126 protein-coding genes and 8 pseudogenes (2 of these 134 running past the window's edge) are annotated in these 113,022 nt (G+C 39.6%); 41 read left to right on the top strand and 93 right to left on the bottom strand.

The genetic code is table 11. The annotated features are described in order from the left end of the window. A protein-coding gene (gene alaS, locus P6280_RS01230) for an alanine--tRNA ligase (RefSeq protein WP_283236767.1) crosses the window boundary here: on the bottom strand, positions 1–1,529 show its 5' portion. Its footprint begins 1,015 nt before the window's first position; 1,529 of the gene's 2,544 nt are visible here — the first part of the coding sequence; it begins with the start codon at positions 1,527–1,529; its stop codon lies beyond the left edge, outside the window. Positions 1,530–1,648: 119 nt separating this feature from the next. On the opposite strand from alaS, the gene P6280_RS01225 reads away from it, so the two are divergent. Then, positions 1,649–1,879 (top strand): HP1242/YdcH family protein, encoded by a 231-nt coding sequence (locus P6280_RS01225; protein ID WP_000468330.1) that lies wholly within the window; start codon positions 1,649–1,651, stop codon positions 1,877–1,879. Positions 1,880–2,652: 773 nt separating this feature from the next. Here the strand turns inward: P6280_RS01225 and babB are convergent. From babB to P6280_RS01165, 12 genes and pseudogenes are all read right to left on the bottom strand, one after another. Next, positions 2,653–4,786 (bottom strand): annotated as a pseudogene (gene babB, locus P6280_RS01220) (Hop family adhesin BabB). A 245-nt stretch (positions 4,787–5,031) separates the two neighbouring features. Then, on the bottom strand, positions 5,032–5,289 hold the full coding sequence (rpsR, locus tag P6280_RS01215; RefSeq protein WP_000440196.1) for a 30S ribosomal protein S18: 258 nt from the start codon (positions 5,287–5,289) through the stop codon (positions 5,032–5,034). Between the two features lie 23 nt (positions 5,290–5,312). After that, positions 5,313–5,858, bottom strand: coding sequence for a single-stranded DNA-binding protein (locus P6280_RS01210; RefSeq protein ID WP_245059656.1), 546 nt, complete (start codon positions 5,856–5,858; stop codon positions 5,313–5,315). A 9-nt stretch (positions 5,859–5,867) separates the two neighbouring features. Next, positions 5,868–6,296 carry a 30S ribosomal protein S6 gene (rpsF, locus tag P6280_RS01205; protein WP_220916538.1) on the bottom strand — a complete coding sequence of 143 codons (429 nt, stop codon included), beginning with the start codon at positions 6,294–6,296 and terminating at the stop codon, positions 5,868–5,870. A 142-nt stretch (positions 6,297–6,438) separates the two neighbouring features. Further along, positions 6,439–7,461: a DNA polymerase III subunit delta gene (holA, locus tag P6280_RS01200; protein WP_283236766.1), complete on the bottom strand. Its 1,023-nt coding sequence runs from the start codon at positions 7,459–7,461 to the stop codon at positions 6,439–6,441. Next, positions 7,451–9,385 carry an RNB domain-containing ribonuclease gene (locus P6280_RS01195; protein WP_283236765.1) on the bottom strand — a complete coding sequence of 645 codons (1,935 nt, stop codon included), beginning with the start codon at positions 9,383–9,385 and terminating at the stop codon, positions 7,451–7,453. Before P6280_RS01195 ends, holA begins: the two co-directional genes overlap by 11 nt. Beyond that, positions 9,385–10,176 carry a shikimate dehydrogenase gene (locus P6280_RS01190; RefSeq protein WP_283236764.1) on the bottom strand — a complete coding sequence of 264 codons (792 nt, stop codon included), beginning with the start codon at positions 10,174–10,176 and terminating at the stop codon, positions 9,385–9,387. Before P6280_RS01190 ends, P6280_RS01195 begins: the two co-directional genes overlap by 1 nt. Before the next feature lie 7 nt (positions 10,177–10,183). Then, on the bottom strand, positions 10,184–10,774 hold the full coding sequence (locus P6280_RS01185) for an SH3 domain-containing protein (protein ID WP_283237439.1): 591 nt from the start codon (positions 10,772–10,774) through the stop codon (positions 10,184–10,186). 8 nt (positions 10,775–10,782) lie between these two features. Then, positions 10,783–11,829 carry a microcin C ABC transporter permease YejB gene (locus tag P6280_RS01180; RefSeq protein ID WP_154450146.1) on the bottom strand — a complete coding sequence of 349 codons (1,047 nt, stop codon included), beginning with the start codon at positions 11,827–11,829 and terminating at the stop codon, positions 10,783–10,785. After that, entirely contained in the window at positions 11,826–13,607 is a 1,782-nt protein-coding gene (locus tag P6280_RS01175) for an extracellular solute-binding protein (protein WP_283236763.1), read from the bottom strand. The genes P6280_RS01180 and P6280_RS01175 overlap by 4 nt, the downstream gene beginning before the upstream one ends. Beyond that, a complete protein-coding gene (gene trpS, locus P6280_RS01170) occupies positions 13,608–14,588 on the bottom strand; it encodes a tryptophan--tRNA ligase (protein ID WP_283236762.1) in 981 nt (326 codons plus the stop codon). It lies immediately after the preceding gene. Positions 14,589–14,659: 71 nt separating this feature from the next. Next, positions 14,660–15,397 (bottom strand): methyltransferase domain-containing protein, encoded by a 738-nt coding sequence (locus tag P6280_RS01165; RefSeq protein ID WP_283236761.1) that lies wholly within the window; start codon positions 15,395–15,397, stop codon positions 14,660–14,662. Positions 15,398–15,520: 123 nt separating this feature from the next. Between P6280_RS01165 and secG the strand changes: the two genes are divergently transcribed. From secG to P6280_RS01055, 22 genes are all read left to right on the top strand, one after another. After that, complete coding sequence (gene secG, locus P6280_RS01160; protein WP_283236760.1) at positions 15,521–16,120, top strand: preprotein translocase subunit SecG; 600 nt, start codon at positions 15,521–15,523, stop codon at positions 16,118–16,120. Continuing rightward, entirely contained in the window at positions 16,120–16,677 is a 558-nt protein-coding gene (frr, locus tag P6280_RS01155; protein WP_000938344.1) for a ribosome recycling factor, read from the top strand. Before secG ends, frr begins: the two co-directional genes overlap by 1 nt. Before the next feature lie 3 nt (positions 16,678–16,680). Then, positions 16,681–17,286 (top strand): orotate phosphoribosyltransferase, encoded by a 606-nt coding sequence (pyrE, locus tag P6280_RS01150; protein ID WP_120814243.1) that lies wholly within the window; start codon positions 16,681–16,683, stop codon positions 17,284–17,286. Then, positions 17,276–17,740, top strand: a complete 465-nt coding sequence (locus P6280_RS01145; protein ID WP_220902508.1) for an RDD family protein — start codon at positions 17,276–17,278, stop codon at positions 17,738–17,740. The genes pyrE and P6280_RS01145 overlap by 11 nt, the downstream gene beginning before the upstream one ends. Then, positions 17,737–18,426 (top strand): SIR2 family NAD-dependent protein deacylase, encoded by a 690-nt coding sequence (locus P6280_RS01140; protein ID WP_283236759.1) that lies wholly within the window; start codon positions 17,737–17,739, stop codon positions 18,424–18,426. The genes P6280_RS01145 and P6280_RS01140 overlap by 4 nt, the downstream gene beginning before the upstream one ends. 112 nt (positions 18,427–18,538) lie before the next feature. Beyond that, positions 18,539–18,940 (top strand): NAD(P)H-quinone oxidoreductase subunit 3, encoded by a 402-nt coding sequence (locus tag P6280_RS01135; protein ID WP_001183543.1) that lies wholly within the window; start codon positions 18,539–18,541, stop codon positions 18,938–18,940. After that, on the top strand, positions 18,940–19,419 hold the full coding sequence (locus tag P6280_RS01130) for a NuoB/complex I 20 kDa subunit family protein (RefSeq protein ID WP_001183511.1): 480 nt from the start codon (positions 18,940–18,942) through the stop codon (positions 19,417–19,419). The genes P6280_RS01135 and P6280_RS01130 overlap by 1 nt, the downstream gene beginning before the upstream one ends. Beyond that, positions 19,419–20,216 (top strand): NADH-quinone oxidoreductase subunit C, encoded by a 798-nt coding sequence (locus P6280_RS01125; protein WP_283236758.1) that lies wholly within the window; start codon positions 19,419–19,421, stop codon positions 20,214–20,216. Before P6280_RS01130 ends, P6280_RS01125 begins: the two co-directional genes overlap by 1 nt. Position 20,217: 1 nt before the next feature. Then, on the top strand, positions 20,218–21,447 hold the full coding sequence (nuoD, locus tag P6280_RS01120) for an NADH dehydrogenase (quinone) subunit D (protein WP_000068200.1): 1,230 nt from the start codon (positions 20,218–20,220) through the stop codon (positions 21,445–21,447). Continuing rightward, positions 21,444–21,674, top strand: a complete 231-nt coding sequence (locus P6280_RS01115) for an NADH-ubiquinone oxidoreductase subunit E family protein (RefSeq protein WP_015642380.1) — start codon at positions 21,444–21,446, stop codon at positions 21,672–21,674. The genes nuoD and P6280_RS01115 overlap by 4 nt, the downstream gene beginning before the upstream one ends. A gap of 2 nt (positions 21,675–21,676) precedes the next feature. Then, positions 21,677–22,663, top strand: a complete 987-nt coding sequence (locus tag P6280_RS01110; RefSeq protein ID WP_283237438.1) for a hypothetical protein — start codon at positions 21,677–21,679, stop codon at positions 22,661–22,663. Beyond that, the gene (locus P6280_RS01105) at positions 22,660–25,194 is read left to right on the top strand and encodes an NADH-quinone oxidoreductase subunit G (RefSeq protein ID WP_283236757.1); all 2,535 of its coding nucleotides are present in this window, start codon (positions 22,660–22,662) and stop codon (positions 25,192–25,194) included. Before P6280_RS01110 ends, P6280_RS01105 begins: the two co-directional genes overlap by 4 nt. Then, a complete protein-coding gene (gene nuoH / locus P6280_RS01100; RefSeq protein WP_219032959.1) occupies positions 25,191–26,180 on the top strand; it encodes an NADH-quinone oxidoreductase subunit NuoH in 990 nt (329 codons plus the stop codon). The genes P6280_RS01105 and nuoH overlap by 4 nt, the downstream gene beginning before the upstream one ends. 10 nt (positions 26,181–26,190) lie before the next feature. Further along, the gene (nuoI, locus tag P6280_RS01095; protein ID WP_096397198.1) at positions 26,191–26,853 is read left to right on the top strand and encodes an NADH-quinone oxidoreductase subunit NuoI; all 663 of its coding nucleotides are present in this window, start codon (positions 26,191–26,193) and stop codon (positions 26,851–26,853) included. Next, positions 26,846–27,394 carry an NADH-quinone oxidoreductase subunit J gene (locus P6280_RS01090; protein WP_000464171.1) on the top strand — a complete coding sequence of 183 codons (549 nt, stop codon included), beginning with the start codon at positions 26,846–26,848 and terminating at the stop codon, positions 27,392–27,394. Before nuoI ends, P6280_RS01090 begins: the two co-directional genes overlap by 8 nt. Further along, positions 27,391–27,693 carry an NADH-quinone oxidoreductase subunit NuoK gene (gene nuoK / locus P6280_RS01085; RefSeq protein ID WP_000579761.1) on the top strand — a complete coding sequence of 101 codons (303 nt, stop codon included), beginning with the start codon at positions 27,391–27,393 and terminating at the stop codon, positions 27,691–27,693. The genes P6280_RS01090 and nuoK overlap by 4 nt, the downstream gene beginning before the upstream one ends. A 2-nt stretch (positions 27,694–27,695) precedes the next feature. After that, a complete protein-coding gene (gene nuoL, locus P6280_RS01080) occupies positions 27,696–29,534 on the top strand; it encodes an NADH-quinone oxidoreductase subunit L (protein ID WP_283236756.1) in 1,839 nt (612 codons plus the stop codon). A gap of 3 nt (positions 29,535–29,537) precedes the next feature. After that, positions 29,538–31,076, top strand: a complete 1,539-nt coding sequence (locus tag P6280_RS01075) for an NADH-quinone oxidoreductase subunit M (RefSeq protein WP_283236755.1) — start codon at positions 29,538–29,540, stop codon at positions 31,074–31,076. Further along, entirely contained in the window at positions 31,063–32,535 is a 1,473-nt protein-coding gene (gene nuoN / locus P6280_RS01070; protein ID WP_120992451.1) for an NADH-quinone oxidoreductase subunit NuoN, read from the top strand. Before P6280_RS01075 ends, nuoN begins: the two co-directional genes overlap by 14 nt. Next, positions 32,525–34,936, top strand: coding sequence for a DUF7494 domain-containing protein (locus P6280_RS01065; protein WP_283236754.1), 2,412 nt, complete (start codon positions 32,525–32,527; stop codon positions 34,934–34,936). The genes nuoN and P6280_RS01065 overlap by 11 nt, the downstream gene beginning before the upstream one ends. A 1-nt stretch (position 34,937) precedes the next feature. Beyond that, entirely contained in the window at positions 34,938–36,314 is a 1,377-nt protein-coding gene (locus P6280_RS01060) for a phosphomannomutase/phosphoglucomutase (protein ID WP_283236753.1), read from the top strand. A gap of 111 nt (positions 36,315–36,425) precedes the next feature. Next, entirely contained in the window at positions 36,426–36,794 is a 369-nt protein-coding gene (locus tag P6280_RS01055) for a hypothetical protein (protein WP_283236752.1), read from the top strand. Between the two features lie 233 nt (positions 36,795–37,027). Here P6280_RS01055 and trpA read toward each other — a convergent pair whose 3' ends face one another. The 8 genes from trpA to P6280_RS01015 form a co-directional block, all read right to left on the bottom strand. Then, the gene (gene trpA, locus P6280_RS01050) at positions 37,028–37,816 is read right to left on the bottom strand and encodes a tryptophan synthase subunit alpha (protein ID WP_283236751.1); all 789 of its coding nucleotides are present in this window, start codon (positions 37,814–37,816) and stop codon (positions 37,028–37,030) included. After that, positions 37,813–38,994 carry a tryptophan synthase subunit beta gene (trpB, locus tag P6280_RS01045; RefSeq protein ID WP_283236750.1) on the bottom strand — a complete coding sequence of 394 codons (1,182 nt, stop codon included), beginning with the start codon at positions 38,992–38,994 and terminating at the stop codon, positions 37,813–37,815. Before trpB ends, trpA begins: the two co-directional genes overlap by 4 nt. A gap of 1 nt (position 38,995) precedes the next feature. Further along, positions 38,996–40,354 carry a bifunctional indole-3-glycerol-phosphate synthase TrpC/phosphoribosylanthranilate isomerase TrpF gene (gene trpCF / locus P6280_RS01040; RefSeq protein ID WP_283236749.1) on the bottom strand — a complete coding sequence of 453 codons (1,359 nt, stop codon included), beginning with the start codon at positions 40,352–40,354 and terminating at the stop codon, positions 38,996–38,998. Further along, on the bottom strand, positions 40,347–41,354 hold the full coding sequence (gene trpD, locus P6280_RS01035) for an anthranilate phosphoribosyltransferase (RefSeq protein WP_283236748.1): 1,008 nt from the start codon (positions 41,352–41,354) through the stop codon (positions 40,347–40,349). Before trpD ends, trpCF begins: the two co-directional genes overlap by 8 nt. After that, positions 41,351–41,935, bottom strand: a complete 585-nt coding sequence (locus P6280_RS01030; protein ID WP_154416346.1) for an aminodeoxychorismate/anthranilate synthase component II — start codon at positions 41,933–41,935, stop codon at positions 41,351–41,353. The genes trpD and P6280_RS01030 overlap by 4 nt, the downstream gene beginning before the upstream one ends. Then, the gene (gene trpE / locus P6280_RS01025) at positions 41,932–43,434 is read right to left on the bottom strand and encodes an anthranilate synthase component I (protein ID WP_283237437.1); all 1,503 of its coding nucleotides are present in this window, start codon (positions 43,432–43,434) and stop codon (positions 41,932–41,934) included. Before trpE ends, P6280_RS01030 begins: the two co-directional genes overlap by 4 nt. Before the next feature lie 227 nt (positions 43,435–43,661). Continuing rightward, positions 43,662–44,720, bottom strand: a complete 1,059-nt coding sequence (locus P6280_RS01020; protein WP_283236747.1) for a glycosyltransferase family 9 protein — start codon at positions 44,718–44,720, stop codon at positions 43,662–43,664. 66 nt (positions 44,721–44,786) lie between these two features. Continuing rightward, positions 44,787–45,524 carry a 5'-nucleotidase, lipoprotein e(P4) family gene (locus P6280_RS01015; protein ID WP_283236746.1) on the bottom strand — a complete coding sequence of 246 codons (738 nt, stop codon included), beginning with the start codon at positions 45,522–45,524 and terminating at the stop codon, positions 44,787–44,789. 124 nt (positions 45,525–45,648) lie between these two features. Between P6280_RS01015 and P6280_RS01010 the strand changes: the two are divergent. The 4 genes and pseudogenes from P6280_RS01010 to P6280_RS00995 all read left to right on the top strand — a co-directional run bounded on the left by P6280_RS01010 (position 45,649) and on the right by P6280_RS00995 (position 48,824). Continuing rightward, positions 45,649–46,196 (top strand): annotated as a pseudogene (locus P6280_RS01010) (YceI family protein). 585 nt (positions 46,197–46,781) lie between these two features. Then, a complete protein-coding gene (gene tenA / locus P6280_RS01005; protein WP_283236745.1) occupies positions 46,782–47,438 on the top strand; it encodes a thiaminase II in 657 nt (218 codons plus the stop codon). Between the two features lie 121 nt (positions 47,439–47,559). Beyond that, positions 47,560–48,222, top strand: a complete 663-nt coding sequence (gene pnuC / locus P6280_RS01000; RefSeq protein ID WP_283236744.1) for a nicotinamide riboside transporter PnuC — start codon at positions 47,560–47,562, stop codon at positions 48,220–48,222. After that, complete coding sequence (locus P6280_RS00995; protein ID WP_140486776.1) at positions 48,210–48,824, top strand: thiamine diphosphokinase; 615 nt, start codon at positions 48,210–48,212, stop codon at positions 48,822–48,824. The genes pnuC and P6280_RS00995 overlap by 13 nt, the downstream gene beginning before the upstream one ends. 494 nt (positions 48,825–49,318) lie before the next feature. Here P6280_RS00995 and rplQ read toward each other — a convergent pair whose 3' ends face one another. The 29 genes from rplQ to rpsJ are packed head-to-tail and all read right to left on the bottom strand — an operon-like array spanning position 49,319 to position 63,165. Next, positions 49,319–49,669, bottom strand: coding sequence for a 50S ribosomal protein L17 (gene rplQ, locus P6280_RS00990; RefSeq protein ID WP_001216119.1), 351 nt, complete (start codon positions 49,667–49,669; stop codon positions 49,319–49,321). Then, complete coding sequence (locus tag P6280_RS00985; RefSeq protein WP_283236743.1) at positions 49,669–50,703, bottom strand: DNA-directed RNA polymerase subunit alpha; 1,035 nt, start codon at positions 50,701–50,703, stop codon at positions 49,669–49,671. Before P6280_RS00985 ends, rplQ begins: the two co-directional genes overlap by 1 nt. Before the next feature lie 11 nt (positions 50,704–50,714). Continuing rightward, the gene (gene rpsD / locus P6280_RS00980; protein WP_000135247.1) at positions 50,715–51,341 is read right to left on the bottom strand and encodes a 30S ribosomal protein S4; all 627 of its coding nucleotides are present in this window, start codon (positions 51,339–51,341) and stop codon (positions 50,715–50,717) included. A gap of 9 nt (positions 51,342–51,350) precedes the next feature. After that, the gene (rpsK, locus tag P6280_RS00975; RefSeq protein ID WP_058337620.1) at positions 51,351–51,746 is read right to left on the bottom strand and encodes a 30S ribosomal protein S11; all 396 of its coding nucleotides are present in this window, start codon (positions 51,744–51,746) and stop codon (positions 51,351–51,353) included. A gap of 22 nt (positions 51,747–51,768) precedes the next feature. Next, the gene (rpsM, locus tag P6280_RS00970; protein WP_000090809.1) at positions 51,769–52,131 is read right to left on the bottom strand and encodes a 30S ribosomal protein S13; all 363 of its coding nucleotides are present in this window, start codon (positions 52,129–52,131) and stop codon (positions 51,769–51,771) included. Between the two features lie 3 nt (positions 52,132–52,134). Then, positions 52,135–52,248: a 50S ribosomal protein L36 gene (rpmJ, locus tag P6280_RS00965; protein ID WP_000868339.1), complete on the bottom strand. Its 114-nt coding sequence runs from the start codon at positions 52,246–52,248 to the stop codon at positions 52,135–52,137. A gap of 41 nt (positions 52,249–52,289) precedes the next feature. After that, positions 52,290–52,553 (bottom strand): translation initiation factor IF-1, encoded by a 264-nt coding sequence (gene infA, locus P6280_RS00960; protein ID WP_283236742.1) that lies wholly within the window; start codon positions 52,551–52,553, stop codon positions 52,290–52,292. Continuing rightward, complete coding sequence (map, locus tag P6280_RS00955; protein ID WP_033587082.1) at positions 52,553–53,314, bottom strand: type I methionyl aminopeptidase; 762 nt, start codon at positions 53,312–53,314, stop codon at positions 52,553–52,555. The genes infA and map overlap by 1 nt, the downstream gene beginning before the upstream one ends. After that, complete coding sequence (gene secY / locus P6280_RS00950) at positions 53,314–54,576, bottom strand: preprotein translocase subunit SecY (RefSeq protein WP_001030196.1); 1,263 nt, start codon at positions 54,574–54,576, stop codon at positions 53,314–53,316. The genes map and secY overlap by 1 nt, the downstream gene beginning before the upstream one ends. A 37-nt stretch (positions 54,577–54,613) precedes the next feature. After that, on the bottom strand, positions 54,614–55,015 hold the full coding sequence (gene rplO / locus P6280_RS00945) for a 50S ribosomal protein L15 (RefSeq protein ID WP_283236741.1): 402 nt from the start codon (positions 55,013–55,015) through the stop codon (positions 54,614–54,616). Between the two features lie 17 nt (positions 55,016–55,032). Further along, complete coding sequence (gene rpsE / locus P6280_RS00940) at positions 55,033–55,476, bottom strand: 30S ribosomal protein S5 (protein WP_001860543.1); 444 nt, start codon at positions 55,474–55,476, stop codon at positions 55,033–55,035. Positions 55,477–55,490: 14 nt separating this feature from the next. After that, the gene (rplR, locus tag P6280_RS00935) at positions 55,491–55,847 is read right to left on the bottom strand and encodes a 50S ribosomal protein L18 (RefSeq protein WP_283236740.1); all 357 of its coding nucleotides are present in this window, start codon (positions 55,845–55,847) and stop codon (positions 55,491–55,493) included. Positions 55,848–55,860: 13 nt separating this feature from the next. Further along, entirely contained in the window at positions 55,861–56,397 is a 537-nt protein-coding gene (rplF, locus tag P6280_RS00930) for a 50S ribosomal protein L6 (protein WP_015645843.1), read from the bottom strand. A gap of 10 nt (positions 56,398–56,407) precedes the next feature. Beyond that, the gene (rpsH, locus tag P6280_RS00925) at positions 56,408–56,803 is read right to left on the bottom strand and encodes a 30S ribosomal protein S8 (RefSeq protein WP_000245805.1); all 396 of its coding nucleotides are present in this window, start codon (positions 56,801–56,803) and stop codon (positions 56,408–56,410) included. A gap of 9 nt (positions 56,804–56,812) precedes the next feature. Further along, positions 56,813–56,998 (bottom strand): type Z 30S ribosomal protein S14, encoded by a 186-nt coding sequence (locus P6280_RS00920; protein ID WP_001085694.1) that lies wholly within the window; start codon positions 56,996–56,998, stop codon positions 56,813–56,815. A 9-nt stretch (positions 56,999–57,007) separates the two neighbouring features. Next, positions 57,008–57,553 carry a 50S ribosomal protein L5 gene (gene rplE / locus P6280_RS00915; protein ID WP_000467381.1) on the bottom strand — a complete coding sequence of 182 codons (546 nt, stop codon included), beginning with the start codon at positions 57,551–57,553 and terminating at the stop codon, positions 57,008–57,010. A gap of 12 nt (positions 57,554–57,565) precedes the next feature. Next, positions 57,566–57,787, bottom strand: a complete 222-nt coding sequence (rplX, locus tag P6280_RS00910; RefSeq protein WP_000834238.1) for a 50S ribosomal protein L24 — start codon at positions 57,785–57,787, stop codon at positions 57,566–57,568. After that, positions 57,787–58,155 (bottom strand): 50S ribosomal protein L14, encoded by a 369-nt coding sequence (rplN, locus tag P6280_RS00905; protein ID WP_000616110.1) that lies wholly within the window; start codon positions 58,153–58,155, stop codon positions 57,787–57,789. The genes rplX and rplN overlap by 1 nt, the downstream gene beginning before the upstream one ends. A 2-nt stretch (positions 58,156–58,157) precedes the next feature. Next, positions 58,158–58,418 carry a 30S ribosomal protein S17 gene (rpsQ, locus tag P6280_RS00900; RefSeq protein WP_001093079.1) on the bottom strand — a complete coding sequence of 87 codons (261 nt, stop codon included), beginning with the start codon at positions 58,416–58,418 and terminating at the stop codon, positions 58,158–58,160. 13 nt (positions 58,419–58,431) lie between these two features. After that, positions 58,432–58,632 carry a 50S ribosomal protein L29 gene (rpmC, locus tag P6280_RS00895; RefSeq protein WP_000877895.1) on the bottom strand — a complete coding sequence of 67 codons (201 nt, stop codon included), beginning with the start codon at positions 58,630–58,632 and terminating at the stop codon, positions 58,432–58,434. Continuing rightward, on the bottom strand, positions 58,619–59,044 hold the full coding sequence (gene rplP / locus P6280_RS00890; protein WP_000928965.1) for a 50S ribosomal protein L16: 426 nt from the start codon (positions 59,042–59,044) through the stop codon (positions 58,619–58,621). The genes rpmC and rplP overlap by 14 nt, the downstream gene beginning before the upstream one ends. Positions 59,045–59,046: 2 nt before the next feature. Further along, complete coding sequence (rpsC, locus tag P6280_RS00885; RefSeq protein WP_017280858.1) at positions 59,047–59,751, bottom strand: 30S ribosomal protein S3; 705 nt, start codon at positions 59,749–59,751, stop codon at positions 59,047–59,049. Positions 59,752–59,754: 3 nt separating this feature from the next. Beyond that, positions 59,755–60,123 carry a 50S ribosomal protein L22 gene (gene rplV / locus P6280_RS00880; protein ID WP_000030383.1) on the bottom strand — a complete coding sequence of 123 codons (369 nt, stop codon included), beginning with the start codon at positions 60,121–60,123 and terminating at the stop codon, positions 59,755–59,757. 9 nt (positions 60,124–60,132) lie between these two features. After that, a complete protein-coding gene (rpsS, locus tag P6280_RS00875; RefSeq protein ID WP_033620656.1) occupies positions 60,133–60,414 on the bottom strand; it encodes a 30S ribosomal protein S19 in 282 nt (93 codons plus the stop codon). An 11-nt stretch (positions 60,415–60,425) separates the two neighbouring features. Then, positions 60,426–61,256, bottom strand: coding sequence for a 50S ribosomal protein L2 (gene rplB, locus P6280_RS00870; RefSeq protein WP_000985811.1), 831 nt, complete (start codon positions 61,254–61,256; stop codon positions 60,426–60,428). 15 nt (positions 61,257–61,271) lie between these two features. Beyond that, on the bottom strand, positions 61,272–61,553 hold the full coding sequence (locus P6280_RS00865) for a 50S ribosomal protein L23 (RefSeq protein WP_017280860.1): 282 nt from the start codon (positions 61,551–61,553) through the stop codon (positions 61,272–61,274). A gap of 3 nt (positions 61,554–61,556) precedes the next feature. Further along, positions 61,557–62,204 carry a 50S ribosomal protein L4 gene (gene rplD, locus P6280_RS00860; protein WP_000030157.1) on the bottom strand — a complete coding sequence of 216 codons (648 nt, stop codon included), beginning with the start codon at positions 62,202–62,204 and terminating at the stop codon, positions 61,557–61,559. Between the two features lie 34 nt (positions 62,205–62,238). Next, positions 62,239–62,814, bottom strand: coding sequence for a 50S ribosomal protein L3 (gene rplC / locus P6280_RS00855; RefSeq protein WP_000395323.1), 576 nt, complete (start codon positions 62,812–62,814; stop codon positions 62,239–62,241). Positions 62,815–62,850: 36 nt separating this feature from the next. Further along, positions 62,851–63,165, bottom strand: coding sequence for a 30S ribosomal protein S10 (gene rpsJ / locus P6280_RS00850; protein ID WP_000411561.1), 315 nt, complete (start codon positions 63,163–63,165; stop codon positions 62,851–62,853). A 208-nt stretch (positions 63,166–63,373) separates the two neighbouring features. Between rpsJ and P6280_RS00845 the strand changes: the two genes are divergently transcribed. Both P6280_RS00845 and P6280_RS00840 read left to right on the top strand, forming a co-directional pair. Then, complete coding sequence (locus P6280_RS00845) at positions 63,374–64,456, top strand: ATP-binding protein (protein WP_283236739.1); 1,083 nt, start codon at positions 63,374–63,376, stop codon at positions 64,454–64,456. Between the two features lie 285 nt (positions 64,457–64,741). Next, on the top strand, positions 64,742–65,320 hold the full coding sequence (locus P6280_RS00840) for a hypothetical protein (RefSeq protein ID WP_283236738.1): 579 nt from the start codon (positions 64,742–64,744) through the stop codon (positions 65,318–65,320). Here P6280_RS00840 and P6280_RS00835 read toward each other — a convergent pair. The 3 genes from P6280_RS00835 to fumC are packed head-to-tail and all read right to left on the bottom strand — an operon-like array spanning position 65,294 to position 67,604. Next, positions 65,294–65,908: a ribonuclease HII gene (locus P6280_RS00835; RefSeq protein WP_283236737.1), complete on the bottom strand. Its 615-nt coding sequence runs from the start codon at positions 65,906–65,908 to the stop codon at positions 65,294–65,296. The genes P6280_RS00840 and P6280_RS00835 overlap by 27 nt on opposite strands. A gap of 30 nt (positions 65,909–65,938) precedes the next feature. Continuing rightward, complete coding sequence (locus P6280_RS00830) at positions 65,939–66,190, bottom strand: hypothetical protein (RefSeq protein ID WP_283236736.1); 252 nt, start codon at positions 66,188–66,190, stop codon at positions 65,939–65,941. 22 nt (positions 66,191–66,212) lie between these two features. Next, complete coding sequence (fumC, locus tag P6280_RS00825; RefSeq protein ID WP_001160561.1) at positions 66,213–67,604, bottom strand: class II fumarate hydratase; 1,392 nt, start codon at positions 67,602–67,604, stop codon at positions 66,213–66,215. A gap of 175 nt (positions 67,605–67,779) precedes the next feature. On the opposite strand from fumC, the gene crdA reads away from it, so the two are divergent. From crdA to P6280_RS00805, 4 genes are read left to right on the top strand one after another with little or no spacing between them, the layout of a single operon-like run. Beyond that, positions 67,780–68,157, top strand: a complete 378-nt coding sequence (gene crdA, locus P6280_RS00820) for a FixH family protein (protein ID WP_220914073.1) — start codon at positions 67,780–67,782, stop codon at positions 68,155–68,157. Positions 68,158–68,161: 4 nt separating this feature from the next. Further along, on the top strand, positions 68,162–69,400 hold the full coding sequence (gene crdB, locus P6280_RS00815) for a copper resistance outer membrane protein CrdB (protein ID WP_283236735.1): 1,239 nt from the start codon (positions 68,162–68,164) through the stop codon (positions 69,398–69,400). Then, complete coding sequence (locus P6280_RS00810; RefSeq protein ID WP_283236734.1) at positions 69,397–70,404, top strand: efflux RND transporter periplasmic adaptor subunit; 1,008 nt, start codon at positions 69,397–69,399, stop codon at positions 70,402–70,404. Before crdB ends, P6280_RS00810 begins: the two co-directional genes overlap by 4 nt. Beyond that, positions 70,405–73,512, top strand: coding sequence for an efflux RND transporter permease subunit (locus tag P6280_RS00805; protein ID WP_283236733.1), 3,108 nt, complete (start codon positions 70,405–70,407; stop codon positions 73,510–73,512). Positions 73,513–73,514: 2 nt separating this feature from the next. Here P6280_RS00805 and P6280_RS00800 read toward each other — a convergent pair whose 3' ends face one another. The 3 genes from P6280_RS00800 to dnaJ are packed head-to-tail and all read right to left on the bottom strand — an operon-like array spanning position 73,515 to position 75,662. After that, positions 73,515–73,862: a branched-chain amino acid transporter permease gene (locus P6280_RS00800; protein WP_223888307.1), complete on the bottom strand. Its 348-nt coding sequence runs from the start codon at positions 73,860–73,862 to the stop codon at positions 73,515–73,517. Continuing rightward, a complete protein-coding gene (azlC, locus tag P6280_RS00795) occupies positions 73,856–74,542 on the bottom strand; it encodes an azaleucine resistance protein AzlC (RefSeq protein ID WP_131129529.1) in 687 nt (228 codons plus the stop codon). Before azlC ends, P6280_RS00800 begins: the two co-directional genes overlap by 7 nt. 10 nt (positions 74,543–74,552) lie before the next feature. Beyond that, positions 74,553–75,662: a molecular chaperone DnaJ gene (dnaJ, locus tag P6280_RS00790; RefSeq protein ID WP_283236732.1), complete on the bottom strand. Its 1,110-nt coding sequence runs from the start codon at positions 75,660–75,662 to the stop codon at positions 74,553–74,555. A 124-nt stretch (positions 75,663–75,786) separates the two neighbouring features. Here dnaJ and P6280_RS00785 point away from each other — a divergent pair, with 124 nt between their 5' ends. Both P6280_RS00785 and P6280_RS00780 read left to right on the top strand, forming a co-directional pair. Continuing rightward, positions 75,787–76,917, top strand: a complete 1,131-nt coding sequence (locus P6280_RS00785; RefSeq protein WP_283236731.1) for a hypothetical protein — start codon at positions 75,787–75,789, stop codon at positions 76,915–76,917. Positions 76,918–77,121: 204 nt separating this feature from the next. Then, positions 77,122–77,815 (top strand): annotated as a pseudogene (locus tag P6280_RS00780) (NYN domain-containing protein). Positions 77,816–77,876: 61 nt separating this feature from the next. Here the strand turns inward: P6280_RS00780 and mnmA are convergent. Beyond that, on the bottom strand, positions 77,877–78,905 hold the full coding sequence (gene mnmA, locus P6280_RS00775) for a tRNA 2-thiouridine(34) synthase MnmA (RefSeq protein ID WP_015429402.1): 1,029 nt from the start codon (positions 78,903–78,905) through the stop codon (positions 77,877–77,879). A 138-nt stretch (positions 78,906–79,043) separates the two neighbouring features. Here mnmA and P6280_RS00770 point away from each other — a divergent pair, with 138 nt between their 5' ends. Then, positions 79,044–79,805 carry a J domain-containing protein gene (locus tag P6280_RS00770; protein WP_283236730.1) on the top strand — a complete coding sequence of 254 codons (762 nt, stop codon included), beginning with the start codon at positions 79,044–79,046 and terminating at the stop codon, positions 79,803–79,805. On the opposite strand, the gene nadD is transcribed toward P6280_RS00770, so the two are convergent. Beyond that, positions 79,802–80,317 (bottom strand): nicotinate (nicotinamide) nucleotide adenylyltransferase, encoded by a 516-nt coding sequence (gene nadD / locus P6280_RS00765; protein ID WP_283237436.1) that lies wholly within the window; start codon positions 80,315–80,317, stop codon positions 79,802–79,804. The two genes, P6280_RS00770 and nadD, sit on opposite strands and share 4 nt — an antisense overlap. Continuing rightward, positions 80,310–80,756, bottom strand: coding sequence for a nickel-responsive transcriptional regulator NikR (gene nikR / locus P6280_RS00760; RefSeq protein ID WP_245036444.1), 447 nt, complete (start codon positions 80,754–80,756; stop codon positions 80,310–80,312). Before nikR ends, nadD begins: the two co-directional genes overlap by 8 nt. A 318-nt stretch (positions 80,757–81,074) precedes the next feature. On the opposite strand from nikR, the gene exbB reads away from it, so the two are divergent. The 5 genes and pseudogenes from exbB to P6280_RS07695 all read left to right on the top strand — a co-directional run. Next, positions 81,075–81,512: a TonB-system energizer ExbB gene (exbB, locus tag P6280_RS00755; RefSeq protein WP_126130766.1), complete on the top strand. Its 438-nt coding sequence runs from the start codon at positions 81,075–81,077 to the stop codon at positions 81,510–81,512. Continuing rightward, positions 81,509–81,898: a TonB system transport protein ExbD gene (gene exbD / locus P6280_RS00750; protein ID WP_000836339.1), complete on the top strand. Its 390-nt coding sequence runs from the start codon at positions 81,509–81,511 to the stop codon at positions 81,896–81,898. Before exbB ends, exbD begins: the two co-directional genes overlap by 4 nt. Continuing rightward, positions 81,864–82,727, top strand: coding sequence for an energy transducer TonB family protein (locus P6280_RS00745; RefSeq protein ID WP_283236729.1), 864 nt, complete (start codon positions 81,864–81,866; stop codon positions 82,725–82,727). Before exbD ends, P6280_RS00745 begins: the two co-directional genes overlap by 35 nt. Positions 82,728–82,974: 247 nt before the next feature. Continuing rightward, complete coding sequence (locus tag P6280_RS00740) at positions 82,975–83,193, top strand: DNA-methyltransferase (protein WP_245099460.1); 219 nt, start codon at positions 82,975–82,977, stop codon at positions 83,191–83,193. Positions 83,194–83,244: 51 nt separating this feature from the next. Further along, positions 83,245–83,316: pseudogene (locus tag P6280_RS07695) on the top strand (agmatine deiminase family protein); the annotation flags it as partial. A gap of 195 nt (positions 83,317–83,511) precedes the next feature. Here P6280_RS07695 and P6280_RS00735 read toward each other — a convergent pair. From P6280_RS00735 to fliW, 34 genes and pseudogenes are all read right to left on the bottom strand, one after another. Beyond that, positions 83,512–84,240, bottom strand: a complete 729-nt coding sequence (locus tag P6280_RS00735; RefSeq protein WP_283236728.1) for a TerC family protein — start codon at positions 84,238–84,240, stop codon at positions 83,512–83,514. 6 nt (positions 84,241–84,246) lie between these two features. Further along, positions 84,247–85,209 (bottom strand): magnesium/cobalt transporter CorA, encoded by a 963-nt coding sequence (corA, locus tag P6280_RS00730; RefSeq protein WP_000248529.1) that lies wholly within the window; start codon positions 85,207–85,209, stop codon positions 84,247–84,249. Between the two features lie 15 nt (positions 85,210–85,224). Next, on the bottom strand, positions 85,225–86,433 hold the full coding sequence (locus P6280_RS00725) for a phosphoglycerate kinase (protein WP_283236727.1): 1,209 nt from the start codon (positions 86,431–86,433) through the stop codon (positions 85,225–85,227). Positions 86,434–86,448: 15 nt separating this feature from the next. Further along, positions 86,449–87,441: a type I glyceraldehyde-3-phosphate dehydrogenase gene (gap, locus tag P6280_RS00720; RefSeq protein ID WP_220904159.1), complete on the bottom strand. Its 993-nt coding sequence runs from the start codon at positions 87,439–87,441 to the stop codon at positions 86,449–86,451. Positions 87,442–87,529: 88 nt separating this feature from the next. Continuing rightward, a complete protein-coding gene (gene ung / locus P6280_RS00715; protein ID WP_283236726.1) occupies positions 87,530–88,231 on the bottom strand; it encodes a uracil-DNA glycosylase in 702 nt (233 codons plus the stop codon). After that, positions 88,228–88,935 carry a 1-acyl-sn-glycerol-3-phosphate acyltransferase gene (locus P6280_RS00710; protein WP_060871239.1) on the bottom strand — a complete coding sequence of 236 codons (708 nt, stop codon included), beginning with the start codon at positions 88,933–88,935 and terminating at the stop codon, positions 88,228–88,230. The genes ung and P6280_RS00710 overlap by 4 nt, the downstream gene beginning before the upstream one ends. Continuing rightward, on the bottom strand, positions 88,922–90,070 hold the full coding sequence (locus tag P6280_RS00705; protein ID WP_283236725.1) for an SH3 domain-containing protein: 1,149 nt from the start codon (positions 90,068–90,070) through the stop codon (positions 88,922–88,924). Before P6280_RS00705 ends, P6280_RS00710 begins: the two co-directional genes overlap by 14 nt. A gap of 32 nt (positions 90,071–90,102) precedes the next feature. Continuing rightward, positions 90,103–91,467 carry a S41 family peptidase gene (locus tag P6280_RS00700; RefSeq protein WP_283236724.1) on the bottom strand — a complete coding sequence of 455 codons (1,365 nt, stop codon included), beginning with the start codon at positions 91,465–91,467 and terminating at the stop codon, positions 90,103–90,105. Positions 91,468–91,577: 110 nt separating this feature from the next. Further along, positions 91,578–91,772: pseudogene (locus P6280_RS07610) on the bottom strand (DNA methyltransferase). Positions 91,773–91,823: 51 nt separating this feature from the next. Beyond that, positions 91,824–92,288, bottom strand: a pseudogene (locus tag P6280_RS00695) (HpyAIV family type II restriction enzyme); the annotation flags it as partial. Between the two features lie 8 nt (positions 92,289–92,296). Next, complete coding sequence (locus tag P6280_RS00690) at positions 92,297–93,034, bottom strand: type II restriction enzyme NmeDI-related protein (RefSeq protein WP_000169629.1); 738 nt, start codon at positions 93,032–93,034, stop codon at positions 92,297–92,299. Beyond that, entirely contained in the window at positions 93,035–93,205 is a 171-nt protein-coding gene (locus P6280_RS00685; RefSeq protein ID WP_180526077.1) for a hypothetical protein, read from the bottom strand. A 1-nt stretch (position 93,206) separates the two neighbouring features. Further along, positions 93,207–93,659, bottom strand: a pseudogene (locus P6280_RS00680) (DNA-methyltransferase); the annotation flags it as partial. 119 nt (positions 93,660–93,778) lie between these two features. Further along, complete coding sequence (locus P6280_RS07605; RefSeq protein ID WP_349306337.1) at positions 93,779–93,916, bottom strand: DNA methyltransferase; 138 nt, start codon at positions 93,914–93,916, stop codon at positions 93,779–93,781. Further along, positions 93,874–94,179 carry a type ISP restriction/modification enzyme gene (locus tag P6280_RS07690; protein ID WP_502868309.1) on the bottom strand — a complete coding sequence of 102 codons (306 nt, stop codon included), beginning with the start codon at positions 94,177–94,179 and terminating at the stop codon, positions 93,874–93,876. The genes P6280_RS07605 and P6280_RS07690 overlap by 43 nt, the downstream gene beginning before the upstream one ends. Next, positions 94,149–97,232 (bottom strand): type ISP restriction/modification enzyme, encoded by a 3,084-nt coding sequence (locus tag P6280_RS00675; protein WP_502868305.1) that lies wholly within the window; start codon positions 97,230–97,232, stop codon positions 94,149–94,151. Before P6280_RS00675 ends, P6280_RS07690 begins: the two co-directional genes overlap by 31 nt. 24 nt (positions 97,233–97,256) lie before the next feature. After that, entirely contained in the window at positions 97,257–98,078 is an 822-nt protein-coding gene (nadC, locus tag P6280_RS00670) for a carboxylating nicotinate-nucleotide diphosphorylase (RefSeq protein ID WP_283236722.1), read from the bottom strand. Further along, on the bottom strand, positions 98,078–99,088 hold the full coding sequence (gene nadA / locus P6280_RS00665; protein WP_283236721.1) for a quinolinate synthase NadA: 1,011 nt from the start codon (positions 99,086–99,088) through the stop codon (positions 98,078–98,080). The genes nadC and nadA overlap by 1 nt, the downstream gene beginning before the upstream one ends. After that, entirely contained in the window at positions 99,078–99,881 is an 804-nt protein-coding gene (locus P6280_RS00660) for a phosphatidylserine decarboxylase (protein ID WP_283236720.1), read from the bottom strand. Before P6280_RS00660 ends, nadA begins: the two co-directional genes overlap by 11 nt. Continuing rightward, positions 99,878–100,381, bottom strand: coding sequence for a DUF6115 domain-containing protein (locus P6280_RS00655; RefSeq protein WP_000953106.1), 504 nt, complete (start codon positions 100,379–100,381; stop codon positions 99,878–99,880). Before P6280_RS00655 ends, P6280_RS00660 begins: the two co-directional genes overlap by 4 nt. 12 nt (positions 100,382–100,393) lie before the next feature. Beyond that, positions 100,394–100,888, bottom strand: a complete 495-nt coding sequence (locus P6280_RS00650) for a hypothetical protein (RefSeq protein ID WP_000544981.1) — start codon at positions 100,886–100,888, stop codon at positions 100,394–100,396. After that, positions 100,881–101,765: a menaquinone biosynthesis prenyltransferase MqnP gene (mqnP, locus tag P6280_RS00645; RefSeq protein ID WP_180524726.1), complete on the bottom strand. Its 885-nt coding sequence runs from the start codon at positions 101,763–101,765 to the stop codon at positions 100,881–100,883. The genes P6280_RS00650 and mqnP overlap by 8 nt, the downstream gene beginning before the upstream one ends. 28 nt (positions 101,766–101,793) lie before the next feature. After that, positions 101,794–103,107, bottom strand: a complete 1,314-nt coding sequence (locus tag P6280_RS00640; RefSeq protein WP_283236719.1) for a ComEC/Rec2 family competence protein — start codon at positions 103,105–103,107, stop codon at positions 101,794–101,796. After that, a complete protein-coding gene (locus P6280_RS00635) occupies positions 103,104–104,564 on the bottom strand; it encodes a replicative DNA helicase (protein ID WP_283236718.1) in 1,461 nt (486 codons plus the stop codon). The genes P6280_RS00640 and P6280_RS00635 overlap by 4 nt, the downstream gene beginning before the upstream one ends. A gap of 10 nt (positions 104,565–104,574) precedes the next feature. Beyond that, entirely contained in the window at positions 104,575–105,969 is a 1,395-nt protein-coding gene (locus tag P6280_RS00630) for an NAD(P)H-hydrate dehydratase (protein WP_283236717.1), read from the bottom strand. A gap of 2 nt (positions 105,970–105,971) precedes the next feature. Next, on the bottom strand, positions 105,972–107,174 hold the full coding sequence (crdS, locus tag P6280_RS00625) for a copper-sensing histidine kinase CrdS (protein ID WP_283237435.1): 1,203 nt from the start codon (positions 107,172–107,174) through the stop codon (positions 105,972–105,974). Further along, positions 107,140–107,781 carry a copper response regulator transcription factor CrdR gene (gene crdR / locus P6280_RS00620; protein ID WP_017280897.1) on the bottom strand — a complete coding sequence of 214 codons (642 nt, stop codon included), beginning with the start codon at positions 107,779–107,781 and terminating at the stop codon, positions 107,140–107,142. The genes crdS and crdR overlap by 35 nt, the downstream gene beginning before the upstream one ends. Before the next feature lie 80 nt (positions 107,782–107,861). Beyond that, positions 107,862–108,089, bottom strand: a pseudogene (locus P6280_RS00615) (restriction endonuclease subunit R); the annotation flags it as partial. A 16-nt stretch (positions 108,090–108,105) separates the two neighbouring features. Then, complete coding sequence (gene mreC, locus P6280_RS00610; RefSeq protein WP_283236716.1) at positions 108,106–108,852, bottom strand: rod shape-determining protein MreC; 747 nt, start codon at positions 108,850–108,852, stop codon at positions 108,106–108,108. Between the two features lie 3 nt (positions 108,853–108,855). After that, positions 108,856–109,899, bottom strand: coding sequence for a rod shape-determining protein (locus P6280_RS00605; protein WP_000577744.1), 1,044 nt, complete (start codon positions 109,897–109,899; stop codon positions 108,856–108,858). Positions 109,900–109,941: 42 nt separating this feature from the next. Continuing rightward, positions 109,942–111,288: an ATP-dependent protease ATP-binding subunit ClpX gene (clpX, locus tag P6280_RS00600; protein WP_154481893.1), complete on the bottom strand. Its 1,347-nt coding sequence runs from the start codon at positions 111,286–111,288 to the stop codon at positions 109,942–109,944. A 1-nt stretch (position 111,289) separates the two neighbouring features. Next, positions 111,290–112,102 carry an acyl-ACP--UDP-N-acetylglucosamine O-acyltransferase gene (gene lpxA, locus P6280_RS00595; RefSeq protein WP_000034088.1) on the bottom strand — a complete coding sequence of 271 codons (813 nt, stop codon included), beginning with the start codon at positions 112,100–112,102 and terminating at the stop codon, positions 111,290–111,292. A 2-nt stretch (positions 112,103–112,104) separates the two neighbouring features. Continuing rightward, entirely contained in the window at positions 112,105–112,584 is a 480-nt protein-coding gene (gene fabZ, locus P6280_RS00590; protein WP_000437116.1) for a 3-hydroxyacyl-ACP dehydratase FabZ, read from the bottom strand. A 172-nt stretch (positions 112,585–112,756) separates the two neighbouring features. Beyond that, on the bottom strand, positions 112,757–113,022 hold the 3' portion of the coding sequence (gene fliW, locus P6280_RS00585; RefSeq protein WP_014533371.1) for a flagellar assembly protein FliW. Its footprint extends 124 nt past the window's final position; 266 of the gene's 390 nt are visible here — the last part of the coding sequence; the start codon falls outside the window, past its right edge; the stop codon is at positions 112,757–112,759.

Raw genomic sequence — 113,022 nt, 5'->3', positions numbered from 1 at the left:
GCTTCTTCATTATCCTTTAAAAGCACGCCCCTATCGCCTATAGCCCCTCCACCCTCAGCGTAAAACGGGGTTTTTTCTAGCAAGACCCAAACTTCTTGGTTAGGATTTGCATCGGTTATTTCTTTAAAATCGCTATCAAAAAACCCTAAGGCTTTAGCGCAACATTCTGTCGTTTCATACCCCACAAATTCGTTGGGCGCATAAGCGTTTAAAATAGCGCTAAAATCAGCGTTGTTTTGTTTGCCTTTCCATGAAGCTTTAGAGCGTTTCACTTGCTCTTGCATGCAAGATTCAAAGCCTTGCATATCCACGCACGCCCCATGACTTCTTAGCATGTCGTTCGTTAAATCCAAAGGAAAACCAAAAGTGTCATAAAGCTTGAAAGCGATCTTGCCATCAAAAATTTTATTTCCATTCAAATGCTCTAAAGACAAGTTAAACAATTCCATGCCCGATTCCAAAGTCTCTAAAAAGCGCTCTTCTTCTTCAAAGCATTCTTTCATTACCATTTCTTTAGATTCTTTCAAATACGCATGCGTGTTAGAAAATTGCTCGCACACCACGCCCACGACTTTGTATAAAAACGCTTTCTTCAAGCCCATTAAGTACCCATGCCTTAAGGCTCGCCTTAAAATGCGCCTTAAAACATAGCCACGGCCTTCCTTATTGAAATGCACCCCTTGAGCGAGCAAAAACGCTACCGCTCTTGCGTGATCGGCCACCACCCTAAAGCTTGGTTGGAATTCGCTCGCATAATCCAGGCTTGTAAGCTCGCTGATTTCTTCCATTAAGGGCGCAAATAATGAAGAATCAAAGTTATTGAGCTTATGCTCTAATAGCGCTTGCACCCTTTCTAATCCCATGCCTGTATCAATGCTAGGCTTTGGCAAGGGGGACAAAACGCCATCATTAGAGCGTTCATATTGCATGAACACCAAATTCCAAATTTCTAAAAACCTATCGCCCTCGCCCCCAAAATAATCCTCGCTCCCCTTAAAGTGTTTTTCGCCTTGATCAATATAGATTTCACTGCAAGGCCCGCAAGGCCCGCTATCGCCCATTTGCCAGAAATTATCTTTATCGCCCATTTTTTTAATCCTGTCAAAAGGCACGAACTTTTCCCACAGCTTAACGGCTTCATCGTCTTTTTCATGCACGCTGATATATAAATCTTTAGGCTTAAACCCTAAATTCTTGGTTACAAATTCCCACGCAAACAAAATCGCTTCTTCTTTGAAATAATCCCCAAAAGAGAAATTCCCTAGCATTTCAAAAAGCGTGTGGTGTCTTGCGGTGTAACCGACATTTTCCAAATCGTTATGCTTGCCACCCGCTCGCATGCACAATTGCGAACTTGTCGCTCTAGGAACGCTAGGGCGTGGCACAATCCCGGTAAAAATATCTTTAAATTGCACCATGCCGGCATTGGTGAAAAGCAAGGTAGCGTCATTAGGCACTAAAGGCATGCTAGGATAAATGGCATGCCCCTTATTGTGAAAAAATTGTAAAAATTCGTTGCGAATATCCATGGGTATTCCTTTTTGTTGTTTTATCGCGCATTTTAAGGCTATTTTATAGCTCTTTTAAGTTGTTTTTTTAAAAAGATAGTTTATTATACTTTAAACATCCAAACTTAAAGGAGAAAACCATGTTCCATGAATTTAGAGATGAAATCAGCGTGTTAAAAGCGAATAATCCGCATTTTGATAAGATTTTTGAAAAACACAACCAACTTGATGATGACATCAAAACCGCTGAACAACAAAACGCTAGCGACGCTGAAGTCAGCCACATGAAAAAACAAAAATTAAAATTAAAAGATGAAATCCACAGCATGATTATAGAGTATAGAGAAAAACAAAAATCTGAGCGTGCTTAAGGTTTGGTCATCTTGGTGGAAACACGCTAAAACGCCTTTTAAAAGGGTGTTTTAGCTCTATCGCTTGGTTAGATTTAATGCTTTGATTTTGAATTAAAGCGTTAGGCTGTTTTTAACTTTGATATTCTTTTTTAAAAAATGGGTTTTTAGAGCTTCATTTTATCGTTTTAGCTCTCATTTATCGTAAAACTCATTTTTTTAAAGTTTTATTTTTTTGAGAATACAGAAGGTGCTTTGAAATCATTCTCTCCTTTTAACCCCACTAAATCCCCCTATAAAATAGTGCTTTTTAAAAAACTATCGCTGAAGTTTTCTACTAACCAAAAACGCTAAAAAGGGTTTTGCTTCAAACCCTCCCAAAATAAAAACTTAAAGATTAAAAAGCGCTTTGAAAAGTCAGTAAAAAATCCGTAAAAAATCAGCAAAAAGAAAAAGATCAAACCCCCCCTATAAAATAGCCCTTTTTAAAAATTATCGCTGAAATTTTCCACTCACTAAAAACGCTAAAAAGGATTTTTCATCAAACCCTCCCAAAATAAAAACTTAAAGATTAAAAAGCGAAAGTAGTGGGGATCAGCAAAAAGAAAAAGATCAATCCCCCTATAAAGAAGTGCTTTTTAAAAATTATCGCTGAAGTTTTCCACCAACTAAAAAGGATTTTTCATCAAACCCCCTCCAAAAAAAGAGGGTTCAAAAAAAAAGGCTTCAAAAAAAAAGAGACTTCAAAAAAAAGCTTTAAAGAAATCCCTTAAAAAGGGAGTTTCATAAAAAGCTTAATACGCAAACACATAATTCAAATACACGCTATAGAGCCTGCGGTATTTGAGTTCAGCCCCCATAAAGGAATAGTAGTTCGTGTTGATAGTAGGGATTTTCACGCCTAACTCAATCCCATGCTGAGCCGCATGATCGCTGCCTTTTTTCTTAGCCCTGGCTAAATTCATCCTCAAACCTAAATTGAATAAGAATTGGAAGTTCGCCACATTCATTTTAGCGTTATAGACATTATTCACGGTGGCTAAATTCACATACTCAGAATTGAGCCATGAAGTGCCCGCTAACGCAATCCCGCCAAAAAGCCCCACAGAAAGCTTGTTGTTCTTGCCTAAGAAATTGGTGGCTTTATCGTTGATGAAGTTATAGAGAGCGTCCGCTCCAAAACCATAAGTCCATACATCAGAAGCCGAGTTGAAGAAGCTGGATTTGATGAACGCATGGTTGTAATCAAAAAAGCCGTAATACCTAGCGCCCCACCTTCTTTTTTGGCCAAAGAATTGTTTGTAACCCACTTGAATACCGATCCCATTCATCGCGCCGTTGTTGGTTTGAGAGCTCACGATGCCCACTTTCCTAAAGGGGTTACGCCCTAGTTCTTGGTTGATGGTTTGGATTTGGTTATAAGAATTTTGATTGAGGTAGTAATTGGTTTCTATGCCTTGCGGGCTATAGGGGTTATTCTTTTGGCTCACCACATTTTGCAAGCTTTGCGCGTTAGGGACTTTAGAAAGCGCGGTGGTGATGCTGTTATAAGTGTTGCCCAATTCGCTGTATCGGGATTTGAAATGCACCAGAGTGTCAGCGATATTTTCTGCTTGCTCTATCTGCTGTTCTTGAGTGCCAAAATGAGAGATGCTGTTGTTTAGATTCGTTATGGTTTGTTCCACATACGCGCAACCGGCCCCCCAAGTGTTAGAAGTTACCTGACCTGGATTGGTGCCCCTACGCTCACCCCCTTGCACTTCATAACACACCCCTAAAGAGTCATTTACAAAGGCTGTAGGGATTTTTTCAAAGTTTTTCACCACTTGTTCGGCTTGGTTTAAGATCTCCGCTTGGGCTTGAGCGTTAGCGAGCATGCTTTGCGCAAATTTAGCGTCTGTGTAGGGGTTGAATGATTTCGCAGTGTCTAGGTCGCTCTGATTTTGCGCGTTTTCACTAACGATTTGGCTTTGCGCGACAGCTTCTTGCGCGTTAGCGATCATGCCTTGGATAGCGCTGATTTCATTGGCAAACATCCCGCACATTGTCCCATTACCGCTTATCCCTGCCCAATACCCGCTACCACCATTCTGGAAGTTTGGGCATGCCTCATTTAAGGTAGTGATAATGACGCTCGCTTGTTTTAAAAGCTCTTGAGCGTTATTTTCTGTGTTGATATTTTCTGTTGTTGGTGTTGGTGTTGTGTTATCCCACGAGGTTGAAATAGCTTTCCCATGGCTCCATGGGTATACTAAAGGGTGGTTTGGTTGGCCACCCGTTCTTTTGTCTCCATTGATAGTGAAATCAAGTTTTGTAGTGGTGTTGCTTAAAACGGGGACCCCATCTCCATTAGCTCCATTGGCTGTCAAAGCCTTTTGAATGATTTGATAGGCTCGATTGATTTTTGCGTAATTTTCAGTGGATATAGGTCCACCATGTTCTGGCTGGTAATACGAATTGCAAGTGAGTGATGGTCGTCGTATTTTGTCCTGGCACATTCTCAAAAGTTTGGATACCTCCATTTTCGTTCTGATTATGACCAGGACCACAAGCAGTAAAAGCATAGCTTGTAACTTGCCACAACCCCACTGCCGCATTCAACGCTAAAAGCACGGCTTGATATGCCGGAGAATTGGTTTTGACATCCAGCAAATTCCTAGAGCTTGAGCCTAGATTATCCCTCACTTCGTTAATCGCGCTCGGGCTAGAGGACAATTGGATAAGGTTGTTTAAGGTGCTGTATTTGGTTAAAAGCTTGCTCAAGTTTTCATAGTTGTCTGAAAGCTGTTGGACGCCTTTGGTGTTTTTCACCACTTGAGAGGCTTCACCGATTTGATAGCCCGCGCTCATGTAAAAGCCGTCATCTTCAGCGCTCAAAGTGGAAACTAAAAGCGAGCCTAAAGCTAATGAAAGGATGTGTTTTTTCATGTTTTCTCCTTATTTAAATTAAAATTAAATTGCTAGGTAAGCCCTATAAAAGCATGGGATCTTATCACAAGATTTCGTTAATATAGCATGAATTGGTAAGATTTTTGCACTAATGGGGCATTTTGTTGTTCCAAAAAAAAAAAAAAAAAAGGTTTTTTGGTGTTTTGAAACCATTTTTTAATATTAAAAAGGGGTTAAATAAGATTAAAGGGGGGCCATACCCCCTATTAGCCCTAATCAAACATTTAGTGCTGTTTAAAAGGGCTATCCACGACTTTTTTCCTATCCACAATGTAGGGGATTAAAGCCATGTGGCGGGCTCTTTTGATCGCTACTTCCACCCTCTCTTGCCACTTTTTGCTATTGCCTGTCAATCTCCTTGGCATGATTTTATAGCGCTCTGATAGCGTGTGCTTGAGCATGTCTAAATCTTTATAGTCAATAAAGCTGATTTTAGCTTCAGTGTATTTGCAATAGCGTTTTGAATAGCGTTTTCTTTCCATAATTTCTCCTTAAATTTTAACCCTTAAAAGGGGATTTCTTCTTCATCAATATTGATTTCAGGCACGCTGTTTTGATACTTGGACGGCTGTGCTTGTAAATTCTCTTTAGCGTGAGCGTTTTGCGCATAACTTTGGGCTTGGCTAAAAGGATCTTGGCTAGGAGCGTTATAATTAGCGGGGTAAGCGTTGTTGAAATTCTCATGCATTACGCTATCTTGCATAGCGTTTGCTTGGGGATTGTCTGACTTTTTATCCATAAATTGCAACGAGTCCGCTGTGATAGTGTGGCGGGAATTTTTTTTGCCCGTTTGATCCATCCAGCTTTCATAAGTCAAACGCCCTTCTATCAAAACGCTTGAACCCTTGCTTAAATACTGGTTAGCGATTTCAGCCGTTCGCCCAAACAAACGCGCATCTATGAAGCACACCTCTTCGCCTAGCGTGCCGTCTTGTTTTTTAAAACGCCTGCTTGTGGCTAAACCTATTGTAGCTGCAGCCGAACCGCTAGGCAAATATTTCAACTCCACATTCCTGGTCAAACGCCCTACCATAATCACTTTATTAAACATGATAAGCCCTTATTCGCTATGAGATCCTACGCTTTCTGCTTCCTCTATGTGGTTAGAATGCGTGTGTTCGGTTTTTTCGTGTTTTTCTTTGGCGTGTGATGGCTTTTTATTAGCCCTATCCACTAACGCATGCCACGCTTCTACTTCTTTTTTGCTTTCGTATTTGATCACAATGAAACGCAACACATCTTCATTGATGCGATACAATCGTTCAAGCTCTAAAATCATTGACGGCTCTGCTTTGAAATACGCCACATAATAATAGCCTCTTTTGTGCTTTTTGATTTCATAAGCTAAATTACGCATGCCCATATCCAGGCTCGTTTCAATCACGCCGTGGTGCTTAGTGATCACTTCTTTATAAAACTCAATTTTGGATTTAATCTCTTCTTCTACTAAAGTAGGTTTGAGAATAAACATCGTTTCATAATGCCTCATCCATTCTCCTTGTGGTTGTATAGCCCTTTTTTTACTAAAAAAGAGCAAGGTCTAAAAAACTTTTGATTATACCTTGCTTTCGCTTGTTTTTGGATTAAATTGAGTTTTATTGGAATATTAAAGCTCAAAACTGGATCATTTTTCAAGGGTTGATGATTTTTTGAATGGGAGTCAAATACAAAAAACCCAATTCCTTTTGCCCTTGCATGCTTTGAATGTGCCATAACCTAAAAATTTCAAAAACTCTCTTATAGCCGGCTTCTTTCAAACGCAGGGCGTTTTTAGCGCAATTTTCGGCAATCTCTTTAGGAGGAGCGTAGCCTAAAACCTCTTTAGCATCCATTAAACCGGTCGTTTTAATGTGAGCGAAAAACAAAAAAAGCTGGTAAAAATAGCGCTCTAACCCCCTTAAAATATCCGCATCTTTTTTGCCCTCTTTTAACAAATAATCATAAATATCAAGCACGCTTTTTTTCAAAAAAAGCCCTAAAATGAGCTTTTGTAAATCCATATCCCCCGCATTGGAGCTTAATTCTTGAATGTCTTCTAAAGTGATGGGCGCGTTTAATATCGCTAGCTTGTCTAAATCGTTAAACGAAACGCTTAAATCTTCGTTATTGGTTTCAAAAAGAGCGTTTAAAAGATGGCTGCTGATGTCTAAATGCAAAAAATTCGCCCTTTCTTGTAAGAATTTCAAACTCTCCCACGCTTTAGGGGTAAAAAAGCGCGCATGGATGGCTTCATCTTTCAAAGGGCTTTTTTGGAAAAATTTAACGATAATTTCGCTAGTGTGTTTGTATTTTGTGGTGTCGCTTTTAGAATTATAAAGCCCTATGATAAGCCTGTTATGGCTAGGCCGCTCTAAAGCTTTTAAAAAAAGATTAATATCATTTTCCTTAAATTTCTTATGCAGGGCAAAATCCAGTTTTAAAATGACTAAACTGCTCCCTCCAAATAAAGAATCCTGCTCTAAAAGAGTCGCAATCTGGCTTTTTTCATAATCGCTCGCATAAAAAAGCGAAGTTTCTATGTCGGGGTTATCGCATTTAAAAAGCGAGCTAATCGTTTGAATATAATAATGGATAAAAAAATCAAACTCCCCATACAAAAACACCGCTTTAGGGAGTCGCTGTTTTAAATAATTGTCCAAATCTTTACGATACATGCTCTTTAATCCTTTCTGTGATTTCGCCCCAAACTTGCCCTAAAACCAAATCCGCATGCGTGATTTTAACGCGCACCTTTTCTAAAGACTTAAAAACCTTGTTCGTTTTAACTAAAACTTTAAGCCCTACCCATTCTTTTAGCCCCACCACCACCCCATCTTTAACCTCCAAAACAACGCCCAAAAATTCTTTTTCTAAAAGTTCTAAAGCTAAGCGAGCGAATTTGCGTTTGACAAAATCCCTTTCAATCAAAGCGGCCTTTTTTTGCAAAGCGTTCAATTCAGCGCATAATTCAGGCGTTTCTTCTAGCAAATACGAACAGCCTTTAGCTTGATGGAACAACAATTCTTTTAAAAGCCTGTGTAAGGCTAAATCGCTGTATCGTCTAATGGGCGAAGTGAAATGCGTATAGCTATCAAACCCCAAACCAAAATGGCTTTCTTGCACGGGGCTATAAAGGGCTAAATTTTGAGATTTAATGATCAAGCGCGAAACCTCTCTTTCTAGCTTCTTTTCTTTGGCTATCTTTAAGGCATGCTCTAAAAAAGAAAAAAAGCCCATGTTTTTAGGGCGCATGATCTCATAATCAAAAAGCTTATCATAGAGGCGTTTTTGCTGCTCCAAACTCGGCTCTTTATGGGTGCGGTATATCCCCTTATTTTGAAAATGCTTATCCAATAAATTCGCGCTAGATTGGTTAGCTAATAGCATGGCTTCTTCTATAAGGGTGTGCGCACTGCTTTCTGTTTGCGTTTCAATTTTTTCTATACGCCCTTCTTTATTCAAATACAGCTTGTTTTCAAACGAATTGAAATTAAACCCCTTTTTTAAACGCTCCTTTTTTAACTTTAAAGCCATTTCTAAAAACCCCAAAAGGCTTTGTTGCAAATCTTTATCCAAAGAGCTTTGTTGGGCGCTTAAAAAATGATTGATTTCTTCATAGGTGCAATTAGCCCTAACTTCAATAACGCCTTGAAACAATCGGGCGTTTTCCAAATTGTCTAAAGGGATTTCATACACTAAAGCCAGGCGTTTTTCAAACGCTTTTAGTGAGCATGCCCCTTGAGACAAACTCAAAGGCAGCATGGGATACACGCTATTAGGGAAATACACGCTAAAGCCCCTAATCCTAGCTTCTTTATCCAAACTGGAATGTTTCGGCACAAATTCGCTCACATCAGCAACCGCCACAAACAAAACCCTTTTTTCTTGGTTATAAAAAATCGCATCGTCAAAATCTTTAGCGTCTTTGGGGTCAATGGTGATAAAAGGGATGTGAGAATAATTGATCCTATTTTTAAAATCGCTCGCTTTAAGTTGCGCGTAATGTTTAGCTAAATTCAAACAATCTTTTGAAAAATCCTTAATCCTGTCAAAAAGGCTTAAAGAAAGGTTTTCATCTATTAAAGGGTCTTCTAAAGCCCCTAAAATTTCGCTGATTTCACGCTTTTTAAGATCGATTTTTACCACGCAATGCCTGGGCAATTCTAGTAAGGATTTTTGGCTGTGCTTTAAAAGAATGGGTTTTTTAAAAGGCTCTTTAAAAGGGATAGCCACAATCTGGTGGTTTTTTTTAACCAGGTAAGCTATCATCGCATGCTCTGCATTTAAAAGAGCGGCTTTAAAAAAGGCTATGGGGCGTTTTTTAGAACATTCTATTTTGCATAAAATCAAAGCGTCTGTTTTAAAAGATGGGGGTAAGTTTTTGATTAAAGGGTCTTTGGGGTAATTTTTCGCTAAAGAAATGAAAAACGCCTTATTTTCTGCCCGCTCAATTCTGCCTATATCAAAGCCTTCTTTTAAAAAATAGCGCTCCTTGTTGCATCTGACTGCTTCTTTTAAAACGCCCTTTTCTACTAGGGGAGCGAACGATTTAGGGATCTTTTTAACCCCAAAAAACAGGCTTCTTAAAAACCCTTGCATCAAAAAACACTTCGCATGACTTCAAACGCTTTTGAATAAGGGATTTGAGAAGCGCTGAATTTTTCAAAACTTAAAGAGGCTTGATAGATGAGCATGTCTTTTCCGTCTTGAAAGGGGATTTTTAACTCTTTGGCTAAAGACAAAAAGGGCGTTAAAAACCCATACGCCAAATCATAAGCGAGCTTAGCCTCTTTAAAATACCCTTTCAAAACCTCTTTATTTAAAGGCAATTCGTTATTCAAACTCGCTGAAGTGGCGTTAATGATCAAATCAAAAGCGCTTTTAGGAGGCTCCATAAAACAATCACAGCCCAAGCGTTGGAAAAAATCCAATCCCCTAAGAGAGCGGTTCAACACGCTCACTTTCAAGCCTTGTTTTTTTAATTCGCACGCTAGGGCTTTAGCGCTCCCCCCAGAGCCTAAAATCAAAGCGTTCTGGTAGCCCTCACCTCCCAAAGAGAGCCAAAAACCTAAAGCATCAGTATTGTAACCCACAAGCTCATCATTTTCCAAAACAAGCGTATTGATTGAAGCGCATTTGTGCGCGATACCTTTGATTTTATCGCAAACTTGAAACGCCCTTTCTTTAAAGGGTAAGGTTACATTAGCCCCACTAAGCCCCAAATGCAAAAACTCGTTTTTGATATGGCTTTCTAAAGGGAGTAATATGGGGTGGTAATGCCCCAAAAACCCTAATTTTTTTTGAAAAGTTAAAAAACAAGCGTTATGGATTAAGGGCGATTTGGAATGTTTAATGGGATTTCCAAAAACCCCAAAAGATTTTAATTTCATTATTCTTTCATTCAGCCTTTTTTAAAAGTTTTAAAAACACATAGCCCTTTGTTTCGTTAGAAAATTCAATTTTAGCCCAATCGTTTTGGATTTCTAAAACCTTCACGCTTTTATTTTTTGCAAGCGATCCCAAGATTTTGCCTTTTGTGCTAGGAAAAGCACGCACATTCACGCTATTGACTGCGGCCTTATACTCTAAAGGTTTTTTTCCAATTGTAGGGGTTGAAAGGGTTTTTTGATGGTTTTGAATAGGTGGGGTGCTGTTTTGTTTGGGTTCGTTTTCTTTTTCTTGCTCTTGTTTAATCTCTTGTTTATTCTCTTTTTCTTGTGTGGGTGTTTCTAAAGGCAAAGGAGGATCTTTGGTGGGGTTTTCTTCTGTGGCGGTTGTGGCCGTGTTGGTTTCTTCTTGTTTGGGCGAAAGCGCGCTGTTTTGACGCTCCATCTCGGTTTTTTCTAAATTCTGGCTTATTGAAGCGCTGTCTTTTTCCCCATAAAAACCAAGCGCAACATGCACTAAAGCATACAACAACATAAACCCTAAAACCACCAAAAAAGGCCGCACAAAAAGTTTTAAAGAAGATTTCATTTCAGTTTTCACTCCCACCATCAACGCTTTTCAAAATCAATCCTAGGGTCAATCACCACGCAGAGCAAATCGCTTATCAAGCTCGCTATTAAACCTAAAAGCGTGAAAATATAAAGCGAACCAAACACGACAGGATAATCCCTACTCACAATGCTTTCATACCCTAAAAGCCCTAACCCATCTAAGCTAAAAACAATTTCTATCAATAAGCTTGAGCTAAAAAACATGCCTAAAAAAGCTTGCGGAAAACCCGCCACCACTAATAAAATCGCATTGCGGAACACATGCGCATAAAAAATACGCCCCACTGAACAGCCCTTAGCCTTAGCGCTCACCACATAGAGTTTGCCCATTTCATCTAAAAAAGAGTTTTTCACTAAAAGCGTAAGGCTTGCAAAACCCCCTAGAGAAATGCAAAGAACGGGCAAAGTGATATGCCATAAATAATCCTTGATTTTGCCTAACGCGCTCAAACTTTCAAAATTATCGCTCACTAGCCCTTTTAAAGGGAACCAGTGCCAATAATTCCCTCCAGCAAAAAACACGATCAACACCACCGCAAACAAAAAGGCCGGGATAGCGTTAGCGACAATGATCACCACGCTGCTTAGCACATCTAAAGGCTCGTTATTGCGTTTGGCTTTAAAAATCCCTAAAGGGATAGAAATAAGATAAATCAAAAGCGTGCTAAAAAGCCCTAACGAAATGGATACGGGCAATTTTTCCTTAATCAAATCTATCACTTTAATCTGGCGATAAAAGCTCTCCCCAAAATCAAATTGCGCGTATTTTTTGAGCATGAGAAGGTAGCGCTCCCCTATGGGCTTGTCAAAACCATAGAGTTTTTTTAAATTTTCTATCAAATCGCTCTCCAACCCTTGAGATCCCCTATAAGTGCGATCCTTAACAACGCCTTGAATCTCTTTGGACTGCGTGTTATTGATTTTAGCCATCATCTGCTCTATAGGGCCTCCAGGAGCTGATTGGATCAGAAAGAAATTAATAGTCATGATGGCTAATAAAGTAGGGATAATCAAAAGCAAGCGTTTAAGAATATAAGCAATCATTGAAGACCCCTTTCTTTTTTTACCCACCACAAATACGGCGAAAATCCATAGCTAGGGCTGATTTCAGGCATGCCAATGTAATTATACGCTGCGATCCTGTAATTAGGTAAATAAAAATGCGGTATCACATAAAACCCCCACAATAACACCCTATCCATCGCTTGAATGGCGGCTAGTTGCTCCTTATAATCTTTAGCGTTAATGATTTTTTCAATCAAATCATCTACCGCTTTACTAGAGATCCCCGCATAATTCCTTGAGCCTTTTTCTTTAGCGCTCAAAGAGCCAAAATAAAAGCGTTGCTCATTACCCGGGAAAGACGATTGGCCAATCACTCCTACAATCATGTCAAAATCATAGCTTTTGACCCGATTGACATACTGGCTTAAATCCACTCTTTGGATTTTCATTTCAATCCCTAACACCCTTAAGTTTTTAGCAAAGGCTAGAGCCAGTCTTTCAAAGGCCGGGCTGTTTAAAAGCAAAGTGAAACTAAACGGCTTGTTATTCTTATCCACTAAACGCATGTTTTTGTAAGAAAAGCCCGCGCTTTCTAAAAGCTTTTGGGCGTATTTTAAATTTTCCCTCAAATTATAGCCCAAAACATCAGGCCCATCGGTTCTAGGCACGACATAAGGCTCTTTAAAAACCCTTTCATCTAAACTCTTTTCATAAGGGGCTAACAGATTTTTTTCTTCAGGGCTTGGAAGAGGAGGGGACGCATAAATAGAATTGCTAAAAAAACTGGTGGTGCGTTTGTATTGCGAAAAAAACAAATTTTTATTCGCCCATTCAAAATCAAACGCATAAAATAAGGCTTCACGCACCCTTTTATCCTTAAAAATTTCTCGGCGCGTGTTGAAGAAAAACCCTTGCATGCCGCTTGGCATTTTATGGGCTATCAAATACTTCGTGATTTTTTTATTGTCTATAGCTTTCCCCACATAGCCCCTAGCCCAAACCTTATCCGTGCTTTCAATGCGCCAATCATACGCTCCGCTTAAAAAAGCCTGTAAAGCAATGGTTTCGTCTTTATAATACTCAAATTTGACCTCATCAAAATTGAATTGCCCCTTTCTGCTAGGCAAATTCCTCGCCCAATAATTAGGGTTTCTTTGGTAGGTGATTTTCTTGCCCACATCAAAAGAAGCGATCACATAAGGGCCGCTAGAAACAGGAATGAGTAAAGGGTTTTTGGTGAAATAATCCTTTTGAAACGCTTTTTTGGAAAAGATTTGCAACTGCCCTAAAATGAGAGGCAACTCTTTATTTTCAGTGGTTTTGAAAATGAATTTAACATGGTGCTTGTCTAAAATAACCGCCTTTTTAACATCTTGGTAATACTGCCGATAGAGAGGCGATCCTAATTCCATTATCGTATCAAAACTAAACTTCACATCGCTCGCTAAAATGGGAGCGTTATTGCTGAATCTCGCTCTTTTGTCTAAGGTAAAAATCACATAGCTGTTATCCTTAGCCACTTCTGCGTCTTTAGCGATTAAGGGGTATTCGGCAAAAGGTTCGTCCAAACTTTGCACCATTAAAGTGTCATAAATCAAATCCAAGCCTTCAGCTTTAGTGCCTTTAAGCACAAAAGGGTTAAGGCTATCAAAAGTCCCTATAGCGTCATTCCTTAAGACACCGCCTTTTCTAGCGTTAGGGTTAGCGTATTCAAAATGCGTGAAATTGTCTTTATATTTAGGCTCTTCGCCCAAGTATAAATAAGGCGTAGCCTTAAGGAAACAAAACACCCCTAACCATAAACCCAAAATTTTCATCTAAACCAACCCCATCAATTCTTTAGCCTTTTGGTAAGTCGTTTGCGCTAAAGGCCTGGCTTTTTTGACGCCGCCATTTAAAACGGCTTTCACTTCATCGTCGCTGATTTCTTTGTATCTTTCTTGGATGGGTTTTAAAGCCTGGATCACTACTTCAGCCAATTCCTTTTTGAAATCCCCATAGCCCTTATTTTTGAAACGCTCTTCTATGTTTTCTGGGCTTTCGTTGCTTAAAAGCATGTAGATATTTAAAAGGTTAAAAACGCCCTCTCTTTTTTCATCAAATGCAATAACGCCCGTAGAATCAGTGGCCGCTTTTTTGATTTTTCTTACAATAATATCCGGCTCATCTAAAAGAAAAATCGCATGGTTAGCCCCTTGATGCGATTTACTCATCTTCACTTTTGGATCATCTAGCCCCATAACCCTTGCCCCCACTTTAGCGATCAAAGGCTCTGGCACTTTAAAGCAACTCCCAAAATCCCTGTTAAATTTTTCTGCAATGTTTCGTGTGAGTTCTAAATGCTGTTTTTGATCTTCGCCCACTGGCACTAAATCGCTTTGGTATAATAAAATATCTGACGCCATTAAAATAGGGTAATTGAAAAGCCCCACATTCACGCTTTTAGGGTTTTTTAAAGACTTGTCTTTGAATTGCGTCATTCTTTGCATTTCCCCCATAGACACCTGGCAATTTAATAGCCATGCTAAAGCCGGGTGCTCATCAATTTCACTTTGAATGAATAACCCCGATTGCTTAGGATTAATCCCGCAAGCCAAAAGCAATTTGACCAGCTCATAGCTTTGGGATTTTAAAAATATAGGATCTATGGGCAGGGTGATCGCATGCGAATTGACGACGCAAAAAAGGTTTTCATATTCATCTTGCGCCTCTACCCAATGCTTGATCGCTCCTAAATAGTTGCCCAAATGGATTTGCCCAGTAGGTTGGATGCCTGAAAAGACTCGTTTTTTGTGCATGTTGTTTCTCGCTCATTAGTTTAGCGTTTATTGTAACCACCTAATTTTAATATTTTAATTTATCTTAGTTTTTAAGAACGCTTGATCCCAGAAAAGAGTAACACTTCATAGCTCAATTTTTCAAACGCCATGTTTTGAAAAAAATGTTTTTTTTGCTTGAAGCTCAGCGTTGAACCCCCCAAAAGACCGCATTTTTTAAGATAATTCAAAGCGTCTTGTTTGCGGTTGAAATAAAGAGCGAAGCGCTTGTTTTCCAATTCTATTTGAAAGTTTTTAAAAGCGTTTTTGATTAAAGATTTAAGCGTTTTGAGATCCCTTAAAGGCGAAGGCGTGCCTAAAAACTCATGCACTTCATGCAAACTAAAATCCGTATGGATAGCTAAAGCAACCTCCTTACTAAAAAAAGCGATTTTTTCTAAAACGCTTTTTAAATCCTTTGCCCATTGTAAAGAAGAAGAAGACACAACCAGATCGTAATCGCAAAAAACATGTTTTTCAAAATCCGCATGCTCTAAAGAGATTTTTTGAATGTTAATAGAATGCGTGGGGTGTAATTTGAGCATGTTTATAGAATTATCCAAAGCGATAAAGTCTTCAATCAAAATATTTTGCCGCTCTAAAGCGTTAAAAACAGCCCCACTCCCTGATCCTAGATCCAAAACTTTAGCGTAATGTTTTTGTTTTAACAATTGAACAAGACAGATAGCGATTTGTTGCTGGATATGAGCGAAGAGGTGATAAGTTTTGGCATGCTTATTGAATGCATGCTGATTGAATGCAAGCTGATTGAATGAATGAAAAGAGTCCAACACCACCGCCTTTAATGCGCCACGCTTGAAATTAAAACTAAATTTTAGTGTATTCTTAGCAAATTTTAGATAGGATTAATGGTAATTTTTTCTAAATTTTAGGCATTTAAGGAATCAGTGTTTATGACGAGTGCTCTGTTAGGCTTACAAATTGTTTTAGCGGTATTGATTGTGGTGGTGGTTTTGTTGCAAAAAAGTTCTAGCATCGGCTTAGGGGCTTATAGCGGGAGTAATGAGTCTTTATTTGGCGCTAAAGGGCCTGCGAGCTTTATGGCGAAATTGACCATGTTTTTAGGGCTGTTATTTGTTGCCAACACCATCGCTTTGGGCTATTTTTACAACAAAGAATACGGCAAAAGCATTTTAGATGAAACCAAAACCAACAAAGAGCTTTCGCCCTTAGTCCCTGCCACCGGCACGCTTAACCCCACACTCAATCCCACACTAAACCCTACGCTCAACCCTTTAGAGCAAGCCCCCACTAATCCTTTAATGCCCAAACAAACGCCCAACGAACTTCCTAAAGAGCCAGCCAAAGCGCCTTTTATTGAAAGCCCCAAACAGAATGAAAAAAATGGTGCCAAAAAAGAGAATAAAGAGAATAATATAAAGGGCGTTGGAAAGACCAAAGAGGATACAAAAACGCCCCCAACCACCCACCAAAAGCCTAAAACGCACACACAAACCAACGCCCACACCAACCAAAAAAAGGATGAAAAATAATGTTACAAGCCATTTACAACGAAACCAAAGATCTAATGCAAAAAAGCATTCAAGCTTTAAATAGAGATTTTTCCACTCTAAGGAGCGCGAAAGTTTCAGTCAATATTTTAGATCACATCAAAGTGGATTATTACGGCACGCCCACGGCATTAAATCAAGTCGGCTCCGTGATGAGCTTAGATGCGACCACTCTTCAAATCAGCCCATGGGAAAAAAACCTGCTCAAAGAAATTGAAAGATCCATTCAAGAAGCCAATATCGGCGTGAATCCTAATAACGACGGCGAAACGATCAAGCTTTTTTTCCCGCCCATGACAACCGAGCAAAGAAAACTCATCGCAAAAGACGCCAAAGCGATGGGTGAAAAGGCTAAAGTGGCTGTAAGAAATATCCGCCAAGACGCTAACAACAAGATAAAAAAATTAGAAAAAGACAAAGAAATCAGCGAAGATGAAAGCAAAAAAGCCCAAGAGCAGATCCAAAAAATCACCGATGAAGCCATTAAAACAATTGATGAAAGCGTGAAAAACAAAGAAGATGCGATTTTAAAGGTCTAAACCATGGATATTAAGGCATGTTATCAAAACGCTAAAGCGCTGTTAGAGGGGCATTTCTTACTCAGTAGCGGGTTTCATTCTAATTATTATTTGCAATCCGCTAAAGTTTTAGAAGATCCCAAACTGGCCGAACAATTAGCCAAAGAATTAGCCAAACAGATCCAAGAAGCCCGTTTGAATATTGAATGCGTGTGCTCGCCGGCTATTGGGGGGATCTTGGCTGGGTATGAGCTTGCAAGGGCTTTGGGCGTGCGTTTTATTTTCACTGAAAGGGTGGATAATATTATGGCTTTAAGGCGTGGTTTTGAAGTCAAAAAAAACGAAAAAATTTTAGTGTGTGAGGATATTATCACTACGGGAAAATCCGCTATGGAATGCGCTAAAGTTTTAGAAGAAAAGGGCGCTCAAATCGTGGCTTTTGGCGCTCTAGCTAATCGGGGCATTTGCAAGCGCGTTCATTCTCATTTAAAAGCCCAAGAGGGTGCGTGTTTGCCTAGCCATTTGCCCCTTTTTGCTTTAGAAGATTTTGTTTTTGACATGCACAAGCCCAGCTCTTGCCCTTTATGCGCTACTAGTACTGCTATAAAACCGGGAAGTCGTGGCAACTAAAAAAACCAAAAAAAATAAAACCCCCAAAAAAAAGCAAGCGTTAGAAAGCCCTTTAAAGGGGCTGTATCTCTCTTTGCGCTTAAAGGCCTTTATCACCGATATTTTTATGATTTATACCCCCATGCTTTACATAATGACCTATGCGATTTTAGGGAGCGCGAAGGATTTTAGGGAAAACCAGAGTGCGATTTTTTTATGCTTGCTTTTTTACGCCCTAACGCACAGCTTTTTTATCGCTTTTAAATCCCAAAGCCCTGGCATGCGTTACGCTCAGTTTAAATTAGTCAAAAACAATCGCAAAGAAGTGGGCTTTTTTTTAGCTTTGTGGCGGTTTGTTTTGTGGGTGTTGAGCATGGGGTTACTCATAGGGTTTGTTGCACCTTTTATTTTTAAGTTTTTTTTGCATGACAAACTCAGTGGCACTCATATTGAAATCATCAAGGAGGAAACATGAAAAATTTAGTGATCCTAAGCGGGGCTGGCATTTCAGCAGAAAGCGGGATTAAAACCTTTAGAGATGCTGATGGCTTGTGGGAAGGGCATGACATCATGGAAGTTGCCTCGCCTTATGGCTGGAAAAAGAACCCGCAAAAGGTGTTGGATTTCTACAACCAAAGGCGCCGACAGCTTTTTGAAGTTTATCCAAACAAGGCCCATAAGGCTTTAGCGGAATTGGAAAAACACTATCAGGTTAATATCATCACCCAAAATGTAGATGATTTGCATGAAAGGGCGGGTTCTTCTCGCATTTTGCACTTGCATGGGGAATTATTAAGCGTTCGCAGCGAAAAAGATCCGAATTTGGTTTATAGGTGGGAAAAGGATTTGAATTTAGGCGACTTGGCCAAAGACAAATCGCAATTACGCCCTGATATTGTGTGGTTTGGCGAAGCGGTGCCTTTGCTTGAAGAAGCGATTTCTTTAGTCAAACAAGCGCATCTTTTAATCATCATTGGCACTTCTTTGCAAGTCTATCCCGCTGCTAGTCTCTACACGCATGCGCACAAAGACGCTCTCATTTATTACATTGACCCTAAGGCTAAAAACGCCCATTTGCCTAAGAATGTCCAATGCATTAATGATAGCGCGGTGCATGCCATGCAAGATTTAACGCCCAAACTCATAGAAATAGCCTCTTAAGAGATGCTAAAAAGATGCTAAAATAATTTTTATTTTTTCAGCTAACGATTAGCAAAAACATGGTTTAATTGGCTTTGTCATTTGCTAATAGTTAAAGGAGTTTGAGAGTCTGATGCAACAAGCCACAGAAGCATTGAATCACCCCTATTTTGGCGTTTTTGTTTTGCTGGTATTCACCTTTTGGGTGTTTAACTTGACTTTAAGGATTCAAAGGTTTTTAAGCCGTAAAATGGCTCAAAAAAAGGGCGAAAAGCTCAAGCTTGCTCCCTATGAATGCGGGCCTGTGGCTCTCAAACAGCCTAATAGAGTGTCCCATCATTTCTATATCATGGCCATGCTTTTTATTTTATTTGATGTAGAAATCGTTTTCATGTTCCCTTGGGCGATCGGTTTTAAAAAATTAGGCTTGTTTGGACTCGTTGAAATGCTAGGCTTTGTCTTCTTTTTAACCATTGGTTTTATTTACGCTTTAAAGCGAAACGCTTTGAGTTGGCAAAAATTAGAGGTGAAATAATGCAACAAGCACCAGTTGTTCTAAGCACTTTGGATAAATTATTGAATTGGGGGCGTTCTAATTCGCTTTGGCCTTTAACCTATGGCTTGGCGTGTTGTGCGATTGAGATGATGGCGACAGGGGGTTCAAGGTTTGATTTTGACCGGTTTGGCACGATTTTTAGAGCGAGCCCCAGGCAATCTGATGTGATGATCATCGCTGGCACGCTCACTAAAAAACATGCCGAATTTATGCGCAGGCTTTATGATCAAATGCCTGAGCCTAAATGGGTGATTTCTATGGGGAGTTGCGCTAACACGGGTGGGATGTTTAACACTTATGCGACCGTTCAAGGAGCAGATAGGGTAGTTCCTGTGGATATTTATTTGCCCGGTTGCGCGCCGCGCCCAGAAACTTTACAATACGCTCTTATGGTTTTGCAAGATAAAATCAGACGCTCTAAAGCGATCAAACAAGACGCTCCTAAAAGGTTGGTGTGATGGTAAGAAAACAATCCCCCTATGAAGATGTGCAAAAACAATCGCGCCAGCATGACCCCTATAAAATCATAGAACCCACCCCTAAAAAATATTTAGAGGGTAGCGCTTATGAAGTCATTTACAACCACCTTTCTTACAAGCATGAGGTTTTAGACAAATTTATAGAAACTAACACGGCTGTGTTTTGGATCAAAAAAGACGATATTTTTTCTGTCGCTACGACTTTAAGGCATTTGGGTTATGAGTGTTTGAGCGAAATGAGCGCGATAGATTTGTGCGCTAAAAAAGGGCATTTTGAATTGTTTTATCAATTTGTGGGTTTTAGCGATAGCTGTAAAAACCGCCGTAGGGTGCGCGTAAAATGCATTCTGTTGCCTAATGAAAGCGTGGATTCTTTGAGTTTTTTATACCGATCGGCTAATTGGAGCGAGAGGGAAGCGTATGATTTGCTTGGTATTGTGTTTGACAAACACCCCTATTTGAAACGCCTTATCATGCCGCATGATTGGGTGGGCCACCCTTTATTGCGTTCCTATCCGCTCAAAGGCGATGAATTCGCCCAATGGTATGAAGTGGATAAAATTTTTGGTAAAGAATACCGAGAAGTGGTGGGTAAAGAGCAACGAGACAGCGCGAGAGTGGATGAAAAAGACACTTTCAATTTCGCCAAAATTGGCTATGAGCAAGGCAAGGGCGAAGAATTAAAAGAAACAGAAGAAAAGCATGCGTTTAAGAAAATCCCTTTTGTCAAAGATTTGCACAAAATCGCCCCCACTATCTTAAAAAAGAGGCTATAAAATGGCTCAAAATTTCACGAAACTCAACCCTCAGTTTGAAAACATCATTTTTGAACATGACGACAACCAAATGATTTTAAACTTTGGCCCCCAACACCCTAGCAGTCATGGGCAATTGCGCTTGATTTTGGAATTAGAGGGCGAAAAAATCATTAAGGCTACCCCTGAAATTGGCTACTTGCATAGAGGCTGTGAAAAGTTAGGCGAAAACATGACCTATAACGAATACATGCCCACTACCGACAGATTGGATTACACTTCTTCTACCAGCAACAATTACGCTTACGCGCATGCGGTAGAAACCTTGCTCAATTTAGAAATCCCTCGTCGGGCGCAAGTGATCCGCACGATTTTACTAGAGCTTAACCGCATGATCTCACACATCTTTTTTATCAGCGTGCATGCTTTAGATGTGGGGGCGATGAGCGTGTTTTTGTATGCGTTTAAAACGAGAGAATACGGCTTGGATTTGATGGAGGATTATTGCGGGGCTAGGCTCACGCATAACGCTATAAGGATTGGGGGCGTGCCTTTGGATTTACCCCCTAATTGGTTAGAAGGCTTAAAAAAGTTCTTGGGTGAAATGAGAGAATGCAAAAAACTCATTCAAGGCTTATTGGATAAAAATCGCATTTGGCGGATGCGCTTGGAAAATGTGGGCGTTGTAACGCCCAAAATGGCGCAAAGCTGGGGCATGAGCGGTATCATGTTAAGAGGGAGTGGGATCGCTTATGACATTAGAAAAGAAGAACCTTATGAGCTTTATAAAGAGCTTGATTTTGATGTGCCGGTGGGGAATTATGGCGATAGCTATGACAGGTATTGTTTGTATATGTTAGAAATTGATGAAAGCATTCGCATCATTGAACAGCTCATTCCCATGTATGCTAAAACCGATACGCCTATCATGGCTCAAAACCCGCATTATATTTCTGCCCCTAAAGAAGATATAATGACGCAAAACTACGCCTTGATGCAGCATTTTGTTTTAGTGGCTCAAGGCATGCGCCCTCCCGTTGGGGAAGTGTATGCACCTACAGAAAGCCCTAAAGGGGAATTAGGGTTTTTTATCCATTCAGAGGGCGAGCCTTACCCTCATAGATTAAAAATCAGAGCCCCTAGCTTTTATCACATCGGGGCTTTAAGCGATATTTTAGTGGGGCAATATTTAGCGGATGCAGTAACCGTGATTGGCTCAACCAATGCGGTGTTTGGCGAGGTGGATAGATGAAACGCTTTGATTTACGCCCCTTAAAAGCGGGTATTTTTGAACGCTTAGAAGAATTGATTGAAAAAGAAATGCAACCTAATGAAGTCGCTATTTTCATGTTTGAAGTGGGGGATTTTTCTAATATCCCTAAGAGCGCTGAATTTATCCACTCTAAAGGGCATGAGCTCCTCAATTCTTTGCGTTTCAATCAAGCGGATTGGACGATTGTCGTGAGAAAAAAGGCTTGATTTTGAGCGGCTTTAACCCCTTAAATTCCCCCTTAATCGCAAGCTCTTCTCTTAGCTTGAAAGAAGCCTATTGTTTAGAAAAATTATCCCTTAAAAAAGGGTTTAAAATCCATTACAAGATGACAAAAGATAGCTTAAGCCTTTTAGAAAAAAGCGATTTGTGCGTTTTGTTTGGAGGGTTTTCAAACGCTTGTTTGAATGAAAATGAACGATTGATTTTAGAAAACATTAACCAACTAAAACTCCCCTACGCTCTATTAAGACCCTTACAAGACACAAGAGATTTGCAAGAAAATTGCCTTTTTGCGTCGTATGAAATCAACACGGAAGCGGCGGTTTTGGCTTTGATTTTAAGGGACATTTTAGAAAAAACTTCCCAATTAAAAGGGCATGTTTTAGAAAAGGTTGATGTGGGGTATTTAAGCTCTGAAGCGAACATGAGCGAAGAAGAATTACAAGAACTTATCGCTCTTATCATTAAAGCGAAAAAAAGGGTGCTTGTTTTAAACAGAGAAATCACTAAGCATGCGGATAGCGCCTTTTTATACACCCTTTTAAGCGAGTTGCAAAATTACCTAGAAATTTTGCATATCCCTTGCAATAATTCAAACGCAACCCCCACTTTTTATGATTCTAAAGATCAAGAATGGCTGCTAGAAACAGCCTTAAAAGAGGGCATTTTGCCTTTTGAATCGCAACTTAAATCAAAAGATTTAGAGTTTTTAGAGCGAATAAGTGAGGCTAACGGCTCGTTTGTCTATGTTTCTTACAAGAGCCTTGAAACCCCCAAATTATCTTTTTCCAAGCAATTTAAGATCGCTAATAAGATCGAGCATTCTAAAGCGGGGTTTCAAGTTTCAAATAAAACGCTAGAATGCGAGTTAGAAGAAAGCCCCCATTTGAAGGGTTTGATTGCGATTTTAGAGGGGGCGTTTTTTGACGCTTACCCTTATATCCCTATTTTATCCCACTCTCAAGGAATTTCATGATCACAATGAATATCAATGGCAAAATGATTGAATGCCAAGAGGGACAAAGCGTTTTAGAGGCTGCTAGGAGCGCTGGGATCTACATCCCTACTATTTGCTATTTAAGCGGTTGCTCGCCCACAGTCGCATGCAAAATGTGCATGGTTGAAATGGATGGCAAACGGGTTTATAGCTGCAACACGAAAGCCAAAAACAACGCCGTCATCCTCACTAACACCAAAACGCTCATGGATGAAAGAAAAAGCATCATGCAAACCTATGATGTCAATCACCCCCTAGAGTGTGGCGTGTGCGACAAGAGCGGGGAGTGCGAATTGCAAGACATGACGCATTTAACCGGCGTAGAGCACCAACCTTATGCGGTGGCTGATGATTTTAAAGCGCTAGATTCATGGGCAAAAGCCTTGTATGATCCCAATTTGTGCATCATGTGCGAAAGATGCGTAACCACTTGCAAGGACAATGTGGGCGAAAACAACCTTAAAGCCACTAAAGCCGATTTGCATGCTCCGGATAAATTTAAAGACAGCATGTCCAAAGACGCTTTTAGCGTGTGGAGTCGTAAGCAAAAAGGCATTATTTCTTTTGTGGGTAGCGTGCCTTGCTATGATTGCGGGGAATGCATTGCGGTATGCCCTGTGGGCGCTTTGAGCTATAAAGATTTCGCTTACACGGCTAACGCATGGGAACTAAAAAAGATCCATTCTACTTGTTCGCATTGCTCAGCCGGGTGTTTGATTTCTTATGATGTGCGCCATTTTGATACTCTAGGCGAAGAATCTAAAATTTTTAGAGTGCTTAATGATTTTTACCATAACCCTATTTGTGGGGCAGGTCGTTTCGCTTTTGATGTGAGCTCTAGCCCTAAAGGCAGCACTAATCTTAAAGAAGCGCAAAACGCCCTCAAAGAATGCGAAGCGGTGCGGATAGGAGGAGACATTACGAATGAAGAGGCGTTTTTAATAGAGCGTTTGAGGAAAAAGCTTGATTTTAAAATCTACAATCAAGAAGCGTATCATTTCCAACAATTTTTAAAAGTATTGGGCGAAGTTAAACGCCCCAGCGTTGAAGAGATTAAAACTTCTCATTTAGTCATTACGATAGGATCTTCTATCAAAACAGAAAACCCTTTGGTGCGCTATGCCATCAATAACGCCCTCAAACTCAATAAAGCTTCTTTAATCGCTATGCACCCTATTAAGGATAACGCGTTAGCGAATTTGTGCCGAAGCTCTTTTTGCATCACCCATGAAGTGGGGGCTGAAGAAATCCTTTTAGGTATGCTTTTAAAAATGCTTAACATTGAAAGCGCAGCCCTAAAAAGCTTAGAAGATTCCAAGCAAAGCATTGTAGATGAAGCGGCTCTTAAAGCCTTAGAAGAAGAGCGAAAAAAAGCTTTAGAACAAGCCAAGCAAGGGTGCAGTGTTGGAGAAAATAAAACAGAAAATCAAGAAGAGGATAAAACAGAAGCAGCCACCCCAAAAGAAGAAAATCAAGAAGAAAACAAAACAGAGACTAAAGAAGAAAGCGTTGAAGTCCCTACCAAAACCACTTATTTGTTGCTTGAAGAAGCGGGCATCAATTTAGAAACTTATGAAAAAATTCTGGCTCTTTTGCAAAAATCAAATAACACTCTGCTAGTGGTTGGCGAAGAAATCTATAGCCATAAACAAGCCCACAATATCGCTAAAATGTTGCGTTTGTTAGCCCAAAAAAGCGCTATTAAACTCGTTCTTATCCCCCCAAGCGCGAACGCTTTAGGCATCGCTTCCCTTTGTGAATTGAGCGAAGAAGTTTTTGAACATGAAAAAATTGTAGGCATTCGCGCTCAAGGGGATTTCACCATTAATAGCGATGATAGGGTTTTTGGAAAAGACGCTCTCAGCAAAGTGGATTTTATTTTACCCAGTCTCAACCAGCTAGAAGGCACGATCACTAATATTGAAGGGCGCGTGTTGCCCTTAAAACCGGCTTTGAGGTTTGAAGGCTATGATTTGAGCGATATTATGCAAGGCTTTGGCTTTGTGGAAGAAAACCTCACAGAATGCACCCACAAACTCCCTACAGAAGCGGGCTTTAAAGCCATAGAATTTGACCATCTAACCAACTATTTCACTAACGACAGAGTCAACCACAGAGGCTATCTGCTAGGAACAAGCCCTTTTGAAAAGAGCGCTAAAGAATGCGAAGCCATAGAATGCGAGCCTATCAAGCCTTTAAAAGGAAAAATCGCTTTCAACGCGTATTTAAAATACCCAGAAACGCAATTCAATAACGCTACCAATAAAAGCGAGAATTTGCAATTAAAAGCCGGTGTCTATGTGTCTAAAGCTTTCTTAAAAAAATTGAATAAAGAAGTGGGGCAAAGCATCACTTTATCTAAAGAAGAAGAGGAATTAACAGGCGTTTTGTATCTTGATGAAAGCTTGGATCAAGAGGTGTTTGTTATCTCGCTTTCTCTTTTGAAAAACCATTCTGGCTTTTTTAGAGAGGGCGTGTTTGATAGCGTGGATTTAAAGGAGCAAGCATGAGCGCTTATATCATTGAAACCTTGATTAAAATTTTGATTTTAGTCGCTGTTTTTTCGGCTTTAGGAGGCTTTGCCACTTATATTGAAAGGAAAGTGTTAGCCTACTTCCAACGCCGTTTAGGGCCTTGTTATGTGGGGCCTTTTGGGCTTTTGCAAGTCGCAGCAGACGGCATTAAGCTTTTCACTAAAGAAGACATTATCCCCCAAGGCGCTAACAAGTTCATTTTCACGCTAGCGCCCATTATTGCGATGGTGAGCGCGTTTGTGTCCATGGCGCCTATCCCCTTTTTCCCTAATTTCACTCTGTTTGGCTATGAGATCAAGCCCCTTATTTCTGACATTAACATTGGCTTTTTGTTTTTCTTATCCGTGGGTGCAGCAGGGATTTATGCGCCTATTTTAGCTGGGCTTGCTTCTAATAACAAATACTCTTTAATTGGTTCAGCAAGAGCGACGATCCAACTGCTCAGCTTTGAAGTGGTCAGCACTTTAACCATTCTAGCCCCCTTAATGGTGGTAGGATCGCTCTCTTTAGTGGAAATCAATAATTACCAAAGCGGTGGGTTTTTAGACTGGCTTGTGTTTAAGCAACCTCTAGCGTTTGTTTTGTTTTTGATCGCAAGTTATGCTGAATTGAATCGCACCCCCTTTGACTTGTTAGAGCATGAAGCCGAGATTGTAGCAGGGTATTGCACCGAATACAGCGGCTTGAAATGGGGCATGTTCTTTTTAGCGGAATATGCGCACTTATTCGCTTTTTCTTTTGTGATTTCTATCGTGTTTTTTGGCGGGTTTAACGCATGGGGCTTTATCCCTGGAGGAATAGCGATTTTGATTAAAGCGGGCTTTTTTGTCTTTTTATCCATGTGGGTTAGAGCGACTTATCCGCATGTGCGCCCAGACCAACTGATGAATATGTGTTGGAAGATCATGTTGCCTTTAGCGTTATTGAATATTGTGCTAACAGGCATTATCATTTTAATTTAAAGGAGGTTTTATGGCCAAACAAGAATACAAGCAACTTCCTAAACGAGCCGAAGCCCATAGCGCGACTGAGCAATTTAAAGACACCATTAAAACGAGCTTGGGTTTGGATCTATTCAAAGGGCTAGGGCTTACGATCAAGGAATTTTTTAGCCCAAGCGTAACCATCCATTACCCTATGGAGCAACTCCCTTTAAGCCCTCGTTATCGCGCGGTGCATCATTTGCAACGGCTTTTAGACTCAGGCTCTGAAAGGTGTATTGGCTGCGGGTTGTGCGAAAAGATTTGCACGAGCAATTGCATAAGGATCATCACGCATAAGGGCGAAGACAACCGCAAAAAGATCGATTCTTACACGATCAATTTGGGGCGTTGCATTTATTGCGGATTGTGCGCAGAAGTTTGCCCAGAATTAGCGATTGTTATGGGGAATCGGTTTGAAAACGCCAGCACCCAACGCTCCCAATACGGCTCTAAAAGCGAGTTTCTAACGAGCGAACAAGACGCTAAAAACTGCTCGCATGCCGAGTTTTTAGGCTTTGGTGCGGTAAGCCCTAATTACAATGAACGCATGCAAGCCACCCCTTTAGATTATGTCCAAGAGCCTTCAAAAGAAGAATCAAAAGAAGAAGCTCCAACAAACCCAGAAAGCAATAAGGGAGATGAAAATGTTTGAAACCATTGCCTTTTATTTCTTTGCGATCCTTACTTTAAGCATGGCGTTAGTGGTGATCACCACCACGAATATCCTCTATGCCATTACCGCTCTTGCTAGCAGCATGGTTTTTATTTCCGCTTTTTTCTTTTTACTAGACGCTGAGTTTTTGGGCGTGGTGCAAATCACGGTGTATGTGGGCGCGGTCATTGTGATGTATGCGTTTGGCATGATGTTTTTCAACTCCGCTGCAGAAGTGATTGAACGCAAGCAAAGCCCTAAAATCTTGTGCGCGCTTTCATTTGGCGTGGCGCTATTACTCACCTTGATTTTAAGCGCTCCTAGCATTGGCGAAAACCTTTCTAATCAGGTCAATTCCAACGCTATTGATGCGCAAATCCCCAACATTAAAGCCATTGGTTATGTGCTTTTTACCAATTATCTCATCCCTTTTGAAGCGGCGGCTTTAATGCTTTTAGTCGCTATGGTTGGAGGCATCGCTACAGGGATTCAAAAAATCCATGGGAAAAATCACACGCAATTTATAAAGGAATCTCTATGATAGGGTTAAACCACTATTTGATTGTTTCAGGGTTGCTCTTTTGCATTGGTTTAGCGGGCATGCTGAAACGCAAAAACATTCTGTTGCTCTTTTTTTCTACAGAAATCATGCTCAATGCGATCAATATCGGTTTTGTGGCGATCTCTAAATACACGCATAATTTAGACGGGCAGATGTTCGCGCTCTTTATTATCTCTATTGCCGCTAGTGAGGTGGCTATTGGTTTGGGCTTGGTGATTTTGTGGTTTAAGAAATTCAAGAGCTTAGATATTGATTCTTTAAACGCTATGAAAGGTTGAGCATGCAATATTCTTTTTTGCTGTCAGTGGTGTTATTTTTGCCTTTAATCGGCGCGCTTTATGCGGGGCTGTTTGGGGCTAAAGCTAAAGCGTTGCATGTGGGCGTTTTCAATTCTTTGTGCGTGCTGGTTTCTTTCATTGGCGCTGTGGTTCTTTTCATTCAAGCATGGCACAATCAAAGCTATGAAAAATACTTGTTTGACTGGATCGTGGTAGGGAATTTTAAAGTCGGCTTTTCTCTCATGCTGGATAATATCAATGCGGTCATGATTGTCGTGGTAACTTTAGTTTCTTTCTTAGTGCATGTGTATTCTATAGGCTATATGGAGCATGACGCAGGGTTTAACCGCTATTTTTCCTACCTCAGTGGCTTTGTGTTTTCCATGCTGGTGCTGGTGTTGAGCGATAATTTTTTAGGGCTTTTCATTGGTTGGGAAGGGGTGGGGCTATGCTCTTACTTGCTCATTGGCTTTTGGTATCATAAATCAAGCGCGAATAACGCTTCTATTGAAGCCTTTGTGATGAATCGAATCACGGATTTAGGCATGCTCATGGGGATTATTTTGATCTTTTGGAATTTTGGCACCCTCCAGTATAAAGAAGTCTTTAGCATGCTCAATAACGCCGATTATTCCATGCTCTTTTACATTAGCGTGTTTCTTTTCATTGGCGCTATGGGGAAAAGCGCACAATTCCCTATGCACACATGGTTAGCCAACGCTATGGAGGGGCCTACCCCTGTGTCCGCGCTCATCCATGCAGCGACGATGGTAACCGCTGGGGTGTATCTAGTCATCAGAGCCAATCCTTTGTATAGTGCGGTGTTTGAAGTGGGTTATTTTATCGCATGTTTAGGGGCGTTTGTGGCTCTTTTTGGAGCGAGCATGGCTTTAGTCAATAAGGATTTAAAGCGCATTGTAGCTTATTCCACGCTTTCTCAATTAGGCTATATGTTTGTAGCGGCCGGTCTTGGGGCTTATGCGATCGCGCTTTTCCACCTCTTTACGCATGCGTTTTTCAAATCCCTCCTTTTCTTAGGATCAGGGAATGTCATGCATGCGATGGAAGACAATCTGGATATTACTAAAATGGGTGCTTTATACAAGCCTATGAGGATCACAGCTATCTTTATGATCATAGGTTCAGTGGCTTTGTGCGGGATTTACCCTTTCGCAGGATACTTTTCTAAAGACAAAATTTTAGAAGTGGCTTTTGGGATGCACCACCATATTTTATGGTTTGCGCTTCTAATCGGGGCGATCTTTACCGCTTTTTATAGCTTCAGGCTCATCATGCTTGTGTTTTTTGCGCCCAAACAGCACGCCATCAACCACCCCCATGAGGCTCAAAATTTCATGCTTTTAAGCATGCTGCCGTTAGGGGTTTTAGCGATCATTGCCGGATTTTTTGAAGAGCCGTTTTTTCATTTCATCTCTCAAGTGATCCCTAGCACTGAAGAGTATCCCGTCCCGCTCGTTCTTTTAATCAGCATCACCACCATAGCGGTGTTATTAAGCATCGCCTATGCCATATTTAAATATAAAAATGGTATCACTTCCAAAAAAGAGGGGGGCTTTTTATACAAGCTCTTGCTCAACCAATACTATATCCCCAAGCTCTATCAAGGGATTGCAAAAGTTTTTAGCGCCATCGCTTCATTCTTGCACCAAGTCGTGGAATTAAGGATCATTGATGCGATAGTGGATGCTATAGGAAGAAGCGTTTTTGTTATAGGGCGTGTGTTTAGGATCAGTCAAGACGGGAATTTAACTTCCATGCTACGCTTCATGGTGGCCGGGGTTTTAATCTTATTAGCGTTTGTAGCTTTTTTTGGGAGATAAGAAATGCAGTTTTTACATGCGCATCTTTTAAGCGTGGTGATCTTTTTCCCCATGCTGAGCACGCTATTAGCGTTCTTTATGAGCGATCAAGCGAGTAGGGCGTATGCGATTGTCATCGCTTTGATTGAATTGTTATTGGTCTTGTTGTTGTGGCATGGGTTTGATATTCAAACAGCCGGCATGCAGTTTGAAGAAATGAAGGAATTGATCTATCAAATTGGCGTGAATTACCATGTGGGTGTTGATGGCATCGCGCTCTTTTTGTTGCTCTTAAACGCTATCGTGGTGTTATTATGCGTGATTTATGTCAAAGAGCATCGTAAAGACTTTGCGATCTGTCTTTTGTTGTTAGAGGGGATTTTGATGGGCGTGTTTTCTTCTCTTAATATGATCTTTTTCTACGCTTTTTGGGAAATCTCGCTCTTGCCGGTTTTATACCTCATCGGTCGTTTTGGCCGTAACCATAAAATCTATTCTGGCATGAAGTTTTTTCTCTACACCTTTTTAGCGTCATTATGCATGCTCTTAGGCATTTTATACATCGGGCATGACTATGCGAATAGTTACGGCATGATGAGTTTTGATATTTTAGACTGGTATCAATTGAACTTTTCTAGCGAGGTTAAAACCTGGCTCTTTGTGGCTTTCTTAATAGGGATTGCGGTTAAAATCCCGCTCTTTCCCTTGCACACATGGCTGCCTTATGCGTATTCTAACGCTCCTACTTTAGGCTCTGTCATGCTTTCAGCCTTGCTTTCTAAAATGGGGACTTACGCCTTATTACGCTTCTTGCTCCCGCTTTTTCCTGAGCTTTCAGAAATCTATTTAACCCCCATAGCCATTGCAGCACTTTGCATGATCATTTATGGAGGTTTTCTAGCCTACGCTCAAAAAGATTTAAAAACCCTCATCGCTTATAGCTCGTTCTCACACATGGGAGTCGTGGTGCTTGGGGTTTTTTCTTTCAATATTGAAGGGATTTCAGGGGCGGTATTTATGATGTTTGCGCATGGCGTTATCGTCATGGGATTATTTTTACTCGCTGGTATCTTAGAAGAGCGCACCAGCAGTTTAGAAATCGCTCGCTTTGGATCAGTCGCTAAAAGCGCTCCCATTTTTGCAGCCTTTTTTATGATCGTTTTAATGGCGAATGTGGGCATGCCTTTAAGCATTGGCTTTGTGGGAGAGTTTTTAAGCTTATTAGGGTTTTTTGCCACCTACCCTCTTTTAGCTATCATTGCCGGAACAAGCATTATTCTGTCAGCGATTTACATGCTCACTTCATATAAAGATGTCTTCTTTGGCAATTTGAAAACCGGGAACAATCAAATAAGCGTGTTTGAAGATTTGAACGCTCGTGAGGTAGGGGTTTTAAGCGTGATTTTAGCTTTGATCTTAATTTTAGGGATTTATCCTAAAGCGCTTTTAAAACCGATTGAGCAAGGCTCTAGGCAGCTTTTAGAAGTGATAGAAATCCGCTCGCTCCCTTTTTTAGGTTCATTGGATACTAAGATAAAAGAGGTTTCTTATGTTAATAGATAGTCTCCACATCTCTTTTGACAGCTTTAATTTTGAGAGCATTTTACCCATGCTGGTGTTGGTGTGTGGGGGGATTTTCACGCTCTTAATCAACGCTTTCACTTCCAGGTTTTCACGCAATTTGAATGTGTTTTTATGCATGCTCTTTTTGGTTTTGGATTTTTTGGTGGTTTTAGGATTAGAAGATCAAGAAAACGCCTTTTTTGGGTTTTTGAGCTTGGATACTCTCTCGCTCATCTCTCAAAGCATTGTCTTGATCTCAGCCTTCTTGCTCATTTTCTTAGCCCTTTCCAAAGAGCGCTTCAACGAATTTCAGACCGCTGAATTTTATTCCCTATACTTGTTTATTGTCGCTGGCTTTCAATTCATGGTTTCAAGCAACCATTTATTATTAATCCTTATCGGGTTAGAAACAGCGTCCTTACCCCTTTGTGTGTTGATGGCGTTGAGCGATAAACGCTACGGCTTAGAAGCAGGGATCAAATATTTCACTATGGGGGCGATGGCGAGCGCGTTTTTTGCTATGGGGGCGATGGCTTTCTACCTCCTCACAGGGAGCTTGAATCTTGAAGTCATTACCCTATACTTACACACTGAAGGCATCACAAACCCCATGCTCTTTGCGATGGGCGCTATCTTTTTGATTGGAGCGATTGGCTTTAAGGTTTCTTTAGTGCCTTTCCATACCTGGATGCCTGATGTGTATGAGGGCAATAACCCGGTCTTTGCGAGCTATATTTCCATTGTGCCTAAAATCGCTGGCTTTGTGGTAGCGACTCGCCTTTTTGGAGCGTTTATAGACACTCGCACCGCTTGGGTAGAAGACATTTTTTACGCTCTCATTCTTATGACTATCACCATCCCTAATTTCATTGCTTTATGGCAAGAAGATGTCAAAAGAATGCTCGCTTATAGCTCCATTTCGCATTCTGGGTTCGCTTTAGCGTGCGTGTTTATCCACACTCAAGACAGCCAACAAGCGATGTTTGTTTATTGGTTCATGTTCGCCTTCACTTACATTGGGGCTTTTGGCCTTTTATGGCTCTTAAAAAGCCGGGAAAAAACATGGGATGAACGCTACGATCACCCCTATTCTAAATTCAACGGCCTTATTAAAACCCACCCCTTAGTGGCGATCTTAGGCGCTATTTTTGTTTTTGGGCTTGCAGGGATTCCGCCTTTTAGCGTGTTTTGGGGGAAATTTTTAGCCGTTGAAAGCGCTTTAGAGAGCAATCACATTCTTTTAGCGGTGGTGATGTTAGTTAATAGCGCGGTGGCTGCGTTTTATTATTTCCGTTGGCTCGTGGCGATGTTTTTCAATAAGCCCTTACAAAGCTACGCTCAAAACGATATTTACACCCAAAACGCTACCATGCCCATTTATGCAGTCATTATTGCCATGGCGTTAGCGTGCTTGTTCTCTGTTTTTATGATGCGAGGGCTTTTAGAGTTTGTGGCTTAAGTCAAAAATCTTTCTTTTAATGGGCGTGAGTTTGCTCTCCCATTCTCTCAACGCCTTAAGCCTCACGCTCACGCAAGGCAAGGAAGGGGGGGAAGATTTTTCTGTTTTAACCTTACGACACAACAAGGCGTTTTCTTGTTTTTATGCTAATGAAAAACCGCCAAGCGGGATTGAAGCGTCTTTATCCATTATACGCGCTAAACGCCCCATAGAATGCGTGATAGACTCTATCCCTAAGGAGGGCTTTACCCCTTTAGAAAATGCTTTTTTCCATATCACCTATTCTATGCGCCAGCAACAATTCATTTTACACATCAAACCCAAAGTGATGCGAAGGCTCACCCTTTTTTCTTTTGACAGGGATTATAAAAAAGCGATCCCCCTTTTTGTGGAAAACGATCCTAAAGCCAGAATGTGGCAAATCATAGGCTATGATCAAAATATCCCTTTTTTGAGTGAAAAAAACAACGCTCCAAAAGGCTTGAATTTCCCCATTGTCATTAAAGACGCTCAAACCCCTATCATTCAAGAGCTAGATGTGAATAACAAACCCCTACTCACCACAAAGGGCTATGATTTAAACGCTTATTTAGAAGCTAAAAAACAAATCAATTCGCAAGCCTATTTTGACGCTTTGCGCACGATTAGCCGCGCGTTTAAAAACTACCCTCAAACGATTTTTAAAAAAGATTTGTATTTATTAGAAATTATCGCATTAGGCCAATTAGGCATTAAAAAATCCTTACTCATAGACATTGGCGCCAAGTGGATTAAAAATTACCCGACTGATCCCAGTATCCCTGAAGTGTTATACTATGTCGCCAAAGCTTTAGACGAAAACAACAATTACAAACAGGCCATGCGCTATTACAAACGCATTCTTTTAGAATACAAAGACTCCCGCTACGCTCCTTTAGCCCAAATGCGTTTAGCCATTGAAGCGGCTAATGCCTCTAATTTAAGCAACGCTAGTATGCTTTTTAAAGAAGCTTTTTCTAACGCTAAAGACAAAGAGAGCGCGAGCGAAATCGCTCTTAATTGGGCTGAAGCAGAGATAAACTATCAAAATTTTAATAACGCTAAATACCTCATTGATAAGGTGGTTCAATCCAACCCTGATTATATTTCTATGCATAGCGAATCAGCCCTAGATTTGCTCAAGTTATTGAAAAAAAACCAGATGAATGCAAGTGCGATTGAAATCGCTCACTTGCTTCTCAATCAAGATGATGATTTGAAAGCTAAAGAGCAAGCGCTTTATGATTTAGGGGCGTTGTATGCAAGGATCAAGGACTTTAAGAACGCCCATCTTTACAATCTGCAATATTTGCAAGATCATGCGGAATTGGATAAGGCCTCTGTCGTTAGAGCGCGCGATGAAAAAGCCCTTTTTTCAATGGAGGGGAACACGCAAGAAAAAATCGCCCGCTATGACAAAATCATTCAAAGTTTCCCTAATTCTAGTGAAGCCCTAAAGGCTTTAGAATTGAAAGCCCAACTCTTGTTTGAAGATAAGCGTTATGCTGAAGTGTTAAGCATGCAAAAAAATTTGCCCAAAGATTCCCCTTTGATCCAAAAAACGCTCAATATCCTTGCTAAAACCCCACTAGAGAATCATCGTTGTGAAGAAGCCTTAAAATATTTATCCCAGATCACAGCCTTTGCATTCAGCCCCAAAGAAGAAATCCAAGCCTTTGATTGCTTGTATTTCGCATCGCTCAAAGAAAAAGCGCAAATCATTGCCCTAAACGCTTTAAAAGCGGCTAAAACCCCTAGCGAGAAATTGGTATGGCTTTATCGTTTGGGGCGCAATTACTACCGCTTAGGGGATTTTAAAAATTCCACTCTGGCCTCTAAAGACGCTTTAACTCTCGCTCAAAGCTTGGATAAAAAAGAATTTTATGATATTGCTTTTGTTTTATTTTCAGATTACATGCAAAACAATGAAAAAGAATTGGCCCTCAATTTGTATGCGTTTTTAGAAAAGCATTTCAAAGACGATAGACGCATGGCGTTGGTTTATTTTAAATTGCTAGAAAATGAAAAAGACCCTAAAAGCGTCAAAATTTATGCCACAAGATTACTCAAACTCCAAGACGCTTATAAGGACTATTCTTACACGCCCTTTAGCGAATTTGCCCTTATTGACGCTTACAGAACCACCAAAGACTATTTAAAAGCGCTAGAAACGCTAGACAAGCTTTTAAATCGCAGGCTTTCTTTAGAAGATCACCAAAAAGCCTTATACTTGCAATCTGGCTTACTGGATCTAACCCATCAAAAAGCAAAATCCAGAGCCAGTTTAGAAAAATGCGTTCAGTTAAAACAAAAAGATCAAACAAACGCATGGCAAAATTTATGCGAACAGGGTTTAAATTTATTCAAAAACAAGGAGTCATAACATGGACATTAGCATTTTTAGAGAATATGATATTAGAGGCATTTACCCCACCACTTTAGATGAAAAGAACGCCTTTAGTATCGGCGTGGAGTTAGGGAAAATCATGCGAGAATACGATAAAAGCGTGTTTGTAGGGCATGACGCCAGGGTGCATGGGCGATCGCTTTTTGAAGCTTTGAGTGCGGGGTTACAATCAAGCGGCTTGAAAGTGTATGATTTAGGGCTAATCCCCACACCGGTAGCGTATTTTGCGGCTTTTAATGAAATAGATAACATCCAATGCCCCAATTCTATCATGATCACTGGCTCTCACAACCCCAAAGAATACAACGGCTTTAAAATCACGCTTAATCAAAACCCGTTTTATGGCAAGGACATTCAAGCTTTAAAAAACACGCTTTTAAACGCCAAGCATGAAATAAAACCCCTAAAAGAAACACCAGAGAAAATCAATGCCCTAGAAGCGTATCAGCGCTATTTAATCAAGGATTTTAAGCATTTAAAAAACCTTAAATACAAAATCGCCCTGGATTTTGGTAATGGCGTGGGAGCGTTAGGCTTAGAGCCTATTTTAAAGGCTTTAAACATTGATTTTAGCAGCCTTTATAGCGATCCTAATGGGAATTTCCCTAACCACCACCCAGACCCTAGCGAAGCGAAAAACTTACAAGATTTAGAACAACACATGCAAGAAAACGCTATTTCTATAGGTTTTGCTTTTGATGGCGATGCGGACAGGATTGCGATGTTAAGCTCTCATCATATTTATGCGGGCGATGAATTAGCGATTTTATTCGCTAAACGTTTGCATGCTCAAGGCATCACCCCCTTTGTGATCGGCGAAGTCAAATGCTCTCAAGTGATGTATAACACGATCAATACTTTTGGTAAGACGCTCATGTATAAAACCGGGCATAGCAATTTAAAAATCAAACTCAAAGAAACCCATGCGCATTTTGCGGCTGAAATGAGCGGGCATATCTTTTTTAAAGAACGCTATTTTGGCTATGATGACGCTCTTTATGCATGCTTAAGGGCTTTAGAATTACTGCTTGAACAAACCCCAAGCGATTTGGAAAACACCATTAAAAACCTCCCCTATTCCTACACCACGCCTGAAGAAAAAATCGCCGTGAGCGAAGAAGAAAAATTTGAAATTATTCATAACCTGCAAGAAACGCTTAAAAACCCGCCAAGTCATTTCCCTAAAATCAAAGAAATAATCAGCATTGATGGCGTGAGGGTGGTTTTTGAACATGGTTTTGGACTTATTCGTGCAAGCAACACCACCCCGTATTTAGTCAGCCGCTTTGAAGGCAAGGATGAAACAACAGCGTTAGAATATAAAAGGGCGTTGCTCAATTTGCTAGAGAAATAAGGCTCTAAATTTGTGAGTAAGCCCCCCTAGTTATCCAAAAATTGAACGCTATTTAAGCTAAGCCTAAGCCTATTATAATGGAGAGTTTCTAATTAATTGTAAAGGATTTTAATGAATACCAACAAAAATAAAAACGCTTCTCATCTCACTCATGAAATGAAAAATGAACACGGAGGTCTTGCCGAAGCAGGTAGGAAAGCCCTCATAACACAAAAGGTAGTTGAGCTGAATGATATAAGAAAAAAACAACTTGCAGAAAAGGAAATCCAAGCTGAAATAGAAGAAGAATCAAGGAAGAAAGAACGAGAATCTTTTAAAAGAGAACGAAAATCTCTTGAAGAAGAAAAGAAACTCATGGAAAAAGGATTTCAAGTTGAAAGAGAAATTCTAGAAATTTGTTACAACAATGGTTATTTACCACAAAAAAATAAACCTAGAATTGAACATGATGACACAATAGACATAGAACCCGAAGATTAAAAGGACTAAGCGATCAATAGTTCTTTTTAAAATATTATAAAGAGCTTATGGCTTGGTATATGAAAATTAGCTTTTTTATTATCAAAATACCCGCAATTTTAAGCCGCTATCAACCAACACTACAACCTTTATATTGTTGTTAGGTTTATAGCGGTATTTTCTACGCTAACGCCATAATAAGGTGCATGCAACAAAGCTTGATAATTTTTAGCCTTTTGAAACAATAAAAGCCTTTAAAAGATCATTTCTCCCACAAACCCTTTAATTTTTTCCAGCATGGCGTTTTCATCGTTCAAATTTTCTTCTATGATTTTGACTAACGCTGAGCCGCAAATCACACCATCAGCACCCATGTTTTTAGCGTTTTTTATGTGTTCTTTTTTAGAAATGCCAAAGCCTAATAAGGCGGGAGTAGGGCTAAAAGTTTTTAAGGTTTTAATAATAACGCTCGCGTCATTTTCTAAAATACGGCTCGCTCCTGTAACCCCACTCCTAGCCAGAGTGTAGATATAGCCTTGCGAATGCATAGCGGCTTGTTCTAAATCTTTATCACTCGCATTGGGGCTAGCGATAAAGATTTGTTTAATCTGGTGTTTTTGGGCGGATTTTAGAACTAATTCTTTTTCTATTAAGGGCATATCCGCTATTAAAACGCTATCCACATCGCATTCTTTGATTTGGGCGTAAAAATTATCCACGCCATAAGAAAAAATGAGATTCGCATACACTAAAAGCCCTATGGGAATGTGGGGATTGTAACCTCTGATCGCCCTTAAAAGCTGGAAATTTTTAGCCATAGTAGCGTGTTTTAACGCTCTTAAATGGCTCGCTTGTATGGTAACGCCATCCGCTACCGGATCAGAGAAAGCAAACCCCAACTCTAAAGCGCTCACCCCGCTAGCAATTAAGGTTTTAATGAGTTCAAAACTCCATGCATAATTGGGATCGCCCAAGGTTACAAACGGGATAAACGCCATTTTTTCTTGTTTTTTTAAGGTTTCAAACATGTTTTTATACCTCATTTTAAACCTCCTTTTAAAGCGTTATAAACGGTGCTTAAATCCTTATCCCCACGACCGCTTAAATTCACTACCATGATGCTTTCTTCTTCGCATTTTTGAGCGAGTTTCAAGGCATACGCTAAAGCGTGTGAGCTTTCTAGAGCCGGGATAATGCCTTCTTTTTGGCACAACAAACTAAAGGCTTCTAGCGCTTCAAGATCGCTTGCGCTTTCATAAATCGCACGAGCGCTCTCTTTTAAATAGCTGTGTTCCGGCCCCACTCCTGGGTAATCAAGCCCGGCACTAATGCTATGGCTTTCTGTAATCTGGCCTTCATCATCTTGTAAAAGATAGGTTTTATTCCCATGCAAAATCCCCACACGCCCCTTATTCAAAGTCGCCCCATGCTTATTGGTTTCTAGCCCTAAACCCGCTGGCTCTACGCCTATGAGTTTAACCTCTTTGTCGTTTAAAAACGCACTAAATACCCCTATAGCGTTAGACCCCCCTCCAACGCATGCGATAACATAATTAGGCAAGCGGTTTTCTTTTTCTAAAATTTGGCTTTTAACCTCATCGCCTATCATTTTTTGAAAGGTTTTAACCATCGTAGGGTAAGGGTGTGGCCCGGCGGCTGTGCCTAGCAAATAATGCGTGTCCTTGTAACTGCTCGCCCAATCCCTTAAGGCCTCATTCACGGCGTCTTTAAGCGTCGCACTCCCTGAATTAACCTCTCTGACTTCAGCGCCTAATAAGCGCATTCTAAAAACATTCATTTCCTGGCGCTTGATGTCTTTAGCCCCCATAAAAACCACGCATTTTAAACCCAACAACGCACAAGCGATAGCCGTCGCCACGCCATGCTGACCGGCGCCTGTTTCAGCAATAATCCTTTTTTTACCCATTTTTTTGGCTAAAAGGGCTTGCCCTAAAGCTTGATTAGTTTTGTGTGCCCCGCCATGGATTAAATCTTCTCGTTTTAGATAAAGCTTAACTTTAGGGTTAGAAACGATATTTTGACACAAGGTTAAGGGGCTAGGACGGCCCACAAAATCTTTTAAAAGATGGAAATATTCTTTTTGGAATTTCTCATCTTTCAAACACGCATCAAACGCCTGTTCTAATTCTCTTAATGCAGGCACTAACAATTCTGAAACAAAACTCCCTCCAAACTCCCCAAAATACGCTTTTTTATTCATTTTAATACTCTCTTAAAATTCGGGCTAATCGCTTGATTTTATCCTTATTTTTAATCCCAGGGCTTGTTTCTAAACCTGAATTGAAATCCAAACCCAACGCTTTAACTTTCAAGGCTTTTTGAATATTATCCAAATTAAGCCCGCCAGCTAACATGAAAGGCGTTTTGACATTTTCTAAAATACCCCAATCAAAACTCACGCCATTGCCTCCCATTTTATCCCCCTTAGTGTCGTATAAGATTAGAGAAGCTTCTTTAATTTTAGGCGCTAAATCGTTAGCGCTCATCACACTCACTACTTGCCAAATCGTGCAAGTTTTAGGGAGCGATTTTTTTAATTGAGCGATTTCTTGTTGTGAATAGCCATAAAGCTGCACCGCTTTTAAATCAAGCTTTTTGGCGATTTTTTGAATTTTTTTAATCCTATCTTTCACAAACACGCCCACAAAATCCAATTTTTTAACCGCTTTTGTGATCTTTAGGGCTTCTTTAGGCTTGATGTGTCTTGGCGAAGATTTTTCAAAAATCAAACCTCCATAAATAAAATGGTTTTTATAAACGGCTTTAGCGTCTTTAATTCTTGTAAGTCCGCACACTTTATTTTCGCCTAAAATCAATTTAATACACGCTTTTTTCAAATCCTTTTCTTTCATTAAAGAGCTGCCCACTAAAAAGCCATTCACATAAGGGGCTAGGGCTTTGATTTGCGCATGCGAATAAATACCGGACTCGCTGATAATGAGCGCGTCTTTAGGCAAAAGGGGGCGTAATTTGAGCGTGTGGTCAATATCGGTTTTTAAGGTGTGTAAATCCCTGTTATTGATGCCGATAATGTCGTATTGGAGTTTGAGCAAGCGCTTGATTTCTTGCTGGTTGGAAACTTCAGTCAGCACGCTCATGTTTAAGGATTTAGCGAGGTTGAAAAGCTCTAAATAATTTTTATCATCTAATACGCTTAACATTAAAAGCACTGCATTAGCCCCCATCATTCTAGCGAGTTTGATCTGAAAAGCGTCAATGATAAAATCTTTGCATAAAATAGGCTTAATGGAATGTTGCGAAACCATCTTAATGTTTTCATAAGAGCCTAAAAAGTATTTAGAATCGGCTAAAACCGAAATACAAGAGGCGAATTTTTCATAAGTTTTGGTTATTTTCAACAGATCAAAATCTTTTCTGATTAAACCTTTAGAGGGCGATGCTTTTTTGCATTCTAAAATAAAGCTAGTCTTTTTTTCTAGTAACGCCTTTTTAAAATCCCTATCGCTTGGGTTTATGTTTGTCGGTAAAGTGTGATTTTTTTTAAGCATAGAAACTTCTAGGAGCTTGTCTTTAAGGATGTTTTCTAACACGCTAGGCATGGCTTATTCTTATGATTTTTTGCAAATGCGTATAGGGTGCTTTGGTTTTTAAATGCTCTAAAGTCATGCCAACGCCCTCTTTTAAACCTTTAGCCTTATGGCTTAAATACAACAAACTCGCCACATTCGCCACAACCACCATTGTATGCGAATCCTTGCCTTTGTTTTCTAAAATATCTAAACACGCTTGAACGCTTTCTTGTGCGTTTTCAATCTGTAATTCTTTCAAATCATAGGGGGGTAAATCAAAATCTTTAGCGCTCAAGTCATACTCTAAAATTCCGTTATTTTTCAATTCACACGCATGCGTAGTATCGTGCAACACAATTTCATCTGTCCCCCCTCCATTAACCACCATCGCCCTTTTAACGCCTAAAGCTTGTAACGCTAGCGCCATAGTCTTGCACAAAGATTTGTCATACACGCCTAAAAGCTGGATTTTGGGTCTTAAGGGGTTGATTAAAGGCCCTAAGCAATTAAAAATCGTTTTAGTGAAAAGCTCTTTTCTTAAAGGGGCGGATTTTTTAAAACTTTGATGGTATAAAGGCGCGAATAAAAACCCAAAATGCGTTTGTTTGAAACAATTTTCTAATTGCGTGGGATTCATTTCAATATTCACGCCCAAATTTTCCAACAAATCCGCACTCCCGCTATGACTAGAAACGCTCCTTGATCCGTGTTTGGCCATAGATAATCCCATAGAGCTGGCAATGAGTGCGGCAATCGTGCTGATGTTAATCGTTTTTAACCCATCGCCCCCTGTGCCGCAATTGTCTATCAAATCCAAGCCGCTATCAAAAGGCTTAGGGGCATGCTCTAAAAGCGTGGTTGCAGCAACGCTAATCTCCTTAAAGCTCTCGCCCTTGATTTTTAAAGCGCATAAGATCGCCCCAAGTTGCACCGGGCTTACTTTTTCGTTGATAATAAGGGTGAATAACTTTTTGACTTCTCCATCGTTTAAGTCTTTTTGATGATACAGAGCGTTTAAAATACCTTTCATGATAACCCTTCTAAAAACCCCACGCTTTGCTCTAACAACGCCCTCCCTTGTAAAGTCATGATGCTTTCAGGGTGGAATTGATAAGCTAAAATCTTATCTTCTTCATTGATAATGGCCATAGGGATATTGTCATGCTCAGCAATCACTTCTAAATTTTTAGGCAATCCGCTTGCCATTAAAGAATGGTAACGCCCCACCACCATGCTCTCCCCTAAACCTTTAAAAACGGCATGCTTTTTGAGTGCAATAGTTGTCGCTTTGCCATGCACGATTTCTTTACTCCTTATGATTTTAGCCCCATAGCTTTGTGCTAAAGCTTGTAAGCCTAAACAAACCCCTAAAATGGGGAATTTCTTTTTAGCCATTTCAATGATTTTTAAAAGATTGCCTGAACTGCTAGGATTACCTGGTCCGGGTGAAATGAACAATAAAGGCGTTTTTGATTCTTCATTCATTAAGCCTATAAGATAACTCGGATCAATATCGTTTTGATAAACAGCCACTTCATAACCCAAATATTCTAATTCATACACCAAGTTATAAGAAAAAGAATCAAAATTATCTATAAAAAAGATTTTCATAAGCTTGTTTTCCTGATCGCATCAATAAGGGCTTGCGCTTTGGCTCTTGTTTCATTCGCTTCGTTTTTAGGCACGCTGTCTAACACAATACCGGCTCCTGCTTGGATCACGGCTCTATTGTTTTTGACAAAACATGAACGGATAGTGATGCAAGAATCCATAGAACCCTCGCTATTTAAATACCCCACACTCCCTCCATAAGAGCCTCTCCTTTGGTTTTCCAATTGGTAAATGAGCCTGATCGCAGAGATTTTAGGCGCTCCGCTAAGCGTGCCGGCGTTCATAAAGCTCCTGTAAGCATGCAAACTATCGCACCCTTTTTTCAATTCCCCAACAACCCTTGAGACCAAATGCATGACATTGGAATACTTATCCACTTTTAAAAGCTTATCGCAATAGCGTTTTTTTGAAACTCTGGCCATGTCGTTTCTGGCTAAATCCACTAGCATGATGTGTTCAGCCCTTTCCTTATAATCGTGTTGCAAATCAAATTCCATTTTACTATCTAAATCGTAATCAATATTCCCTTGTTTGTCCTTACCCCTTAAACGAGTGCCAGCAATGGGATAAATTTCAGCCGTATTGGTTAAAGCGTTGTATTTTAAAGCGCTCTCAGGGCTTGCCCCAAAAAGAACAAAATCGCTGTCTTTGATATAGAACATATAGGGGCTAGGATTAGTCAGCTTTAAATGGTAATATGCGCTCAAACCCTCCAAGCACTCCATATAAAAGCTACGCGACAACACCGCTTGAAAAATCTCGCCTTTTTTGATTTCTTCTTGTAAGGATAGCGCCTTTTTTTCAAACTCGCTATCGCTGCAATTAGTGCTAACTTCTCTATTTTGTTTGGATTTTTTAGGGATAAAATCGCTTTTGATGTTTCTAGCCAACTCTTTTAAGTCTTGTAATTCTTGGGCTATCTCTGTTTTAAAGCGCTCATCAAAGCACGCCCCCAAGATTTCAGCGTTTTTTTCTTTATGGTCTATGATGATCAAATTTTGCGCGACAAAAAAAATAAAGTCATGCGCTGTGTTGTCTTGCGCTTTTAAGTGGGGCAAGTCTTCAAAAAAATTGAGCATTTCAAAAGAAAAAACGCCCGCGCTTAAAAGCGTAAAGGGGTGTTTGGGTTTTGTTTTAACGCTTTTAAAAAGCCCCCTTAAAGCGTCAAAAGGGCTAGGCTCAAAGAGTTTTAAAAACTCATCTTGCGTTTTTTTACTTTTGGTGTAGGTTAAAATTAGGGTATTGTCTTGTATAGGCGTTTTAAAAAACGCGCTCAGTTTTTGCAAAAACGCCCCGCCATTAGGCGTTAGGCTAGTGATAGTTACAATATTGTGGTTGCAAATCAGCTTCAAACAGGCTTTAGCCATTAAAAGGGATTTGGTGTGCGCTTTGCTCTCAATCTCAGCACTTTCAAAAAGCAAGGTGTGCTGTTGCTCTAATTTTTCATAAAGAGCTAGGGGATAGGGAATGTAAGGGGCTTTTTCTATCAGACTGATCATCAATTTCTTCACGCTAAAAATAAACTTGCATTTTACAAGAAATAGATAAATGGGTAATAAATTAATAGCCTTATAGAGCTTATAAGGGCTAATCTAACTTAAACTCAAATGGGATTTTTCAAGGATCAATTTATGAGGGAATGAGAAATTTTAATTAGGAATGCGAAAAACCGCTTTAATCAGATTAAACTTTTGAGCGTTGTTAAGGTTATTTGTGTGGCATGCCGTTATCTTTCTTGTGTGTGGCAAGAAAGATTTGGTGCGATAAATTCAAGGATGGTTTCACCCTCTTTTTCAATGTCAATCAAACCCATATCGTTTGAGCCATTAGGCGGGGTGATGCCTAAAAAACGCTCATTGAAAGGCCGCCATCTGGCAATAGAGGCGCTGAGTTCGTTAGGATAAAACCCGATAGATTGGTTGTCAAATAAAGCGTTCACATGCAAAGGGCCTGAAGCGTTCCCGATATAAACGGACAAATTCGCGCACAATTTGGCTAAATCCACTAAACTATGGCTCGTATCATAGAGGTGAGCGAAAGGGACTTTTTCAAGGAGTTCTTCTGTGGCTTTTCTCTCGCCTGGCCCGCAAATAAGAATGATCTCGCAACTTAAACTTTTGTGTAAAAAACCAATCAGTTTGATAAAGTGTGAAGCGGGCAATACGGGCGAACTGCCTCCGCTATGCATATGCACGCCGATCCACAATAAACCAGCATCAGCGTTGAGTCTTGAAGCGATAACCAATCGCTCTTTGGATTTGTCTTTAAGCTCCCATGCGATTTTTTTAAGTGGAGCGTTAGTAAGATCGTGATCTTTACAAAAAACATGGATGAGATCCAAATTGTATTCGTATTCGGTTTTTAGGCATAGCGATCGGCTTTGGCGCACGCTCTTTTGATACAGCCAAGAATAGATTTTAGTCTTTGGGGCTAGGATATAAGGAATGGATTTCCTCAAACTAAAAGCGAGTCTGGCGTTTTTAAAATTAGAAAATAAAAAGATAAGAGCGTCAATGGATTTATTTTTAAGAGTGGCGGCTAAATGGTTATCTTCTATAATGACTTCATCAATGAAGGGGAATTCTAATGCTATTGGGGTGGTATAGCTAGGCACAACCACGCCCAAATACGCTTCTTTGCCTTTTTCTAAAAAAGCTTGCTTTAGAGCGATTAAAGCGGGTATGGCTAAAATAAAATCGCCTAACTTATCGTTACGGATCACAAAAACTTTTTGAGAGTTTTCCTTATCTTTACATTTTAAATCTTCAAACCCTACAAAATCCATAGCTTGCCTAAGAGATCAAATTTTTTGTCATGTTAGCAAAAATCGTTCTTATGCGATGGATAAATTCTATTTTTTATTCTGCCATGCTTTTATGGGCTCATCTTCCCATGTGCCATAAAGAGAGTTGGGTAAAATGATCCACTCTGTGCCAAATTTTTGAGCGTTTTGCAAGACTTTAGCTCGTTGTTCTTGGCTGTTTTTAGCGTCTTTAGCAAAAATAGCGTCAAAATCATGCAAAGTATCGCCCACTTGTAAAACAATCGCATAATCTTTAGCGACTAACTCTCGCCTAACGGCTTTAGGCTTGCCTTTTTCTTTTAATAAAACGGATTCTTCGCTCACTTGGGGGAGTTTAAAACTTTTGAGTGTTTTTAAGGTGAAGGCCTTATTTTTTTGCGTGCGGTTAGAAATGTAAAAAATCTTAACGCCCTTAGAATTAGCGTATTCTAAAAAGTCTAGCGCTCCAGGAACGAGCGTGAGAGAGCCTTCTTTTTCAAATTTATCCCAAGTTTCTGGGGTGTATTTAATGCAATTTTTGATCAAATAGCCCGCATAATCAAAAGTGTTTAAAACGGTTTCATCTAAGTCCAAGATGACGGCTGGCTTTTTGTCTTTAACGAGCTTGAGATTATTGTCTAGCGCCATTTTCGCCATTTTGTAACTTTGCAATTGCAAGGCTCTAATCTCAGCGCTTTGCTGATGATACTTAACGCTTCTTGTTATGGGCGAAACGCATTCTTTGGCATTTAAAACACTCATCAAACTCAATCCTAATAAAACTGATGCAAGGGTCTTTTTTATCATAACAACACCTACCTAATGGGGATTTTTTGTATTATACCTTAAAACAGATGATTAGAAGTATTTTTATCATTAACCGAATTGTTGTATAATTGGCGTTTTTAATTCAAAATGAAGTGAGGAAACAATGAAAAAAGCGTTAATATCCACCCTTTTTGGTGTTATTTAGCGTTTGCAAAACCTTATATGATTGATAAGGCGAACTCTAGCGTGTGGTTTGAGGTCAAACACTTCAAATTCAATGAAACAAGAGGCGTGTTTGATAGTTTTGATGGCAAAATTGATGCCGATCCTAATACCAAAGCTCTCAATGTTTTTGAAGGCAAAATTGATATTAAGAGCATTAACACTAGGAATAAAAAAAGAGACGACCACCTAAAAACAGCAGAGTTTTTTGATGCGCTAAAATACCCAAAAGGGAGCTTTAAAATGACAAAATACGAAGATGGTAAAATCCATGGGGATTTGACCCTTCATGGCGTGACCAAACCTGTCGTATTGGAAGCCAAAATCCAAGCCCCCTTACAAAACCCCATGAATAAAAAAGAATTCATGGTGTTACAAGCTGAAGGCGAAATCAACCGCAAGGATTTTGGTATCGGTAAAACATTTAACGATGCTGTCGTTGGAGATGAGGTAAAGATTGAAATCAAACTAGAAGCTTACGCTCAATAAACTTTTTGCAAGAAACAATTTTTTGTTTCTTGTGGCTTTCTTAATAGTCTTTTTTCTGCCCAATACCTCTAAAACATCAAAGCCTTTAATAGCGTTTTTACCCAATCGCTTAAAAATTGAACGCTCATTTTGAATATATTAGACGCTTTTTTATTTTTATGCTAAACTATTTGAAGTTTCAGCCGATATGACTTAATTAATACAAAGGTTAAACCAATCATAAATAATAAGGTTAATTCCATCTCGCTCTGTAATAGGTTTGAAACCATGCATCTAATATTGACTCCTATCTTGTAAGTGCCATACTGCAAGTTCCCATAATAAAAACTTCTAAAAATAAAAACCTACAGAGCGAGATGAAATTAACCTTTTTATGGTTACAAATGATAGCCAATCTTAAACAACATAAAGGCAATACAAGCCTTGCAATATTATTAATCGCTATTCAAAATCACAGATATTTTAATACAGCGTTCAACTTTTGAAAGCAAGATCCTACCCACCAACCTTTTTAAAAACAAATTTTTATACCATATCGCAAGCTTTCGTGTTAGAATGCACTGAATTGGTTTTAGGAGTGTAAAAATGCAAGTTTCACAATATCTGTATCAAAACGCGCAATCTATTTGGGGGGATTGTATTTCCCATCCGTTTGTTCAAGGCATAGGGCGTGGGACTTTAGAAAGAGATAAATTTCGTTTTTATATCATTCAGGATTATTTGTTTCTTTTAGAATACGCTAAGGTGTTTGCTTTAGGCGTAGTTAAAGCTTATGATGAAATTGTGATGAGAGAGTTTTCTAACGCTATACAAGATATTTTGAATAACGAGATGAGTATCCATAACCATTACATTAGAGAACTTCAAATCACTCAAATGGAATTGCAAAACGCGCACCCCACCCTAGCTAATAAATCCTATACAAGCTACATGCTCGCTGAAGGGATTAAGGGCTCTATTAAAGAAGTTACGGTGGCTGTTCTGGCTTGTGGCTGGAGCTATTTAGTGATCGCGCAAAATTTAAGCCAAATCCCAAACGCTTTAGAACATGCCTTTTATGGGCATTGGATTAAGGGCTATAGTTCCAAAGAATTTCAAGCGTGTGTGTCGTGGAATATTAATTTGCTTGATTCCCTCACTCACGCTTCTTCAAAACAAGAAATTGAGAAGTTAAAGGACATTTTTATCACTACAAGTAAATATGAATACATGTTTTGGGATATGGCGTATCAAAAAAACTAATTCTCATTGATTCATGTTACAATCAAACTAAAGGGGTGCTTTTTAAAAACGCTCAAGTTTTTAAAAGGCTGAGATCAAACCCATAGAACTTGTCAAGGTAATTCTTGCGTAAGGAAATAACATGTTAATAACCACCCAACTATCCAAACGATTTTACGCCACACTCATTCTTTCTTGCGTGTTTTTGATCGCCACTAACATTCTTGTCAAAGGCTCGTTTATCAATCTTTTAGCAGGGCTTAGTGGGGTTTTGTATGCGTTTTTTGCCGGAGAAAGGCAAACGATTTGCTTTGTGTTTGGTCTTGTGTATAATTTGAGTTACGCTTATGTCGCTTATCAGTGGAAATTAAACGCTGATGTGATTTTATGCCTTTTTTTGTATATGCCAGTAACAATTTATGGGCTATTCGCGTGGAAAAAGACACAGCAGCATGAAGGCGCTATTAAGGCTCAAAAACTTTCCAAAAATTGGCGTTTTGCGCTTATTTTAGGCATAGGGGCTTTAACTTATGTGAGCGCTTTGTTTTTTAAAGAGATTAAAACGAATTTTTTATGGGCAGAGAGTTTTAATTTTGTCATCTTTATTGTTGCTTTTATTTTGCAGGTTTTGCGCTATGTGGAAAATTATGCACTAGTAACTTTGGGGAATATCGTGTCTATTGTCGTGTGGTTTTGTATTTTTCAAATTTCTACAGAGAGCTTGGTGCAACTCTTCACAACGATTCTATACCTTTTTATTGGCATGCATTATTTTAAGCGCTGGAACAAGTCATGCAAGCAGTGATTTTAGCGAATGGGGAGTTTCCTAAATCTCAAAAATGCTTAGACATTTTAAAAAACGCTCCCTTTTTAATCGCATGCGATGGGGCTGTTATATCATTGCATGCGCTTCAATTCAAACCCAGCGTTGTTATAGGCGATCTAGACAGCATTGATTCGCATTTGAAAGCCTTATATAACCCTATATGCGTGAGCGAACAAAACAGCAACGATCTATCCAAAGCCTTTTTTTATGCTTTGAATAGGGGCTGTGATGATTTTATTTTTTTGGGGTTGAATGGCAAGCGAGAAGATCACGCTTTGGCGAACACCTTTTTATTGTTGGAGTATTTTAAATTTTGCAAAAAAATCCAAGCCGTAAGCGATTATGGTCTTTTTAGGGTGCTAGAAACCCCTTTTACTTTGCCCAGTTTTAAAGGGGAACAAATCTCGCTTTTTAGCTTGGATTTTAACGCCCAATTCACTTCCAAAAATCTCAAATACCCCTTAAAAAACTTGCGTTTAAAAACGCTTTTTTCTGGCTCGCTCAATGAATCTACAGATAGTTTTTTTAGCCTTAGCTCTACACCTAAATCAGTGGTTTTGGTGTATCAAAAATTCTTATGAGCGGGTTTTATCAGGCGAATTTTTATCTGTATATTGCGCCAAGTTAAGGAGCATTTGAGAGAGTAGGTATAGAAAATTCATCATTTTTTAACAAAACCATCACAAAGCGGCTAAATCAACCCATATCTAGCATGTCTAAAAACACAATCCATCTAACTCAATCTTTAGTAGCTGGATTTCCTAAAACCATCAAACCAATTAGAAATCTCAATAAAAATGCAAGAAATACCGCTCAATTAAAGGGTGGGATAGAAGCGATTTTTGAGTTTATGTTAATTTTTTAAAAAATGGGGTTTTAATTACTTGATTTTTGCAGTTTTGAGATTATCGCTTAACTAAGCTCTTTTACATTTTGATTACAGAAAACGCTTTTAGCATTTTTAAATTTTACAATCAATAAAACAAAACCAAAGCTTTTAAATGCTTCTTTTAAAAAGATGAAATCAAAGCGATACCAACCAAGACTAAAATCTTGGCCAGCAATCCGTCAAATTTCACACAAATTCAATGGTGGCTAGAGTGGAAGCATCCCCTCTTCTAAAAGTGGTGCGTTGGATCCTGGTGTATCCGCCATTCCTTTGCGCGTATTTGGGTGCGATTTCGGTTACAAGCTTGTGGGTGGCTTCTTTGTTTTGCAAATACGCAAAAACATGGCGGTGTGCGTTAAAATCGCCCACACGAGCCGCTGTCGTTAATTTCTCAATGTAACTGCGCAATTCCTTAGCTTTATAAATCCCTGTTTCAATTTTGTTATGCTCAATCAAAGCGATCGCTAAATTCTTTAATAACGCCTTTCTATGCGAGCTGGTTCTCCCAAGCTTGCGGTATCCGTGTTTGTGTCTCATCAGTCGTTACCTCCTTTATCTTCTAATTTTTCTAATCTTTTCTTTAAACTCTCTCTTTGTTCAGGGTTTAATTCTGTGCCTACCGGATAGCCCAAATCATTCAATTTTTCAGCGATTTCATCATAGGATTTTTTACCCATGTTCTTCACGCCTTTAAGCTCTTCTTCGCTCATCAACACGAGTTCGCCCACATACTTGATGCCGATTTTATCCAAGCAATTAAAACACCTAGCGCTCAAATTCATGCTTTCAATCTTAGTGCTCAAATCTTTAGCGTCATCTCTTTGGGCGTAATCGCCTGAATACTCCGTATTAGCAATGGGCCTTTCGCCAAAAACGCCCAGTTGCTTGCTCATCACTTTCACCGCTGATAAAAACGCTTTATAAGGGTCAATCTGCCCGTCTGTTTCAATATCAAAAATGATTTTTTCATAGTTGGGATCGCCCTCAACCAAAACATTTTCAATCTCATAAACGACCTTTTTAATCGGCGTGAAAGAGCCGTCTAGTGGCATGTAGCCTTCAGGCATCAATTCCCTTGTGTTTTCGCTTGGGACATATCCCATTCCTTTATAGATAATGAGCGAAAAATTCAATTGAGCGTCTTCGTTAATTGTAGCTAGGGGCATTTCAGGATTGACGATTTCTATATGATCAGAACTCAAATCCCTAGCCCTAAGTTCCATAGGCCCTTTAAAAGAATAATCCACCACAACCGATTGGTTTTCTAAAGAGCTATCCTGCCCCACTAACGCTTTGGCTATAAAGCGGATATTCTTTAAATTCATGATAAAAAGCGACACATCTTCAGTAACCCCCCTTAATGAGTCAAACTCATGATGGACGCCTTCAATCTTTAAACCTACAGGAGCATACCCCACAGAGCTTAAAAGCAAGAGCCTTCTAATAGGATGAGCGAGCGCAACAGCGTAACCAAACTCAAATGGAGCCAGAGAAATCTTAACCCGATTGCCCTCTTTCTCTAACACCTTAATTTCTGATGGGATCAAAGGTGCTGTTTTGATAACTTTCATGCTCTAACCCCTTACTTAGAATACAATTCTACAATGAGTCTTTCTTCAATAGGGACAACCACTTCTTCTCTTTCAGGGTAGCGGGTGAATATGCCGTATTTTTTATCTTTTTCCACATCAATCCATGGCACAATCCCTGTTTGAGCTGTCAATTCCATCGCGCGCACCACTTGAGGGTTGCTCTTAGTTTTTTCTTTGATCTCAATTTTTTGCCCTGAACGCACGAAATAAGAGGGAATATCCAAACGCTTACCATCCACAAGCACATGCCCATGCGTTACTAATTGCCTAGCAGAGCTTCTAGTGGTCGCAAACCCCATGCGATAGACGACATTATCCAATCTCCTCTCAATCAAGCGGATAAGGTTTTCACCCGTATTGCCGTCCAAGCGATTGGCTTCTACAAAAATACTCCTGAATTGCTTTTCAGAAATACCATACATCATTTTAGCTTTTTGCTTTTCTTTCAATTGCAACCCGTAATCAGAAGTCTTAGCGCGTCTTTGCCCATGCTGGCCTGGCCCATAAGCCCTTTTATCTAGAGCGCTCTTCCCGCTCAATCGCCTTTCACCTTTTAAGGCTAAAGAAACCCCAAAACGCCTTTCTAGTCTTTCTACTGCGCCTCTATATCTTGCCATAAAGCCTCCTTACACTCTTCTTCTTTTAGGGGGTCTGCAACCATTATGAGGGAGCGGGGTGATGTCTTTAATCCAAAGCACTTTAACGCCCTCTGTCGCGCCCACGCTCTTAATGGCGGTCTCACGCCCACTACCTGGCCCTTGAACCTTAATGCCCACTTCTTTAACACCATGCTCTTTAGCCTTGCTTAGAGCGTTTTCTACAGCTTGTTGGGCCGCATAAGGGGTGGATTTTTTAGAGCCTTTAAACCCTAAACCGCCCGCCGTGCTCCAGCAAATCACATTACCCATTTCATCAGTGATAGTGATGTTGGTATTATTAAAGGTCGCTGAAATATAAACAACCCCTCTAGCAATATTCTTTTTGACTACTTTCTTTTTAGCCGTTACATTTCTCTTAGCCATTAAATCATCATCTCCTTATTCGCTACTTGCTACCCACGGTTTTTTTCTTACCCTTACGAGTCCTAGCGTTATTTTTAGTGGTTTGGCCTCTTACAGGAAGACCCTTACGGTGCCTGATTCCACGATAATTCCCTAAGTCCATTAAAGATTTAATATCCATTTGAACTTTTTTACGCAAATCGCCCTCTACTAGGTAGCTTTGCTGGATTTTTTTAGCGATGCTAGACACTTCATCTTCGCTCAATTCATGCACGCGCTTGTCAAAAGAAATACCTACCGCTTCCAAAATCTCTCTGGAACTCTTAAGCCCAATCCCATAAATATAGGTAAGGGCATACTCTACTCTCTTCTTTTTTGGTAAATCTACACCAGCAATCCTTGCCATGCTTTATCCTTGTCTTTGTTTGTGTTTAGGGGTAGCGCAGATCACTCTAATAACGCCCCTTCTTTTAATAATTTTGCACTTATCGCACATCTTTTTCACTGATGGCCTGACTTTCATGATTTTTCTCCTTTGAAAAAATTAGGCACTACTAAAAACTTTTATACTAACATATTTTCATTGAAATAACCCTTAAATTCATTTATACATTTATATCTAAAAGTTATCCGACCCTTGTCTAAGCTATAGGGCGTAAGCTCTAGCTTGACCCTATCGCCTAAAGCAATCCTAATATAGTGCATGCGCATCTTTCCAGAAATACGGCACAACACCACATGCTTATTGTCTAATTCCACCTTAAAAGTGGCGTTAGGCAACGCCTCAATCACTTTCCCATCCACTTCTATAACATCATCTCTTGCCATTAACGCTCCGTAAGAATCACTGCTTTATTACCAACTATGGCGATAGTATGCTCATGGTGGCTTGTGTTAAGCCCATCCACTGAAACCACGCTCCACTTATCCGCTAGTATTTTAGGCTCGCCTTGTTTTTGACACACCATAGGCTCTAAGCAAAATACCATGCCCTCTTTGATTTTAGGGCCGCTATTAGGTTTGACGCCTTTTTCTAGGTAGTTGGGGATTTCTGGCTCTTCATGGGGTTTTTTACCAATGCCATGCCCGCAAAATCCTTTCAAAGGCACAAAGCCCCTTTCTACAATAGCACCCTCTAAAATCTGACTCAACTCCTTAAAATGCATGCCCACTCTAATTGAATTAATGGCATGCATCAAGCTCTCTTTGGAGCAAGCGAGCAATTTTTCATCTTGCAAGCTTATTGCACCTATAGGAAGCGTGAGAGCCGAATCGCCATAATAGCCATCCACCTCCACCCCCAAATCCAAGCCTATAATATCCCCTTCTTGCAAAACATAATCCGTAGGAATGCCATGAATAACCACTTCATTTAAGGACATGCACACAGAGTTGGGGAATCCATACAGCCCCTTAAAAGCCGGTCTGGCATGAGAGGATTTGATAAAATCTTCAGCCATTTTATCCAACTCTAAAAGTGAAACCCCAGGCCTTACTTCTCGCTCTAAAAGGGCTAGCGCTTGAGCGGTCAATTCCCCGGCTTTTCTTAGAGCTTTGATTTCTTTTGGGCTTTTAATAGAGATCGCCATTAAAAGCCTACTGCGCTTAAAGTTTTATACTTGCTCATATAAATTTGCGCTTCAATCTTTTTCATGGTGTCAATAGCGACCTGAACCACAATCAGCACCGCCGTGCCTCCAAAGTAAAAAGGCACGCCCATAGCCTTAACCAAAATCCAAGGCACGGTAGAAATGAGCGCTAAATACAATGAACCCCACAAAGTGAGCTTACTCGCTACAGAATTTAAAAACGATGAAGTCCCCTCTCCAGGCCTAAGCCCTGGAACATACCCGCCATTACGCCTTAAATTATCCGCAATATCCTTAGAATTGAACACGATAGAAGAATAAAAGTAAGCAAAAAAGATAATGAGCAAGAACATCAAAATATTATACGCATACCCTTGCGGGCTTAAAAAATCCGCAATCGCTTGCAAGGTTTTGTTGCTTGTGGCTTGCTGTAAAATCGTAGAAGGGAACACGAGCAAAGCTGAAGCGAAAATAGGAGGGATCACCCCGCTTAAATTCAACTTAATGGGAATGTAATTCATGATGCGCTTGTTTTGGTTTTGCATCACCACTTTACGCGCATAAGAAATAGGGATCCTGCGCTCAGCTAATTCCACATAGATAATCGCAAAAATAGTCGCTAAAACAATCAGCACAATGCCAATGAGCATTAAGATATTGATAACGCCCGTATTGACCAAGTTGAATGTGCCTGAAATAGCCGATGGGATCCCTGATACAATCCCGGCAAAAATAATGAGACTGATCCCATTCCCCACGCCCCTTTGCGTGATTTGCTCCCCTATCCACATGAGCAACATCGTCCCTGTAAGCATAGAAAACGCTGAAACAATCATAAAAACTTGCATATCAATCATGATCGCTCCATTAACTCCTCCGCTAATGCTCCTTAAGCCCACTGAAACGCTCACCGCTTGGATTAGGGTGATTAAAATGGTCAAATAGCGCACAATTTGCATGTATTTTTGCATGCCGTCTCGCTCTTTTTTCATTTTAGCCAGGTTGGGGAAAGTCGCGCTCAAAAGCTCCATGATAATTGAAGAAGTGATATAGGGCATGATACCCAAAGAGATGATGCTCAAGCGAGAAACCGCATTCCCGCTAAACATGTTAAACAACCCCAAAGCGTTGTTGGAATTGCTGTCAAAAAAAGCCTTGATCGCTGCTAAATCTACGCCAGGAATGGGGATATAAGCTAAGACTCTGTAGAGAAATAAAAAACCCAAAGTGATGAGTATCTTACTAGCAATAGCTTTATTCATATTAACTTATTCCTCTCCAATCAAGCTGATAAGGGCATTACTTCTGCCCGCTTGTTTTGATTCTCTCATCTTTAATTTTAGAAGCCAAGTTTTTAGCGTCTTTACCAATCAACTTCACGCCTTCAATATAAAGGGGGAAACGGTGTAAAGCACGCAAGCTTGAAAAAGTGATTTCTTCTAAATCCTTAATCGCTTCATTCTTTTCTACATTGATAGAATAGATATGAGAATCTTTAGTCCTAAAACCTATTTTAGGCAAACGGCGTTGTAAGGGTTGTTGCCCCCCTTCAAAGCCTCTTTTAGCCTTATAGCCTGTCCTTGCGGTTTGGCCTTTACCGCCCCTTGTGGCAGTCTTTCCCATGCCGCTTCCTTGACCACGACCCACTCGTTTGATTTTTTTAACGCTACCTTTAGCCGGTTTTAAATTTTCTAATCCCATCATCATATCCTTTTTAACTACGCTTTGATTTTGGCTAAAGCGTCAAAAGTCGCGCGCACCACATTATAGGGGTTGTTGGAGCCTAAAGATTTGGTTAGAATATCCTTAATGCCTGCTAATTCCACAATAGGGCGCGTTGAACCCCCAGCAATCACTCCCGTTCCCTCACTTGCCGGTTTGAGTAAAATACGGCTTGCGTTGTATTTATGCTCAATGTCATGAGCGATAGTCGTGCCTTTAATGGTTACATGAATTAGGTTTTTAAACGCATCATCCACCGCTTTTTTAATCGCATCAGGGACTTCCTTAGCCTTGCCCAAACCAAAGCCTACAAGCCCATTTTTATTGCCCACAACCACTAAAGCGTTAAAACGAAACCGCCTACCGCCCTTAACCACTTTGGTTACACGGCCAATATTCACAACGACTTCTTGAAACTCTTCTCTGTTAATCTCTTCCATACCTTTCCTTTCTGTCATAGAACGATCCCATTCTCTCTCAAGCTTTCAGCAAACGCTGCCACCACGCCATGATAGAGATAACCATTCCTGTCATAAACCGCTCGCTCAATCCCTGCTTTTTTCAATTCTTCAGCAAAGAGAGCGCCTAATTTTTTAGCGTCTTCTTGCGTGTTTTTAAAGCCCATTTTCCTGCCGTCAATATGCGTTATGGTGCTTTGTTTAACATCATCAATCGCTTGCGCATAGAAATAGCGGTTGGAACGAAAAACGCTCACCCTAGGCCTTAACGCATCGCCTACGAGTTTGCTTTTAATCCTTAATTTTCGGCGATCTCTCAAGGCTTTCTTTTTATACAATGCTTTCGCGTTCATCACTTCACCTTATTTATTTTTTAGCTGTTTTACCAGCTTTTCTAATAATGACTTCATTGCTGTATTTCACGCCCTTGCCCTTGTATGGCTCTGGGGGTCTGAAGCTCCTGATTTCAGCGGCGACTTGCCCTACTTTTTGCTTATCGCTCCCTTTGATCGTGATCGTGTTTTTTTCCACCACCATTTCAATCCCCGCTGGAATGGGGTATTTCACCGGGTGGCTAAAACCCAAACTCAAATCCAAAGTTTTATTGCCCAAAGCCACCTTATAGCCCACACCATTGACTTCTAAAGTCTTAGTGAAACCGGTGCTTAAGCCTATTACAATGTTGTTGGCTAACGCCCCATAAGTCCCCCAATAAGCCCTAGATTGCGCGTCTTCGCCCACAGGCTGGAAGCTCAATTGGTTGTTTTCAAGCGTGATTTTCACTCGGTTGTGAGTTTCTAATTCATGCTTTTCTTTGCTGTTTTTAAAAAGAAGCTTGCTCCCTTCAACGCTCGCTTGCACAGAGCTTGGAATTTCAATGATTCTTTTCCCAATTCTTGACATTTTCAATCCTTTACCAAATGCTGCAAAGCACTTCGCCACCGACATTTTGTCTGTAAGCTTCTTCGTTGGTGATCACCCCTTTAGAAGTGCTTACCACAATCACGCCATAGCCATTTTTAAAGCGCTTCAACTCGTTTTTTTGCTTATACACACGACGACCGGGTTTGCTTAAGCGCTTCACTTCGCTGATTTTTGAATGCCCTTTTTCATCATAAGCCAATTGCACATAAACCGATTGTTTCTTGTCTTTATCTTTGACATTGAAATCTTTAATGAAACCTTTTTCTTTAAAAATCTCTAAAATAGAAACCACGATCTTTGCGTAATAAAGCTGTGTGAATTCTAAGCGGCGCATAGAAGCGTTTCTCAAACGAGTTAATGAATCTGCAATTATATCATTTACCATATCTTATCCTTACCAACTAGCTTTTCTCAAGCCTGGGATGAGTCCCTCACTGCCCATTTTTCTTAAGCACACCCTACAAAGTCCAAAATCCCTATACACCGAATGAGGTCTCCCACAAATGCGGCATCTGGTATAGGCTCTTACTTGAAATTTTGGTTTCCTTTGAGCCTTTGCTATCATTGATTTTTTAGCCATATTAACCCCTTATCTCACTTTTGCAAAAGGCAATCCAAGCAATTCTAACAACTTGAACGCTTCTTTATCGTTGTCTGTAGAAGTTACCATAGTGATGTTCATGCCATGACTGACCATAATATCATCATAAACCACTTCCGGGAAAATCAACTGCTCATTGATCCCAAAGGTGTAATTCCCACGCCCATCAAAACCATTCCGTGAAATCCCTCTAAAGTCTTTCACTCTAGGCAGTGAAATCACAATCAGCTTTTCTAAGAAATTATACATGCGTTTATTCCTTAAGGTAACTTTCGCCCCTACCGCCATGCCTTCTCTGATCTTAAAGCCTGCAACGGATTTTTTCGCTTTAGTGATAACCGCCTTTTGCCCTGCAATCAAAGAAATCGTTTGCGCGATATTTTGCATGATTTTCATGTCTTTTGCATGAGCCCCAGCGCCCACGCTGATAACGATTTTTTCTAGCTTGGGCAAAAGCATGGGGTTTTTGATGTCCAATTCTTGAGTGAGTTTTGCCCTCACTTCATTTTGATAAAATTGTTTCAAACCAAACATGTATCCAACTCCTTAAGCTTTCTTCACATTGGAAATGTGCATGGGCTTTTCTTTATGGATAAAGCCCCCTTTAGGGTTATCATCAGTAGGTTTAATCGCTTTTTTCACCACTTTACACCCTTCAACAACCACTTGAGAAGTCTTAGGCAACACCGCTAAAACCTTAGCGACCTTACCCTTATCGTCTCCTGCAATAACTTTCACCATGTCATTTTTTTTGATTTCGCTTTTCATTATACAACCTCCGGCGCTAGAGAAATAATTTTCATGAAATTAGCGTAACGCACTTCTCGGCTCACTGGCCCAAAAATCCTTGTGCCAACCGGATCTTTTTTAGCGTCCAAAATCACTGCTGCATTGTCATCAAAACGCACCAAAGAACCATTTTTCCTTTGGATTTCTTTTTTCGTTCTCACCACAACGGCTTTGACTACTTGACCGCGCTTCACCTTACCATTAGGGATAGCTTTTTTCACGGAAGCCACGATCACGCTGCCCACGCTCGCATAGCGTTTATGGCTGCCTCCTAACACCTTAATGCACATGATTTCTTTAGCGCCGCTATTGTCAGCGACATTCAATCTTGTAAAACTCTGTATCATGCTTATACTCCCACTACTAAAATTTCTTTAAGCGTGAAAGACTTGGTTTTAGAAAGCGGTCTGCACTCAATCGCGCTCACAAAATCCCCTACTTTCACCTGATTGTTTTCATCATGGATGGTGTATTTTTTAAACTTTTTAACAATCTTGCGGTATTTTTCATGCACCACTTTTCTTTCCACAAGAATCACAGCGCTTTTTTCAGCAAACTTGCTGATAACCTTGCCTTGCACCAGCCTTTTATGCGGCTTTTTCGTATTCATTGCTTACCCTTTTTTACTCAACGCTAGAAGAATAATACGCATTAATGGCCGTGTTAATGCGAGCGATATTTCTTCTAGCTTTCTTAATCTCGTTAGGATTACTCAATTGCATGGTCTTTAACTTAACGCGCAACTCAAAAAGCTCCGCTTTTTTAGCATGCAACAACTCTTCTAATTCCTTGATACTTTTATCTTTCAATTCAGTATATTTCATTTTCGCTCTCACAAGTTACAATTTTGGTTTTAAAAGGAAGTTTGCTCTGAGCTAACGCTAAAGCTTCTCTCGCTAGTCCTTCTTCAATGCCTAGCATTTCATAAACGATTCTGCCCGGCTTGACATTCATCACCCATTTTTCCACAGAGCCTTTACCTTTACCCATCCTGGTTTCTAAAGGTTTGGCGGTCAAAGGCTTATCAGGGAACACTCTAATCCACACCTTACCCGCTCTTTTAATGTGCCTTGTCATGGCCACCCTTGCGGATTCAATCTGGCGTGAATCGATCCTCCCATGCTCTATGGCTTTAATCGCAATATCCCCAAACGCAATAGAGTTACCACGATGGGCTTTCCCACGATTGCGCCCTTTCATTTGCTTTCTGTATTTTGTTCTTTTTGGCATTAACATGATTATTGCCTCCCTCTTCTGCTTCTTCTAGGCTCTCTTTCTTCTTTAGCCTCTTCTTTTTTCTCAAATTGGATACCTTTTTGCAAAACTTCCCCTTTGAAAATCCACACTTTCACGCCAATAATACCATATACCGTCATCGCTTCAGCAAAGCCATAATCAATCTTAGCCCTTAAGGTGTGTAAAGGCACGCGCCCTTCCATATACCATTCGGTGCGAGCGATTTCAGCCCCTGCTAAACGGCCAGAAACGCGCACCTTGATCCCTTTAGCGCCGGATTTTAACGCCGCTTGCATGACCTTTTTCATCGCGCGGCGGAAAGCGACCCTTTTTTCTAGCTGGGTGGCTACATTTTCTGCGGCTAATTGGGAGTCAGCTTGGGGGCGTTTGACTTCTTTAATATTAATGGAGACTTCTTTTTTGATGAGCGTTTTTAAGCCTTCTTTGACTTTTTCAATATCCACGCCTTTTTTACCAATGATAAGCCCTGGGCGAGCCGCTACGACCGTAACGCGCAGTTTTTTAGCCGCTCTTTCAATCACAATCTCGCTCACGCCGGCATAATAAAGCTCTTTTTTAAGGAATTTCCTAATCTTATTGTCTTCATCAATATTGCTTGGAGCGGTGCGAGTGCTAGGGAACCATCTGGAAGTCCAATTCCTATTAATACCTAATCTTAAACCTACCGGATTAACTTTTTGTCCCATGCCCTACTTACCTTCTGCTTGATTTTTTTTATGGCTTTTAGAAGATTTCATTTCTTTCCCTTCTGCTACTTCTACGAATACATGAGATGTTGGCTTTCTAATGGCTGTGGCTCTGCCTTTAGCCCTTGGAATGGAGCGCCTAAGCACAGGGCCAGCATCCACTCTGCAAGAAACAATCAGAGCGCTCTTGGCGTCTAAAGAGCCGTTAGCGACCGCAGAAGCCACCACTTTTGAAAGCACTCTAGCCGCTTTATTGGGCGTAAATTCCAAACTAGCGATCGCTAATTCAGCGCTCATGCCTTGAATCTGTCTTGCAATCAATCTGGCTTTAGTAGGAGATAACCGCACAAATCTTAATAACGCTTTACTCATTTTACCCCCTTACTTGCCAATCTTTTTTTGGACACTGCCTTTGTGCCCTTTAAAAGTTCTTGTAGGAGCGAATTCCCCTAACTTATAACCCACATGGTTTTCTGTGATATACACAGGGACAAAAACCCTTCCGTTATGCACATTATAAGTAAAACCAATCATTTCAGGCAAAATGGTGCTTCTTCTAGACCATGTTTTAATCGGGCGGTTATCCTTGCCCTCTTTTGCCTTGAGCGTTTTTTTTATCAAGTGGTCGTCTATAAAAGGACCCTTTTTAATTGACCTAGACATTCTTTAACCCTTTATTTATGTTTCTTTCTGGAAATGATGAGCTTGTCGCTAGCTTTTTTCTTTCTAGTCTTATAGCCCTTAGCTGGAGTGCCCCAAGGCGATACAGGATGACCGCTTGTCCCTGTTTTACCCTCACCCCCACCATGCGGGTGATCCACTGGGTTCATAGCGCTACCACGAGTTTGTGGGCGAATGCCTCTGTGGCGGTTACGCCCTGCCTTACCGATAGAGACATTGATAAAATCCTCATTCCCTACCACGCCAACACTCGCCATGCATTCGCTTAAAATGTAGCGCATTTCAGAGCTTGGCATCCTGAGAATAGTGTATTTATTTTCTCTACCCATGATTTGAGCGCTCATTCCTGCGCTTCTGGCTAATTGCCCACCAGCCCCTGGATGCATTTCAATATTATGCACCACCGTTCCTATAGGGATATTTTTTAACTTCATCGCAAAGCCCACTTTAATATCCAAACCGCCTTCAGCAGCGATAACGCTATCGCCTACTTTCAAGCCGCTTGGCTGTAAAATGTAGCGTTTGTCCCCATCAGGATAGACTACAAGAGCGATGCGTGCGTTTCTGTAAGGATCATACTCAATCGCAGCCACTTTCCCTTCAATATTGTATTTGTTGCGTTTGAAATCAATAATGCGGTAGAGTTTTTTAGCCCCTCTCTCTTTGTGGCGGCTGGTGATACGCCCGTTATTGTTTCTCCCTGCTGTTGCTTTAAGCTTAGTGAGTAAGCCTTTGACACTGCTTTTTGCGGTAATGTCTTTAGAGTCCAACACCGACATGAAGCGTCTGCTTGGGGTGTAAGGCTTATAAGTTTTAATCGCCATAACGCTTTCTCCTTTCTACGCGCCAAGGGCGGCAATGCTAGCGCCCTCTGGAACTTTCACATAAAATTTCTTAAACGACTTTCTTTGTCCAAGCTTCCCTCTAAAGCGTTTCACCTTACCATCTTGTTTCAAAGAATTGATTTTCAAAGGCTCAAAGCCAAAGTAAGTTTTAAACACTTCTTTGAGCTGGTTTTTAGTTACATTTTGAGCCGTTTGAACCACTAAAACGCCTTTTTCTTGCAATCCTAATGACTTTTCAGTGTAAAGAATTGACTTTATATCCATGATGTCTGCCATTTTTTACTCCTCTGTCTTATCTTGCACCACATGCTGAAACGCTGCTTCTTCCATCACAACAGAGCTAAACGCCGCTAAAAGATAAGCGTTTAACTCACTCACATCAATAATGAGGCATTTTTTAAGGTTACTAAAGGCTAACTCGGTGTATTCGTCCATGTTCATGCACACAAACAAAGTGTCTCGTTGCTCTAAAGCCTGGAACATTTGGTTGGCTTCTTTAGTCAAATGCTTTCTTTTATTGTCTTCAACCACGCCTTTTATAGCGATTTTTTCCACCACAAAAAGCTTATTCGCTTGCGCTTTTTCTTCTAAAGCGTATTCTAAAGCCAAGCGTTTTTGTTTTTTATTGATTTTAAGGTTGTAGTTGCGGTTGTTAGTGGCCCCATGAGAGACACCCCCACCCACAAACACAGGCGAAGTGATGCTCCCTGCTCTGGCTCTCCCGCCCCCTTTTTGCGCCCAAGGCTTCCTACCGCCCCCACTCACTTCAGCGCGGTTTTTACTTTTAGCGGTATTAGCGCGCGCAGAAGATAAATAATGTTTCACATAAAGATAGAGGTTATGGCTGTTGATGCCCTCATATCTTTTAGGTAACTCCACGCTACCCTTTTCTTTCAAATGGCTGTCTAAAACGATGGCCTTACTCATATCAAACCCTTTATATTATATTCAATGTATGGTTTTATACCGCTCTAATGCGTCCATAAGCCCCAGAAAAGCCGGCCACTGAACCCTTTAGCACTAACACCATACTTTCTTTATCAAAAGAGAGCACCTCGTTTTGGCAAGTAACTAGCTCATTGCCATAATGCCCTGCCATTTTCCTACCCTTTTGCACTCTTCCTGGCCATTCTCTGTTACCAATAGAACCAGGGCGGCGATGGAAACGGCTCCCATGAGCGGCAGGTCCGCCTTGGAAATTCCAACGCTTCATCACCCCCGCAAAGCCTCTCCCTTTCGTTTTAAAGCTCGCTTTAACCCTTTTAAGCGTTTCTAAAGCGCTCAAATCCAAATCGCCCAACTCTTGTTGTTGGGAAGCTTTTAAGGTAGCGAAATGGTTAAACTCTTTACTGAGTTGGTATTTCTTTTGCTGGCCTTCAATCGCCTTATTGTGTTTTTTATGCATCGCATAGGCCACTAAAGCTTTCCCGTTTTCTAGCTGGCACACTTTCGCTTGCAAGACTTTAAGCAAAGTTACAGGCGTGCTGTTAGCGTCAATGGTGCGACTCATGCCTATCTTTTGAACTAAAAATTCCATATCTAACCCTTATTTTATGATCTCAATGCGTTAGGACTACTTCGTTTCCATAGAAGTTACTTCTACATCCACTTCAGGAGCTAAATCCAACTTCATCAAGCTATCCACGGTTTCTGGAGTGGCCGAAATAATATCAATCAATCGGCTATAAACCCTAATCTCAAACTGCTCTCTTGAATCCTTATTGACATGCGGGGAGCGTAAAACGGTGTAACGCTTATTCTTAGTCGGTAAAGGGATAGGCCCTCTAATTTCAGAACCTGAGCGCTTTACGGCTTCCACGATAGCCACAACAGAGCGATCCAACACTCTATGGTCATAAGCTTTGAGCTTCAACCTGATTTTTTCCATAAACTCTCCTAAAAGAACTCGTTTTATCCGTTACTAAAAACAGGATAAAACAATAAAATAAAAACTGAAATACTACTCAAAATGCGCCATTTAGTCAATAACTTTTACTATTTTTAGGGATTTTTAGAGATTTTTACTTCCTTTTTATAAGGAAATAGAAAAAATGCGCTACGATTATCTTAATCCAATCTCATTTGAAAGGAAGTTCATGCCCCTTTCGTGCTTGCACCCTTTTGGGCCTTTTGAAACCCCTAAAGAGCCGGCTTTAAACAACCCGCTTTTAAACTCAAGCGATAAAATCTGTCTTTTAGGGCCGATGAAATCCGGTAAAACCACTTTTGCCCTCAAACTAGCGAAGGATTTTAAAAACCCTGTGTATATCAATTACAATGACATGCGCTTGAACAAAAACATTCTAAGCTCATGGCTTTTGAAATGGCATTTAGAAAAGAAAATGGATTTACTCATTTTAGATCATATGGATCGCTTGGATTTCAGCCTGCCTAAGCTTCCTAAAATCGTTCTTATCCCTAATTATTTAAGCCCCATAACAGCGCCAGATTGCAACTTGTGCTATGCGTTAGGGTTGAATTTTAAAGAATATATTAGCTTTTTCAAACCCAACACCCCTAAAAACACTCTGTTTAACCGCTTTTTAAAAGACGGCAACGCTTTAGATTCGCTTTTTATGGAAAATGAGCAAGAAAAAATCCTAAAAAAACAAGAAAACATTAAATTAATCTTTCAAGCTTACGCCCCCTTAATGGCTAAAATCTGCTCGTATCAATCTAAGTTTGTGAGCGCTTTTTATCTTTATACGCAACTCAAAAAAGAGCTTAAGATCTCTAAAGACACCCTTTATAAATTGTTGCACGCGCTAGAAAAACAACGCATCATTTTTTTAGCCCCCAGTTTTGAAAACAATAAAACCAAATTGTATCTGTGCGATTTTGCCTTGCCTTATAGCCTAACTCCTAGCCCTTCGCTTTTAAATGTTTTTGAGAACATGGTTTTTTTAGAGCTTTACAAGCAATTCCCAAACCATGAGCTTTACTCCCATGATAATGGGATTTTTATCTTGCATAAAAACGCCACTAACAAGCTCGCTCTCATCGCCCACGCTTTCCCCACGCCCCATTTTTTAGAAAAACAGCTTTTATGGTGCCATAAACATGGGTTTTTAAAAATTGTAATCGTTTCTATCAACGCCCCTATTTTGGCAGCTAATACCCCCTACAAACACCTTAATTTCATTGATTTTTCTTTGGATATTCAATCTATTTTGGTATAATAAATATTATGTATTTATGTATTTATGTATTTATGTATTTATGTATTTATGTATTTATGTATTTATGTATTTATGTATTTATGTATTTATGTATTTATGTATTTATGTATTTATGTATTTATGTATTAAAATTATTACACATTTTTTTATATTATTAATGTGTATTTTATTTTTTCTTAAGCTAATCCACTATAAGCTATCCCAGTATTTCGCTTTTTTGAGAAATACCACCTACCCTAAAAGCGTAGGGCGTTTTTAATATTCTTTTATAGAAAGGAAGCTACAATGAATGCATTGAAAAAATTAAGTTTCTGCGCCTTGCTATCCCTAGGCCTCTTCGCTCAAACAGCACATGCTGAGAGTTTGAAAGACACGATTAACTACCCTGATTGGCTTAAAATCAATCTTTTTGACAAAAAAAACCCGCCCAATCAATATGTCGGATCGGCTTCAATTTCTGGTAAAAGAAACGATTTTTACACCAATTACATCCCCTATGATGACAAATTGCCCTCTGAAACGAACACTGAAAAAGTGGCTTTTTTAAGGGCTAAAATGAACGCTTACAGCACTTTAGAAAGCATTTTACTCACCAAAATGCACCATCGTATTGTTAAGGCGCTTCAAGTTAAAAATAATGTTATCAACCATTTATTCGGGCTTGTTGATTTTTTAGTGTCTAAATCCATTTTAGCTAAAAGGTTCGTGGATACCACCAACCATCGTGTGTATGTCATGGTGCAATTCCCTTTCATCCAGCCTGAAGACTTAATCGCTTACTTTAAAGCAAAGCGCATCAACCTTTCTCCAACGAGCGCTAGTAATCTCAGTGCTATTTTAAATAAGGCGTTGTTCCACATCTAAGAGTTTGGGATTTAACAAGCGGTTTTTAAGCGTGAAGCTATGCCGATGAAAAGGCGTAGCCCCTAGCTTAATCATCGCTTCTATATGTTGTTTAGTCCCATACCCACAATTCTTATCCCAGCCGTATTCCTTAAACAAAGCGTGCAATTTTAGCATTTCTCTGTCTTTAAAGGCTTTCGCCAAAACAGACGCCATAGCGATTTGAGCGATTTTTTCATCGCCCTTGATGATGGTTTCTATATTAGAGTAGCGTTTATTCAAGCCAAACGCCGTGTTGCCGTCTATTTTTATCTCATTGGCTAAAGAGCGGCCATTTTCTAAAATTTCTTGCACAGCGAGCTTCAAACACACCCCTAAACCCAAGCTATCAATTTCATTCGCGCTTTTTTGAACCACGAAAAAACCCACCTCACCATGCGTTTTGATTTTATCTTCCAAGAAAAAGCGTTTTTTGGGGCTGAGCTTCTTGCTATCCTTTAAGCCCATGCTCAAAAACTCTAAGGCTGTTTGGTCATCGCACACCACCCCAGCCACAAAAAGCGACCCGGCCAAACACCCTCTCCCCGCCTCATCAATGCCTAAAGTCATTGATATGCAACCAAACCGGCATGAAAATTCCTACTCATGCGCTCCATGCGTTATCTCGTTTTCTCTTAGCTTCTTAACAAACTCTGTTAATTCTTTTTCAAAGTTTTTCGCACTTTTTCTGTCGCTTGGCGATGAAGGGATCGTTAAAGAATGCACCCCATCAGTCAGCTTAGCATGCTTGCCTCCAGATTTTAAAGAAAGATTCAAATCTTTATTGTCATGCAATGCTTCTTTTAAGATCTTGCAAATCTCTTTGCAATGAGTGGCTTTTTCAGGATTCATCTCACACGCCCACCCAAGGTTTTCAAGCCTTAGGCCCGATCATCTTTTCAGGAACCACGAATTTGTCAAAATCTTCAGCGCTCAAGAGTTTTAATTCCAGCGCGCTTTCTTTTAAAGAAATGCCTTTTTTGTGGGCGTTTTTAGCGATTTTAGCGGCGTTTTCATAGCCTACATGCGGGTTTAGGGCGGTTACTAGCATCAAAGAATGGTGCAAGTAATAATCAATCTTTTCTTTATTAGGCTCAATACCGCTTGCGCAATGGATATTAAAACTTTCCATGCTATCGCTCAACAGCCTCAAACTCTGCAAGAAATTATAAATGATCACCGGTTTAAACACATTCAGTTCAAAATTACCCTGACTGGCCGCAATGCCAATAGCGGTATCATTCCCCATCACTTGCACGGCTACCATTGTCATCGCTTCGCATTGCGTGGGATTGACTTTACCGGGCATAATAGAACTGCCCGGCTCGTTTTCAGGGATATTAAGCTCGCCCAAACCACAACGCGGCCCGCTCGCAAGCCATCTAATATCGTTAGCGATTTTCATTAAATTCGCCGCTAAAGCCTTAAAAGCCCCATGCGCATAAGCGATAGCGTCATGGCTAGTGAGCGCATGGAACTTATTGGGCGCAGAAATGAATTTCACGCCGCTAAACTGGCTCAATTCTTCAGCCACTTTTTCGCTCAATTCTTTATGAGCGTTTAGCCCTGTGCCTACGGCAGTCCCGCCTATGGCTAATTCTCTTAAATGCTCCAAACTCTCTAAAATTTGTTGTTTAGAATGCTCTAACATGCTCGCATACCCGCTAAATTCTTGCCCCAAAGTTAAAGGCGTAGCGTCTTGTAAATGCGTGCGCCCGATTTTGACAATCTCTTTAAATTGTTGGCTTTTGTCTTTAAAGGTCTTTAACAGATTCTCTAAACTGGGCAATAACTTGCGCGTGATTTCTAGCACGCTCACAATATGCATTGCGGTAGGGAAAGTGTCGTTGGAGCTTTGAGACATGTTCACATCATCGTTAGGGTGGATGAGTTTTTTCTCCCTGAAATTACCCCCTAAAATTTCTGTAGCCTTATTGGCAATGACTTCATTGAGATTCATGTTCGTTTGAGTCCCGCTCCCTGTTTGCCATATCGCTAGGGGAAACTCGCCGCACAGCTCGCCTTTTAAAATGCAATCGCACGCCTTGATAATGGCTTGGGATTTTTCTAGGCTTAATTTCCCTAACTTGTGATTGACAACCGCTAGACTCCTTTTGAGTTTGGCAAACGCGCCAATGAGTTCTTTAGGCATTTTTTCGGTGCCGATTTTAAAGTTTTCAAGACTGCGTTGCGTTTGAGCCCCCCAGTATTGGCTGTCATTCACTTGAATTTCGCCCATCGTGTCATGTTCAATTCTAAATTGCATACTAATCCTTTGAAATTTGATTTTAAAACCTTAAAAAAATAGCATAAACTCTTATACCTTCTACTTAAAAACCCTAATTTTTTTAAAAACCATTTCCACAATTTTTACACAAAAGAAAGTTATCATTCATCCGCAACAAGAATTTTCTTGTTATCTTAATTTAAAGGTCAAAACGATGAAAAAGTTAGCCGCTTTATTTTTAATAAGCGCATTGGGGGTTATGGGTTTAAACGCATGGGAGCAAACCCTAAAAGCCAATGACTTGGAAGTGAAAATCAAATCCGTGGGTAACCCCATTAAAGGCGATAACACTTTCGTGCTTAGCCCCACTTTAAAAGGTAAGGCTTTAGAAAAAGCTATCGTTAGGGTGCAGTTTATGATGCCTGAAATGTCTGGCATGCCAGCGATGAAAGAAGTGGCGCAAGTGAGTGAAAAAAACGGCATTTATGAAGCTAAAACCAATCTTTCTATGAACGGGACATGGCAGGTGAGGGTGGATATTAAATCTAAAGAGGGCCAGGTTTATCGCGCTAAAACAAGCCTGGATTTATAAGAGCATGCTATCTTTTATAAGCGTGTTTTATAAAAGAGGTGTTTCAATACGCTTTTTAAGCGCTTTTTTACTGCTTTTTAGTTTGGGGTTTGCTAAAGATTTAGAGATCCAATCTTTTGTGGCTAAATACCTTTCTAAAAATCAAAAAATACAAGCCTTACAAGAGCAAATTGACGCTTTAAGTTCTCAAGAAAAAGCCGTTAGCAAATGGGACAACCCTGTTTTGTATTTAGGCTATAACAACGCTAATGTGAGCGATTTTTTCAGGCTGGATAGCACTTTGATGCAAAACATGAGTTTGGGTTTGTCTCAAAAAGTGGATTTAAATGGTAAAAAACTCACGCAATCTCAAATGATCAATTTAGAAAAGCAAAAAAAGATATTAGAGCTTAAAAAAACCAAGCAGCAATTAGCGATCAATTTAATGATAAATGGCATTGAAAATTATAAAAACCAGCAAGAAATAGAGCTTTTAAACACAGCGATTAAAAATTTAGAAAACACCCTCTATCAAGCCAACCATTCCAGTTCGCCCAATTTAATAGCGATCGCCAAGCTAGAAATTTTAAAATCGCAATTAGAAATCAAAAAAAACAATTTAGAAGAAGCGCTATCCAATAGCCATTATTCCATGGGTGAATTGACTTTTAAAGAAAACGAGCTTTTAAGCATTGCCCCTAAAAATTTTGAATTCAATAAGGAGCAAGAGTTATATAACATTAGCGCTACTAATTACGATATTGCGATCGCTAGGCTTGATGAAGAAAAATCGCAAAAAGACATCACTTTGGCTAAAAAAAGCTTTTTAGAAGACGTGAATGTTACCGGGGTGTATTATTTCCGCTCCAAACAATACTATAACTACGATATGTTTAGCGTCGCTTTGTCTATCCCTTTACCTATTTATGGCAAGCAGGCTAAATTAGTGGAGCAAAAGAAAAAAGAAAGCTTGGCGTTTAAAAGCGAAGTGGAAAACACCAAAAATAAAATCCGCCACCTGGCCCTAAAACTCCTTAAAAAATTAGAAATCTTGCAAAAAAACCTAGAATCGATCAATAAAATCATCAAGCAGAATGAAAAAATCGCGCAAATTTATGCGCTTGATTTGAAGTCTAATGGCGATTACAACGCTTATTACAACGCTTTTAATGACAAAATCACTACCCAAATCACCCAGCTTGAAACCTTAAGCGCTCTAAATAGCGCTTATTTGTCTTTACAAAACCTTAAAGGATTAGAATGAATCGGATTTTATGGTTAGCCTTGATTTTATTTTTTAGCCCCTTATTCGCTAACGCCAAAGAAACTAAAGAAATTAAAGAAACTAAAAGCCAAACCCGTTTCAATATTTCCACCACTAAGGTCATAGAAAAAGAATTTTCTCAAAGCCGGCGCTATTATGCACTCCTAGAGCCTAATGAAGCGCTGATTTTTTCTCAAACCCTGCGTTTTGATGGCTATGTGGAAAAGCTTTATGCGAATAAAACCTATACCCCCATTAAAAAGGGCGATAGGTTATTGAGCGTGTATTCCCCTGAATTAGTGAGCGTTCAAAGCGAATTGCTGTCATCATTGAAATTCAACCAACAAGTGGGAGCGATTAAAGAAAAATTAAAACTATTAGGGCTAGAAAACTCTAGCATTGAAAAAACCATCAGCGCTCATAAAGTCCAAAATGAAATGACTATTTACTCTCGTTTTAACGGCGTTATTTTTAAAAAAAGCCCAACTCTCAATGAGGGGAGCTTCATTAAAAAAGGGCAAGAGTTGTTTCAAATCATAGATTTAAGCCAATTGTGGGCGCTTGTTAAAGTCAATCAAGAGGATTTAGAATTTTTAAAAAACACGCATAAAGCGATCTTGTTTGTAGAAGGGATTAAAGGCGAGCAAGAAATCACGCTTGAAAACATCAACCCCATCATAAACAAAGAAGATAAAATGCTAGAAGCGCGCTTCAATGTGCCTAATATCAAACAGCTTTATTACCCTAACATGTTCGCTCAAGTAGAAATCTTTCAAAAACCACAAAAAATGAAGATCCTGCCTAAAGAAGCGGTTTTGATTAAAGGGGGGAAAGCTATCGTGTTTAAAAAAGATGACTTTGGCTTAAGCCCGTTAGAAATTAAAGCCGTTCGCTTGAGCGATGGGAGTTATGAAATTTTAGAGGGTTTAAAAGCGGGCGAAGAAGTCGCTAATAACGCTTTATTCGTGCTAGACGCTGACGCTCAAAACAATGGGGATTATTGAATGATAGAAAAAATCATTGATTTAAGCGTTAAAAACAAACTCCTTACCACTTTAATCACTCTGCTCATTTTTTTAGCCTCTTTGTGGGCGATAAAAAGCGTTCGTTTAGACGCTTTGCCGGATTTAAGCCCCGCTCAAGTGGTCGTGCAAATCACTTACCCCAACCAAAGCCCTAAAATCGTGCAAGAGCAGGTTACTTACCCGTTAGTTTCTACTTTCATGAGTATCGCTAACATTGACACGGTTAGGGGGATTTCTAGCTATGAAAGCGGCTTGATTTACATCATTTTTAAAGACGGCGTCAATTTGTATTGGGCTAGGGATAGGGTTTTAGAGCAATTGAACCGAGTGAATAATCTGCCCAAGGACGCTAAAGTGGAAATAGGGAGCGATTCCACTTCTATTGGCTGGGCGTATCAATACGCTCTGTCTAGCGATAGCAAGAATTTAAGCGATTTGAAAGTCTTGCAAGATTTTTATTACCGCTATGCGCTTTTGGGGGTTGATGGGGTGAGTGAGGTCGCAAGCGTGGGGGGCTTTGTGAAAGATTATGAAGTAACGCTTCAAAACGATTCTTTGATCCGTTATAACTTGAGTTTAGAGCAAGTCGCTAACGCGATTAAAAATTCTAATAACGATACCGGTGGGGGGGTTATTTTAGAAAACGGGTTTGAAAAAATCATAAGATCGCATGGCTATATCCAATCTTTGAAGGATTTAGAAGAAATTGTGGTTAAAAAAGAAGGGGCTATCCCTTTAAAAATCAAAGATATAGCGAGCGTGAGGCTAACGCCCAAACCACGCAGAGGGGCGGCTAATCTCAATGGCGATAAGGAAGTGGTGGGGGGGATTGTTATGGTGCGCTATCACGCTGACACTTATAAGGTACTTAAAGCCATTAAAGAAAAAATCGCCACCCTACAAGCGAGTAACCCTGATGTGAAAATCACCAGTGTGTATGACAGGAGCGAATTGATTGAAAAAGGCATTGACAATTTAATCCACACTCTCATAGAAGAAAGCGTCATTGTGCTAGTCATTATTGCGATTTTTTTATTGCATTTCAGGAGTGCTTTAGTGGTGATTATCACTCTGCCTTTAAGCGTGTGCATTAGTTTCTTGCTCATGCGTTATTTCAATATTGAAGCGAGTATCATGAGTTTAGGGGGCATTGCGATCGCTATAGGGGCGATGGTGGATGCGGCTATTGTGATGGTAGAAAACGCGCACAAGCATCTGCAACACATTGATACAAAAGACAACACTCAAAGGGTTAATGCCATCATGCAAGGGGTTAAGCATGTGGGAGGCGCAATATTTTTTGCTTTAATGATCATCGTGGTTTCTTTCTTGCCAATTTTCGCGCTCACCGGTCAAGAAGAAAAGCTTTTTGCCCCTTTAGCTTACACCAAAACCTTTGCCATGCTAGTAGGAGCCTTGCTTTCTATCACCATGGTCCCTATTTTAATGGTATGGCTCATTAAAGGGCGGATTTTAGAAGAGTCTAAAAACCCTATTAACGCTTTTTTCATCAAAATTTATGGCACAAGCTTGAATGTTGTGCTTAAATTCAGATACGCTTTTTTAATAGCGAGCGTCCTGGGTTTAGGAGGCTTGTATGTAGCGTATAAAAAACTCAACTGGGAATTTATCCCCCAAATCAATGAAGGGGTAATCATGTATATGCCTGTAACGCTTAATGGCGTGGGTATTGATACCGCTTTAGAATACTTGAAAAAAAGTAATGCCGCTATCAAGCGATTGGATTTTGTCAAACAGGTTTTTGGTAAAGTGGGGCGCGCTAACACCAGCACCGATGCTGCCGGTTTGAGCATGATAGAAACCTACATTGAATTAAAGCCGCAAAACGAATTGAAAGAAAAGCTCAGTTATAAAGAAGTTAGGGATAAACTAGAAAAGACCCTGCAATTAAAAGGCTTGACCAATTCATGGACTTACCCCATTCGTGGGAGAACGGACATGCTCTTAACCGGGATTAGAACGCCCCTAGGCATCAAGCTCTATGGTAATGACACGGATAAATTACAAGAATTAGCGATCCTTATGGAGCAACAGCTCAAAACCCTAAAAGAGAGTTTATCCGTCTTTGCCGAGCGATCCAATAATGGCTACTACATCACGCTGGATTTGAACGATGAAAATCTGGCTCGTTATGGCATCAATAAAAACGCCGTGTTAGATGCGATCAAATTCGCTTTGGGCGGAGCCACGCTCACGACCATGATTAAAGGCGTAGAAAGCTACCCTATTTCTTTACGCTTAGAAGACACCGAAAGAAACACCATTGAAAAATTAAAAAACCTCTACATCAAAACCGCTTACAATTACATGCCTTTAAGGGAGTTAGCCCATATCTATTACGACAACTCGCCGGCGGTGTTAAAGAGCGAAAAGGGCTTGAACGTGAATTTTATTTATATCGTGCCGCAAAATGGTATCAGCTCTGATACCTACAGACAACTAGCGATAAAAGCGCTAGAAAAAATCCAATTGCCTAACGGGTATTATTATGAATTTAGCGGTGAGAGCCAGTATTTAGAAGAAGCGTTTAAAACCTTACAATACATCGTGCCGGTGAGCGTGTTTATCATTTTTATTTTAATTGTCTTTGCTTTAAAGAATCTCACCAATTCCTTACTATGCTTTTTCACTCTGCCTTTTGCGTTTTTGGGGGGGTTAATTTTTATGAATATCATGGGCTTTAACATGAGCGTGGCGGCGTTAGTGGGCTTTTTAGCCCTTTTAGGGGTAGCGAGTGAAACGGCTATTGTGATGATTATTTATTTAGAAGACGCGTTTCAAAAATTCACCAAAACCCCTTTAAAAGAGCAAAATAGCGCCGCTTTAAAAGAAGCCATCATGCATGGGGCGGTGCTTAGGGTAAGGCCCAAGCTTATGACCTTTTTTAGCATTTTAGCTTCACTCATTCCGATCATGTATAGCCATGGCACAGGAAGTGAAATCATGAAATCCATCGCCGCACCCATGCTAGGGGGCATGATAAGCAGCGTTGTTTTAACGCTTTTTATTATCCCTACGGCGTATTTTGTGATCAAAAATGCGGGAATTAAAAGCAATCAAACATGATTTTAGGGATTAAAAAAAGCCTTTTCTAACGCATGGCTTTGGACTAAAACCATATAAAGAATGGTAGGGAGCGTGATGCTTAAAACAAACACCTTAAAAATGCGGTGCAAAAGGATAACGGCTAAAAAAGCGGTGATTTCGTTGATCCCATAAGGGGGTTTTAAAATGTGAATGTCTTTAAAACAATAGATCACAAGCATGCCTATCACTGAGCATGATAAAGCCCTACCCAAATAACGCACAAAGTCGTTGGGCGGGTTTTTAGTATTAAACACCATAAAAGGCCAAATGCGCGTGAAATAAGTCGTTATTATGATGACTAAAATAATGAGTATAGAATGCATTAACATTCTAACTGCTTCCTAAACAAAATAAGAGCAAGCACCATTAAAACTAAAGCGATGAGCAAAAAGTATTCAGTCCCAAAGAGCGCTAAACAAACAACCGCAATAAAAATCCCAAGCCATGCGTTTTTATGGTTCGTGTTGCGTTTGTATTGCTCCATAAACAGCACGATAAAAATCGCTGTCATCACAAATTCCATGCCTTGAGTGTCAAAAGAAAAATGCGAACCCACCAACGAACCCACTAACGAGCCAAAAATCCAATAAGAGTGGTTGAGTAAGGAAATGCTAAAAATAAAGTCTTTTTCACTCACCCCCTCTTTAGGAGCGTATAAATTCAATAAAGCAAAGGTTTCATCCGTGAGCGCATGCGCTAAATAGGGCAAACGCCATTTAGTGTTTTTAAATCTGTCTAACATAGAAAGCGCATAACAAGTCTGTCTCGCATTCACCAATAAGCTCACAATAACGACATTCATCAAGCTCGCTTGCACGCTTAAAAGCGTGATCGCTACAAATTGCACCGCCCCAGCGTAGATGAATAACGACATGAACAAAGCGACTTTATAATCATAGCCATGCTGGACTAAAAGCATTCCAAAAGTCATTCCCATAAGCAAATACCCTAAAAAGATAGAAATGGTATGAGGGAAAGCGTCTTTGAAGGCTTTTAGAAAATCATGCATCAACAACCTTTTATTTAAACCAGTCTTTAATTTTAGAAATACAGGTTTCTAAAACGCTTTTATGCGGTTCGCCCTCATAGCCAAAACTCGCATGCAATTTTTCCAATAACCCTTGCTGCTCTTTATTCAAGCTTTTAGGATAAATCACTTGCAACACCACGATCAAACTCCCCCTATAAGAGCTTTCAGGGTGTTTCACGCCCTCGTTTCTAAACGCAAAAGTTTGCCTGTCTTTGGCGTTTCTAGGGATTTTTAATTCCAATTCGCCTCCTCTTAAAGACGGCACTTTAATCGTATGCCCTAAAGCGATAGTGGTGAAAAACACCGGCGCTTCAATGAACAAATCACAGCCTTCGCGCTTGAAATGCTCATCTTCTTTGACTCGCGCTTCTAAATACAAATCCCCTCTTTTCCCCTTCTCGTATTCATTGCCTTTATTTTTAAGCACCATGCGGTTTTGATCATCAATGCCCTCAGGGATTGTCGCATCAATTTCTTCATCTTTAAGGATATAGGTTTTACCCTTACACGCTTGGCATGGGGTTTTAATGGTTTTACCCTTGCCTTTACACGCCCCGCAAGTTTGCGCAAAACTCATAAAACCTTGACGCATAAACACTTGCCCTTGCCCGTTGCATTGCTTGCAATTCTCTAGGGCTTTGTCTTTAGCGCCTGTGCCATCGCAACTTTCACAAACGCTCTGGTATTGGACCTTAATGGTTTTTTTACAGCCAAAAACCGCTTCTTTAAAACTCAATTCAATCATTTGCAAATAATCCGGTGCGATAGAGCTTTTTTGCCTTTTACTCCCTCTAGTGCCAAACCCAAAAGCGTCTTCAAAAAACGATCCTAAATCTTCAAAAAAATCAGAAAAATCGCTCTGGCTCGCGCCGGCTTGGTTTAAGCCTTTTTTACCATACCTATCGTATAAGGCCCGTTTCTTTTCATCGCTCAACACCCCATAGGCTTCATTGATGAGCTTGAACTTTTCTTCGGCTTCTTTATCGCCGGCGTTTCTGTCTGGGTGGTATTTTAAAGCCAGCTTTCTGTAAGACTTTTTAATGGTCTCTTGGTTGCTGTGTTTTTCCACTTCTAAAATTTCATAATAACTCAATTCCACGATCGCTCCAAAAATGGCATCAAAACGCTTATTTTATCTTAAAAGCGGTGGGTTTGCGTGTTTTTGTGCATGCCAAAACTTAGATAAAATAACACGATGAAACTATAATAATAAAGATAACCCCATGAGATTTTTTTGCTTTTTCTTATTTTTTCTAACCTTTTCAAACGCACAGATAATGATGACTTTTGATTCTCAAACTAACGCCAAGCTCTCGCGCTCTAATGAACAGCTCTCAGACATGCTTTATAAACTCAATGAAAGTTTAAGAATCTATCAAAGCGTGCTTTCCAACAACCAAGATCAGCTTAAAGAAATCAAAAAGGCTAACAGCACCCTAAATAGCCAGAGGCGTTTTTTTAACGCCAGCCAAATCCGCCTTATGGACACTGATGCACTATTGAAACAAAGCGCTTTGGAATTAGAAAAATTACAAGCTTTAGAAAAACGCTTAAAAGAGGGGATGGAGCAAGAACGCTTAATCAAAGAATCTCAAACGCTTTTTTTACAAGAGCATTGCCCTTATTTGAGCGGCGTTAAGAATTTAGAAGAGGCTTCAAACGCTTTAGAAGTCCAAGAACAAAACAACGCTCTTTTCTTACTCAAAGAGCCTAAACTCGCCCGTTTACTCTCACGATTGGATTTGATAAGCGCCTTAAGCGCCTTATGCGATCAAGTTTTAGAAAACCAAGCCCATAACCAACAATCCCATAACAAAACCCTAGAATACAACGCTCTTAAAAACCATGACTTTCAAGCCTATAAAGCCATGCGTTTGAAAAAATTTAAAAACAAGCTTCAAAGCCAAATCCAAGCCAAAGAAGACGCCCTAAAAACCTTTTTACCCTTAGAAAAACGCCTAGAAACTTTAAAAACGCATTTTTTATGCGATAAAGAAAACTTGAAATCATGCGCTAAAGAATTGCGCCAACGCTACCAAAACGCCCTCATAGAGCGAGATAAAGAATTAAAAAACGCTAAAAATAATAAAGAAAAGCATGCTCTAATCTTAGCCAATTACGAACATACGCTAAAAACCTTGAATGTAGAATTTTTAAGCGAATTGAGTGAGCAAATGGCGTTTTTGAATGAAACCATGGCGTTAAACGCCAAAGTTTTAGCCCTTTTAGCCCAACAACAGACTAAAAAGCCCTTCAATGTGAGCGGTGGTTTGAGCGGTGGGAAAGCTCTTATTCAAAATATCCGCTTAGATCCGCATGGATTCCCTAGCTTTGAAAATTTTAAGCGGGAGTAGGACAATATTTGACAAGCAAAAACAATTAGAGTAAAATAAGGGCATAACTTCTAGGAAGGATCTCTTTTTCATTGAGAGATTCCACGACCCTTGTGAACCCATAGAATACAAGTGCGAACCCTAGATATTTTTTATCCGTTTCTTGTCGCCCAATATTTGAAAGGGTTGAAAGGGGCGGACTTTTATACTCATTAGGATTTTAGAATGTCAAAAAAAGTAGCTATACTTGTAGATGGAGACTTTTTTATAAGATGCTACAAATCTCATCTTAAGAAGCGGTCTGTTGACAAGTATGAAGATCTTAACCCAGAAAGATTAGCACGCGCTATTCATACTCATTGCCTAAAGCATATCAATAAAGAGAATGATGAAGAACTATACCGCATATTTTTTTACGACTGCAAGCCATTAGATAAAAAGGTTCATTATCCACACACTCAAAGAGCTCTAGATCTATCCAAAAGCTCAACCTATAAAGAAAGGACAGCGTTACACAAACACTTAATCTCTAAGCCTTGCTTGGCGTTAAGGTTGGGGTATCTTGACACAAACAACGCTAGATGGGTCATTCGTGATCAAGAAGAAAGAAAAGAAACTTTTTAACAGGAAAATAAGTATAGAGGAATTTCAAAATGATGATTTTATCTATCACGCAAAGCAAAAGGGCGTTGATATAAAGATAGGGCTTGATATAGCCACTTTAGCGTTGAAAAAATTAGTGCAAAAAATCGTTTTAATTTCTGGTGATAGCGATTTTATCCCTGCTTCAAAACTTGCTCGAGTTGAAGGTATCATTTTCACTCTTGATCCTATGGGAAAACCTATTAGAGAAGATCTACAAGAGCATATTGATTATTTAACCACTAGATTGCCACAATTTAAAAAACAACAACAATAACGCCTATTCAATAAAGCATTAAAGATACTGCCAAAAGGCGTATCTCTTAGTTTTTTAATTTTTAAACAATCACGCCCCCGCCAAGCAAGATGTCATCTTTATAAACGACTAAGGCTTGCCCTTTAGCCACGCCATAAAAAGGCTCTTCAAACTCCACTTCAATCACCTCATCTCTCAAATTCACATGCGCTTTAGTAGGCACGCTCCTATAACGGGCCTTGATAAAATATTCGCCATTTTTAAAATCTTTCGTTAAAGATTTGTTTTTAGCCTTGAGAGAATGCGTGGCTAAATCTTCTTTTTTGCCCACAATTAACTCGTTCTTTTTAGCGTCAATCCCCACCACAAAATGCGGCTCTAACGCGCCTTTAACACTAAAGCCTTTGCGTTTGCCAATCGTGTATTGCATATAGCCCTTATGCGTGCCAATGATTTCGCCTTGTAGGTTTTTCACCACGCCCTCTTTTTCCACTTCAACATGCTTTTTTAAAGTGTCAATGTAGCTTTTTTCCACAAAGCAGATTTCTTGAGATTCCTTATAAGTCTCTAGAGTGCCTAAAAAAGGCATCGCATTCAAGGCTAAAGGCTTAATATCCTTTTTTAGCAAATCCCCTAAAGGGAACACCAATTTAGCGATAACTTCATGCTCTAAAGCGTATAAAAAATAGCTCTGATCTTTAGTTTTATCCAAAGCCTCTTGAATATAGCTTACCTTGTCAATTTCTTTGACTCTCGCATAATGCCCGGTAGCGATCTTTTCACACCCTAATTTTAAAGCATGATCTAAAGCTAGCCCAAATTTCATTAAAGGGTTGCACAATGCGCATGGGTTAGGGGTTTGCCCTTCTTCATAAGCACTGATAAATTCATCATAAACCGCGCTTTTAAAATCCTTTTGAAAATCCAACACCTCTAAAGGAATGCCTAAAAACTCGCACGCTTTTTGAGCGTTTTTAATGTATAAATCATGCTTTTTTTCGCTCGCATGGAGTTTCAAATAAATCCCCACTAATTCATGCCCTTGCTCTTTTAAGCTATAAGCGCTATAAGAGCTATCCACCCCCCCACTGAGTAATACCGCTATTTTCATTTTTAATCTTTCATTAAATGTTATGGCTCGTAGTCTAGCGCAAAAACCATTCATAACCACCTTTTTTTAACCATTAGCATGCTAAAATACCTAAAGATTTTTAAAATCGCACCAAAACGCATGGAGAAAATAAGGGCAATGGCCAAAATTGAATTGTTAGCCAAATTCACGCAAATTGCGCTCCCTAACAGCCACCCCTTATTGAAAAAAGTTTTAAACTACGCTAAAAAACATTTCAGCCAATGCCACATGCTCTCTTCATCGTTACTCATTTTAAACGACACGGAATGCTTTAAAAAAAACTACTTGCTTAATTGGGTCTATCATGCCCTTGAATGCGCACATGAAAAAGATATTAGCCAATATTCATTAGAAGAGATTTTACAAAAAAGCCACCTGCCCATACGCATCAAAATCATAGCTCAAAACACGCTTTTAGAAAAAATAGAAGTGAAAGTTTTAACCTTTGGGGCAGAATACGCGCTTTTTATCACCAAGCACCCTATCGCCAAGCGGTTTTTACGCCAGAAATTTAGCGGCTATGTGTTTTTGGAAACCCAAGATGAATTGCATATAAGAGGCGATTCAGAGCGTTTTTGGGAACTCATTGTAACGCTCAATGAAAACAAAATCGTCCATAACGCATGCTTATATTTCATCTATCCTAATGGCTTTGGTAAGGACAGCTACACCACTTTGGCTGAACGCAAATTAAGGGAATGCTATAAAGCGTTAGGTTTTATCAAGCATGAAAACTTCAGCGAAGTCAAAAAGCGCTATTTAGAACTGGCTAAAACCTACCACCCTGATTTATGCGATCTTAAAGAAAATAAGGCTCTTTATGCCAAACGCTTCGCTATCATTCAAGAAGCCTACCGCCACATTAAAAAACACGCTTAAACCCCCAAACTAGCCCTAATCGCGCTAGAAGAAATCGGTGCATCAATGCCTTTTAAAGGGAAATAACGCCCCTTAAATTGGATCTCTTCATAGCCAATCCTTTCAAAAACCACTAATTCCACCCTTTTTAAAAGCTCTTTAGCGTTAGTCCAAGAAGAAAGATGCCTTAAACAATCCGCCCCTATGACTAAATAAAGCGTTTGTGGGCGGTAGAGTTTTTGAAAATGAATCACGCTTTCTATCGTAGGCACAGCCCTTTCTTGCTTGATTTCAAAATCGCTCAATAGCACCCTATCTATTCCCTTTAAAGCTCTTTCTAATTCCTTAAAACGGGTTTTTGCGTCCAAAAAACATGGCTTTTTGAAAGGGTTTTGATAAGCGGGTAAGACAATGAGCTTGGCAAATGGCAATAATTCCAAAGTTTGATCAATAATGGCTAAATGAGCCTTGTGCAAGGGATCAAAACTCCCTCCATAGAGCGCTAATTCTTTGTATCTTAAGGCACTATTCATTGTGTTCAAAGCTAGACGCCTTAGTCAATTTAGCGAATTTAACCCCCCTAAGCCCCCCGATTTCTAATTGCAAGCGTTGGATTTCAAACGAATTGCCTTGTAAAATAATCGTTTCTAAACAATTATGCGCGTCCACGTGAATGTGCGTGGTGCATAAAACATGCGTCCCGCTGGCATGCTGAATGTCTATCATGCGCTGGTTTAATTCCCTTTGGTGGTGATCATAAATCACCACAAGCACGGCGATTTTGCTCCCATCATTAGGGTTATCTTCTGCCCAATTGTCTTCTACTAATTTTTCTCTGATCATGTCGCGCACCAATTCTGAGCGAGAAGAATAGCCGTTTTTAATGATGCGGTTGTCTAATTCGTCCAATAGATTTTGTTGTAAAGAAACCGAAAAGCGGATGATTGAATCGTCTTTATTGGGTGTATCCATTGAGAAAAATCCTTTTTTAGCATAAGTCGTTAAAAGTCGCTCATGCTAGTATGATTGAATTAATTTAAAATTAACAATTATAATACAAATTGGATTTAAATGGTTGGTCATAAGAGCGTTTGAATTTGATTTCAATTACTAGCTTAATTATTATTGACTTGTTATTATTAAAACAATATAATCAACAATCCAACATTCTTTTATCATTTTGGAGCATTTATGCGAACGAATGCTTCTTAAAGAGCGCATGCTCTTAGAGTGTGGCTGTGTTGCGTGTTGCTTCAATCTTAAGGGAATTATTTTAGACAAGGAGTTTTTATGGGCGGTTTTTCAATGGCAATGTTGAAAGGTTATGTGGACATATTTGTTTTTGCGGTGCTTGGCGTGGCCAGTTTTTTAGCTGTGTGGTTTGTGATTGAAAGGGTTATTTTTTATTCTAAAGTCAATTTGAAAGCTTATGATGATATAGACGCCCTGAATTTGGATTTAACCAAGAATCTAACCATTCTCTATGTGATTTATTCCAACGCGCCTTATGTGGGCTTATTAGGGACGGTTTTAGGGATTATGGTGATTTTCTATGACATGGGCGTGAGCGGTGGGATGGACGCTAAAACGATCATGGTAGGTTTGTCTTTAGCTTTAAAAGCGACCGCTCTAGGGCTTGCTGTAGCGATTCCCACTTTGATCGCTTATAATAGCTTGTTGAGAAAATCCGATGTTTTGAGCGAAAAATTTAGGATCATGAAAAAATGAAAAGCATCAGAAGAGGCGATGGGCTGAATGTTGTCCCTTTTATTGATATTATGCTCGTTTTGCTAGCGATTGTGCTAAGCATTTCTACTTTTATTGCGCAAGGTAAGATTAAAGTCAATCTCCCTAACGCTAAAAATGCGGAAAAATCCCAGCCAAACGATCAAAAAGTGGTGGTCATCTCTGTAGATGAGCATGACAATATTTTCGTAGATGACAAACCGACGAATTTAGAAGCTTTGAGCGCTGTAATCAAACAAACAGACCCTAAAACCCTTATAGACTTAAAAAGCGACAAAAGCTCTCGTTTTGAAACTTTTATCAGCATTATGGATATTTTAAAAGAGCATAATCATGAAAATTTCTCCATCTCCACAGAAGCTAAGTAAAGTCTCAACGAGTGTTAGCTTTTTAATCTCTTTTGCCCTATACGCTATAGGGTTTGGCTATTTTTTACTGCGCGAAGAGGCCCCAACGCCTTTAGCGCAAGCTGGCACCACTAAGGTTACCATGAGTTTAGCCAGCATTAACACCAATTCCAATACAAAGACCAATGCTGAGTCGGCCAAACCCAAAGAAGAGCCAAAAGAAAAACCCAAGAAAGAAGAGCCAAAAAAAGAAGAACCCAAAAAAGAGGTTTCAAAGCCTAAGCTTAAACCCAAACCCAAGCCAAAACCTAAGCCAAAACCCAAACCCGAGCCTAAGCCAAAACCCGAGCCTAAGCCCGAACCTAAGCCCGAGCCTAAAGTTGAAGAGGTTAAAAAAGAAGAGCCTAAAGAAGAACCCAAAAAAGAAGAAGCTAAAGAGGAAGCTAAAGAAAAAAGCGCTCCTAAACAAGTAACGACTAAAGATGTGGTCAAAGAAAAAGACAAGCAAGAAGAATCCAACAAAACCTCTGAGGGCGCGACTTCTGAAGCTCAAGCTTATAACCCAGGGGTGAGCAACGAATTTTTAATGAAGATTCAAACCGCTATTTCTTCTAAAAACCGCTACCCTAAAATGGCGCAGATTAGGGGCATTGAGGGCGAAGTGTTAGTGAGCTTTGTGATCAATCCTGATGGGAGCGTTACGGATATTAAAGTAGTTAAAAGCAACACGACGGATATTTTAAACCATGCGGCTTTAGATGCCATTAAAAACGCAGCGCATTTATTCCCTAAACCAGAAGAAACCGTGCATCTAAAAATCCCTATCGCTTATAGCTTGAAAGAAGACTAATCCAGTCTTTCTTTTAAAGGCGGTTTTTAAACCTTAAAAGTTGAATCAAACCCCCCCATTTTTCCCAATTTATAAAAAAATCTCTAAAATTTAGAGCTAAAATTAGCCATAAAATTCCATTTATTGCTTGTAACACGAAATCTCTTTTTATCAAAGAAAAATTTATTAAGGTGTGGGTATGGATGCGCTTTATAACTTCATTAACGATAAAAACACCAATTTCTTAGGCAAAAACAACAAGCTCTCCGTGGGACTTTTTGGAGTTAAACACCCCACGCAAAAAAGCCTGGCTTTAATGGAAAAAATCATTTCCATCCACACAAACCCTAATGACATCGTGCTAGATCCTTTCATGGGGAGCGGCACCACCGGTTTAGCGTGCAAGCGTTTAGAACGGAATTTTATCGGTATAGAATCAGAAAAAGAATATTTTCAAATCGCCAAAGAGCGTTTGAATTTGCTTTAAAAACGCTATTTGAATGAGATTGTGTTATAGTTATTTAAAAGGATATTTTGAATGAAAAGAATGTTAGCGGAGTTTGAAAAAATCCAAGCGGTTTTAATGGCGTTCCCCCATGAGTTTGGCGATTGTCAAATACCGCAGGCTCTATAGCGTGTATTTGAATTATGTGTTTGCTTACTAGGTGTGCTTCAAACCCTCTTTTAAGGGGGTTGCGAAATGCTCCCTATGTGTTTATGAGTTTTGATTAAAATTTGGTTATTTACAAAGGCATGAAAGCTTTTGCAAACAACTTCTTTAATTTCGTTTTTAAGAAAACGCTTTTTAACTTTTTTTCATTTTCTTTTCTATGAAGATATTCAAGCATTCTATGAGTAAGGCAAAACCAATGCCCGCATACAAGTAGTTTTTATTGATGTGCAAATGCAAGCCTTCTAAAAACAAAAACACGCCCACAACGAGCAAAAACACAAAGGCTAAAGTTTTGACACGATAGTGTTTTTCAATAAAATCGCCAACGATTTTGGAAAAAAACATCATCACTATTACAGATAAAATAATAGCAAGCGCCATGACTTCTAAGTGTTTAGCGATCCCAATAGCCGTGATCACAGAGTCTAAAGAAAAGACGATGTCTAAAAACATGATTTCTATTAAGGTGATGAAAAAGCCAAACGCTTTTTTTTGGTGTTTTTCTTTAGGATAAATCTGATCTTTTAATTCCACTAACGCTTTAAAAGCTAAAAACACCCCCCCTACAAGCAGCACCACATCACGCCATGAAAAGCTCATGCCTATTAAAGTGAATAAAGGCTTTTGCAAATGGCTGATAAAAAACAAGCTCCCTAAAAGCCCTATGCGCATGAGCATAGCAAGACCCAAGCCTAAAATCATGGCTTTATTTTGCTGGTGTTTGGGGAGTTTATAGACCATCACCGTGATAAAAATGATATTGTCAATCCCCAAAATGATTTCTAAAAGCGTGAGCGTAGCCAAGGAGACTATGCCATGCGTTGTAGAAAGAGCGTCTAATAGTGAGGATAAAAATTCCATGAAAGGCTACAACCAGCCTTTCTTTTTAAAATAAATCACTGGGAGGATCGTAGAAATCGCCATGACAATCAGCGCGAAAAAATACCCGTATTGCCATTCTAACTCCGGCATGAATTTAAAATTCATGCCATAAATCGTGCCGATCAAAGTGGGGGGCATCATCGCCATGGTCGCCACCGTGAAGAGCTTGATGATTTTATTTTGCTCCACATTGACTTGAGAAGCGAACAGGTTTTGAATGTTGTCTAGGGAGTTGAGATTGACCGTTGTAGACTCCACTAAAGAGCTAAAATCGGTTAAAATGATATTTAAATTATTTTTAGTATCGCTATCCACTTTATTGCTCCTTAATAAAGCGGTAATAATGCGCCGTTTGTCAAAAAAGGAATCCCTTAAAGCCACATTAAATTCTTGCAAATTGGACAAGCGCATCAAAACATTTTCATGCGTAGGCGTGGAAGTTTCTTTAAAAATGATGTTTTTGCGTAGCAAGCTCGTTTGTTTGTTGATCCACTCTAGGCATTCTACCCCTTTTTCAAAATACACTTCAAAGATTTTGGTTAGAATATCAAACCCGTCTTCAAATTTTTTAGGGCTAGCCAAAACCTTTTTTTGGATTGAATCAAAGATTTCTAAAGTCCCATAATAAATCGTGAAAAGAATGTTATTAGACAAAATAAAGGTCGCCATTTCCGTGTGGAAAGTTTCATTTTCATCCTGATTGGTGAAAAAAGCGTTGATCGTAACGCTGGAGCTGTCTTCCCAATATTTGGTAACTGATGAGACTCGTTGGGAATGGTCTGTGTTGTAGTGGATAGCGTATTCTTGGCTTAGAGTGGCCAATTCATTGGGCGTAGGGTTGATTAATTCAAACCATAAAACTTCATTTTCTTCTATATCAAAGCCATTAAAATCATTAAAGCGTTTTTTAATGACAAATTTTTGCTGTTTGAAAAACACATTCACCATAAGCGATCCTTAGAGTTAATGGCGTTTATCCAAAACCTCAAAACAAGGTAAAATCTTGCCCTCTAATAATTCCAAACTCGCTCCCCCACCGGTGGAAATAAAACTCATGTTATCCTTTTCGCCCGCGCGGTTGATCGCATCAATGGTATCGCCCCCACCAATGAGCGAGAAAGCGTAAGTGTCAGCGATTTTGTGGGCTAAAAAGGTTGTGCCTCTAGCGAATTCTTGTTTTTCATGCACGCCTAAGGGGCCATTCCATATGATCGTGGGCGCGCTCTCTATGACTTCAGAAAATAATTTCACGCTCGCAGGCCCTATATCAGCGATCTTGTGTTTAGGCTCAATGTCTTGGACGGGTGAAATTTTGATGTGTTTGGGGTTAAGAATATCATCAGTGGTTACAGCGTCTATGGGTAAATAGACTTTGACTTTTTTTTCTTTCGCGCTTTTTAATAATTCTAGGGCGTCATTGATTAGGGCGTCTTCTACAGAAGAATCTTGCACATCATAGCCTAAGGCTTTTAAGAAGGTGTTGCTCATCGCTCCGGCAATGATGAGCTTGTCAATGAGATCTAAAATGTTTTTTAATAAAGTGAGTTTGGAGCTGACCTTAGCCCCCCCTACAATCAACAATAAAGGGCGTAAAGGGTGGTTAAACGCTTGATAAAACGAATCAATTTCTTTTTTGAGTAAGAACCCGCTCACTTTAATAGGGGCGAATTTGGCAGTGCTATAAGTGCTGGCATGCTTTCTGTGGCTCGTGCCAAAAGCGTCATTCACAAACACATCGCACAAGCTCGCTAAATCTTTAGCCAGATTTTCATCATTTTCTTCTTCACCCTTTAAAAAGCGGATGTTTTCTAAAAGAAAAATCCTTGTGGGCGCGTTTTCGTTTAAGGCTTGCTTGAGTTGCACGATATTTTGAGAAAAAACCACTTCATGGTTTAAGAGCCTTTCAAGGCGTTTCAAAAAGGGCTTTAAGCTCAATTTTTCTTCAACCCCTTTAGGGCGGCCCAAATGACTCACTAAAATAATATCTCTAGCCTTATTGTCAATACAAAATTGGATAGTAGGCAAGCTCTCTCTAATGCGCGTGTCATCGGTAATATTCAAATTTTCATCTAAAGGCACATTAAAATCCACTCTAATAAGCACCCTTTTATGGCCCACTTCCACTTCTTGAATGTTTTTAACATTTTGCATAAACGACATTTTAGCTAACATGAAAAATCCTTTCTTTTAATTTTGTGCTATATATTGCACCATGTCTATCAAGCGCTCGCTATAACCCATTTCATTATCATACCATGCCAATACTTTAGCATTTTTTTCGCCTATTGTCATGATTTGATCATCAATCACAATCGCGCTAAAAGGCGAAGAAATAAAATCGCTTGAAACAAGCCTTTCTTCATCAATGCTCACAACCCCTTTAAAAGCATGCTTACAAGCGTCTTTAAGCACATGCTGAACGCTCGCTTTACTCACGGATTTTTTAAAGCTTAAAGACAGATCCACTAAGCTCACATTAGGGGTAGGCACTCTAATAGCAAGGCCTGTGATCTTAGGGCCTAAATGCGGTAAGACTAGCGAAATGGCTTTGCTCACGCCGGTGCTTGTGGGGATAAGGTTAAGGCCGGCCGCTCTAGCGCGGCGGATGTCTTTGTGCTTGGTGTCTAAAAGGTTTTGATCGTTAGTGTAGCTGTGAATGGTGGTTAAAAGCGCGTTTTCTACTTTAAAGGCTTCATCTAAGATTTTTAATAAAGGAGTGCTAGCGTTAGTCGTGCAAGAAGCGTTAGAAATCACGCTTTCGTTATGGTAATTCTTGTGATTCACCCCATAGACAAAAGTGGGGGCGTTTTGCGCGGGAGCGGAGATGATGACTTTTTTCACGCTGTTTTTAAGATGAGCGCTTGAAGCTTCTAGGGAATTGAATTTCCCGGTGCATTCTATGATGATTTCTGCGTTAGCGATGGAAAAATCAAGCTTGTTAATGTCTCGCTCGCTCAACACTAAAATGTTTTTACTATGCCCGATATTTAAGGTTCTATCAGCGTTTAATTTGGCTTCAAAATGCCCATGCACGCTGTCATGGCGTATCAAATGCAAAAGAGTTTCTGTTTCAGCGGTAGAATTGATAGCAACGATTTCTACATCTTTTCTTTGACTAGCGACTCTTATAGCGCACAAACCGATGCGCCCAGTCCCATTGATAGCGATTCTAATTGGCATGTTTTCCCTTTATTTAAAAATCACCATTTTATCACAAATGCTCTTAAATAAAGGCATTCTTAAGGGGTGCTGTCTTATTAAGCATCAATCATAAACTAAAATCAAAATCCTTATGATAAATCTCTCTGTGGGCGTTTTGGATGCTTGTAAAAACCCCACTCCCTAAAAACCCCCTAGATAATGGGCTAGGGTGAGGAGCGGTGATGATGATGTGTTTGTTTCTGGGGATTAGAGCGATCTTTTTTTGGGCAACTTTTCCTAATAGCACCACGATCAAGGGGGCGTTGGCTTCAAAAAGACGCATCAATATTTGATCGCTAAAAGCTTCCCAACCGATGCGTTTGTGCGAAGCGGCTTGGTTTTTTTCCACGCTTAAAATGGCGTTCAATAACAGCATGCCCCTTTTAGCCCACGCGCTCAAATCCCCACAACAAGGCACAGGCACGCCTAAATTTGCATGCAATTCTTTAAAAATATTTTTTAAGCTTGGGGGGATGGGGGCGTTTTTTTCCACGCTAAAGCTTAAACCCATCGCCACAGGCAATTCTTGTTGATTTTTTAGGTAGGTGGAATGGTAGGGATCTTGCCCTAAAAGGATGATTTTAACCGCGCTAGGGGGTGTTAGATTGAGCGCATAAAACAGATTAGAGCTTTTAGGGAAAATGGTTTTAGGGCTTTTTAGAGCCTCTAAGTAGCGTTTTTCTATTTCTAAGAAATAAGGCTTTTTAAATTCGCTTTGCAAAAACTCCCGCCAAGCCAAACTTAAAGGAGCGCAGTCAAAAAGCTTCATGCGTTTAATTCATGGTAGTGTTTTAAATACTCTTTTTGCATGCGTTCTTCTAACTCTTCATACCAGGTGGGCGAGCTAAAATTGGGCGTATAGCTTTCTAGCATGACTAAACGGGTGCGGGCTTTATAGGCTTCTAGGGGTTTGGAATTAAAGATTTTAATAGAATTGATTAACACCATGGGCTGGATTTTGAGCTGGAATTTTTCAGCGATGATTTTAGCCCCTTGCTTGAAAGGGAGGAATTTTTCTCCTCCTTTGCCTCTAGTGCCTTCAGGGAAAATCACTAAAGGGCGGTTTTGATCTAGCTTTTCTTTACACGCTTTCAAAAGGCTCACAATCCCCTTTTTATCCTCTCTGTCAATTAAAATCATTCCTGTATCCGTTAAGGCATGCCCATAAAAGGGGATTTCGCCTAGCTCTTTTTTAGCGATCCAACAAATATTGCTAGGGTGGTAGGCTTCTAAATAAATGATGTCTAGTAAGCTTTGGTGGTTTAAGACAATGAGTTTAGCGTCCGTATCAAAAGCGCCTATTTTTTCTAAATTAACCCCGGTAAGAGGAAAAAAGCACGAACAAGCCCTACGGCTGGAGCGGGCGTTATTGTTTTTGCGGTTAAAATAATTGAAAACAATGATAACGGCTAAACCTATAGCGATCACTAAAGCTCTATAAACCGCTCTTAAAGATTTTTTATTTGACTTCATCTTTTTTGACCCACCCTATTTGTTCATGCGGTGTTAGGATTTTATAATAATCATCATGCGAACCTAAAATTTTAATCGGCATTTCATTTTTAGAAAGCCCTAAAATGGTGGAATTTTGCGTGGGCAGAATGTGGATTTTTTTATGAGCGAGCAAAATGGCTGATTTTTGCGTGAATAAAAGGTTATACAAAACAAACCCTAAGCACAAAATCCCAAGCCCTAAAAAAATGAGCTTGCGCCCAAAAATGAAAAACAACACCAAGAAAAACACGCACAAAGCGAGCAGTGCCACATTAGAAAAGACTAAAAAATTGTTTTTAGGGATGAGATCGCTTTGAATACCGGTAGTGTCTTGAGTGGGAATGGTTGAAAAAGATAAGGTTTTAAATTGCCTGTTTGAAAGCGAAAAATAATCAAAAGAAAGGTTTTGAATGGTTTTAGGCAACACGCAATAATAAAAAACGCTCCCTTCTTTAGCCTTGATTTGGTTTAAAGAGGCGTTATCAAACCCTTGTTTTAGCGCTTCTTTGATGTGGAAATCTTCCCAAGTGGCCTCTTTGAACGCTAATTCCACCACCAAAATATTGTTTTTATCGTCATAATCTTTGGTTTTGTATTGCAAGACTTGTAAATCTTTAGCCATGACATTCGCGTAACGAGGGTTTTTGGATAAATCCGTTACCTGCAAAGTAACTTTTGGGGCTATGGAATAATCTATATACTTGTCTTTATTGGAAAACGCGCTCACTTCTAAAGGCGGAATGCTCGCTTTTATGCCCTTAATCTTGTAATAATAAGTCGCTCTGAAAAGCTCTTTTTCCACCTTTTTCCATTTAGGCATTTTGCTTAAAAGCTCAATTTGGGTTTTATCCAGCTCATCTTTGATTTTAGCTTCCAAAAACTCAGCGTCAAACAGCAATAAATCATAAGTTACACCTATAGTTTGACCGATATAAACCGGGTTGTTTTCCAAATCTTCTAATCGAGGAATTTTTACATAAACCACTTTAGCCTTGATTTCTTCTGGGTCATGAGTGTTTTCAGCGACCAAATCAGCAACCAAGAAGGTGGCTAAAAGGCTTAAAATCAAACCGATGGTTTTAATGATTTTGATTGAATGAGCGCAAAAAGTCATTAACGATTTTTCAAATAAAAACCCATGGGTTTTTATTTCTTCTTGGGCACTTTTTCATCCATTTTCTCATCCACGATAGACCAGGTTTTCAAGCTGTCAATAGCGGTTTTTAGTTGAATATCATCGTTGATCATTTTAGGAGTAACCTCTTTTTCCTCTTCGTTTTTCTTGTCTTTATCCGCCTCTTTGGAATTAGGGGTTTTATCATCAATCTTTTTAAGCTCTTGCTCTAAATGGTGTTTTAGATCCGCTTCTTTCAAGCTGAATTTATTTTCATTTTCTGGCGCTTTACCCGGATAAATCACAATATCAGGCGTGATCCCCTTAGCTTGAATGGTGCGCCCGCTCGGCAAATAATAGCGCGCGGTCGTGATTTTAATGGCTTCGTCTTTATTGACAGGGAGTAACACTTGCACGCTTCCCTTACCAAAGGTTTTTTCACCAATAATCACGGCTCGTTTGTGATCTTGCAGTGCCCCTGCTACAATCTCGCTCGCGCTCGCTGAACCGCCATTGACTAACACCGCAATAGGCAAATTGGTATAGGGGGCTCTGCCATTAGCCTTGTATTCTAAATTTTCCTCCTTATTTTTGCCTTTTTGAGAGACTAAAATCCCCTCTTTAATGAAGAGGTTAGACAAGCCTACCGCCTGGTTTAACAGCCCTCCAGGATTGCCCCTTAAATCCAACACGATCCCCTTAACCTTAGGGTTAGCCTTCAAGCCGTCTAAAACCGATTTGGTCACATTTTTATCAAAAGAATTGACTCTCACATATAAATAAGGGGTGTCTTTAATCTTTTTCACATAGACAGAGGGGACTTTAATGATGTCTCTAATAATGTTAAACACCAAGGGTTTTGGCTCGTTTTTTCTCACAATGGTGATCTGGATAGAGGTCTTTGGCTTGCCGCGCATGAGGTTGATCGCATCATCAATGCTCATGCTCAGCGTGCTTTCGTTGTTGATTTTTAAAATGTTATCGCCCGCTTTAACCCCAGCCTTGTAAGCTGGAGTGCCTTCTAAAGGGGCAATAACGGTTAAAACGCCATCGCGCATGCCCACCGTGATTCCAAGCCCCCCAAATTCGCCCTCGGTTTGGGCTTGAAATTCCTTAAATTTCTTTTCATTCAAATACGCTGAATGCGCGTCCAAATTAGAGAGCAAGCCTTCAATCGCTTTAGTCATGATCTCAGAAATGGTGATTTTATCCACATATTTTTTTTCAATTTCTGTAACCACATTAGAGAAACGACTGAACGCTTCCACCCTTTTAGCCGCTAATTCTTGCGGATCTTCTTTAACCGGCTTGACCGGCTTTTTTTCCTTAACTTCACCGCCATGCAAACTCACAGCAAGAGAAATCGCTAACAACCCTTTAAAAAGTCGTTTTGTCATTGTTAATAGCACCACCCATTTTTGAGATTAGAAAGAATCACCTTTAAGGTTTTATTCAATTTTTTGCGTTTATTCTATCTAAAATTTAGATAACATGCCCATTCATTCACTCATTTTGAGCCTAAACGATACAACAAAAACGCATAACTCCCCGATCCATTCACATGCAAATGACAAAGCATGTTCGTTACAAAAAGATTAGAAATGGGGCTTACTTTAGAGCCTCTATCGCAAATTAGAGCGAGATTAGGCGATACAGAATAAGGGGAAGGCTGTTCCTACACCTCCGGAAGAGATGTTAAGATCGCTTGCCCCCCCTAAAATAAGCGCTATGGTTGGTATAAAGCTGTTGTTTGTTATGAGAGGGTTTTTTGATGGTTTTCTTTTGATAACAATCTTTCTTCTAACTTTGATGCTAATTGCTGATAAATCGTTTTATTCTGTTGTCTAAAATGCTCTGCTAACTTTTTTAAAACTTTTTGTTCTGGGAATAAGATTAACACAAGATTGAAAATTCCATCATTGTCCAAAAGCTTTCTATAAACGCTTGGCGCTAGATCTTTGATTTCTTTAAAGCTCTCTAAAGGATTTTCATCAAAGTTCAAACTGGGCAAATCAGGTAAGGTTTCACGCCACCATGCTAAATGGTTTAAAACCTCATCCCAAACTTGCAAGATATTAAGATTTTCAAACAACTCCTTACCATAACACAAGCTCAAAGGCACACCATAACCAACAGATAATTTTTGCAATTCTTCTTTATAATAATTTTGATTTTTATTCAAACTCTCATCTATAAAGTAAAAATAGCCTTGAATGTTTTAAAATTTTAATTAAAAAATGTTTTTACATGTAAAAAATCATCATGCATATGAGCAATGGGGTTATGATAAATATCTAAAATAGCAGTGTAGCTTTTAATTTTATAGCGTTCTTTTATTCTCTTGTATGGTTCTTTTTCTAACTTTTTAAAAGCTTTTTGCAAATCTTTTTCTTTTAGCAAAATATAGAAATCAAGATTAAATTCCAATAATTGTAAGGTGCGTTGCAAAGCTGGTTCTAGTGTGCTTATACTATCCACAATTTCAATAGCTCTTTTAGGGAAAATAAAACCTTTAGGATTAAACCAAAGCACATCAATTTTTTTACTTGTATCTAAAATTTCTTTATAAGTAAAATTAGGAATAGTGCGTAAGGTTGTCAAATCTGATAAAAGCACATTATTATAACTAGCCTTTGGATCAGCACTATAAGTGTCTAATTTTAAAAAGTTACCCATTTCTACGCAAACACCTTCCATAAAGGAATGCATGCGAATGGGGTTTTCTTGAATTTCTTTTAGCTCTTCTTCTTGATAGTCCAAAAGGGCATACAATGACAACCCTACTTTTTTAAAATTTTTATGATTTCTAATCTCTCTGTATAATACCCCTCTAAGCCCAGCCTCCCATTCTTTAGAGGCTCTAATGCTAGGATAGTATTTTTCAATTTGGTTATATAGGATAGTCCAAGAAACAATCCCTTTATTATCCTCCATAACTTTTTTAATTGCATCAACTTTTGTCATTTATTTTTTGTCTTTTTTTGTCTTTGGCTTTTTGTTTTCAATCTCTACAATTTGAGAGCGTCCAATCCCCAAAGCTTCTGCAATGCTTGCAAAAAATAACCCTTGCTCTCTTAGTTTTTCTGCTTGTTGATCGGTTTTTTTAATTTTAATTTTTAAAAATATGGTATCCATTTATCTTTTCCTTAATTTTTTTAGCGTACCAAATAAGCGTCTCATGGGCGTTGCATAGTCTCTTGCCAGCAAAATTAGGCACCGGATTACTCTTGTGCCAAATAATATCATTGAGTATCCAAAACCCTAAATTTTGCAAATGAAAACCAATTCTAAAAATATTTTGAAAACTCCCTATCACACAAATACTGCCATTATCTTTTAAAACCCTTTGGCATTCCTTTAACCAACCCAAACAAAAGGTATCGTATTCCTTAAAAGAGTCAAATTTATCCCAATGATCCTCAACGCCTTGAAATTTTGTGCCTTCAAAACGCTTCAATTCCCCCTCTGTTTGCATAAAATATGGGGGGTCAGCAAAGATAAAATCAACGCTTCTGTTAGGGAAATCTTTCAACTTTTCTAAACAATCCCCCTCTATGATAGTGTTTAAGTTTTCTTTTAAAAAATCCATTATTAACTAACCTTTTATATCTGCTACTCTAATTATTTTAACACAAGCATTTTAAGGCTATCTTAATGTTTGATCTCTAGATTTGTTCTCATCAAATGATAGAAGTTACCTATCTTTACCTATGTTAAACGATACAACAAAAACGCATAACTCCCCGATCCATTCACATGCAAATCACAAAGCATGCTGGTTACAAAAAGATTAGAAATGGGGCTTACTTTAGAGCCTCTATCGCAAATGAGAGCGAGATTAGACATGGGGGGGGTGGATTTTGCAAGATTTCTTGCATTAACGCTTTGCTGTCATTCCCTTTTAAATGAGGCAAATCGCTAGTTAAAAATCCAAGCGTTTTTTGGATTTCAATCGTGCGCGCAATGACTTTAATGATACGGGTTACATGATCAAAGTCGCAAGGCTCGTTTTTATGGCTTTTTAAGTATTTGTCTAAAACGCAATACCCCCCTATCCTGTAATCATAAATTTCTTGACTCACCCCACTAAAATAAGCGCTATGGTTGATATAAAGCCGTTTTTCTGGTTCGTTATGAGAGAGTTTTTGATGATGGGGTTACGATCATGCGCTTCTATATAGTAGGATTCGCCTATGGTAGCGTCTTTTAGTTTTTCAAAGCTGTAATTTAGGCTTTCTTGGTTTAAAACATGCAAGCCGATTAATTCAATCCCTAAAAGGCTTAAGGCTCTAAACAAATCTTTATTTTCTGTGAAAAGGATTTTAGGGTAATCGGCTTTGAGAAAGTCTTCATAGCGCTTGCGGTAGTTTGGGGAATACAATAACGCATAAATATAGCCTAAAATCTCTAGCGGCTCAAAAGAGTGGTTATAATGCTTGTCTATAAAGCCTCTAAACTCTGGCGTAAAATTTTCGGTGTAGTTGGGGTTATGGTATAGCGGATTCACATAATCGCCTCCCTCCATTCTTGGACATGTCCAAGTGCGCAAATCTGAAATTTTATTACTAACAAATCCTACGCCGCTTTTTTGTGATTGACAAAATCTGCGAGAAGTAATTAGCGCGACATTTTTGCGCGTTTGATTGGGTTTTAGGGTTTGTTGGGGGGGTAACATGTGCTTAAAAACTTCGCCTCGTGGATAAGCGATAAAAGACTTTGATTTACCAGTATAATAAGTCCAACGATAATCAAAAGGGCGGTATTGGCACAAAATAATGTATTTTTCTAAGTTATCAGCATTTGCCCTAACATCTCTAATAGCATATTCTAAACACCAATCTCTGCCATCATCGCCAATATCATATTTTCTGCGCAATTCAATGGGTTCTAAGGTTGAAAAATCTTTTAAAAGCTTTAGCAAGCTTTCTTTGTCTTTATGGAAAACGACATGATCTCGTTGCGAACAAATACCGGTGCCTCCAACTTGAAACATATCCTTAACGCTAAACCCTTGTTCGTATTCATCTAACAAGCGCATTTTTAAAGGCAGCAGCAAGTAAAAAGGCTCTCTTGGGTTAAGCTCAAGCCACTCAATACTATTCAAATCATTTTGGGCTAAAAAGGCGTATTTTTCAGCTCTTTCGCCATACACATCACAATAGTGGATTTTTTGCTTGGTTATTTGTGGGTTTTTGACAAAGAGGTTAATGGACACACCTTGCATGATATTGAAAACATTATCATCGTCTGCGCCTTGTGGGGTTTTCTCCTTTTTCCTCGCATTTCCATGCAAGTTTAAGATATAAAGTTCATCGTAGCATTCTAAAAGAGAGCGCCTTAACCCCCTAAAAGTAGGGTTGTCCAAAAAGGCGTTGTTAGAGATAAAGCCAAAAAGGCCATGCCCTAATGATTCGATCTTGTTTTGAGCGAAACGCATGAATTTCACATAATCGTCTAAGAGCCATTTAGGGTTTTTCTCATCTTGTAGTTTGTATTTGGAATGGATTTGTTTAAGTTTCTTTAGGGCGTCTTTGTTGGTGTTTTTGACGCTTTTATCGCCTTGCTTTTGGGCTTGAATGTTTTTTAAAAGCGTTTTGATTTTATCGGCAAGTTTAACCTTTTTTTCAATTTCTATTGTTTGGAATTCAGGCTCTATGCCGTAAGTGGCTTTCACTTCCCATTCAAACAAGCCCTCATTACTGCTCGCCCCGCTATAAGGGGGATTACCGGTGATGATAAGGATATTTTCATCTTTTTTGATTTCTTGAGCGTTTAAAAGCTCTGTTTCAAAAATCGGGTTTAGCCCACGATAAGCGGCGATCTCACTAGGCTGCATGAGGGTGTTGGTTAAAATGATTTTAAGTGCATCGTTTTCTTTGAGAGGTTTTTTAAATTCCTCCTTAAAGGCTTGACTGAGATTCAAATGAGCGATCGCATAAGGAGCGATCAAGTATTCAAACCCATAAAATTGCTTTAAGAGGTTTTGGTATTTATCCTCTTTAGTGGAGATGCCTCCATCGCTTGTTTTCCTCATTTCTAGGGCTTTTCTGAACGCTTCTAATAAAAAAGTGCCCGTGCCGGTGGCAAAATCTAAAAGCTTGATATTTTTGTTATCCAAAGCGCTTTTTAAGCCTAAGGGAGCGTCTTTGAAATGCGTTTTAAGCAAACTATCCAAAGCGTTAATGATGAATTTCACCACAGAATCTGGGGTGTAATACACGCCCTTACTCTCTCGCAATTTAGGGTCATAAGCGCTTAAAAAGGTTTCATAAAAGTGCAAATAAGGATCTTTATCGTCATTCAAATCTTTAAGGATAGAATCCATATCAACATGATTTATCGAGCTTAAAATTTCATTTAAAAGCCATTGGATTTCTTTAATTCCATCAAGTTTCTTTAAAAAATCCGCCATTTCTCTGATCACAGCGAAGTTTTCAGGAATGGAACTCCTCACATTATCCAAATTAATTTTTTCAAAAGGGTGGTTGAGCTTGGCTAGAAAAAGGCTGTAGGTGAGCGTTTGAGCGAGCGCATCGCTAAAGTCTTCAAAGCTCAATTCTTCATAAAGATATTCTTTAAAATTCTTAAAAACGCTAGAAACTTGCACTTTTTCTTGGTATTTGATTAAAGCGTCTTTTAAATACTTGGTGCGCGGGCTTAAATGCGTTGCGAAATCTTTAGCGTTAGTGATAGGGGCTGTTTCGTGGTTGAAAAAGCTTTTAAACAATTCAATTAAATCGCGCTCGGTTTGTGGTTTGGGCTTTAGGGGTTTAGAGAGTTCATCAGGGCTGGCGATAGAGATTTCTTTTTTGATTAAAGGGGCGTTATTTTCATCTTTCCCTACCCACATGAAATTAAGGTAATCAGTGAGCATGAGGTTAGGGTTTAATTCTAAATATTTAAGGATTTGATCGCTTTTTAAGAGCTGTCTAAAATTGGCCCCTACTCTTTTATTTTCTATATAGCCGATGTTAAGCCCTTGAAAAGAAACGCGAAAATCAGGCTGGCTTCCTTGCTCTTTTTTAGGTTCATGTTCAATCTTAAATTCTTTATTGAAATGGTCTTTTAACCGATTAAGCAAGTTGTGTAAAGAAGGGCGGTGCGTGAGTTCATTCTTTTCAGTCGTAAGATCTTTAATGCTTTCTAAATATTCCTTTAGCATGCTAATAACCCCTTTTTAAAGCCTTTAAGCCATTTTCATGTGCATGTCAATAAAAGTGGCTTGATGGATTAAAGCCCCTACGCTAATGGCATCCACACCGCTTTTAGCGTAAGCGTTGATGCTCTCTAGTGAAATATTCCCACTCGCTTCCAATAAAACAAAGGGATAATGCATATCTCTATAAGCGGCAATTTCTTTAGTTTCTAAAGCGCTCATATTATCGCACATCACAATATCCGCTCCCGCATTCATGGCGTTTTTGGCCTCTTCAAAGCTTTCGCATTCAATTTCAATTTTAGCCGTGAAGGGCAAGTTTTTTCTGGCATGCGTTAAAAAGCTTTTGAGATCTTTGACATGCTTTAAATGCGTGTCTTTAAGCATTAAAGCGTCATCTAGCCCTAAGCGGTGGTTGCTCGCTCCCCCATTAAGCACGGAATATTTTTCAAAGATCCTTAAAAGGGGTCTGGTTTTTCGTGTGTCCAACAAACGCACTTCATGGGAGTTTAGAGCTTCTACAAAACGACTCGTTAAAGTAGCGATCCCGCTGCTGTGTTGCAAAAGGTTTAAAAGGGTGCGCTCAACCTTTAAAAGCATGCTGAAATCCCCCCTAATCTCCATTAAAGTGTCTTTAGGCTTGAAGCGTTCTTTATCCTTAATCGTTTGAACGCATTCAATGCCAGTCATTTCCAACAACGCTAAAGCGTATTTTTCGCCTGAAAACACGCCCTCTTGTTTAGCCCTAACAAAGGCTGTGGCTTTAAAATCTTTTTCTAACACCCTTTCAAACAAATCCCCATGCCCTAAATCTTCTTTTAAAGCGCGTTCTAAAAAGGTTTTAATTTCCATTAGGATAACTCCATCATTTTAGTTAAAGCGAGTTTAGCCAAACGCGCCACCTCATCTTTTAATTCAATCGCATTAAAAGTCCTGTGGTTTTTATAAGCCTTTAAGACTTCAAACAAATCTTTTAAAGTCGTTTCATTCATGGTAGGGCAAAGGGCGAGCGTGCTAGAAAGAATGAAAGTGTTTTGATGGTTGCGCTTGGCTTTCAAGCGATTGACTAAATTGCTTTCAGTGCCTATGGCGACTTTTTGATGGGGGCTTAACTTTTCTACAAATTCTATGATTTGACTCGTTGATCCGCTAAAATCAGCATTTTGGACCACGCTAGGCTCGCACTCTGGATGGACAGCGATTAAAATATCCGGGTATTTTTGGCGGTAAAATTCAATGTCTTCTAATTTGAAAAGCTGATGCACCGAACAAAAGCCGTTATAACAAACCACATCAGCGTTTTTAATTTCTTCTTTGCTGTTTACGCCTAAAATCGCGCTTTTTAAGCCATTTTCTAGGGCTAGATTTTCCCCCAAGCATTTATCCGGTAGAAAAAAGATTTTTTTATTTTGTTTTAAAGCGTGGTTAAAGATTTTAGAAGCGTTCCTACTCGTGCAGACCACGCCACCATCTTTAGCGACTTTGGCTTTCACTTCAGCGTTAGAATTGATATAAGTGATAGGGTAAAATTCTTTAACGCCGTATTCTTTTAATAAATGAACGCTTCTATCGTAGTAATGGCTATCAATCATCCTCGCCATAGAACAGCATGAGAGTTTGGGCATGATCACTTGTTTATTAAAGGCTAGGGCTTTGACGCTCTCACCCATAAAATGCACCCCGCAAAACACGATGAGGTTTTTATCGCTTTGGCTTGCGATTTTAGCTAACTCTAGGCTATCGCCTGTATAATGGGCCAACTCTACAATCTCATCTTTTTGATAAAAATGAGCCACTAAAAGCGCGTCTAAATCGCGCAACAATTCCAAAATAGAAGTTTTTAAATCGTTATCAGTTGGCATGAAATTCCCCTATACTTTCCCCAAACTTCACGCTTTTTTCTTTCAAATCTTTAAAAGCGGTGTTTTGAATGAATAAAACGATCGTAGAACCCATTTCAAAATTCCCTAAATTATCCCCTTTTTTAACCTTAATCGGAGGGTTGTAAGAGTAGGTTTGCGTGAAATGGGCTTTAGCGTTAGTTTGGATATTCTTATCAAAATTAAAACGCATTTTACCCACATTTAACGCTCCCACCGCTACAAAATACAACCTATTGCCTTGAATGTCTTTTGCAACCAGCGCAACCCTTTCATTGCCCACAAACAGATTTTTGTTTTTGTATAACGAGGGCTTATTGACCGGCAGTAATTTCCCCGCAAAATAACGAGCTTCTAAAATTTCTAAATCGCAAGGGGCGTGGTAGTGGTGGTAATCTTTGGGCGAAAGGTAAAAATTCACATAGAAAAAAGAAGGGCTTAAGGGGTTGATTTCGCCCACTAATTCATGCGCTTTATAGGGCATGCCTTTAATTTGTAAAGCGCTATCGTTGTCTAAAAAAGCGCATTCAGTGATCAAAGCATCGCAAGGCGCAATGCATGCGTTAGGGGCTTTGTCAAAGGGGCGTTCTTTTTTTAAAGAGCGCGTGAAAAGAGCGTTCAAACTCTTATAATTTTCTAAAGGCTCAAACTCGCTCAAATCAATTTTAAAGATCTTAACATAAAGGGCGTTGATGCCTTTTTGGATAAAAGAAGGGAATTCATAGCCAGCGACAGAGCCAAAAACCCTTGAAAAAGCGTTGCTTAAAGCCATCATTTTAACCCTGCCATGTTCAACACAAACTCCACCTCGCCCTTACTCACTTTAAACTCTTTAGAAATAGAATCCACGCTATAGCCTTCTTGATACATTTTCAAAACCTGTTTTTCGTTGATTTCATCGCTAGCGGCATAATGCCCCATGTCTTTGAATTTGTTTTCTAAAATAATGATTTTTTCTTCCAAATAATCGCGCTCTTTATCCATGGATTTTTGGATTTCTTGCAACTGGTTATAAAGGTGTGAAAGGGTCGTTCTCAATGAGCTATCCTCTTTAGCGCTTTTTTCTAAAGAAAGGCCTTCCAAACGCCCCTCTAATTCTTTCAAGCGCTTAGAATAGATATAATTTTCTTGATAGGATTCATCTAAGGTTTTTTCTAAACGCCTCATTTTATGGTAAAACTCTTTTTCTTTAAGATACAAATACCCTACCAAGCACACCAACACCAATAAAATCGCCCCTAAAACGACCATAAACAAATCATTAGAAGATAACATGATTGCTCCCGTTCATAATTTCAAGCCTTTTCTTTCGCTATGGACAATGAAAGAATCATAACGCTTAATGTCTAAGGCATGCATGCGAGTGATTTCTAAAAAATTTTTATCCCTTGCCACGCCAAAAAAGGCTAGGATTTTCCCCTCTAACACACAACGCCCGTAATAAGTTTGAGGTGCTATCAGGCTTGATTTTTTGATGCAAATTAACCCATGCCCTAAAGCGGTGATGCGATCCTTTTGCTCTAATTCAAGTAAATTTTCTTTTAAAAGCAGGCTCTCTAATTTTTCTAATTTAAAATACAGCGCTTTGAGTAATTCCAGAGTGTCATTTTCAACATTCAAGCGTGAAAAATCAAAGCCAGAACCCAACCAATCAAATTCTTCTAATACCGCTAAAGAGCGTGTGGTTTTAGAGATGAACCTTTCATAAGAAAACGATAAATCGCATTGGACTAAGCGCGTTTCAAACCCTAAAGCTTGGGATCTTAAAACCAACTCATGCATGCTTAGACCCCACATCAAGGACAATAAAAATAAAAAACACCACCCCCAAATAGCCATTACTCACAAAAAAGGCTTTAGGAATGTTTTTATAATCCCTAGCCACTAAGATCTGCTCATAGAGTAAAATCAAGGCTGAAACCCCTAATCCTAAATACGCAAAAAGCCCCCCATGATAGCATTTCACAAAACAAAGCCAGCACACAAGCGCCACAAGATGTGAGAGCCTTGAAAGATTCAAGCACCACTTTTCCCCTAATTGGCTAGGAATGGAAAACAAGCCCCTTTCTTTATCAAACTCCATATCCTGTAAAGAATAGAGCAAATCAAACCCAGCCACCCATAACATCACCCCTAAAGCCAAAAAGACATTCCATAAAGGAATATCCCCTAAAACCGCCACACTCCCAGCAATGGGGGCTAAACCCAAAGCTAAACCCACGATAAAATGCGCCAAAGAAGAAAAGCGCTTGAAATACGAATACCCCCCTAAAATGATTAAAAAAGGTAACGAAAGCCTGAAAGCTAAAGGGTTAATGAAATAGCTCACCACCACGAATAAAAGAGCGTTTAAAGCGCTAAAAACCACCATGCCTTTAACGCTAATCCGGCCATCCACGCTTGGGCGGTTTTTTGTCCTTGGGTTATCCTTATCAATATCTCTATCCACTAGGCGGTTAAACCCCATAGCGAAGTTTCTTGCCCCTAATAAGGCTAAAAAACAAAGGATTAAGGTTTCTAACCCAAAAAAGAGCGTTTGATTTTTTTGATAGGAGCTTATGACCATAGCCATGAGTAAAAACATGCTAGAAAATATCGTATGCTCCAAAGCGACCAATTCGCTTAAAGCTTTGATTTGATGCGTGATTTTTTTAAGCAATTATTTGATCCCTAATAAAATGACTTTTCTAACCTACAATTAAACTAGGCATTATAATATATTGATAGCAACAATACAAGAAAAAGCCCACGCTCAAAACATTCATGCTTAAATAAACTTTAAAAAAACGCGCACTTAGAATCGTTAAAAATAAATGCACCACTAAAAGCCATAAAGGCGAAGAAACAAAAATCGTAGGGATCATTAAAGGCATGTTTAAAATACCATCCAACAAAGACCCCAAACCCACAGCATGCAAGATTAAACTCAAAGGGAAAAACACGATAAAAATCAAGCCTAAAGGAATGCTAAAGAGTTGGTAGGGCGAAAACATAGGGAAAAAGGCATGCGCAATGATGAGCATGTTCAAAAACACTAGCGTGCTTAAGCTTATGACTTGAAAAGATCGCACCAAAAAAGAAGAAGTTTTAAAAAAGGCTTGAGTGTGTTTTAAAAACAAAAAGATATACCACACCCCACAAACAGAAAGCAAAAACCCCACGCTAAAAAGCAATTTAGGGAGTAACGCTATAGCAATACAGCACGCTAAAATCAAAAGCTTAAAACTCAAAAGCCTTACCCCAAAAAAGCATGCCAAAAACCCTAACAAGCCCATTAAAAACGCCCTGAAAAAAGAGGGTAAAAAATCCAATAGCAACAAATACCCTAGCAAAAAAACCCACACCAAAACCCCTATATCATAAAAAGCGTTCCTATAAGGGAAATAGCGTTTTTGTAAAGGGGTATAAAAAAGAGAGAAAAGAAAATACACGCCTGCACTCAAAATCCCTAAATGAAACCCGCTAATGGCTAGTAAGTGGTTGATCCCTAGCGCGTTAGCCCTATCTCTTAAGTCTTTATTCAAGCTATCCCCTATAAACAACGCTCGATACAAATTACCCACTAAAGCGCTTGAATGAGCGCTGTCAATGAAACGGCGCCAATGCGATTTGAAATCTTGTTTTCGTGTTAAAGAAAAAGAATAAGTTTGAAAAAAGCATGATTTTAAAGACTCTAAAAATGAGCAAGGTTTGATTTTGCCAAAAAATTGCGCGTAGCGGTATTGGAGGTTTTTTAAAGGCTCTTTAATGGTGGCATAAAAGATCATGCCCTTTGATTGGATCTTTAAAACAAAATAGGTTTTTTGATCTTTAGTTTTAGGGTATTGCAACAAGATTTGAGCGTTCAGGCTTGTAGGTTTTGAAAAATCAAGCTTTTGGTAATTCAAATATTCTAAATAAAGATTGAGTATTAACAAAAGGCTTAAAATAACCCCACACAACAAGTATTCTTTGGGGGTTGCAAGAAGTTCAAACGCCCCCTGAAAAGTTTTATCTTTCAAGTTATGGGCATTTCCATTTTAGTTTCTTGTCCTTCTTCTAAATGAGAATCCATGGGCATGTCTTCATAGCGCATTAAAGGAGCGTTAAAGCGCGTATAAACCGTTCCTGTAGCCCCATTCCTGTTTTTAGCCACAATGATTTCAGCCTCTTCAATACTGCCATTTTGCTTGTGGATACGCCTTTCTTCATTGACTTTTAGGTGCAACTCTTGCGCCTCTTCAATTTTGCCTTCTTTTTTGAGTTTGTCTATTTTGTTGTCTTCAGCCCTCATTTGATAGATATAGCCTCTGTATAAAAATAAAACAATATCAGCGTCTTGTTCAATCCCTCCGCTGTCTTTAATATCAGAAAGAATGGGCCGTTTATCGTCTCGGCTTTCCAGGCTACGGTTGAGTTGCACTAACGCTATGATAGGGATTTCTAATTCTCTGGCTAAAGTTTTAAGCTCCCTTGAAATTTCAGCGATTTGCTCATGGCGTTCTTTAGTGGCTTTATTCCCTGACATGAGCTGCAAATAGTCAATAAAAGCGATACCCAATTCCTTGTGTTGGGATTTGAGCTTTCGTAGTTGCAAGCGGATTTGCTCTATCCTCACATGACTTTTATCGTAGAAAAAGAGTTTTTTGCAAGAAAGGTGATCGTAGCATTTGGCTAAATTTTCCCATTGATCATCATCAAGCCTCCCGCTCTCTAAATCATGCATGTTAATAGAAGTGAGATCCGATAGTGCCCTTAAAGCGAGTTGCTCCGCAGACATTTCTAAACTAAAAACCGCTACCCCCCTATCGTCATGGAGCGCACTTAAGACCATGTTCATCATCAAACTGGTTTTACCCATAGACGGCCTTGCCCCTATAATGACTAAACTCCCTTTGTTAAAACCGCTCGTATAATTATCCAATTGAGTAAAGCCAGTCGGTATGCCAGTAACTTCCAAACTCCCCCTTCTTTGGTTTTCTACAATAAGATCCATCGTGCTTTCAAGCACTTCTTTAATATCCCTAAAGCCCTCTATCGTGCTGCCGTTCAATAACGCATAGACTTCTCGCTCCACAGCGCCTAAAATATCGCTGGATTTTTGCGCGCTTTCTAGGGCTTGTTCTCTAATGGTGTTAGCCAAGCCAAAAAGTTTTCGTTTAATGGAAGCGTTTTTAATCTCTTCAACATAGGCTTCAATATTATCTATAGGGCTTGCCGCAAAAATAGCGACTAGATCTTCTTCTTTGATTTGCTTGTCTTTAGGCATTTTTTGGCGGATAAAATTCTCATCAATGGGGCAATTTTCTTCATGCAGTTTTAAAGCGATTTCAAAAAACAAGCCGTTAGGCGGGTAGTAAAAATCGCTAGGCTCTAAAACGCTATGGACCTCTTCAATCTTATGATTGGCAAACACAATGCCTGAAAGCACGATCCTTTCCATATTTTGCAATTGCTGCAAATGCTTTAAATGATCCATTTTTATCCTTTTATAATCGTTTGATCTTTTCTATCAAATCTAGGGGCGTTAAAGCGTAATTATTCTTAAATTCTAAACTCGCCATAGCGTGCGCTAAACTTGCGTTAATAGCGGCGTCTAAAGGCGTGTAGTTTTGAGAAAGCAAGCTTAAAATAAGCCCCGCTAACACATCGCCACTGCCTGCTTTGGCTAAAGCCACGCTCCCTAAAATGTTGATAAAAACTTGCCCTTGATGAGCGATTAGGGTATTAGCCCCTTTTAAAAGCAAAACCACTTTGGGGTATTTTTGAGAAAAATCCCTTGCGATTTCTAGTTTATTGTCTAACAATTCTAGCATGCTTATATTGATCCCTACTAATTTTAATAACGATAAAAACTCTTTAGGGTGAGGGGTTAAAACGACTTCTTTTTCTAAGGCTTGTAAGACCTCTTTATGATAAAAAACGCCCGCATCTAAAACGCATGGGGCTAATTCAAGCCACTTGTTAAAATCCTTTGGGAAACCCTCTAACCCCATGCCAAGAGCGAACGCGCTCAATGGGTTAGGGAAATTTTCACAAAAAACCAATTCTAAAGGCTTGTTATTAGAAGTTATCTCGCATTCTAACGCTTGAACGCTCACCACCCCAGATCCAAAATTTAACGCGCTTAAAGCGCTCAATAACCCAGCCCCACTATGCTTGCCTAAAAGAATGTGCGCATGCCCGTAATCGCCTTTATGAGCGTTTTTTTTATCCCTTAAGGGCAGTTTCAAATCGCTTTTTTCCAGTAAAAAAGTGTCTGTTGGGATCTCATAAATTTGATTAAAAACCCCCAAATGCCCCACTTTCAATTCCCCTATATAGTCTTTAGCCCTATCGCTTAATAAGCATGACTTAATAGCGCCCATGCTGATAGTCATGTGCGCTTTAAACGCCCTCTTATCCACCCTGCCTTTAGAATCGATTCCGCTAGGAATATCGCAAGCGATTTTAAAACGCGCTTTTTGAGAAAGGCTTTCAAAGTTTAAAAACGGCTCTAATTCGCCCTTAAAGTTACTCCCCACCACGCAATCTATTAACACATCGCATTCTAAATCTTCATTCTTTTCTTCCCATGTTTTGATGGCTACCCCTACTTTTTTAGCCCTTTCTTGTTGCAATTGGCACATGGGGCTTTTGGCTGGTTTCATTTCAAAGACTAGCGTTTTAAAACGCCCCGCTAAACGCCTGGCTAATGCATAGCCATCGCCCCCATTATCCCCACTCCCACAAAGGATAATGACTTTAGCGCCCAAAGAAGCGTTTTGTAAAACCGCCCTTTCTAAAGCCATAGCGGCGTTTTCCATTAAAATGTCTTCGCTTAAATTAAATTTTTCAAGCGCCCTTTTGTCTAGGGCATTTACTTTTTCATACACTGAAAGCATCTTTATCCTTGAAATTGAACGCAAAACGAATTTTCATAAAACGATCCTTTTAAAGAGGGCTCGCTATGGATTTCTAAACGCATTTTATACTTTTCACACACTTTTTTCACTAAATCTAACCCTATACCATAACCCAACACGCTAGAATTGAAACGCACATAACGAACGCTTAATTCTGCGATTTTGTCTTTAGGGATTTCATACCCTAAATTTTTCACTTTCAAAAACTCATGCGTTAGCTCTATGTGGATATACCCATGCATGACGCTGTATTTGATCGCATTCATGAGCAAATTGCTATAAAGCGAAATGAAATCCTGCTCTTTAGCCTTAATCTCCACTCCCACTAAATCGCTTTTAAATTCCAGCTTGTGGTAGTCTATCATCTCGCTAAAAAGCGTGTTTTCTTTGGTAATCAGGGCTTTTAAATCTAAAAGCATAAGGGATTCGCGCCCAATATCTTGCATCACTAAATACGAGAGCGAGAGGTATAAAAAACTCATGCGCTGGATAGCGATTTTAATGCGGCGGTGCTGTTGGTTGTCTTCTAATGTTTTTAAAGACAAGACTAAAGCGCTCATGGGGGTGTTTAATTCATGCGTGGTGTTTTTTAAAAAATGATCAATGCGGGTGATTTCATTCCTAATGGGCTTTAAAAACAAATGCCCCAAAAACACAGAAACCCCTATCACGCATAAAAACGCTACGACAAACACTAAAACAATGTTACGATACAAAGAAGAAAAATGAAGGGGTTTAGAATTTTTAAAAAGCATTTTAGCCACACCTAAATGGGCGAAAGTTTCATCGCTAAACAGGTAATACTCCCCCTTGAAACTAAAAAATCCTGCTTCTTTATGGTTTTTAATCAAATTTGTGCTTTCAGGGATATTAGAATACAAAACACGCCTTTTACTATCAAAAAGGGCTATGGAAGCGTCTTTATAGCGTGAAATCAGAGCGTTTAAAGCGTTTTGATAATCCCCATGCGTTTGCATGTGCAAGGCGACCACTTCACTAGCGATCTTGGAAGCCATTTTGTCCATGTCCATGCGTATCATTTTGATTTTTTCGTTTTTTTCATAGTTAAACGCTAAAACGCTAATCACCAGCATCAACACAAACGAAGAGCCCAAATAAGTCCCTAAAAAGAGCTTAAGGGATTTTTTTTCATAGTGGGTTAAAGCGATAGCCCACCCCCTTATGCGTTTCTATGCAATTTTTACCTAAAAGCTTGCGCAACACTTTAATGTAAGTGCGCAAGGTGGAATCATCAATAGCTTGCTCCCATAAATTATTTTCTAACACTTGAGAGCTAATGATTTGCCCCTTATGCTCTAAAAAGTATTCTAAAAGTTGGGCGGTTTTGGGCGCTAGGATTTCCTTTTTCCCTCTAATATTCAAAGAGTGTTGGTAATAAAAAATGTTAGGCATGATTTCTATGGGATCATCATTGAAAAACCTTTTAATGCGCGCTTCTAATTCGTCCAAATCAAAAGGCTTTTTCAAATAATCGCTCGCTCCTAAATTAAAAGCGTTTTTTAAGGTAGCGTTATCCTGTAAGGCGGTGATAAAAATCACAGGCGTAGAGATTAAAAAATCGTTTTTGATGCGCCTGAACAATTCCAAGCTATTCATTTCAGGCACTTGCACATCTAAAAGCAAGAGGTTGAAGCGCTCAACAGAGAGCCTTTCATAAGCTTCTTTCCCGTTAAAAGCGCAAGACACTTCATAGCCCAAATGCTCTAAAAACTCCTTAACGCTCTCGCTTAAAAGGTAATCGTCCTCTAGTAAAAAAATCTTTTTTTGCATGGGGTATTGTAGCGCTAATTGCCTTTATACCAAAAGCGGTTATGAAAAACGCTCTCTTAAAAAGACACCGCCTTATTTTATCAGCCGTTTTTAGAATGCAATAAATCTTTATTGTATTTCAACATGGCATTTTGTAAGTCAAGTTTATATAACACATTTTTAATGTAAGTAAAATAAAGGCTTTCTTGTTCTTCTTCTTTTAAGCCTTTAGATAAAATCACATCGCAATTTTTAAAATACAAGCAAATATGTTTATTTTGCGTTTGAGATATTTTCGCATGGTTAAAAGCATCAATGTAGATTAAATCAGCCTTGAATGTAACGCTAGTTTTTCACATCGCTTAAAAACACATGCCTTAAAAGTTTAGCGTTGCTTAAAAAAGCGTTTTTCAACACCGCGCTTTTATAAGTGTAATGATCTTCAATGCTTGAAACTTCGCCCACAAACACCCCCGCTCCAAAAATCCCATCTAGCCCGCTCGTTAGCACTTGATCGCCTATGTTAATTTCAGCGCTAGGGACAATAAAATCCACGACTAATTCTTGCTTGAAATTAGATCCTATAAAGCCTAATACTTGATTTTTGCCTATCATCACGCTATAAGCACAGCGCTTGTGAGCGTTCAAAAACCCATTCAAGCGCCCTTTTTCTAGCACGGCAATGCCTATGGCTTGATTGTGAGAGACAAGGCCATAAATCTTATTTTCTTCTAAATTCATGACAGGGTTGAGAGAGACGCTGTGCGTGTCTTCTAAACTGATGAATGAGGTCATAAAAGTGGGGGAATAGACCATTTTTGGCTTTTCTAAAGGATAAACGCTATTCAAACGCTCTTTTAAATCGGCGTTTTCTAGTTTTAAAGCTTCTAAAATCAAGCGTTCTTTTTGAAATTCCTTAATGTTTTTGGCTTGAAAAAAATACGCTTGAATGTTGTCCAATAGGCTGTTTTTAGCACCCATCAAGGCATTTTTAATCCTGTCGCTGATATAAGAAGAACTACCCTTAAAATCTAAAAAATAAAAAATAAGAAAAACCCCTAAAAGCCAAAGGAATTTAAAATAAAAACGCATGCATTATTCGCTAAAACCCACACGGCTGAGTAAATCCAAATCTTGTATGGCTTCTCCTGTGCCTTTGGCTACGGCTAATAAAGGCTCATCGCCCACATACACAGGGAGTTTAACCATATCGCTTAAATACTTGTCTAAGCCCTTAATCAAAGCCCCACCGCCGGTAAGCACCACGCCATTTTGTACAATGTCTTTAGCCAAATCCGGCTTCACTTCTTCAAGCACGCTCCTTAAAGCACTAGAGATTTCTCTCACCTGATCTTTAATGGCTTCAAACACATCATCAGAGCTCAGTTCAATCGTGTGCAACAACCCGCTCACTTGATCCCTCCCTGACACTTCCATCGTGAGAGGCGGGTCCAATTTGATCGCGCAACCGATTTCAATTTTAATCTCTTCGCCGGTGCGCTCCCCTATCAACAGATTGAATTTCTTACGGATATACTCCACGATGCTTTGATCCAATTTATCCCCAGCCACTCTAATGCTTTTAGAAATGACTAGCCCCCCAAGACTGATCACGCCAATTTCAGTCGTGCCTCCGCCAATATCCACAATCAAACTCCCTTGAGGCTCTTTCACCGGCAAGCCTGCTCCAATCGCGGCTGCCATAGGCTCTTCAATCAAAAAGACTTCTCTAGCCCCCGCGCTTAAAGCACTCTCTTTAACCGCATTCCTTTCCACGCTTGTCAATCCATAAGGCACGCACACCATGATACGCGGGCGAATCCATGTCTTTCGTTTGTGCGCTTTTTCAATAAAGTAGCGAATCATTTTAGCGGTAATGTCATAATCGGCAATCACGCCATCTTTCATGGGGCGAATCGCTCTGATGCTGTTAGGGGTTTTGCCTAGCATTTCTTTAGCCTCACTCCCCACTGCCAAAATATCATAAGCTTTAGAATCAAACAACCCCATGCGCACCGCCACAATAGAAGGCTCATTGATAATAATGCCCTGCCCTTTGACTAACACGATCGTGTTAGCCGTGCCTAAATCTATGGCAATATCATGCGAAAACAAACCGATTAATTTGCTAAAAATCATGCCCTTTCTAATCCTTTATCATTAAATTTATAAGCGTATTTTTTAAGGAAGCATTTTAGAATGCGTTTTAGCAATGATCAAAGGTTCAGCTTGTTTTAAAACACAATCTTTGGTGATACGCACTTCCGATCCTTTAAGCTTGGGCAAATCAAACATAATATCCAAACAAAAATCTTCAATGATTGCCCTTAGGCCTCTAGCCCCGGTTTTTCGCTCTAAAGCGAGTCTAGCGATTTCTTTAATCGCTTCTTCTTCAAAGATCAAATCCACCTCATCCATTTTGAAAAGTTGCTGGTATTGCTTGATTAGGGCGTTTTTAGGCTTTTGTAAAATATCCACCATCGCTTCTAAACTGATACTATCTAGCGTGCTTAAAACCGGCAAACGGCCGATAAGCTCAGGGATAAGCCCATAAGTAACCAGGTCATGGGTTTGGACTAAATGCAAGATCGCTTCTTGCTCTTTTTTGCTCATCTTTTCTTGAGTGAAACCCAACACATTTTGCGTGGTGCGTTTTTTAATGATTTCCGCCAACCCATCAAACGCTCCAGCGCAAATGAATAAAATATCGCTCGTGTCAATTTGAATGAAATTGCCCTCAGGGTGCTTTCTGCCGCCTTTGGGGGGGATATTCACTAAAGAGCCTTCAACGATTTTCAATAACGCTTGCTGAACGCCCTCACCAGAAACATCTCTAGTGATAGAGCGGTTTTCTGACAAACGGCTGATTTTATCGATCTCATCAATAAACACAATGCCTTTTTGGGCTTTTTGAACATTCCAATCGCTCGCTTGCAACAATCTTGTAAGGATATTTTCCACATCTTCGCCCACATAACCCGCTTCAGTCAAGCTGGTCGCATCGCTAATGGCGATAGGAATATCCAAATGCTTGGCTAGAGTTTGCGCCATTAAAGTTTTGCCTGATCCTGTAGGGCCGATCAATAAAATATTAGACTTGCTCAACTCCACTTCTTCTAAATGCTCTAACTCTAAATCGCTGTCTTGGCTGTCTTGTTTTTTGAGTTTTTCTTTAAAAGATAAGCGTTTGTAGTGGTTATACACGGCTACAGAAAAAACCTTTTTAGCCTGCTCTTGCCCTATCACATAATTATCTAAAACCGCTTTAAGCTCTTTAGGGGCTGGAATGTGAGAGAGTAAAAACTCTTCTTCATAGGTGCTTGATTCCATTCTCCTCAATCGCTCTCTCTTGAGCGCTAGTAAAGAATCCATTCTGTCGTATTTATGCAATTCCCCATGCATCACATCTATACAATATTCGCACACGCACACATCTTTATTCAGGTTGCTCGCAAAAATAATGCGGCGTTTTTTGGGATCTCTTGATTCTGGTTTTTTGCAAAAACTGCAATAAAGCGTTTCGTTCATGTTATTCCTCTTGTTTTTCTTCGCTAGAATATTCGCTTGACTTATACGCCACGCCCCTAGAACTCTCTAAAATAAAAGAGCAAATCTCTTTTACAAAAGGGTTATTGGCATGCTCTTCTAACTCTAATTTAGCGCTCTCTCGCAAGGAGAGGACAGGGCGGAACAACCTCTTATAAAGCACATGGATAAAATCAATATCCTTACTCTCTAGTAATTGGCGCATCCTGTGGCGGTTTAATCCCCTAATAAAAGCGCGATTGCCCTCTGCAGTGCAATAAGGCGGCACATCTTTGCCTAAAGCGCTCTTACCGGCTATCATGCACCCTTTAGCGATACGCACAAACTGATGGATCGCTGTAAGACCGCCAATATTGACATAATCGCCTATTTCAATATGCCCTGCTAAAGTTACGCCATTAGCCAAAATGCAATGACTGCCAATCACGCAATCATGAGCGACATGCACATAAGCCATGAGCAGGTTTTTATCCCCGATAATGGTTTTTTTAATCCCCCCTTCAGTGCCGGGATTTATCATGCAAAATTCCCGAATAAGGTTGTCTTCTCCAATAATCAGTTCGCTGTATTCGCCCTTATATTTTAAATCTTGAGGCTGTGTGCCTAGCACGGCAAAAGGAAAAATTTCGGTGTTTTTTCCAATGAAAGTATGCCCTTGTAAGGTTACATTGTTATGGAGTTTCACGCCATCATTGAGCTTGATATGATCCCCAATAACGCAAAATTCCCCAATCTCTACACCCTTGCCAATCTCTGCTTTAGGAGAGATAATGGCTGTTTTTGCAATTTTACTCATTTTTAATCTCTCTCTGCGATCATTGCTTTTAATTCGGCTTCAGCGACCACTTTGCCATCCACTTGAGCCGTGCCGCCCACTTGCCAGATCATGCCCTTATGCTTTAAGACTTCTAAATGGTATTCTAATCTGTCGCCTGGGGTTACAGGAATGCGGAACTTAACCTTGTCAATCGTCATGAAATACACGATTTTGGTTTTGGCTATTTCAGGGTCAAACCCCCACAAGCTAGTGAAGGCTAAAAACCCTCCGCTTTGCGCCATGCCCTCTACAATTAAAACGCCCGGGAAAATGGGCTTATTGGGGAAATGCCCGTTAAACACATCTTCATTAAAAGTGATATTCTTATAAGCGACAATTTTTTTATTGGCTTGTAACTCTGTAATTCTATCCACTAAGAGCATGGGATAGCGGTGAGGTAAAATCTGTAAGATATGCTCTATAAAAAATTGAGATTGCAAGTTTTGATGATTTTGTTCCATAAAAAAATAAACTCCTTGTTTTGGATTCAATTAAAGCGCTATTTTAGCGTTGGTTATTCTAAAAAATAACCGCTATTATACCATAAGAAAACCGCTCGCTTGCATTTGCAAAAACACCAATGCATTGCACCATAAGCTTAAAGAAACGCTTTATTCAGATACCGCTCATGCATCATTCATGCGTGTGGCTCAGAATATTCTCTCTTAAATGATAGTGTGGGTATTTGTTAGAATCCAAAACCACTTGCCCCATGAGCTGCTTGTCAAAATTGAAAATTAAAGGGGCTAAATAATTCACGGTGGAAAGCTCAATGGGGGTTTGAACGACCATGATATTAGCGATTAGAACGCTCTTTGCTCCCTCTAATTCTAAAAGGATTTTTAAGGGGGTAGGCACTTCAAAATCGTATTTTCTTAAAGCAAAGGGATTAACCAGCG

The sequence above is a fragment of the Helicobacter sp. 219-2 genome, from assembly GCF_030053225.1.
Taxonomy (GTDB): domain Bacteria; phylum Campylobacterota; class Campylobacteria; order Campylobacterales; family Helicobacteraceae; genus Helicobacter; species Helicobacter pylori_C.
This window is presented reverse-complemented; position numbering and strand designations above follow the sequence as displayed.

Bases quoted from the DNA above. Each gene is read 5' to 3' on its own strand.
- P6280_RS01225 (WP_000468330.1), top strand. From the start codon at position 1,649: ATGTTCCATGAATTTAGAGATGAAATCAGCGTGTTAAAAGCGAATAAT.
- rpsR (WP_000440196.1), bottom strand. From the start codon at position 5,289: ATGGAAAGAAAACGCTATTCAAAACGCTATTGCAAATACACTGAAGCT.
- P6280_RS01210 (WP_245059656.1), bottom strand. From the start codon at position 5,858: ATGTTTAATAAAGTGATTATGGTAGGGCGTTTGACCAGGAATGTGGAG.
- rpsF (WP_220916538.1), bottom strand. From the start codon at position 6,296: ATGAGGCATTATGAAACGATGTTTATTCTCAAACCTACTTTAGTAGAA.
- holA (WP_283236766.1), bottom strand. From the start codon at position 7,461: ATGTATCGTAAAGATTTGGACAATTATTTAAAACAGCGACTCCCTAAA.
- P6280_RS01195 (WP_283236765.1), bottom strand. From the start codon at position 9,385: ATGCAAGGGTTTTTAAGAAGCCTGTTTTTTGGGGTTAAAAAGATCCCT.
- P6280_RS01190 (WP_283236764.1), bottom strand. From the start codon at position 10,176: ATGAAATTAAAATCTTTTGGGGTTTTTGGAAATCCCATTAAACATTCC.
- P6280_RS01180 (WP_154450146.1), bottom strand. From the start codon at position 11,829: ATGATTGCTTATATTCTTAAACGCTTGCTTTTGATTATCCCTACTTTA.
- P6280_RS01175 (WP_283236763.1), bottom strand. From the start codon at position 13,607: ATGAAAATTTTGGGTTTATGGTTAGGGGTGTTTTGTTTCCTTAAGGCT.
- trpS (WP_283236762.1), bottom strand. From the start codon at position 14,588: ATGCACAAAAAACGAGTCTTTTCAGGCATCCAACCTACTGGGCAAATC.
- secG (WP_283236760.1), top strand. From the start codon at position 15,521: ATGACGAGTGCTCTGTTAGGCTTACAAATTGTTTTAGCGGTATTGATT.
- frr (WP_000938344.1), top strand. From the start codon at position 16,120: ATGTTACAAGCCATTTACAACGAAACCAAAGATCTAATGCAAAAAAGC.
- pyrE (WP_120814243.1), top strand. From the start codon at position 16,681: ATGGATATTAAGGCATGTTATCAAAACGCTAAAGCGCTGTTAGAGGGG.
- P6280_RS01140 (WP_283236759.1), top strand. From the start codon at position 17,737: ATGAAAAATTTAGTGATCCTAAGCGGGGCTGGCATTTCAGCAGAAAGC.
- P6280_RS01135 (WP_001183543.1), top strand. From the start codon at position 18,539: ATGCAACAAGCCACAGAAGCATTGAATCACCCCTATTTTGGCGTTTTT.
- P6280_RS01130 (WP_001183511.1), top strand. From the start codon at position 18,940: ATGCAACAAGCACCAGTTGTTCTAAGCACTTTGGATAAATTATTGAAT.
- P6280_RS01125 (WP_283236758.1), top strand. From the start codon at position 19,419: ATGGTAAGAAAACAATCCCCCTATGAAGATGTGCAAAAACAATCGCGC.
- nuoD (WP_000068200.1), top strand. From the start codon at position 20,218: ATGGCTCAAAATTTCACGAAACTCAACCCTCAGTTTGAAAACATCATT.
- P6280_RS01115 (WP_015642380.1), top strand. From the start codon at position 21,444: ATGAAACGCTTTGATTTACGCCCCTTAAAAGCGGGTATTTTTGAACGC.
- P6280_RS01105 (WP_283236757.1), top strand. From the start codon at position 22,660: ATGATCACAATGAATATCAATGGCAAAATGATTGAATGCCAAGAGGGA.
- nuoH (WP_219032959.1), top strand. From the start codon at position 25,191: ATGAGCGCTTATATCATTGAAACCTTGATTAAAATTTTGATTTTAGTC.
- nuoI (WP_096397198.1), top strand. From the start codon at position 26,191: ATGGCCAAACAAGAATACAAGCAACTTCCTAAACGAGCCGAAGCCCAT.
- P6280_RS01090 (WP_000464171.1), top strand. From the start codon at position 26,846: ATGTTTGAAACCATTGCCTTTTATTTCTTTGCGATCCTTACTTTAAGC.
- nuoK (WP_000579761.1), top strand. From the start codon at position 27,391: ATGATAGGGTTAAACCACTATTTGATTGTTTCAGGGTTGCTCTTTTGC.
- nuoL (WP_283236756.1), top strand. From the start codon at position 27,696: ATGCAATATTCTTTTTTGCTGTCAGTGGTGTTATTTTTGCCTTTAATC.
- P6280_RS01075 (WP_283236755.1), top strand. From the start codon at position 29,538: ATGCAGTTTTTACATGCGCATCTTTTAAGCGTGGTGATCTTTTTCCCC.
- nuoN (WP_120992451.1), top strand. From the start codon at position 31,063: ATGTTAATAGATAGTCTCCACATCTCTTTTGACAGCTTTAATTTTGAG.
- P6280_RS01060 (WP_283236753.1), top strand. From the start codon at position 34,938: ATGGACATTAGCATTTTTAGAGAATATGATATTAGAGGCATTTACCCC.
- P6280_RS01055 (WP_283236752.1), top strand. From the start codon at position 36,426: ATGAATACCAACAAAAATAAAAACGCTTCTCATCTCACTCATGAAATG.
- trpA (WP_283236751.1), bottom strand. From the start codon at position 37,816: ATGAGGTATAAAAACATGTTTGAAACCTTAAAAAAACAAGAAAAAATG.
- trpB (WP_283236750.1), bottom strand. From the start codon at position 38,994: ATGAATAAAAAAGCGTATTTTGGGGAGTTTGGAGGGAGTTTTGTTTCA.
- trpCF (WP_283236749.1), bottom strand. From the start codon at position 40,354: ATGCCTAGCGTGTTAGAAAACATCCTTAAAGACAAGCTCCTAGAAGTT.
- trpD (WP_283236748.1), bottom strand. From the start codon at position 41,354: ATGAAAGGTATTTTAAACGCTCTGTATCATCAAAAAGACTTAAACGAT.
- P6280_RS01030 (WP_154416346.1), bottom strand. From the start codon at position 41,935: ATGAAAATCTTTTTTATAGATAATTTTGATTCTTTTTCTTATAACTTG.
- trpE (WP_283237437.1), bottom strand. From the start codon at position 43,434: ATGATCAGTCTGATAGAAAAAGCCCCTTACATTCCCTATCCCCTAGCT.
- P6280_RS01020 (WP_283236747.1), bottom strand. From the start codon at position 44,720: ATGGATTTTGTAGGGTTTGAAGATTTAAAATGTAAAGATAAGGAAAAC.
- P6280_RS01015 (WP_283236746.1), bottom strand. From the start codon at position 45,524: ATGATAAAAAAGACCCTTGCATCAGTTTTATTAGGATTGAGTTTGATG.
- tenA (WP_283236745.1), top strand. From the start codon at position 46,782: ATGCAAGTTTCACAATATCTGTATCAAAACGCGCAATCTATTTGGGGG.
- pnuC (WP_283236744.1), top strand. From the start codon at position 47,560: ATGTTAATAACCACCCAACTATCCAAACGATTTTACGCCACACTCATT.
- P6280_RS00995 (WP_140486776.1), top strand. From the start codon at position 48,210: ATGCAAGCAGTGATTTTAGCGAATGGGGAGTTTCCTAAATCTCAAAAA.
- rplQ (WP_001216119.1), bottom strand. From the start codon at position 49,669: ATGAGACACAAACACGGATACCGCAAGCTTGGGAGAACCAGCTCGCAT.
- P6280_RS00985 (WP_283236743.1), bottom strand. From the start codon at position 50,703: ATGAAAGTTATCAAAACAGCACCTTTGATCCCATCAGAAATTAAGGTG.
- rpsD (WP_000135247.1), bottom strand. From the start codon at position 51,341: ATGGCAAGATATAGAGGCGCAGTAGAAAGACTAGAAAGGCGTTTTGGG.
- rpsK (WP_058337620.1), bottom strand. From the start codon at position 51,746: ATGGCTAAGAGAAATGTAACGGCTAAAAAGAAAGTAGTCAAAAAGAAT.
- rpsM (WP_000090809.1), bottom strand. From the start codon at position 52,131: ATGGCAAGGATTGCTGGTGTAGATTTACCAAAAAAGAAGAGAGTAGAG.
- rpmJ (WP_000868339.1), bottom strand. From the start codon at position 52,248: ATGAAAGTCAGGCCATCAGTGAAAAAGATGTGCGATAAGTGCAAAATT.
- infA (WP_283236742.1), bottom strand. From the start codon at position 52,553: ATGGCAAGAGATGATGTTATAGAAGTGGATGGGAAAGTGATTGAGGCG.
- map (WP_033587082.1), bottom strand. From the start codon at position 53,314: ATGGCGATCTCTATTAAAAGCCCAAAAGAAATCAAAGCTCTAAGAAAA.
- secY (WP_001030196.1), bottom strand. From the start codon at position 54,576: ATGAATAAAGCTATTGCTAGTAAGATACTCATCACTTTGGGTTTTTTA.
- rplO (WP_283236741.1), bottom strand. From the start codon at position 55,015: ATGGGATTAGAAAATTTAAAACCGGCTAAAGGTAGCGTTAAAAAAATC.
- rpsE (WP_001860543.1), bottom strand. From the start codon at position 55,476: ATGGAAGAGATTAACAGAGAAGAGTTTCAAGAAGTCGTTGTGAATATT.
- rplR (WP_283236740.1), bottom strand. From the start codon at position 55,847: ATGAACGCGAAAGCATTGTATAAAAAGAAAGCCTTGAGAGATCGCCGA.
- rplF (WP_015645843.1), bottom strand. From the start codon at position 56,397: ATGTCAAGAATTGGGAAAAGAATCATTGAAATTCCAAGCTCTGTGCAA.
- rpsH (WP_000245805.1), bottom strand. From the start codon at position 56,803: ATGGTAAATGATATAATTGCAGATTCATTAACTCGTTTGAGAAACGCT.
- P6280_RS00920 (WP_001085694.1), bottom strand. From the start codon at position 56,998: ATGGCTAAAAAATCAATGATAGCAAAGGCTCAAAGGAAACCAAAATTT.
- rplE (WP_000467381.1), bottom strand. From the start codon at position 57,553: ATGTTTGGTTTGAAACAATTTTATCAAAATGAAGTGAGGGCAAAACTC.
- rplX (WP_000834238.1), bottom strand. From the start codon at position 57,787: ATGAAAAGCGAAATCAAAAAAAATGACATGGTGAAAGTTATTGCAGGA.
- rplN (WP_000616110.1), bottom strand. From the start codon at position 58,155: ATGATACAGAGTTTTACAAGATTGAATGTCGCTGACAATAGCGGCGCT.
- rpsQ (WP_001093079.1), bottom strand. From the start codon at position 58,418: ATGAATACGAAAAAGCCGCATAAAAGGCTGGTGCAAGGCAAGGTTATC.
- rpmC (WP_000877895.1), bottom strand. From the start codon at position 58,632: ATGAAATATACTGAATTGAAAGATAAAAGTATCAAGGAATTAGAAGAG.
- rplP (WP_000928965.1), bottom strand. From the start codon at position 59,044: ATGTTAATGCCAAAAAGAACAAAATACAGAAAGCAAATGAAAGGGCGC.
- rpsC (WP_017280858.1), bottom strand. From the start codon at position 59,751: ATGGGACAAAAAGTTAATCCGGTAGGTTTAAGATTAGGTATTAATAGG.
- rplV (WP_000030383.1), bottom strand. From the start codon at position 60,123: ATGAGTAAAGCGTTATTAAGATTTGTGCGGTTATCTCCTACTAAAGCC.
- rpsS (WP_033620656.1), bottom strand. From the start codon at position 60,414: ATGTCTAGGTCAATTAAAAAGGGTCCTTTTATAGACGACCACTTGATA.
- rplB (WP_000985811.1), bottom strand. From the start codon at position 61,256: ATGGCGATTAAAACTTATAAGCCTTACACCCCAAGCAGACGCTTCATG.
- P6280_RS00865 (WP_017280860.1), bottom strand. From the start codon at position 61,553: ATGGCAGACATCATGGATATAAAGTCAATTCTTTACACTGAAAAGTCA.
- rplD (WP_000030157.1), bottom strand. From the start codon at position 62,204: ATGAGTAAGGCCATCGTTTTAGACAGCCATTTGAAAGAAAAGGGTAGC.
- rplC (WP_000395323.1), bottom strand. From the start codon at position 62,814: ATGGAATTTTTAGTTCAAAAGATAGGCATGAGTCGCACCATTGACGCT.
- rpsJ (WP_000411561.1), bottom strand. From the start codon at position 63,165: ATGGAAAAAATCAGGTTGAAGCTCAAAGCTTATGACCATAGAGTGTTG.
- P6280_RS00845 (WP_283236739.1), top strand. From the start codon at position 63,374: ATGCCCCTTTCGTGCTTGCACCCTTTTGGGCCTTTTGAAACCCCTAAA.
- P6280_RS00840 (WP_283236738.1), top strand. From the start codon at position 64,742: ATGAATGCATTGAAAAAATTAAGTTTCTGCGCCTTGCTATCCCTAGGC.
- P6280_RS00835 (WP_283236737.1), bottom strand. From the start codon at position 65,908: ATGACTTTAGGCATTGATGAGGCGGGGAGAGGGTGTTTGGCCGGGTCG.
- P6280_RS00830 (WP_283236736.1), bottom strand. From the start codon at position 66,190: ATGAATCCTGAAAAAGCCACTCATTGCAAAGAGATTTGCAAGATCTTA.
- fumC (WP_001160561.1), bottom strand. From the start codon at position 67,604: ATGCAATTTAGAATTGAACATGACACGATGGGCGAAATTCAAGTGAAT.
- crdA (WP_220914073.1), top strand. From the start codon at position 67,780: ATGAAAAAGTTAGCCGCTTTATTTTTAATAAGCGCATTGGGGGTTATG.
- crdB (WP_283236735.1), top strand. From the start codon at position 68,162: ATGCTATCTTTTATAAGCGTGTTTTATAAAAGAGGTGTTTCAATACGC.
- P6280_RS00810 (WP_283236734.1), top strand. From the start codon at position 69,397: ATGAATCGGATTTTATGGTTAGCCTTGATTTTATTTTTTAGCCCCTTA.
- P6280_RS00805 (WP_283236733.1), top strand. From the start codon at position 70,405: ATGATAGAAAAAATCATTGATTTAAGCGTTAAAAACAAACTCCTTACC.
- P6280_RS00800 (WP_223888307.1), bottom strand. From the start codon at position 73,862: ATGTTAATGCATTCTATACTCATTATTTTAGTCATCATAATAACGACT.
- azlC (WP_131129529.1), bottom strand. From the start codon at position 74,542: ATGCATGATTTTCTAAAAGCCTTCAAAGACGCTTTCCCTCATACCATT.
- P6280_RS00785 (WP_283236731.1), top strand. From the start codon at position 75,787: ATGAGATTTTTTTGCTTTTTCTTATTTTTTCTAACCTTTTCAAACGCA.
- mnmA (WP_015429402.1), bottom strand. From the start codon at position 78,905: ATGAAAATAGCGGTATTACTCAGTGGGGGGGTGGATAGCTCTTATAGC.
- P6280_RS00770 (WP_283236730.1), top strand. From the start codon at position 79,044: ATGGCCAAAATTGAATTGTTAGCCAAATTCACGCAAATTGCGCTCCCT.
- nadD (WP_283237436.1), bottom strand. From the start codon at position 80,317: ATGAATAGTGCCTTAAGATACAAAGAATTAGCGCTCTATGGAGGGAGT.
- nikR (WP_245036444.1), bottom strand. From the start codon at position 80,756: ATGGATACACCCAATAAAGACGATTCAATCATCCGCTTTTCGGTTTCT.
- exbB (WP_126130766.1), top strand. From the start codon at position 81,075: ATGGGCGGTTTTTCAATGGCAATGTTGAAAGGTTATGTGGACATATTT.
- exbD (WP_000836339.1), top strand. From the start codon at position 81,509: ATGAAAAGCATCAGAAGAGGCGATGGGCTGAATGTTGTCCCTTTTATT.
- P6280_RS00745 (WP_283236729.1), top strand. From the start codon at position 81,864: ATGAAAATTTCTCCATCTCCACAGAAGCTAAGTAAAGTCTCAACGAGT.
- P6280_RS00735 (WP_283236728.1), bottom strand. From the start codon at position 84,240: ATGGAATTTTTATCCTCACTATTAGACGCTCTTTCTACAACGCATGGC.
- corA (WP_000248529.1), bottom strand. From the start codon at position 85,209: ATGGTGAATGTGTTTTTCAAACAGCAAAAATTTGTCATTAAAAAACGC.
- P6280_RS00725 (WP_283236727.1), bottom strand. From the start codon at position 86,433: ATGTTAGCTAAAATGTCGTTTATGCAAAATGTTAAAAACATTCAAGAA.
- gap (WP_220904159.1), bottom strand. From the start codon at position 87,441: ATGCCAATTAGAATCGCTATCAATGGGACTGGGCGCATCGGTTTGTGC.
- ung (WP_283236726.1), bottom strand. From the start codon at position 88,231: ATGAAGCTTTTTGACTGCGCTCCTTTAAGTTTGGCTTGGCGGGAGTTT.
- P6280_RS00710 (WP_060871239.1), bottom strand. From the start codon at position 88,935: ATGAAGTCAAATAAAAAATCTTTAAGAGCGGTTTATAGAGCTTTAGTG.
- P6280_RS00705 (WP_283236725.1), bottom strand. From the start codon at position 90,070: ATGACTTTTTGCGCTCATTCAATCAAAATCATTAAAACCATCGGTTTG.
- P6280_RS00700 (WP_283236724.1), bottom strand. From the start codon at position 91,467: ATGACAAAACGACTTTTTAAAGGGTTGTTAGCGATTTCTCTTGCTGTG.
- P6280_RS00690 (WP_000169629.1), bottom strand. From the start codon at position 93,034: ATGACAAAAGTTGATGCAATTAAAAAAGTTATGGAGGATAATAAAGGG.
- P6280_RS00685 (WP_180526077.1), bottom strand. From the start codon at position 93,205: ATGGATACCATATTTTTAAAAATTAAAATTAAAAAAACCGATCAACAA.
- P6280_RS07605 (WP_349306337.1), bottom strand. From the start codon at position 93,916: ATGTCTAATCTCGCTCTCATTTGCGATAGAGGCTCTAAAGTAAGCCCC.
- P6280_RS00675 (WP_502868305.1), bottom strand. From the start codon at position 97,232: ATGCTAAAGGAATATTTAGAAAGCATTAAAGATCTTACGACTGAAAAG.
- nadC (WP_283236722.1), bottom strand. From the start codon at position 98,078: ATGGAAATTAAAACCTTTTTAGAACGCGCTTTAAAAGAAGATTTAGGG.
- nadA (WP_283236721.1), bottom strand. From the start codon at position 99,088: ATGCCAACTGATAACGATTTAAAAACTTCTATTTTGGAATTGTTGCGC.
- P6280_RS00660 (WP_283236720.1), bottom strand. From the start codon at position 99,881: ATGATGGCTTTAAGCAACGCTTTTTCAAGGGTTTTTGGCTCTGTCGCT.
- P6280_RS00655 (WP_000953106.1), bottom strand. From the start codon at position 100,381: ATGTTATCTTCTAATGATTTGTTTATGGTCGTTTTAGGGGCGATTTTA.
- P6280_RS00650 (WP_000544981.1), bottom strand. From the start codon at position 100,888: ATGCATGAGTTGGTTTTAAGATCCCAAGCTTTAGGGTTTGAAACGCGC.
- P6280_RS00635 (WP_283236718.1), bottom strand. From the start codon at position 104,564: ATGGATCATTTAAAGCATTTGCAGCAATTGCAAAATATGGAAAGGATC.
- P6280_RS00630 (WP_283236717.1), bottom strand. From the start codon at position 105,969: ATGCTTTCAGTGTATGAAAAAGTAAATGCCCTAGACAAAAGGGCGCTT.
- crdR (WP_017280897.1), bottom strand. From the start codon at position 107,781: ATGCAAAAAAAGATTTTTTTACTAGAGGACGATTACCTTTTAAGCGAG.
- mreC (WP_283236716.1), bottom strand. From the start codon at position 108,852: ATGCGTTTTTATTTTAAATTCCTTTGGCTTTTAGGGGTTTTTCTTATT.
- P6280_RS00605 (WP_000577744.1), bottom strand. From the start codon at position 109,899: ATGATTTTTAGCAAATTAATCGGTTTGTTTTCGCATGATATTGCCATA.
- clpX (WP_154481893.1), bottom strand. From the start codon at position 111,288: ATGAACGAAACGCTTTATTGCAGTTTTTGCAAAAAACCAGAATCAAGA.
- lpxA (WP_000034088.1), bottom strand. From the start codon at position 112,102: ATGAGTAAAATTGCAAAAACAGCCATTATCTCTCCTAAAGCAGAGATT.
- fabZ (WP_000437116.1), bottom strand. From the start codon at position 112,584: ATGGAACAAAATCATCAAAACTTGCAATCTCAATTTTTTATAGAGCAT.